This window comes from Clostridioides sp. ES-W-0018-02, assembly GCF_020658175.1.
In the GTDB taxonomy this organism is placed as follows: Bacteria; Bacillota; Clostridia; order Peptostreptococcales; family Peptostreptococcaceae; genus Clostridioides.
The window spans coordinates 230,686-346,028 of the sequence record NZ_JACVVY010000002.1 but is presented as its reverse complement, the minus strand read 5'-3'; the positions used below and the strand labels follow the sequence as shown (position 1 = coordinate 346,028).

Here is a 115,343-nt window from a genome sequence, read left to right as displayed (position 1 = left end):
TTGATTCTCAAATAAACAAAATTTCTTATGAACATTAATATAAGGTTTTGACACAATGCAAATCATTTGATATTTACAGACACAATTATTAGAATAGAATAAAACCAATTTACGTTTGCTTGCCTTAGGCGATAAGTGGTGCTACAGGTTATTTATCTAAACGGAGGTGAAAAATAGTTATTAAACAGAAAAAATATTTCATTATTATTTATATTATTTATGCATTGCCAATTCCATTTTCTCTAATAACATGGATTGGAACTATCATTTCTGTTGCTGATTTAGGAATGGTAAACTGGAAGATTTTAAGTGAGATTATACAATCTGTGATTGCTTTAATTACTATGCTACTTGCTGGTTTATATCCTATCTCATATATTATTTCATTAATCAAAACTCGTGATAGTAAAAAGTTTTCTTTATTTAGTTTTCTTCCTATAATACACATAATTCTTTTTGTTGTTTTCTTCTTTTTTTGGTCTTTTCTTAATAAAGTATATCAGCTTTAAATTCTTCCTAAATATTATCTAACTTTACAAAACTATATAGTTAGGGTTTATTATGAAAATATAGTCATATATGTAAATGTCTATTTTTCCATTTAATGTAGGTTTGTAGTCTCTTATACAAACAGGTATGTAGCCTTGTAATTTGCTTTTTCACTATTATTTGAATAAAAAATAGAGATAAAAATTAGGAAAATAGTACCATCCCAATTTTTTTCTCTATTTATGTTTTATTTAAAATATTCATCTAATCCATCTGCTACACATTGCATCATTTTTCTTTGATATTCTGGATTTGACATCATTTGGTCTTCATTATAGTTGCTCATAAATCCCATCTCTACTAATACAGCTGGCACTTTTGACCAGTTAAATCCAGTCAAATCTCCTCTTTGAACAATTCCATTTATCTGTATCCCAGCTTGTTCCATGTTTGTTTTGATGAATTCTGCACATCTATTACTATCTTCATATATAGGAGCTGTATATTTTCCATCCTTCTCAGGAACTAATATAGATGCACCAGTCTTTGAAGAATTATTTAAACTATCTGCATGTATTCTTACAACCATATCTGCTTTTTTCTCATTAGCAAGTATTGCTCTTTCTGAGTTACTTATATTTACATCATGTGTTTCTCTAGTCATTATTACATTGTAACCTTTAGACTCTAATATATTTTTTAAAACTACAGATGCTTCAAGATTTAAAACATACTCTGCTTTCTTTGTAGCTATACCTTCTGTTCCTGAAGATACTCTTGCTTTTTGAGATGAAGAACCTGGAGCTACTGGTTCTAAATTACTATCCCCTTTTCCTTGATGCCCTGGGTCTATACAAATTAAAAACTTTTTATTTTTTTGAGTTTCTGTTTTATTATCTGATTTATTATCCTCTGACTTATTATCATTTTTGCTTTTTGAATTTGATTTATTTTCATCTTTATCTTTATCTTTTATATTTTTATTTTCATCTTTATCTGTTTTTTCATTTTTAGTAGTGCCTGAATTAATTAAATTTGTTGTCTTGTAAAAATTGGTAACTGGATTTGATGTACCTATAATTATAATTCCCATGGCAATTATACAAGTAACTAACAATCTATATTTTTTCATCTTTTGCTCCTTTCAATGATAGACAGCTATTATCTATTTTAAATTTATATGAATATGTATCTATTTTATCATATACCTTGTTTATTTTATTTATTTTTATGAAAACTAAGGAGTTATTGTGCCAGTTTTCCAAGCATCAAAAACTGATTCTTGAGCAACATAATATTGAAGCAGCAAGAAAATTTCAATTTTATTATTAAAATATTTTAATAAGAAAGAGGTGTTCTATGCAATTTAAAAATTTTTATTTTAAAGATAAATCTTTAAGTAAAAGAAACAACTTAGCTAAGTCAAAATTTACAATTGTTTTAACATTTTTATTTTTATTATATTTTTTCTCAAATAATTTAATTTATGCACAAAATTTACAAAAAAGTGAACCTCAATATTTAATACCTATAGGAAATGTTCTTCAAATTGATGCAGAACTAAAAAATATCATCGTTAGAAGTCCTGGTGAAGCATCTCCATTTAGATTAGGTGATGCTATAATCAAAGTAAATAATATAGAAGTTGATGGATATAGTGATTTTGCTAATACACTAAATGCTTTACCAGAAGAAAAACCAGTGTCTATTTTATTAAATAGAGGTGGTCAACTTTTAACAATGAAAACAACTAAACACATATTAGAAAAAATTAGTTTTAATAACTTACTTTCTGGATTTGCTACTTTAACTTATATCAATCCAGAAACCTCAGAATTTGGTGCTGTAGGTCACCCAATAAGTGTTGGTAATTCAAGAAAAATACCTATAAAATCAGGTTCAATTTCTACAACTAAGCACCTCGACATAGAAAAATCCTATCGAGGTAGTGTGGGATGTATAAATGCAAAAAGAGAAAATATTATTGGTAGTTTTACAGAAAACACTGATTTTGGAATAAGAGGTCAAATTAATAACTTTGATATTTCTAGCTTAAAAAAATATAAGGTAGCTTCACTAAATGAAGTTAAACTGGGAAAAGCTCAAATAATTTTACAAAACAACTCTAATGAATGTAAAAAATATAATATTGAAATTATAGATATAGAAAGCCAAAACCATCCTGAGAGTAAAAGTTTTAAAATTAAAATCACTGACAAAAACCTTTTAGCTCAAACTGGTGGTATTGTACAAGGTATGAGTGGTACTCCAATAGTACAAGATGATAAAATAATAGGAGCAGTTTCTCATGCCATTGAAAATGACCCAGCTGTAGGTTATGGTGTATTTATTAAATGGATGCTTTAGATAATAAATTATATAAGTAATTTGTAACTCTTAAATCATCATTAAATAAATGTTTATAATATATTTGGTCTGAAGACATATTTCTTCACTCTACAGACCAAATATATTAAATATTTTACATACTTTAAAACATAAATTTTTATTACAATTATATTAATTTTTATTACAACTATATTGATTCTTATTTATTACTTATTATTGACATAATTTTTATTTATAAACTATTATTTTAAATTTATTAAAAAATAAATATCATTAATATTATTTGTTAGCATTTTTTCCAGTGTTAGGTAAAACATTGCCAAGGTTCTTTTCAGGTATATTTACATAACTTTCTGGAACATCACCTACTATTATAGTCTCACAGATAGGTATCTGAGCTTTAATTTGTTTTGTTGAAGTTATAAGTGGGATTACTACTTTCACTTGAGTTTGAGCTTCTAAATATATCCTATGTCTTGTTTGATTTATGCCTGAAGACTCAAATTCCGTTTTAAAGTTTACTGATACTGTTCCTATAGGTTCAATAGATACTTCAAGTTTAGGACCGTATTTAGCTAATATAGGACTTCCTAATGCTGTTCCTATAGGTATGTAAGAATCTGCTGTTTTACCTTTTTTTAATTCATCTTGTATTTCTAAAGCTATTGCAGATGCAATTTCATTCATCATAATAGTATTTGCTTGTATCATAGTTATTTTTCCGTTATTATCAAGCTGTATATCCATTAAATCTTCATAATTTATTTTCCCTTCTACCATTTCAGCAACAGCTTTATTTATAGACCTGTTTGCCAATTCAAGAGCTTTTGTTTCTGCTAAAACTGTAATTGTTGGTCTTAAACTTTTATCTATATATATGAAACTGCCTATAAATACAGACAAGAAAAGAATTAACAAGAAAATAGCTACAATTTTTCTAAATTCATTTTTCTTTTTTCTATCTACTATCCTATTCAAATTTATCCCCTCCTATTTATTTATATGTAACTTTGGCATAATTTTTATAATATTTGTCAAAAATAAATAAATAAAAATATAGACTTATTAATACATTTTGTTTATACATATCTACAATGTACAGAATATTATAGCAAATTCATTTTTTCTATTAATTACAAAATTACTCCTATTTGTGTTATAATATTGCATTAAGTAAGGAGGTTAAAATCTTATGAATAACGATAATGATAAAAATGGAAATAAAATAAGAAGAAAAAAGGTTAGTTCATCTAGTAGCTCAAATAAACCAGTTAATAGAAATTCAGCTAACAAAACTCATTCAACTAAAAGCAAGAAGAAATCTAAGAAAAGTGATAAATTTAAAAAACTAAGAGTATTTGGTATAGTATTTTTAGTTTTATTAGTTGTTGGTGCAGCAGGTACTGCTGGATTAGTATTTGCATCATTAAGAGATGTCTCTCCAGTTACAGAAGCTGTTTTAGACAAGCAAACAAACCAGACAACTACAATTAAATACGCTAATGGAAAAACATTATCTACTGCTCCAAGTGTAAATAAAAAGACACCCGTTCCATTAGATAAAATTTCAACTCATCTTCAACATGCAGTAATTGCAATAGAAGATGAACGTTTTTATGAACACAAGGGTGTTGACATTAAAGGTTTATTTAGATCAGTATTAAAAACTCTTACTGGTACTAAGCAAGGTGGTAGTACTATTCCTATGCAGGTATCTAAGATGTTATTGACTACTGAGCAACAAACTCTACCTCGTAAAATAAAAGATATTTATTATGCATATGAGATGAGTAAGACAGTAAGTAAAGACAAAATACTAGAAACTTATTTAAATAACTTCTTCGTTGGAAAGGGTCTTGCAGGAGCTGAGGCTGGTGCACGTGGTTATTTTGATAAGTCTGCATCTGACCTTACTATAGCTGAGTCAGCACTTCTTGCTGGTTCAACTAAAAATCCATCTAGGTTTTCAGCTTACAAAACTTCTAAATTAGATGGAAATGAAACTAAGAGTGACTTAGAGAATAAGTTGTTATTTTTTGTTAATACAACTGATGATGATTTAGATGACCCAACTCAAGTAGACTTTGATATGATTGAGAAATTAAAAACTTGGGAACTTATATCTAGTGATACTTATAGACAGCTAAAAGCAGGTACATTAGTTGTTAGAAAAGCTATAAACAACCCTGAAGCTAAGAAAAGACAAGAAATTGTTCTAAAGAAAATGTTAGACCTAGGATATATAAAACAAAAAGAATATGATGAAGCAATTAATGCTAAGATAGAAATAAAATTACCTAAATCAGCAGATAAAGTTTCTTCATCTGTAGAAGACCTTATTGAAAGTGAAGTTATAAATGCCCTAATGGAACAAGGACATACAAATGATGAAGCTCAAAACTTATTCTACAATGGTGGTCTAATTGTAAATACAACTATAGACCCTAAAATGCAGGATGCTTTGGAAGAAGAATTTGATAAAAATAGCAATTTCCCAGGACATATGGTTGGATCTGATGGAGTTAGCCAACCACAGTCTGCAATGGTAATTTTAGATTACAAAAATGGTGAAATAAGAGCACTAGCTGGAGGCCGAAACATAAGTGGCAGAAAAACTTTAAATCGTGCTACTAGCCCTCATCAGCCAGGTTCTTCTATAAAACCTCTAGCAATTTATACACCAGCTATTGATACTTTAAAGATTACACAATCAACTGCTCTAAATGATGTTAGAGGAGGGTATAAATTTGAAGAAAACACTAAATGGAATCCAAGAACTACCACTAGTGGTCATGGCTCTATGAGTTTACGTAAAGCTCTTGCTAAATCTTCAAATACAATAGCAGTTAAAACTGCTGAGATGCTTGGAGATTCTTATGATGAATGTATAGATATAATGATGGACTACTTAAAGAACTTTGGCATAACAACTGTTAAAAATAGCCAAACAGGAGCAACTGATAGACAGTTCCCAGCATTAACACTTGGTGGTATGGCAAGTGGTATTACTCCACTTCAGATGGCTGCTGCTTATGGTACATTAGCAAATCAAGGAGTTTATGTAGAACCATCTATTTACACTACTATAACTACTTTTGATGGGCAATTATTAGTTAAAAACGCTCCTGAAGAGCATAAAGTTGTAGACCCAGAAGTAGCTTATGTTGTTACAGATATGTTAGAAAGTGTAATTACTGAAGGTACAGGTGGTATTGCATCACTTCCTAAAGGAATGCCTGTTGCAGGTAAAACAGGTACTACAAATAGCGCATATGATGCTTGGTTTGTTGGTTATACACCTTATTATGTAGGAGCAACATACATTGGAGATGATGCTGGTAGAAAAGATGATGCTGGTAACACTATAAAACGTAGAGATGTTCCACATGGAAGTACTAGTACAGCAAAACTTTGGCAAAAAATCATGGCAAAAATACATGCAAATTTAACAGTTACTGAATTTGAAGTTCCTAAAAATGTATATTTTACAAAAATTAATTTAGAAGATGGAGGAAAGCAATCTTCTGGCTCTAAAGCAGCATTTATTGAAGGTACTGCTCCTTCTAGAGTAAGTTCTCAGCCATCTCCTGAAGATACAAAGAAACCAGATAATAATCAACAAGAAGAAGAAAACAATAATAACAACAATAATTCAGGTAATAATGGTGGTGGCTCTACTCCTCCTGATAACGGTGGAAATAGTGGCGGTACTACTACTCCTCCTGACAATGGTGGAAACAGTGGCGGTACTACTAACCCTCCTGACAATGGTGGAAACAGTGGTGGTACTACTAACCCTCCTGACAATGGTGGAAACAGTGGTGGTACTGTCACCCCTCCTGATGGTGGTGGAAATACAACACCATAGTTTAATAAAAGATTACATTTAAATATTAATAAATAATTAAAATTCAAACAAAAATATAAGGAGTTGCCTCAAAGTGATTTTTAGAAATCCTCGATGAGACACTCCTTTTTTAGTAATTATAATTAATGTGGCGATTGTTATAATATTTATATATTACAAACTATATAAACTTATTACAAACTATATAAACTTTATATTTTTTGCTTATTGTATACCAAAAGTTTGGAATGCGTTTAATTTCCCATATCTTTTGATAAGTATATCCCATTCTTCCTTATCATAAAAATCACACTTATTTACACCAAATAATTTGCCAACTTCAATTGCAAATCTACCAGCTGACTCTAAATCACTAAAATGAGTTGCACCTGTAGCACATCCAGCAACAGGCATTTCTGTAGTAATTGCTACTCCAACTACTGGAGAATTTGTAGCAACTGCTGGCTGTAAAATACTATTCAAGTGATACAGGTCATTTCCATATGGTGTTATATCTTGAATAGATAAAGGAAATACAAATGGAGATTTTCCAGTTACAGTCTGTATAATATCTAAAAGATTATCACTAGTTTTCAATATGTACCCCTCTTTGACAGTTGGCGATATTGCAAATCCTCTAGTATTGATTATTCTATTACCTTTAGTAGTATCGATTGAAAGTATTGCATCACAACTACTGTCAACTTCATTTTCATTCATAGTTGTCATATCTATTGGTGAATCCATAAAAGGTGTAGGATAATGCTCTTTAGTTGGAGCATCTGGACAAATATGAGTAGAAATTATAATATCTCCTTCTAGCACATCTCCTTTTCGTTGCATATCTAAAAGTTTCGCTGCTACTGAAATTGCTACTAATGCTCCATCACCATCTGAAACAAAACCTATTACATCTGGTCTTGCTCCAATACCTCCAAGTCTGCCTAAAATACCTAAAGTAGGGGCATTTCCTCCGTTTAATTTACCATTCTTACCAGCAATTGTAAGCTTAACTAAGTCTGTAGAACCTTTACTTGATGATAGCTTTTTTACTATTATATTTTCTCCACCATAGCTTTGTAAGTATGTCTTCACTTCTTCTCCACTTGCAGTTGATTTGTCTAAAATGTCATAAACCTCTAATACTTGTTTTAATATCATATTTAGTCTCCTTTCTTCATGTATTTTTTTAGTAATACATTATTTACTGTACAAAACATCTACACCACACATTGCTAGTACTTTAATTGCTTTTATAAGTGCTATTTTTCCTTCTTCGCCACCAGCAGCTACAGCAAATTCTTCTGTATGAGTTGCAGTGTTTTCTTTTAATTTTATATATGCTTGTATTGCAGGTATTTCATGAGTTAAATTTCCAGTATCAGTTGAACCAATACCTTGAGTTAAATCTCTTTCAATATAATCTTCGCCCAATACTTCAAAATTTTCTCTAACTGTATTTACCAATCTTGAATCATTTTTTATCTCTTTATATATCTCATCTAATTGAATTACTTCTACACTAGTTCCTGTAGAAATTGCAGCTCCCTTAGCACAATCTTTAAGCATATCACAAATTTCATTTAGGTATTCTATACTTAATGCTCTTACATTAAATATAGCTATAGATTTTTCAGGAATTATGTTGTGTATACTACCTCCATCATTTATAATTCCATGTACTCTTGCATAATCTTTAAGATGTAATCTCATGCTATTTACACTATTGAATAATGCTATTACTCCACTTAATGCACTTCTTCCTTCCCAAGGATAAGCAGCAGCATGAGAAGCTTTTCCACTAAAATCAAATTTTAAGTTAACTTGAGCAAATGATATATCATCAGGTATTGAAGCATCACATGGATGTAAAATTAATGCAGCATCTACATCTTTAAATACCCCTTCTCTAATCATAGTTATTTTTCCACCTACTCTTTCTTCTGCAGGTGTTCCAAATACTTTTACAGTTCCTTCTATATCATATTTTTTTATAACTTCTTTTAAAATAATACCCGCTCCAACAGAACTTGTACCTATTATATTATGTCCACAAGCATGTCCCATACCTGGAAGTGCATCATATTCAGCTAGAAAAGCTACTGTCTTTCCACCAGTTCCATTTGAGTATACTGCCTCAAAAGATGTTTCTAATCCTCCTACACCCTTTGTCACATCAAATCCATTTTCTTCTAATAAATTACATAATGCTTTTTGTGATTTAAATTCTTCAAATGCTAATTCTGGATTTTCAAATAAAGATTTGGATACCTTTTCAAATGATGCTTTTTTCTCATCAGATAACAGCTTTATATCTTCTTTGATTTTTAATTTTAATTCTTTCATACTTACTACCTCCTTAAATCATTCCATTTATTTTTAGAACTGTTTGAGATATAAAAGCAGAACCAAAATAAGTAGATGTCATAACTATAAATGATATAACTACTAGCTTCCAACTCAAAGTCTTTAATATGTCTAATTGGTTACCTACAGAAATTCCTGCAAAAGCTAATAATGGTGTTACTGTAGACATAAAATTGATTTTTCCTATATTACTTGCTATAAAATCTCCAACTGGTGATATGGGAAGTGATAATACAAACGCAACTAAAGTCGCCCATGCAAAACCTGGTAAATTTGGTCTCTTAACAAAATTCTTTATTACAATAGCAATTATTACTAATATAAACCCAAATACACTTCCAATCAACAAATCTTTAGCCTGTGTTTTAAGTGCTATAGCCTGTCCAAAGCAAATAATAATATATATGAACATTACTATTTTTATCTGTTCCATAATAGTCTTCAAAGTCTTTTCCATCTATACATCCTCCATTATAAGACATCTCTTGTTTTTGTTTTTTTTCTACTTCTAAACTTCTCAATAATCGGAGCCACTTTACTATAATAATAATTAGCAACTGGTAATGATAAAAATAATTCTATGTATATTCCAGTAACAGCTGTAATCAATCCACTGGTAGCTGAATAAGCTAAAATCTGTTCAGACATATTTGGGACAGTATTCATCAATGATGCTGTTGCAGCCCCCATCATAGAACCACTTCCCATTCCTGATGCCATTGCTAAAGCATATGGATGAAAGCCTATAAGAACACCCAATGGTGCCAAAAATGAAAATAATAATGTTCCAAAGATACTACCACTTATATAAGTTCCCAATGTTCCTATACCTTCTGGTGAATTTAATCCATACTTATCCCCAATAATTCCTAGTGCTGTGTCACGACATAATGAAAAAGTCCCTCCTAATGCACTTCTTCCAAGACCTAGTGCTACTCCAACAGGTAATGCTATCAACATTGTACCCATATGACCAAACTCTTGTAATAAAAGTGCTGGTCCTGCTTGAAGTAATATACCAACTTTAGGACCTGCATTAATTCCAAACATTATTCCTAATGGATATAGAGTTAAAGATAAAAGATATGGAGATACATTTATTTCATTATCTCCTATAAACTTTTTTAAAGCTGGTATAACCCTTCCTAACAAATGAGGTGAAACAGCCATACCTATAAAGATAGCCCATAGTATACTAAGTAAAGTTATATTAATACCCATAACTTTAAATGAAATAGGCCCAATTAATTCAGCCAATACTGTAATTATACAGGCTGCTATCAGAGCATTTTTAATTCCTTTCATTTTTATACCTCCTTGCAATTTTTATAATTTTCTTACAATATAAGTATTAGTGATTTAATTATATATTCTCTCATAGACAATGTATAATATAAATTTTTCATTATTTTTATATGCTTTTAGTCATAAAGTAAAAGGAGGATTAAGCATCATGGATTTATTACAATTAAAATATTTTCAAGTTGTAGCTTGTACTGAAAATATGACTAATGCTGCTAAGCAATTACATGTAACACAGTCAGCACTTAGCAAAAGTATAGCTCTACTTGAAATGGATTTAGGTGTAAAATTATTTGACAGGAAAGGAAGGTCTATTAAATTAAACTATCGTGGAAATATTTTCCTTAAAAGAGTTGATTCTATACTTAATTTATTAGATACATCAACCAAAGAAATAAAAGATTTAGCTTGTAGCGAATTTGACCAAATCAAATTAATCGTACTTACTGCATCAGGGTTAATTTTAGATGTACTTAGTGAATTTAAAAAATTACATCCAAATATTTCATTCAAATTAATGCAACATATTCCAAAATCAACATTTGACTACGATTTTGATATATGTATTACTTCATATTGCTTTGAATTTAAGTCATCAAATTATGAAGTATTAACTAGTGAAGAAATATTTATAGGTGTACCTTACAGCAATCCACTATCAGAGCTTAATAGTGTGTATTTTAAAGATGTACAAGATGAGAATTTTATATGTTTAGATGAAGGTACAAATTTCAGAAAAATTACAGATAGATTTTGTAACTATGCTGACTTTGAACCTAATGTAGGTTTTGAATGTGATTCTCCTTCAACCGTTTATAATTTGATAAAAGAAGGTCATGGAGTTGGATTTATTCCTGAAAAATCATGGTGTATAGATTATGAATCTTCTATTAAACTATTACCTATTAATGATATAAGATGTGAGCAATTTATTGAGCTATATTGGACAGATAATAAATTTTTAAACAAGTCAACAAGAATGTTTATTGATTTTATAAAAAACTATCTTAATGAAACTACTTAAAAAATAATAAATCTCAATGTTGTACCGAGACTCAAAAGTTAGATTTTATACTGGAATGAACTTTCATTCCAGTATTTTTATTTATTCAAGTTTTTATTGATATTAAATTCTATAATCAACTGGATTACTTTTAGTCTTTTATTCTATTAACGCTGTTTCTTATAATTAGTCTTGGATAAAGTTTTCTTGGGATATGTTCTGTGCTCTTTTTATTTATTGTATTTACTAAACTATCTACTCCATTTTTTATAACTTGCTCTCTTGGGTCATCTATTGTCGATAAGTGTGACCTAAAGTAAGATATTAATTCAATATTATTATATCCTATTACAGATAAGTCTTCTGGTACATTTATACCATAAGTAGTTTTTAATTCTTGTATTATAGAAATAGCTGGTACATCTTGTTGCACAAATATAGCTGAAGCCTTTTTTATTTTATCAATATGATTTCTTAATAGTTCAACTTGAGATTCAAAATCCATTTTAGATTCAATTACATCTGTCTTTAAATTAGCTTCTTCCATAGCATTTAAATACCCTTTGGTTCTATCTTCATGCATTTTTGAACTCTTATCTTCTGAAGTTATTGTTATTATATTTTTATGACCATGGTCGATTAAATGTTTAGTAGCTATATAGCCTCCATATACGTTATCGTCCCAAAAGAAGTTATCTACCTCTCCTACAAAAGATGGCTTAAAATATATGAATACGTGTGGAAAATTATTGTCTTTTAAAAACTCATACTCTTCTTTTTTTATTGATTGAGACACTATTACTAATCCATCAACCATTTGTCCATTAACCATTTTATAGACATTACTATCACCACTAATGTTGTTATTGGGCTGTATTATAAAGTCGTACTTATTAGTCTCAATAGAATTTATAGAACTGTCCATTATATCACTAAAAAATTTTCTAGTGTCTTGATGATTAAAATTATTTGAAAAGATTACCCCTATTCTATTTGTTTCTTTTTTTGCTAGATTTCTCGCATTTACATTAAAATGAAACCCTAGCCTGTTAGCCTCTTCCACTACCTTCTTTTTTGTTTTTTCAGATACATTAGGATTATTGTTTAAGCACCTAGAAACAGTTGAATAGCTAATGCCTAGGTTCCTTGCAATATCTTTAATAGTTACCATCTTTATCCCCTACTTCACTTCATTTTATTTTTGCTAATATAATACTACACCATGTTGTAAATAATTGTCAACTTGATTATGTAAACGCTTGTAAGTATAAAAAAATAGGTAGAATCTAAAAAGATATCTACCTACTTTATACAAAAAATTATCATATATTTAAGTGGTTTTATGGTTTTGCTTTTGGTGTAAATACTACCGACATAATATATCCAAAAAATATAGCTGCGGCTATCCCACCAGCTGTAGCAGTTGTTCCACCTAGGAAAATACCTAAAAATCCATCACTTTGTATTGATTTTATTACTCCTTTGGCAAGTGAATATCCAAATCCTATTATAGGAACTGTTGCACCTGCTGCTGCAAACTTAACTAATGGTTCATAAAGTCCTAGAAAAGTTAAAACTACACCAGTTGTTACATATGTCACCATAACATATGGAGTTTGCATTTTAAAGTAGTCCATCATTACTTGAGCTATTAAACATATAATTCCACCTACAATAAATACTCTTACGTATTCCATTAACATATATATCACTTCCTACTCATTTACTATTACTACTGCATGTGCAACACAAGGTATTGTTTGCTTTTGTAGTGTACTTGTTGGTGATAATAGTGCTCCTGTTGATACAAGCATTACTTTGTTAAATTCTTTTTTTCTTAATTTTTCATATATATATCCTGCAAATACTGTAGCTGAACATCCACATCCACTCCCACCACAGTGAACATCTTGCTCTTTAAGGTTAAACATTTCTATACCACAATCAGTATAACACTTTGAAATATCTACACCCTTCTCTTTCAAAAAGTCTTCTGCTATTTGTTTGCCAAGTGTACCTAAATCGCCAGTAGCAATTATGTCAAAGCTATTTGGGTCATCATTAGTATCTTCAAAATAAGAATATATAGTATCTATTGCTGCTGGAGCCATGGCTGGTCCCATATTATTACCATCATCAATACCTTTATCTATTACTTTTCCAACTGTAACATATTTTACTTTAGGACCTTCTCCATTAGGAGCTAATAAAACACTTCCTGCTCCTGTAACTGTCCATTGAGCTGTCATTGGCTTTTGATTTCCTAATTCTAGTGGAAATCTAAATTGTCTTTCTGCTGTACAATAATGGCTTGATGTTCCTGATAGCACTAAATCTGCAAAACCACCATCTACAAGCATAGAGCCTATGCAAAGTCCTTCTGCCATTGTAGAACAAGCGCCATATATACCCAAAAATGGAATTGCTAATTCTCTTGCAGCAAAAGATGCTGGTACTATTTGATTGATTAAATCCCCGCCTAGCATATAATTTACATCTGACAGTTTTTTTCCTGCCTTCTGTATGGCTTTCTGAGATGCAGTCTCTACCATTTTACTTTCAGCCAATTCCCAAGTTTTTTCACCATATAAATCATCAGTCATAATCATATCAAAATAATCTTTTAATGGTCCTTCACCTTCTTTAGAACCAACAATAGTACCAGCTGATATTATTGTTGGTTTATTCTCTAGCTTGACTGTTCTTTTTCCAATTCTTTTATTTTTCATATTTTCACACCTTTTTAATTTTGCATTTTAATATTTAATTTTTTAATATTAATTAAAAATATTAATTAAAATCTGCATGATTATTTCCTAACTAACTACTTCCATAACTATTTTTCAGATTTCATATCTTCTTCATAATTAATAAAATTTAAATTAAATAAAAATCCTCTAAAACATCTTAAAAATATAATAAATAATTCCACATAAAATAGAAGAACCTATACCATAAACTAAAACTGGCCCTGCAATTTTAAATAAGTTTGCACCTACACCTAATACATATCCTTCTCTTTTATACTCCATAGCAGGAGATACTATTGAGTTAGCAAAACCTGTTATTGGTATTATAGAACCAGCTCCTGCTCTTTTTCCGATTAGGTCATAAACTCCTAATCCAGTTAGAAATGCCCCTATAAATATCAGTGTTATTGATGTAGCGGAACTAGCACCTAATTTATCAAGACCTCCAACTTTCATGTATAAATCACTTATGGCTTGCCCTATCATACAAATAATTCCACCTACAATAAATGCAAGTGTATAGTTTTTTAAATATGTAGGTTTTGGGCTTATTTGGTCTACATATTTTTTATAATTTTTATCCATACTAAACACCTCTCTAAAGTATTATTTGTTAATTTTAAAAAAATAAACCTATTATTTATTTTAGACACTCAAAGTTTTGTCAAAAAATAAAAAAGATGCCTAATAAAGAAAATAATTTATTTTCTATCATAAAGACACCTTGTTTTTTAATATTTTTTATTTGAACTTATAATTTTTTAATAGTAACTTAAAAACTTAATATAAAAATTCTAAAAAGTTTAATATATCATAAGTATTATCATGATATATATTCTTTTAACTTAGATAATACTTTTTTCTCTATTCTTGATACTTGAACCTGTGATATATTGAGCATTTCTCCTATTTCACTTTGAGTCATATCTTCAAAATATCTGAGAACTATTATTTGACGTTCTCTCTTATCCAGTCTTCCAAGTATATCCTTTAATAATATATTATCTACAACTTTTTCTTCCTCACTTTCTCCTTTCATGCTTATCTTATCAATAAGGCATATTGGAGAACCTTCTTCTTCATGAATAACACCTTGCAAATACTCTACATTAAAATTAGCTTCCATAGCCATTACTAAATCTTCTTTTTCTACATCTAATGCTTGAGCTATTTCTTCTATACTTGGTTCTCTGCCTAGCTTTTTAGTTAAAGCTTCACTTTCCATCTTGGCCTTTACAGCTATTTGCTTCAATGACCTTGATACTTTTATCATACCATCATCTCTTAAGTATCTCTTTATTTCACCTAGAATCATTGGTACTGCATAAGTAGAGAATTTAACATTAAATTTAGGGTCAAATTTATATATTGATTTTATTAAACCTATAGAACCTAATTGAAATAAATCTTCTCTATCATACCCTATATTTAAAAATCTAGATACAACGCTCCTAACTAAACCTAAATTACTTGATATTAATATTTCTTTTGCCTCTTCATCTCCATTTTGAACTTTATCAATAAGTTCTAGAGTCTCTTCATGACTAAGAAGAGGTTTTTTTTCTTCTCTGGCAACAGTTACTTCCATAATAAAACCTCACTTTTGGACTTTATTTAGGCAAATTTATTTTTTTAGTCATTTCAATTCTAGTGCCATTATCTTTTCTAGAACTTACCTCTACATCGTCCATAAAGCTTTTCATAACTGTGAATCCCATTCCTGATCTATCAAGTTCTGGTTTTGATGTATAAAGTGGTTCCATTGCCTTCTCCACATTTTCTATTCCATACCCTTCATCTTCAACTACGATTTTTATAGTATTTCCCTCTATCTCACATTTCAAAAAAACAAACTTAGAACTGTCTTCTTCATATCCATGTATTATAGCATTTGTAACAGCCTCAGAGACAGCAGTCTTTATATCAACTAATTCATCTACTGTTGGGTCTAATTTTGCTGCAAATGATGCTACTATAACTCTTGCTAAACTTTCATTTTCTGATAGTGCCGAAAATTTAACTTCCATAATATTATTCATCACATACTCCTCCCTACAAAGAACTTAGAGCTTCTTCATACGTATCATAAATGCCAATAATTTTATTTAACCCAGATAAATCAAAAATTTTCTTAACTCGTGAACTTATATTAATTACTGAAACTCGTCCCCCTTCATTAGAAATTTTTTTATATCTACCTATGATGACACCTATACCTGAAGAATCCATAAAATTAATATTTCCAAAATCAAATACAACATTTTTTACTTGATTAACACTTAATAAGTTATCTATTTCTTCCCTTATTTCATTAGCTACATGGTGGTCTAGTTCTGAGCACATAAATTCTATGTATAGATTCTTATGTTCTAAGGAATATTTTACCATCAAAATCCCTCCTTCAATAGTTTTGTAAAAATAGTAACTTTTAATCAATTCTATAATCGCATTTCTATTCCTTCAATGAAATTTAACTAGTTTTGTCGTATTATTTCTACCATCGTTTCATTATATGTTACTTGACCACCAATATCCGATATACCAGTATCTGTTAAACTATTAGGATTGCCATGTTTCTTCCACCATCCAACATACATTTTTACTATATAATCACTTACTCCACTATCTATATTTATCTGTACATCTATTTTTGTTTTTTTTGACTTTAAAGTTACAATATCCTTATTGTTAACACCTATTTTTCTAGCCATAATTTGATTTATATACGCTTGAGCTATAGATGTCTTATCCATAAAGTGTTGACTAAACAAAGTATCTGCATGGTGATTAGTTAGCAGTCTAAAAATATTTTTCCTATTTTCATCTTCAAAGTTTCTAGTTTTATTACTTATATACACTGGAATTGGACTAATTCCTAAATCTCTTATCCTTTCTGAATAAAGTTCATATTTTCCAGATGGAGTTTCGAACTTCTTATCTTCCCAAGCAATAGGATTATGTATAGTAAAATAACTATTTTTAAGTTTCTCTATATCTAGACTTTTCTCAAAACGTTTAAGCGGCTCAATTACTTTTTCTAAGTATTCTTTTTTTGTTACAAAAGGATAACCTTCTAGTTTCATCTTTTTAGCTAACTCCATAAAAAAATAATACTCATCCATCAATTCATGCTTTGGTGTTACTGCTCTTTCATTGTATGTTATATATGGATTGGTCATTGAACTATAAATTATATCTTCACTTTCAAGCGTATTTGTACAAGGTATAAATAAGTCACATAAAGTAGCTGTGTCAGTCATAAACATATCAAAGCATACTTTAAATTCAATCTTTGAAAAAACTCTTTCTAACTCTACTAAATCTGGCAATTGATTTAACATATTACTTTTAGTTATTACTGCCATCTTTATAGGAATATTTCCTTTTAGTGATTTACTTGACATCTTATCAAACTTGTTCAATGTATTATTTGGTTTCTCTAATGTATTATTAACTTCATCTGATATACTGTCTTTTAAGGATTCTTCTATAAACTTGCTAATATTACTTACATAAAACTCCCTATCTTCGCCATATGATTGGCTATTATAAGGGTCAGCATCTATCACATTTGGATAAACCTTATTAGCATAATTCACTCCACCACCACTAAATCCTATTTGACCTGTTATAGCTCCTAATGCATCTATCGCTCTTATTGTATTTCCTCCATTTTTATACTTTTGAAGACCATAACCTACATTTATACTTGAATATTTATTAGCATATAAATCAACTAATGCACTTATATCCTTTTCTTTAACACCACATTCATTACATAAAAAGTTTAAATCTAATGAATCCAAATATTTTTTATATTCCTCAAAACCAACAACATACGAATTTATATATTCTTCGTTCTGCAGGTTATCTTCTATTATAATTTTTGCCATAGCTATAGCTAATGCTCCATCTGTTCCAGGGTTTACTTGTATGTACTTATCTGCCATTTGAGCAGTCTTTGTATATATAGGGTCAATGACTACTATTTTTATCCCTTTTTCTTTGGCTTTTTTAATTATTTGCATAGTATGAATGGTAGTATATGCTGGATTTTTTCCCCATATAAATATACTCTTGCTGTTTAGCATATCTTCTATAGCATGTCCCTTAGCTACTCCAAAGTCATACTTTTGGGCATGCATTCCTGCACTCCAACATGGGCCACCCTTATGCCTACTAACTCCTCCATAAAAATTAAAAAATACATCTCCTATATATTTTAATATAGACCCACTTCCATATTGGTCATAGTGCATAATAGACTTTGATGTATAATGTTCTTTATAAAATAGGAGTTTATCTGCCATTATCTCTAATGCTTCATCAAAAGAAATCTTTTTCCATAGACCATCTACCTTTAACATTGGAGTCTCTATCCTATCTTTATGATTTAATCTATCTAAATGAGCAAACCCCTTTTTACATATAAATCCTTTTGTATAAGGATGATTTCTATCTCCTTCAATTTTTATCACATTATTTCCTTTAGTATAAACATTAAATTTACAACAATCATGGCAATCTAGTGTACATCCATGACTTAATTTCTTTATTGTATCCATAAAATATCTTTATCTCCTTATAAAAGTTACATATTCACTATATTTTCATTAAATTTCATATACTTAAAATACTCTGTTTAAGACATAAGTATATTTTATCAAAATAAATTTAAAAATACCTTATAAATATGATATTCATATAAAATTACTTTTAAGCAAATTAAATTGAGAAAGTACTATGCTATCATTAGAATTACAAGAAAATGAGGAAAAAGGATATACAGCTATTGAGCTATGTGCTGGTTTCGGCAATGAGGGTATTTATAGAATTAAAAAGGCTGTTGGACCTAAGGTTGCTGTGGGTGCAGTTAAATTTGATTTTCATCCAGCCTTTGGCTTTAAGAGTGGCGATGAAATATTCTAGTAAGTGGTGTTTTTCTCTATACATGTGCCTATCATAAAGTGATAAATCAATCTCTTACTTCCATTATCAAATGAAAATCATATATTAATTTTTATTTGATTATTTATTTTCTAATATATTTTTTATACTTATGTAAATAAAGCACAAACAAAATTTAAAATGTCTTTAATAATACTATTATATAAAACAATAAAAGCCTTATGTTGTTGACTCTTACAGATTATTTATCATCTGTTTTGAAAACACATTAGGCTTTTTAAATATTCAATATACTATTTTATATATCTTTCGATTATATTTTTATATACTATATATTATTTTTTCTTTTTATTGGCTTTTTCTATATTAATTTTGTTACCTTTTATCTTAATATCTTTCATTTTTTCAATTACTGTTTTTGCATCTTTTTTAGGTATTTCAACAAAAGTATACTTATCATATATATCTATAGTTCCTACCATTTTACCTGGTATTCCAACTTCTCCAGCTATAGCACCAACGATATCTTTAGCTTGTATTCTTTGATTTCTACCAATATTGATAAACAATCTAATCATACCATCTTTAGCTCCAGTAGCACCTTTTCTATCTCCACGTTCTCTTCTAGGTTTTTCTTCTATTATTTCTTCTTTCATTTCTTCCCCTAGAGATAACTTAACAAGTGCAGCAGCAATATCAACCATTGCATAATCTTCATCATTACAGAAACTTTCTAACCATTGTAATTGTTTAGTTAAATGACCTTCTTCTATAGTTTGTTTAACTTGTGCAAAGAAAGAGCCTACTTTTTTCTCTTCAACATCAGTTATTGTTGGTATATTATGCTTGATTAATTTAGATTTAGTATATCTTTCTATATCTTTCATCTTTCTCATTTCTTTTCCAAATACAAAAGTAAATGACATACCTTCTCTACCAGCACGACCAGTTCTACCAATTCTATGAACATAGTACTCTTCATCTTGTGGTAAATCATAGTTAAATACACATTCAACATCATCAACATCTATACCTCTAGCCGCAACATCAGTAGCAACAAGTATATCTATTGTACCATTTCTAAACTTATCCATTACTATATCTCTTTGTGTTTGTTTTAAGTCACCATGTAATGCATCTGCAAAATATCCTCTTGCTTGTAAATCTCCTACTAACTCATCTGCTTTTCTTTTAGTATTACAGAAAACAACAGATAATTTAGGGTCATACACATCAACTAATCTACATAATACTTCCAATTTATTTGATGATCTAGTTTCTATATAATATTGTTTTGTATTTGAAACTGTAAGTTCTTTTCTAACAACTTTTATATGTTCTGGGTCTTTTTGATATCTCTTAGTTAAATCTAAAATTCCTCTTGGCATAGTTGCTGAAAAGAAAGTTGTTTGTCTTTCTTCAGGAATCTTACTTAAAATCATTTCTATGTCTTCTCTAAATCCCATATCTAGCATTTCATCTGCTTCATCTAGTATAATCATTTTTACATTATCCATCTTTAATGTTTTACGATTAATATGGTCTATTGTACGTCCAGGTGTACCTATTACAACTTGCACACCACTCTTTAGCGATTTTATTTGTCTATCTATTGGTTGACCACCATATATAGGTAATGTCTTTATTCCGTGCGAGTATTTAGCTAGTTTTCTTATTTCTGTAGATACTTGTATTGCAAGCTCTCTTGTTGGGCAAAGTACTACAGCTTGTAAACTTCTATTATTTGGGTCTATTGTTTCTAGTATAGGTATACTAAAAGCTGCTGTTTTCCCCGTACCAGTTTGTGCTTGTCCTATAACGTCTTTACCTGACAAAATTGCAGGTATAGACTGTGCTTGTATAGGAGATGGCTCTTCAAACCCCATTTCAGCTATAGCTTTTTTTATTCCCTCACTTATTGGTAAATCTTCAAACTTTGTTATATTCATATATTATTCCTCTCCGTTATCAATTAATCTTAACCTATCCATTATATACTTTTTTAGGATATTCTGCAATTAATATTTTTAACAGTATGATTAAATAATATACATAAAATACAAAATTGATATATATATAAAATATGTAAATAACATTAATACACCTTGTAGTCTACTAAGTCTATTTGATTTAAGAGTTGGTACTATTACTAATAACAATAATAATATCATGAATGGTATATCAAGTTTTCTATTTTGAGATAATATTGGTATGTCATTTGGTATTGCTGATACAGCTATTACTGATACTATGTTCAATATATTTGCACCTAGAATATTTCCTACAGATATTTCATGATGATTTTTTCTTATGGCAGTAATTGAAGACACTATCTCTGGTAAAGAAGTTCCAAGTGCTATTATAGTCAAACTCACTATACCTTGAGGTATATTAAGAAAACTAGCTATTCTTACACCACTCTCTATAAGAATTTGAGAACCTATTATCATCATTATTAAGCCTGTAGCAAAAAGTATTAGTATTTTTATAATTTCTGCTATAGAAAAACCTCTGTACTGTTTACTCTTCTTTATAGGTATTTCTTTAATAGTATCTTTTTGAATACCTCTATTTTTAGTATTCGATTTTCCTACAACACTCTTATAGTTATTAACCATATAAAAAATCAATATTATTATAAGTAATAATGAATCTCCTCTTGTTATAACTCCATCTAACCCCAATAAAATTAAAACTATAACAGATACTATTAATAGTAAAGACTTAGAAAAAAACATTTTTTTATCTACATTAAATGGACTTAGAAAAACAACTAAACCTAATGCTAACCCTGTATTACATATTATAGAACCAATTGCATTTCCTAAACTCATTGTAGTATGACCATCAATAGAAGCAAGTAATGACACTGTAAATTCAGGCAATGTTGTTGCAAAACTAACAATAGTTGCTCCAAGTATAATTTCTGAAATATTCGTTTTTCTACCTATCTCTACAGTACAATTTATAAAGATATCTGCGCCTTTAGTAATTAATAGGAAACCTACTAAAAATAATATCACTGTGATAAACAATATATCACCTCCCCCTATTAAATAAATATTCAAGTTATCAAGATGTATGCTTTTTCTTTTTTGTACTGAGATTTATTTATTTCTAATTTATAATTTTTTCAAATATTACCTTATTATTTTAGATATTTATTTGTTTCATTTTATTAATATATGGGTATAATTTCATCACATTACTAACATATAATTTGTTTTATACTTTAAAACGACATTTTTTTATTTTTCTTGTATACAGAATACGCATAATATGTTATTATTATATTAGAAAATATATTTTTAAAAAAATATATAAAACAAATTAAGTATATAAAAATTAATTTTAACAACATTATTTATCATTTAAATCTAAGGAGGAAATACTTAATGAATGCATGGCAAGGATTTAAAACAGGAAGATGGACTAAAGAAGTAAATGTCAGAGAGTTTATACAATTAAACTATTCTCCATATGAAGGAAATGACTCTTTCTTAGCTGGTGCTACTGAAAACACTAAAAAACTATGGGACAAAGCAATGGTCTTATTTAAAAAAGAAAGAGAAAATGGTGGTACTTTAGATGTAGATACAAAAACTATTTCTGGAATAGCTGCATATGCTCCAGGATATTTAGATAAAGTATTAGAAACAATAGTTGGATTACAAACGGATGCCCCTTTAAAAAGAGCGGTTATGCCATATGGTGGTATAAAAATGGTTGAAAATTCATGTGATGCTTTTGGATATGAATTAGACCCTGAAATAAAAGAAATATTTACTAAATATAGAAAAACACATAACCAAGGAGTCTTTGATGCATATACTCCAGAAATGAGAGCTGCTAGAAAATCTGGTATAATAACAGGTCTTCCAGATGCTTATGGTAGAGGTAGAATAATAGGTGACTATAGAAGAGTTGCTTTATATGGTGTTGATGCCTTAATAGAAGATAAAATTGAACAAAAGAAATCGTTAGAAGTTTCTTGCATGGATGAAGAAGTTATAAGACTAAGAGAAGAAATAACTGAACAAATATCAGCTTTAAATGAACTTAAAAAGATGGCTGAATCTTATGGCTTTGATATATCAAAACCAGCAACTAACTCAAAAGAAGCTGTACAATGGTTATACTTTGGTTATTTAGCTGCTGTTAAAGACCAAAATGGTGCTGCAATGTCTTTAGGTAGAACGTCTACTTTCCTAGATATATACTTTGAAAGAGATTTAAAAGCTGGAACAGTGACAGAAGAAGAATTACAAGAATATATGGACCATTTTGTTATGAAATTAAGAATGGTTAAATTCTTAAGAACTCCTGATTACAACAATTTATTCTCTGGAGACCCAACTTGGGTAACTGAGTGTATAGGAGGTATGGGAGTAGATGGTAGAACATTAGTTACTAAAAACTCATTTAGAATGTTAAATACTCTATATACATTAGGACCATCACCAGAACCAAACTTAACAGTTTTATGGTCAACTAGATTACCTCAAGGATTCAAAGATTTCTGTTCTAAGGTATCTATAGATACAAGTTCAGTTCAATATGAAAATGATGATTTAATGAGACCATACTGGGGAGACGATTACGGTATAGCTTGTTGTGTATCTGCAATGAAAATAGGTAAACAAATGCAGTTCTTCGGAGCTAGAGTTAACTTAGCAAAAACTTTATTATATGCTATAAATGGTGGTATTGATGAAAAATCTGGTGCTCAAGTTGGACCAAGATTTGAGCCTATAACTTCTGAGTATTTAGACTTTGATGAAGTTATGAGTAAATTTGAACCATTTACTGATTGGTTAGCAAACTTATATGTAAATACTTTAAATGTAATACATTATATGCATGATAAATACTCTTATGAAGCATTAGAGATGGCATTACATGATAGAGATATATTTAGAACTATGGCTTGTGGTATGGCTGGATTATCAGTTTGTGCGGATTCATTATCTGCTATAAAACATGCTAAAGTTAAGACTATCAGAAATGAACAAGGAATAGCTGTTGATTTCGAAATAGAAGGAGATTATCCAAAATACGGAAACAACGATGATAGAGTTGATAGTATAGCTGTAGAACTAGTTGAAAGCTTCATGAATAAGATAAGAAAAAATAAAACTTATAGAAATTCTTATCCTACTCAATCTATACTTACAATAACTTCAAATGTTGTTTATGGTAAGAAAACTGGTAATACACCAGATGGTAGAAGAGCTGGTGCTCCATTTGCTCCTGGTGCAAACCCAATGCATGGTAGAGATACTAATGGTGCTTTAGCTTCATTATCTTCAGTTGCTAAATTACCATATGAGCATGCTCAAGATGGTATATCTAATACTTTCTCTATAGTACCTGGTGCTTTAGGAAAAGATATGGATGAAAGAATAAATAATCTTTCTGCAATGATGGATGGTTACTTCGCTCAAAATGCTCATCACTTAAATGTTAATGTATTTGATAGAGCTACTTTAGAAGATGCTATGGAACATCCAGAAGAATATCCACAATTAACTATAAGAGTTTCTGGATATGCAGTTAACTTCATAAAATTAACTAAAGAACAACAATTAGATGTTATAAACAGAACATTCCACGGTAAAATGGCTTAGTCTTTAAATTTTTATACTTTAGCTAAGATTACTACTGTGTAGAAAATAAAAATAAATGGCTATCTTATACTTGAATTATTTCTGGTATAAGATGGCCTTTTTTAGAGAAATATTATAACTATTAATAAAGTTATCAAAATATATTGTGAGGTGAACTCTATGATTAAGGGAAAAGTACACTCTATAGAAACATTTGGTACTGTAGATGGTCCAGGAATAAGATACATACTATTCTTTCAAGGATGTCCTCTTAGATGCAAATACTGTCATAATAGAGATACATGGGATACCAAATCTGGAAAAGAATATACAGTTGATGAAATAATAACTGATGCTCTTAAGTATACTTCTTTTATGAAGTTTTCTGGTGGAGGTATTACTGCTTCTGGTGGCGAGTCTACTCTTCAACCAGAGTTTTTAAGTGAGCTATTTAAAAAAGCTAAAGAAAATAACATACACACTTGTCTAGATACATCTGGATTTGTAGATATAGAAACTATAGACTCAGTTTTAGATAATACTGACTTAGTTTTGCTTGATTTAAAACATATGGTTGAAGAAAAATCTATTGATTTGACTGGTGTGGGTATGGATAAAGCTTTAAAACTTGCTAAACACTTAGAATCAAGAAATATTCCAGTATGGATAAGACATGTTTTAGTTCCTGGAATTACTGATGATATAGACAACTTAGAAAAATTAGGTAAATTCGTTGCTACATTAAAAAATGTAGAGAGATTCGAATTACTGCCATATCATTCTATGGGAATACACAAATGGGAAAATCTAGGTATTGATTATGAATTAAAAGATGTTCCTGATGCTACCAAAGAAGATATTAAAAAAGCTAGTGAAATAATCTCTAAGTTTGGAGCAAAAGTGTATAATAGCTAATACTACTTGAGATTAATAGTTATCACAATAAAATAAGGTAAAATATAAGATTTAAAAAACCTTATATTTTACCTTATTTTTAGTATACTTTATCTACACTCATCAATTTGATAATTGAAGTCTATAAAACTCAGATGCACTTACAGGTCTACCAAATAAAAAACCTTGAATAATATCTACACCTAAACTCTTCACTATATTGTATTCTTCATAGGACTCAATACCTTCAACACAAACTTTTAAGTTGATAATATGAGCTAATTTAATAATATATTCTAGGAAGGTATGTTCATAACTATTATATGTAATATTCTTAACAAAACTTCTTTCAATCTTTATTATATTAACAGATAACTCTTTAAGATAATTTAAAGATGAATATCCAGTACCAAAATCATCAATTGCAATATGTACTCCAATACTTTTTAAACTAATAAACTTATCATTCAATAAATTTATATCTGGTACCCAACAATTCTCTGTTAATTCTAAAATTAAAAATTCAGGTTTTAATTGATATTCTATCAAACATTCTATTATAAAATCTCTAAAAAAATCTTCCTTTAGTTGAATATATGATACATTTACAGATATCTTGAAATCTTGATTTACTTTATGCCATTCTTTACACTGTTTTACAGCCTTTTTTATAATCCACTTTCCTACTGGTATAATTAGATTACTTTGTTCTAGTATTGGTATAAATTCAACAGGAGATACTTCTCCATAAGTATTTGAATGCCATCTCAAAAGTGCCTCTGCTCCTATGACATTTTTGTTAAATGCATCTACCTGTGGCTGGAAAAATAATTCAAGGTCATTAAAATCATTTTCAACACACTCTCTCAACTTCTGTTGCATTGAAATTACTTTTAACTTATTTTCATAGAGTTCTTTTGAAAAAAACTTCATTCTATTTTTACCACCAATTTTTGCGATATCTAACGCAATATCAGCATGTTTAAATAAGTCCAAATAATTATCTCCATCTTCTGGATACATAGCAACCCCCGCAGTTATTGTACAATAATATTTATTTGATTCGATTTCATGCTGAGTATTTGTATACAATTGTATTTTTTCATATAAATTTTCTATAGCTTCTTTATTGCACATAGGGTAAAAAAATGCAAATTCGTCTCCATCTAATCTGTACAATCTAACATCCTTAGGTAAATATTCTAAAACTTCTGTAGCAATTGCACGCAAAACCTTGTCACCATAAGAGTGTCCATATTTCTCATTTATATTTTTAAAATTATCAATATCCATGATAAACATAGCTCCACTTGTATAGATTTTCTCTTTTGTAATACAATTCATTCTGTATTCAAATTGTTCTCTATTCCATGTCCCTGTGATAGAATCAAATTTATTCTTTTCGCCTATATTCTTTATCCTACCAACCATAATTATAGTTTTTTTATCATCTGATACATAAGCTTTACCTCTACAAGAAACCCATACTATCTCTTCATGCTTGTTTATTAATCTATACTCTAAATTGTGTTCATCCTTTTCTCCATTTAGCAAGACTTGTATATCGTCTTTCCACACTTGAACATCATCTGGATAAATAATTTTGCTCCAACAATTGACTAAATCATATTCTATATCTTTACTTAGATTAAATTCATCAAAAACAGTTGAGGATATTTTAAAATTATTCTTATTTATATCCCAAAAAAAAATATAATCTTCTGTATTTTGAGATAAAAGTTCAAAGAAAATTTCTACCTGATTTAAATCTAAAGAGTTTAGTTCTTCTCTCATCTTTTCCCCCTACAATATAAGTAATATAGTAAGATTATAACCCTACTTATAATAAAAATAAAAGCAGGGTTATAATTTATTACTATTAGTGTAGTTTAATCAACAAAATATTCTTATTTAGATTATACTATTTTACTAATTTTTTTATTTCATTAAATGCATCCTCATTTCCATTTCCTCCTACCTTAGTTATCTTGTCAAATTTCTTACTTTTAACTAAAGTTTTTTGAGACTCATCAAGTGATTTTTCTACAATCATTACTGGCGATTTATTTTTACCTGCTAAAACACCTACTGTTAAAGCATCTATTAAATCATTTTCTCTTAGCGTCCCATTTTTTGTTACATAAAGATTTCTTAATTCTTTATCCTTATAAAACTCTTCTATTACTTTTGAATTTGTTTTATTTCTATCTTCTCCACCTATTCTCTTTGGATTTGGAAATTGTTTTTCTATAGATTTTGGCAAAGAAGTTTCTCCTCCTATAATATAAGATTTTGATATTTCTTCTTCATCTATAAATTTTTTAATAGATATAATCTCATTTTTTATATTTGTAAGAATTATTGGAGTTTTATTTTGTGCTGAAATACCACCAACACTTATTGCATCTGCTAATCCATCGTGTCCATTGACTACAGATACTTTTTCTACATCTACTATTTTATCTATTTCTTTAGCAAGTTTTAGAGAAGTTGAATATCTATCCACTCCACCTATTCTTACAATAGTAAACCCTTTTAATTTTAATTCTTTTTCTAAATCGGAACTTAATGTATTTTCTCCACCTATTATATAAATATTTTTTGCTTTTAATCTTTTTATCTCTGCTTCTGTATTTGTATTTAATTTATTTTTTTCAGTTAATAAAATAGGTGCATTTTTAGTAGATGAAAATGGAGTTGCTGATAGGGCATCTGGTATTGATGTACTATTTACTAGTATCACATTTTCAGCTGATTCAAAACCTCTTTTACTTATTTTTATAGCAGTTTCATATCTATCATCACCTGTCAAATTTTCTTCTGATGGGCTAGTTGTATTAGTAGATGAGCCTCCACTACTTCCACCACTACTTCCTCCACTATTTCCACCTGAATTATCATCTCCACCTGAATTATCAGATATCTTTTCCCATTGAGCATAAAGTGTTATATTATCATCAACATTAATTATCTCACTTCCATCACCTTTATATGGAGTTCCACTACCATCTGGTTTTGTATTCCATCCAATAAATTTGTATCCTTCTTTTGTAAGATTTCCTGTATTCGCTTTTACACTTGTATTTGCATTTCCATCATGCAGTTCATCTTCAGGTACATCTCCTTGTCCACCATTATTTTCATATTTAACTCTGTATTTATCTGTCCAAAATGCATAAAGGGTTGTATTTATATCCTTTATGTTAAACTTTTCTCCTGATTTATATCTACTGCCTGTATCATCTGCTTTTGTACTCCAATAAAAATTTCCTCCTCTACCAGAGGGTGCTACTAAACCATTATCACCAAGTACAGTAACTTCATCTCCTTTTCCATATACATTATTATCTATTGGAGCTGTACCTGTACTTCCATTTTTATCATATGTTATTCTACATTCCTCTTTCCATTGTGCAAATAAAGTTGTATTTTTCGTAAGGTTAAATTTATCACCATCTCTGTATGAAGTCCCTTCACCATTATTTTTTGTATTCCATCCCATAAATATTGATCCAACTTTAGATGGTATCTGGCTTGTAACAGTTACTTCAGCGCCTTTTTTATGTTTTTCTTCTGATATACTTCCTGCTCCTCCATTTAAGTTATAATCTAATTTATATCCCCATTGTGCATATATTGTATCTCCTGAGATATTTGGCGGAATAGGGTCTCCTTCTTTAAAAGATGTACCACTTCCATCTTCTTCTGTATTCCACCCTATGAATTCTTCATCACCATTGATAAGTCCACCTGACCCTGGGAATTTGTCAGCCTCTCCTGGTTTTGGCAAATCTGGAAGTGTACCTGTTCCTCCATTACCATCCAGTTGCAAATCATATTCCCATTGTGCATAAAGGTCTATGTTAAAATTGTCATAATTTTTTAATAATACCTCAAAACTTGAGCCTAAATTATAAGATTTTCCTGTGCCATCAGCTTTTGTATTCCACTTTGTAAGTTTATAATTTGTTTTTTTAAGGTTACCTTCATTTTCTTTAATTTGCAAATTATCATTCTGATGATACTTATTTGAATCTGATGGAACATTACCTGAAGTATTTCCATTTCCGTTATATCTTACTTGTAAAAAGTCTGGAATCCAAATGGCGTAAAGTGTTATATCTCTGTCTATACCTACTGCTACTATATTTTCTCCACCTGCATATGGTTGAGTACCACTTGCCAAATGGTCCCTTGAGACACTCCAAGCATCAGTATGATAGTTTCCTCTTGTAAGGTTACTACTTAGTGCTAAATAAGAATCAAAATCATCAAGGTCATATACTTTTGGACCTGTTATTACTGGTCCAGGAATAAACGCTCCTCCACTAAGTATAGCTTCATTTATCGTTCCTCCAGTAGCCCCATTACCATCATAAGTTATTGTAATATTATTAACTCTCCTTAAGTTTTTATCTTGAATCTGCTTATTAAATATCTTATTTAAATCATACTCAGCAAAAACATTTGAATAATTTAAAGGAATTATAGCAAATGTAAGTATACATATAGTTAATTTTTTTAACTTTTGATTCATCAAAACCCTCCTTATTTGTTTAAAAAATAATTTTATTTTTTCATTTTGTAAAATAAAGAAATACTGATAAAATCTATATCAGAATTTCTTATAACTATTAGAATCTTATTCTTATATAAATATTAAAGAAGATTCTAACTTATAAATTACAATAATAAACAACTTATATTATTAATTTTTTTGCCACACTGCATATAATATGATATTTCTTTCTCCCATAGTGATTGTTCCTGATAATATTGTTGATGGGTCATTTCTAACTGTACTCCAACCTACAAATGTATAAGTATCGGCATCAAGCCCATTAGTATTTCCTAAAACAGTCACAGTATCTCCTTTTTTATATTCTGTTGTATCACTTGGTACTGAACCAGAAACAGCTACTCCTGAAGGGAAGTTTGATACATAAGCTACCCTATAAGTTTTTTCGGCTACAGTAAAATAAATTGTATTTGGATTAATTCCAGAAGAATTAAGTGTAACTGTCTGAGACTGACTTGCTGGGTCTAATTTATATCCAGCAGGAACCTTTGTAGAATCTGGAGTTATTGTATGGTTTCCAAGTACAGCATTAACAACCTCTGTGTATGTATCTCCAACTATATTACCATATTTATCTTTAAAACCAATTGTTAAAGTACGTTCTGCTTCTGAAGGCATCTTACTTACTGTAAAGTAAACTCTATCTGGTACAAGACCACTGGTACTAAGATTTACCATTTCAAATTGATTATCTGGATTAAGTACATATCCATTTGGTACCTTTGTAGAATCAGATTCCACTCTATGATTTCCATATTCAGCTGGTAGTGTAACTGTATATGGGTCTCCAATTATTGCTCCACTATCTTTATCTTTAAAGTTAACTGTAACTATACGATTTACAAGTGGAATATCAGGACTTACTGTAAAGTAAACAATACTCTTGTCAAGACCTGTTGGTTGTAAATTAACAGTCTGAGTTTGATTAGAAGGATCAAGCTTATAACCATTAGGAACTTTTGATGTGTTTGGTGTTACATCATGTGAGCCTAGTATATCTGGAATTTCTTCTATATAAGTACTTCCAACATTATTTCCATCTTTATCTTTAAATCCAACTATAAGAACACGATCTTCTTCTGGAACTCCTGCATTATCAGGAATAACTGTAAAATCAACTACATTTGGATTAACTCCATTTTGAACAAGATTTACTACTTTAGATTGACTTGCCGGATCTAATTTATATCCAGCAGGAATTTGTGTAGTGTCAGGTGTAACAGTGCTATTTCCATACTTAGCTGGAACTTGAGTTGTATATGACCCAACTATAGCTCCTGTTTCTTTATTTTTATAATTAACCTTAATAGAAAGTTTTGCATTTGAAATCTCAGTAGATGCATATGATGTTCTTGTAGCGTTTCCATTCCCTGTATTAGGTGATGTATAGCTCCAATTTACTCCAGACATGTCTCGATTTGTAACAAAAGAATAAATTCCTGTCATTTGACTTCCTGTTATCCCTGCAGATGGTATGCCATTAGGAAATCCATAACTTGTTCCATAAATAGTTGAAACTTTTTCCCCATTAACTTGTAATACCCATCCTTCTTGAGAACCTCCTTTTGGGTCAGTTCCCCATACATACCTTACGTTTACTGAATTTCCACCACATGGAACAAATAACGAGAAAAATGTTACATATCCATTTCCCATATTTGCACGAAAATCTACTTGATATCTTCCATTAATATCATATCTTCGCTCTTTATTTTGTAGTACTTCATTATTAACTTTATCTGGTAAAGTTTGTCCATATGATGGTACTCCTACGCCAACAACTAAAGCTAAGGTTGCCAAAAAAGATGTTAGTTTACTCAATCTGTGTTTCATTAAAAATCCCCCTCCAATATTTTTTATTTCAAACAGATTTTTCATACTTTATTTTGCATAGTCTTTATCAAAACTATTTATTTAAAGTCTAATTAATCTATTATGAAGTCTATCTTAAAAGTGAAGTTTTTATAGTTTATTTAATTTTCACTTGAAATCCTTTTTATTAAATAAAAAATATATTTAATTTTTACACAAAGATATTAATGCTCTATAGACTAAATATTTTAATTTTATTTTTGTAGAATTAAACAACCTAAAAAACAATAAAGTAAGATATTTTATATATTTATATTACTTAAAGTAATTAACTTTAATTGTTTTCAATTTCATAAAAATTAGTTGTGATATAAGTATGATATGTGTTTAGAGTATCAATAATTTTTTAATTAAAATAATTATTTCAATTAAAATAATTATTTTAATTATGGTTATTATAGTTTCCGTTTGTTATAAAAAAGTCACTATTTATATGATTAATAGTTTTTTTTACATATATATACATTTTTTTAAAAAAATTATATATATATGCTATTAAAATTATAATTATTTCTTTAACTTGTAAACAGTCGTTCTGTACTTTTACTGATAATCAATTATTAGAAGTGGCAAAAAATTTTGAATGGCTTTGATATACATTTTTTATAATATTCTTATAGTTTTTTTTACATAAAAAAAAACCCTTTTTATAACTAAGGGTCACTTTTTCCTTTATTTTACATTTATTGTATCATGATTTTTTATTTATTTCAATCTTATACCACTTTTTTCCAAAATATTATTATTATTTTTTTATCTTTTTCGACTTTATATTCTTTATACATAATACTTAAATTAATTAAACTCATTTTATTATTATCTTTAATTTTATCTGTACTAGCATATAGTTGTTCTCCAAAAGACATATTAATCTTGCTTAAACCGCTACTTAATTTACCACTCTCAAATAAATCGAATTTGGTAGGTGAATGACGAGTTTGACTACTCATTTCCATATTCTTAGTACGAATATCATCAGATAAACTAATTCTCATACTATTAGTTTTAGAAATATTTTTTATATCACAATCAGATGACACTAAAGTCTTTGTGGTATAGTAAGTTAATCCTTTTACATAATCGTATTTATCTTGAGAATTTTCTTGATTAATATCAGATTGTTTAGATTCTTTTTTAAGTGTACCCTCTTTGATTAATTGACTTGAATATTCCTGTTTTTGATTTTTCAAATCATTAATTTGTTGTTGTAATGCTTCAATTTTCATATTTTTTATCTTAGAATCCATATTTTTATCAGTTTTCAAATCTGTGATAAAACTTTCTAGCTTCTGTATTTGCTCATCAAACTTTTCTAACTTGTCATTACTTTTATTGCTATAATTACTCTGATTTACATGTGTACTTCTTGTATTAACAGATATAGACATTATAACTACTCCTACTCAAATATTCTAAACTCTAGAGACTTTATAAACTACATTTCTAGCTTGTGGTAAATTCCCTTCTGGGACACCAACAGCAATACCAAATGGTACAGAATATCCTTCTGGTATATCTAGTAATTCTCTATATTTTTTATTTGTATCAAACTTCATCTTTATTGAATCTGATTCTTTTACATCATTGTCATCCAACACACTAACAAGACCTACAATATCCCCTTGCTCAACAGGTGTAAATAGACCCCTAACCATTCCTATTATGCAACTCCCAAGCCCTAAAGCTTGTGCAGCTGTTGTTATGTTTCCTGTAAGTATTCCCACATCATATGGAGCCCATGAACTCTCTTCATCATAAGAAATAAATAAAACAGTTGGTGCACCATAAAATAATTTAAAATTTTTATTTATTTCAACGTTACTAACTTCATGAACTCTAGAAAGAGTATCATCACTAATCTCTTTTAAAAGTTTCTGGTCTTGTACAACAGTTATGTGCCATGGCTGTTTATTACACCCTGAAGGTGCTGCAAATGCACAATGTAATAATGTATCTAATTGTTCATCTGTAATTTGCTCTGTTGTAAATTTTCGTATACTTCTACGTTCTTTTATCAAGTTTATTGTTTGATTATCTTGTAAATTATTCATTATATCGATTCCCCTTTTTATGTATTTGTTAGTTTAAATACAAAATCTTTAGAAAATTAATTTTTATAATTAAACTTCTTTATATTCTTAATTATAATTATTTTTAGTTTATATGTGAAGCTTTTATAACATCAAAACATCAATATATCTACCCCACAAATAAACTTAAATACAAAACTGGTATCACTCAACTATAGAAAATATCATTTTTCTATAGAACGATTAATACCAGTAAAGTTGATAAAGTTTGCTATATTAATTTAAAGGACCCCAACCAGCTTTTGTATGAATCTCTGTTTTTACAGATTTAGTCTTACCATCAGCTGAATCAACATTCCATGACCTACCTGCAACAGAAATACCATTGTTACCTTTATACCATCTACCTTCATCATAATCATAAACTAAAGATGTGTACCAATTACCTCCAGTCTTATCATTTGCAAATACAACTACAGTAGCATCAGATTCAGTAGGGTTATATGCATATGGTTGTATATATAATGTTGCCTTACTTAAATTATATTTCTTTTTAAATTCATCTGGAATTGTAGGCCACCCATTTTTATATTTATTATTTAGTAAATAATTTCTAAAAGCATCATTCCCTTTTGAAGGCCCTGGTATTACAGAAGGGTCTACTGCAAATGATGCAATCAAGTCCATCATACTTTGGTGTACATCTCTAGCCATCTCAACACCATCTGGATGTTCTGTACAAGTAACATAAACTCTTGCAATACTTTCTTCTCCAGTTATTCCATCATAACCATCATCAAACTCTGCTGAATATGTTCCACCTGACTTACACTTTGGCTCTGTTTCAAAATACTTACCATCCGTATTTTTTAATACATCTTTTATAACTTCTTTTTTATCTTTGCTAGGTTCCTCAGCCACAGCAATAACAATTTGAGTCTTTATATTTTCTCTATTGGAAAGACATGTTACTGCTTTACTTTTCTCTATATTTTTAAAAAGTGCTGGTAACGCAACTATAACCAAAATTCCTATTATAGATATAACTACCAATAATTCAATTAGTGTAAAACCCTTTTTATTCATAATAATCATTCCCATTAAATAAAATTATAGTGTTTAATTTAATCTGCTATACAGTAATAAAGTGTCTACATAAAGTCCTTCCAACAAAAACTCCCAAAATACTTAATGCCAAATTAAAAAATATGTTTAGTCCAAATAATATATAATTCCCACTATCAAAAAACTTTACAGTTTCGAAGCTAAAAGTAGAAAATGTAGTTAGTCCTCCCATTAAACCAGTTGTCAAAAACAATTTTAAATTATTAGAAATAGAATCTGTCCTTATACTCATTTCCATTACAAAGCCAATTAAAATTCCACCCAGAATATTGACCACCAAAGTCCCAAATGGAAACTTAGTTCCTACAAACTTTAGAGATATTAAATATCTTAATATAGCTCCTAAAAATCCACCAATACCAACATATAATACTTGAATCACATATAACACCTACCCCAAATAACTAAATCACTTCCATATTAAAATTCTATGTCTTCAACCTCTATTCCGTCAATTGCATCCTGTACTAATTTTTCAATATCAAGTGACAACTCAGATTTTTCTATTTTTTCTAGTCTAGGTTTAGTAACAGGTTTTCTAGGAGAAAATACGCTACAGCAATCTTCTTCAGGTATTATAGATGTTTCAAAAGTCCCTATTTTCTTAGCTATATCAACTATGTCTGATTTGTCCATAGCTATAAGTGGTCTAAATACTGGTAAATTTACAACAGCATTAGTGCAAGTAAGCCCTTGTATAGTTTGAGATGCAACTTGACCAATACTTTCACCTGTAATCAAAGCATCACAATGTCTTTTTTCAGAAAGTTTTTGTGCTATTCTCATCATAAATCTTCTTGAAAGAATAGTCGCTTCTTCTTCATTACCATTCTCGCCAATTGCTTTTTGTATTTCTAGTATATTTACTTTATGAAGCCTTACTCTACCACAATATTTAGCTAATATCTTAGCTAAATCTTTAACTTTTTCTTGTGACCTTTCACTTGTGAATGGATAGCTGTGAAAATGCACTGCTTCTACTTCCATACCCCTTTTTGCGACCATCCATGTTGCTACTGGACTATCTATACCACCAGACAAAAGAGACATCGCTCTACCATTAGTTCCAAGTGGTAATCCACCGTATCCAGGTATAGTATCACTATAAACCATAGTATGAAATTCTCTGTATTCACATTTTATTTTAACTTCTGGATTTCTTACATCAACATCAATTCTATCTCCTACCTTTGATAATAAGTACCCACCTATATCCATACTCATTTCTTGAGAAGTTAATCTAAAAGATTTATCTCCTCTTCTTGACTCTACCTTAAAAGTTTTATATCCAGCATCTATTTTTTCTTCTAGCATCTTTAAAGCTATTTCTTTTAATGTATCATAATCTTTTTTAGCTCTTACTCCAGGACACACACCTACTATACCAAATACTTTTCTAACTTCTTCAATAACTTCTTCATAATCATAATCTTCTAAATCGACATATATTCTTCCATACTCTTTATATACATTAAATTTGCCAATTGGCTTTAACATATTTCTTATATTTCTTATAAGTCTATTCTCAAATATATATCTATTTTTTCCTTTTACTCCAATTTCTCCATACTTTACTATTAATATATTATACACCATTTCACCTCTTAAACTACTTTCTTCTTATTATTTATACAGTATTCTTTATTTCTTTCTCATTATTGACCTTAAATCACAAATTGATTCTTTTAATACTTTCACAGCTTCAGATATCTCATCTTCTGTATTCATATCAGATAGGCTAAACCTTATTGTTCCATTGATTTCTTCATTTGTAAGACCTATGGCATTCAAAACATGACTACCTTTTTTCTTAGAAGAACATGCAGATCCAGTTGACACATAAATTCCTTTTTGCTCTAGGTAATGAAGTAAAACTTCTCCCTTCGTACCTATAAATGATACATTTAATATATGACATACGCCATCTTCTGGAGAATTAATTTTTATATCTTCTATATTCTCAACTATTTTATTTCTAAATATGTTTTTTAAGTTATTTATCTTCAAAATAACAGCATCTAAATCTTTACTTAATATATTTACAGCTTCTCCAAGCCCATATATTCCAGGTACATTTTCTGTTCCAGACCTAATTCCAATTTCTTGTCCTCCTCCTGTTAGCATAGGCTTTAAGCGATTATTTTCCTTAATATACATAAATCCAATTCCCTTTGGACCATGAAATTTATGTGCACTTACACTCATAAAATCTATATTGTATTTAGATGGTCTAAAGTTTATTTTTCCATATGATTGAATAGCGTCTACATGGAAATATATCTTCTCTTTTAAAGACTTCAGATATTTTCCAACTTCATCTATTGGCTGTATAGTTCCTATTTCATTGTTAACATGCATCATACTTACTAAACATGTAGCTGATTTTATAGCATTTTTCAAATCTTCTATATTTATCTTTCCATCTTTTCCGACCTCTAAGTAAGTTACTTCAAATCCATCTTCTTCTAAATCTTTTAGTGTGTTTAAAACAGAAGGATGTTCTATATTTGTAGATATTATATGATTTCTTCTCTTCTTATTTAGATTGGCAATACCTCTTATTATAGTATTATTACATTCTGTTCCACCTGATGTAAAATAAATCTCTTTATCTTTCGCGCCTAGAGATTTAGCTATAATCTGTCTTACTTCTTTTATACCTTTTTCAACTTCCACACCTTTTCTATGAACAGAAGAAGGATTTCCATAATCCGTACTAAGTGCATATACCATTTTATCTATAACTTCTGGATAAGGTTTTGTAGTTGCACTATTATCTAAGTATATTTCCAACTTAATTACACCTGCCTTTATTTAAAATCTTCAACTCTAATTATTATACCATTAATTACAGTATTTTTTTTGTTAATCTTTATTAAAAAGATAATCTTAAGTTTATAGAATCTTCTTTCATAAAAATCTAGTTTTTTCACTTAACTACAAAATTTTATGCTAAAATATAATATATTTATACTATACCCTACAAAAATACGTGATAACATACAATATATGATAAAATAATATATTATATAAAATAAATATATTATATTATACATATACTTATTTTTGCTATAAAGTCTATTTTTATAAGCTTACTTGTTATAAAAATAACTTTTATAATTTATATCAAAAAAAATATTGATTTTTGTGTCGCATTTTGTTATAATAAATTAAGGTTATCCCCCTGGTAACCCTAGTTAGTTAATATATCTATTCCCAATACCCTTTCATAAGGATATATTTTATATTTATTAAAAATCGAATTAATATCGGAAACTAATTCGATGGAAAAAAAGAGCTTACCCCGAGCTCTTTTTTTTTCTGCAAAAATATAATATTAAGCTAAGATAAAGTTAATGTCAGTATAATTTTAGTTTTAAAAATTATATTAATTATCACTAAAAAAGGATGTATTGAATTTCTAATATCAATACATCCTTTTTTTATATATTATAACACTTTTGCTAAGAATGATTTTGTTCTATCGTGTTTTGGATTTCCAAAGACTTCTTCTGGAGAATCCTCCTCAAGAATACTTCCTCCATCTATAAAGATAACTCTATCTGCAACTTCTTTAGCAAATCCCATTTCATGAGTTACAATTGCCATTGTCATTCCTTCTTTAGCAAGTTCTTTTATAACATCCAAAACTTCATTTACCATTTCTGGGTCAAGAGCAGATGTTGGCTCATCAAATAACATCATATCTGGTTCCATAGCAAGAGCTCGCGCTATTGCTATTCTTTGCTTTTGCCCTCCAGATAATTGTGATGGATATGAATCTTTTTTATCTAAAAGACCAACTCTACTTAATAAAACTTCTGCTTTTTTTTCTGCTTCTTCCTTAGTCATTTTTTTTAATTTAATTGGTGCCAATGTTATATTATCTAAAATAGTCTTATGTGGGAATAAATTAAAGTTCTGAAACACCATACCTATATTTTGTCTAACTTCATCAATATTAGTTTTTTTATCAACTAAATTTTTTCCTTCAAATATTATCTCTCCACCTGTAGGTATTTCTAATAAATTCATACATCTAAGAAGTGTACTTTTACCAGAGCCACTTGGACCTACTATAACCATTATTTCGCCTTTAGCGATTTCTAAGTCTATATTTTTTAATACATTTAAATCTCCAAAAGATTTACTTAAATTTTTTATTGTAATCATATTATCACTTTCCTTTTTACTATTCTATGTTTTCCCTAAATGCTAAACATGCTCTCATCTAGTTAGACACAGATAGTTTCTTTTCTAATAATCCAACTAATCTTGATAGAGTAAATGTTATAACAAAATAAATTGCTGCTGCTACTATTAATGGCTCTAATGCTCTGAATGCTGCATTTTTTACTATATCAGCAGTACGCATTATCTCAACAACACCTATTACAGATATTATTGAAGATTCTTTTACAAGTGTAATAAACTCATTTGCTAATGAAGGTAGTATATTTTTTATAGCTTGAGGTATTATTATATATCTCATAGTTGACCAGTAATTTAATCCTAATGATCTACTTGCTTCCATTTGTCCATTATCAACTGATTGTATACCTGATCTAAGTATCTCTGCCACATATGCACCAGAGTTTACTGACAATGCAAATGCACTAGCTATAAATTCACTTGGTATACCAAATAACATAGGGAATCTTATTCCTAATTGAGGTAATCCAAACCATACTATATATATCTGTACTAATAATGGTGTTCCTCTTAAAATCTCAATATAGATTGATGATATTACTCTTAATACTTTACTCTTTGATATTTTTGCCATACAGATAATTATACCTATTACAAATCCAAAGCATAATGCCACAAGAGAAATTCCTACTGTCACACCTGTTCCTTCCAAAAAAGAAGTCCCAAATCTACTTAAAAAACTAAAATCTAAACTCATAATTTCATCTCCCACATAACTTTCTTACTAATTTGAAGCAGCTTCAGTAGATGCTTCATTTAAAAATTCTTCTATTTTTTTACCATCTTGTAATTCTTTTATTTTTTTATTTAATAATTCTATAAAGTCTTTGTTGTTATCAGCTTTTTTGATTGCTGCTGCCATACCTTCTGTTACATCTTTACCAACTTCAGTATTTGCCATTTTTATTCCATCATATTTTTTAACATTTATTAAAGAAACTGCCTCATTAGTAACAACTGCATCTATGTTTCCATTTTTTAATTCTGTAATTAAATCAGGTATTGCTTTTAAAGATTTTGTAGTTGTCATTTTTAGAGTGTTAACTACATATTCTTCTTGAATGCTTCCTGCCTGTACCCCTACTCTAAGTTTTTTCAAATCGTCTTCAGTTTTTACTTTGTCTATATCTGCATCTTTAACTATAACTGCATTTCTACTTAAATAATATAATTCTGAGAAATCAACACTCTTTTCTCTTTCTGGTGTTGGAGACATCCCTGCAAGAACCATATCAACTTGGTCTGCATTTAAAGCACCTATTAATCCATCAAATGACATATCTTTAATTTCAACCTTTACACCAAGTTCCTTTGCAAATTCTTCAGCCAACATTACATCGAATCCTTTTATTGAATCTTTACCATCTACTACTTTATGAAATTCAAATGGTGGGAATTCTGCACTAGTACCGACAACTAATTTTCCACTTTCTTTTATTTGCTCTAATTTTGTTTTTTCTTCTCCACCACTACATCCTACTAGCGATAATGTTAATCCTAATACTAATCCTAAACTTAATAATTTTTTAAATACTTTCATTTTAACTACCCCTCTCTTTTAATTATAATTTTCCCTCAAATTTTTAATACTTTAATGTTTCGAGTTACAAAAAAAGTCCCTCAGTCTTTAATGACTAAGAGACGACTTTACCGCGTTACCACTCTTATTGATAAATACTTATACAACCTTCAAAATTTGTGAATTTTAGCCTTTATAGCTACAGGGATATTTTAATTTTAAAATCAAAAAAGTCCCTTAGCTTTACAGCTAAGAGACGAATTATATCCGCGTTACCACTCTTTTTGATAAGTAAGTACTTATCCTCTCAATCCCTTAAGGCGGGCAAACCAATTATCATACTAACTAAAACTTCTGATAATTTCCTCCAGAGCTCTCTTCACATAGACTTCATTGCTAGGCTTACACCAACCCCTAACTCGCTGTAAATCCATATATGCTACTTTCTCTATCACTGGATTTGTTTCCTTAAATTGTTAATACAATTGTACTTCCTTCTAATATTTTTGTCAATAAGTTTTTTATTTTTTTAATAATTTTATTTTCTAAAATTTAGATATTGTATTACATGCTTGTTAATATTATCCATATATTTATAAATAATGTATTTCTTATTTATTTCTGTTCTTTAGGTAATTACAAATAATATACTTCTTATTTGTTTCTATTTCTTAAATGCTTATAAATAATATTTTTCTCTTTCATTTTCATTACTTAAATACTTATAAATAATATTTTTCTCTTTCATTTTCATTGCTTAAATACTTATAAATAATATATCTTATATTTATTAAATTTTATATACTAAGTTAAATAATATGGATTATATTCTTCAATAAACAAGTTTTCAAATCTAAAGTTCGCTCTCTATCTTTAAACTTTATCGTAAACATGTTTCCATCTTTTTTGATTATTTCGCCTTCGTGAAATTTTTTATGGTATACCTTATCACCAACACCAATACTATCAATTTCTTTTTTAGTTGGAGATTTTATATCATTGATAAACAATGATTTATCAACTTTTTTACCATATTTATTTAAAGTAGAACTTATACATAGTTTTTCTTCAGCTCTTGTAATAGCTACATACATAAGTCTTCTTTCTTCTTCTAATTGTTCCTCTTTTTTTTCTTCCTTACAAATATCATATGATTTTTCATGAGGTATTGTTCCTTCATTTGCACCTATAATATAGACATTCCTAAATTCTAATCCTTTTGCACTATGCATAGTTGTAAATATAACACCATCAGTCTGTTTATTCTTGTTATTTTCCATTAACTCAATCTTTACTCTCTCAATATGGTCTAAAAACTCTGTCACTGTATTGAAATTTGTAGCAGAACTCTCAAGTTCGTTTAATATCTCTACAAGCCCATTAGTCTTTATCTTTCTATTGCTACAGTAATCCAAGACATATCTATCATAATCAAGACTAGTTCTAATATAAGATATTGCATTTTTAGGATTTAAAGTATTCAAATAGCTCAAGTCTATCTCCAAATCTGTTATTGTTTTGACTTGTTTGGGATGAAGGTTACATTTGTTTATTAGTGCTGTTACAAAATCTTTTTCATCTTTAACCATATTTACATTATCTTTAGATATATATCTAAATGGCTTATTTATAATTCTTAACCAATCTTTATTTGATTTTGGATTAATACCTATTCTTAAATATGCCAGTATATCCTGACTTGCCCAATGGTCATATATTGTAATTACTGAATCTTTTACTACAAATGGAATTCTCATATCCATAAATACATCTACTAAGGCTCTTGACTGTATATTAGTTCTATAAATTACTGCAAAATCTGAATACTCTACATAATCCTTTTTTATTTCGTCAATTATTTCCTTGGCAATATGTAAAGCTTCTTCCTCTGAATCATATGGAGAAATATAACTCACAATGCCTCCCTTACCTTGACTACATTTAATAACTTTTTCATATCTATTTCTATTTTTTTCTATAAGCCTGTTTGCAGTATTTACTATTTCACTTTTAGACCTATAATTTACATCCAGCACTATTTTTTTAGTATTATTAAAATATTTTTCAAATTCAAGCAAAAAATCTGGTCTAGCTCCTCTAAAACCATATATACTTTGGTCTTCGTCTCCAACCGCAAATATGTTGTTTAGTGGATTACAAATTAACTTTAAAACCTCAAATTGCACTTTATTTATATCTTGGAATTCATCTATCAATATATATTTATATACATTCCTAACCATTTCTAAGGCTGATTTATTATTCAAAAGCAAATAATAAGTCTTTATAAGCATATCATCAAGATCAATCTTATTAACTTTTGATTTTTGCTCTTCATATAAATTATATACTTTTAAAAACTCATCTTTTGTCAACACTTCTGAGCTAAATTCATTCTTATCCATAAGTTCATTTTTTACATAAGATATTTCATTTATAACTTGACCTATATTTTCATCATCATCTGCATTTTCTATATTTAGACTTTTTAATATTGCCTTTATTGTTATCCTCTTTGACTTTTCATCAAATATGCTATCTAAATTGTACCTTTCAAAATACCTCAAAATCTTAAAAAACACAGAATGAAAAGTGCCATATGTTACCTTATTGAGTCTTATATCATCACTTAAACTCAATGCTCTATTTTTCATTTCTACTGAGGATGCTTTGGTAAAACTTATCGCCAATATTCTTGCTGGTGCTATATTTTTGTTTACTACCATATTAGCTATTCTATATGTAATTACCCTAGTCTTACCTGAACCAGGCCCTGCAAGTATCATGCAAGGCCCATCTATATGTTCAACTGCTTCTAGTTGATTTTCATTTAACTGTCTTATATCTATATTTGTTGTGATTATTACATCCACCACCTTAATTTATAATCATCCTATTTTCTTTTTTAATTATAAACTAAAAGTATCCTAAAAATACATTTAATTTTTCTTCTATTAAACTATATCATCTCTATTTTCATAACATATCTTGAGTTCCTGTTTAATTTTATCACTTATATCTTGAGGAACAAATTCTGGTTTACCAATGTAATATCCTTGAATATAATCTATTCCAATAGCTACTAATGCTTCCATTTCACTTTTGGTTTCTACACCTTCTGCTATAACTTTAATATTTCTTTCTTTAGAATATGAAATAAGGTTTTTTAGTATTTTTCTTCTATCTTCATCTTTGTCAATACCTCTTACAATAGACATATCAATCTTCACATAATTTGGCATTATGTACAGTAGTACAGCATCGCCATTGTAACCTGTTCCAAAATCATCTAAAGCAATTTCTATATTCCACTGATTTATATACACTTTCTTTTTGTCAATAAAATCTTCACTAATCTTATCATTCTCTGTTATTTCTAGCACTACCCTATTTAGATAATTACCATATAAATCTTCTATTTCTTCAAAATCAACTTTTGATAAATTATTATTTGGTATAGAGTTTAAGAACAATTTACACACTCCAAACTGTTCCCTATATCTCTTAAAAGATTTAAGTGCTTTGAACCATGTGATACGTTCGATTTGATATAACTTAGACTGTGAACGAGCCAATCTAATAACATCCATTGGAGAACTAAAAGTTTCCATTTTGGGTCTCATAAGTGCTTCATATGCAAATACTTCACCTTTACAATCCACAATAGGCTGAAATGCATATTCAACCAATTGACCATCAATTAATTTATTTAACTCTTCTCTATTATGCAACAAGAATGAATCTTTATTATATATATTGACATCAAATTCACTTACTTCGCCTTTAATTGTATTTTTAATTTGATACATAGCAAAATCTGCATATTTCATTAGTTCATCATAGTTAGTTGAATCGCTAGGATACCAAGAAATTCCTGCTGATGCTCTTATTTTAAATTCTGTCCCATCATGAAGCTTTAATAAAGTATTATTCATCTGTGTCTTAACAGAGTTAATAATAGTTCTTATGCTATCTTTACTTTCATACCCATATATGAATACATAAAACTCATCCCCTGAAAGTCTAGAAACTATACCATTCCATGATATAAACTTTTTAAGTATATCTGCTGCACATCTAATATATTCATCACCAGCATCATGACCATAGGTATCATTAATATATTTTAAATTATCTAAATCCCACATTATAAATGCAGCTATTTTAATCTCTTCTTTATTTTCAAATTTTTCTCGTACTTGTGAATAAAAAGCTCTCCTATTTAGAAGATTTGTTAAAATATCGAAATCTCTTTCATACTCAATTTTCATTTTCTCAATAAACTCTTTTGTAACATCAACAACAACACCTAATATCTTTAAGTCATCTTCAACAATATTTAATCTTATCCACTTAGAAGTTTTATCTTTAGATTCAAATTTATATATGTATATATTTTCTGTCTTATAATTTTTCTGTAAATATGTATCCATTTCATTCATTTTTTTTATAAATTTACTTTTTGATATATATCCATATTCTTGAAATTCATCATCCGTAGTAAATATACTAAAAAATCCTTTTGTACAAAAAACATTATCTCCATTTTTATATAATTCAAAAGCTCCAATTGGCATATCTGCAATTTCAATAATTTGTGATAATTTTGATGAGGAATCTGCAACATTTGCACTAAGTAGCTCTATGGCTGAAGATAATTCATCTATTTCAGATATGTTTATTTTATCAAGATTTACTGGTTTTGATGGATTACTATTTCTAACTTTATTAACCAAAAGAACAATTGGTTTTGTAAACAATCTCGAAGCAATATAAATACCTATAAGTCCTATCACTAAGGAAACTGCAACAGACACTATTACCAAGGTTTCCACTCTTTTTGAAAAACACAATAAACTTTTTTCTTCAATAATTCCCAAAAGAGCCCAACGCTCATTTTCAAATGGAGTATTGGAATTGTATAAATCTAAATATTGTACACTAGCATAAGTACTTTCTTTAATTTTACCATCATCTTCATTTTTAACTTTATATACATTTTTATAAGATTCTTTTTGCTCAAGGTTCGAATGTAAACCATCCCAAAATTTGTCTTTAAATGTATAACCATTCGAAACAACATTTTCAAATGCCAAATCATCATTTCTATCTACGCCTAAAATATAATTACCTTTTTTATTTTCATTTATCTCCCCATATGGAAGCAACTCTCTTAAATAATTTATACCTAAATCTATTCCAAGTACTCCATATACAGTTCCATCTTCATAAATAAGAGGAACTGAATATGTTATAACTCTATCGCCTTCATTTGTTAATAAGAACTGACTTCCCCAGTATCCTAAATTAGAACTTGATGTATTTGGATTATCAATTGCAGCTCTAAATGGTTTATAAAAGAAATTATCTCCTTTTTCCTCATTTTCACTTTTAAAGGAAAACTTTGGAGCCCAATAACTATCCATAGATATTCCAAAACTTCTTGCTATCTCTGAGGAGCCTCTTTCAATTAGCAAATCAGAATTATCATTTGGGTTAAATTTAGGGTCTAGGTCTCTTATATACAATCCTGTCTTACTTATTTCATCTTTACTATTTATTGAATCATATTCAATATCTTTGTTATTTAAAATTATGAAAGAACCTGTAACAGAATTTTTTCTCAAAAGATATATTAAATCTTTTGATATATTTTTTATAATTTCTTTATTAATTTCTTCGTTTATACCCACATCTTTAATTGAGACATTATTTTCATCTAAAACCTTTTTTACAGATGAGTTAATAGCTAGTTCTGTCTCGCTTGTCTTTGACCATCTTTGTAACATCTCATTTTATATATAATTTTTACGATTAATTACTCTTTCATTTAAAATATCAAATGAATTATCATTTAGTCTTTTAATAGTTCCTCCCCATAAAATTGTGGCACAAAATAAACTTGTTTGAATTAGCATAACAATAATTAGAGGAAATATCATCTTTTTCATTATTGAGTTATTCTTTTTTAGATTATTTTCCATATTTATTCCACCCATACCTTTGTGCATTTTGGTACACGTTGCCAATTCACCTACTCTTTTACAGCATTTTCAAGCTCAGTCTTAAAATTTAAAAACCATGCTGAAAAATTTTCATTATTATTAAATTGTGCTACTGCATTCTCTTTAGAGGTTCCATTTTTTATTAATTCATTTATTTTATTTAAATCTTCTTTAGCTTTATCAATCATTGAATACTCAAGGATTTGTCTGGCTTTTGTCCCACCATCAAATGCTTTATTAGTGTACAACTTACAACTATTAATCTGTTCAATAGATGAAACAATTGAACTTTCCACTTTACTTGATACCTTTAAATCGTCTTTATTCATAACATCCTTTATAACATCCAAATTATTTGTTTTTTTCTTTACTGGTAGATATCCAGAAGCAATAGAGAATTTTACATTAGACTCTTTATCTGTAAACCATTTTAAAAATTCTACTGATGCATACTCTTCTTCTTTAGTAGATTTTGTTACAGCCATTCCTGCCCCTTGTTGTACAGCATATTTTTCTTTATCTTTAAAACGTGGAGCTTGAAAGACAGATGTCTCAATTTTATAACTCTCATTATCATTTAACATTACTTCATCTGGAAAATATGATGCTCCTGAACTAGACCCAACAAGAGCTAGTATATCTCCTGTTTTTGCATCATCAGAACGGAATTTACCATAAGATGCAAAATATCCATTTATATATGGGACATAAAAATTATCCCATAATTTTTTCATAACCTTTTCATCAAGATTCAATATAACTTTTCCATCTTTAACTGAAAAAATTTCTACTCCTAACTGCTTACTTCCTATAATAATATAATTTGCTAGAGCATCTCTTCCAAAAAATGCTTTACCATCATTAGGCTCTTTTGTTAAACTATCTGTCCATTCATAGTATTTCTTTGATGTCTCTACTAATCCTTCAATTGTTTGTATATCATTTATATTTGAATTTGTTGCTTTGGCAAACTTATCCCAATCTGTCTTATTTAACATCAAAATCTCAGTAGACTTTGCAATCGGAAAAAGCTTAAGTTCGTTATCAGAATTTAGTCTACCTTCATCTACATATTCTTCTATATACTCATTTAATTCATCCTTACTTATGTACTTATCAATATCTACTAGTAGTTCTAATTTATCCATTTCATATGCAGTATCTGAGTACGCTGCAAAAATATTTGGAACATCTTCAGAACCAACCTTTTTATTAGCAGAATCCAGCACCTTTTCAGATAAATCAACTACATTTCCCTGACTAAACGCTTCAACAATAATTCCTTTTTCAGCACCTACAGTGTCATTAAATTCCTTAACTAGCTTATCAAACGCCATTTTTTGCTGTCCATTATAATAATGCCAAATTTCTATTGATGTCGGATTTTCTGGATCTAGTTTATAGCTCTCTTCCTTTTTCAAATCACACCCTGTAAGTAATAAAATAATCATTGATGTGATAATTAATTTTACAAATCCACTCCTATTCATAAAATCGACTCCTTCAAATGTATAAAATTTATTATAGCATTAAAACCGTAACTTAATTACTTATATTAATTATAAAATATTTACTGATATATTTAAATAGGACTAACAGTATATTTAAAAGCAACTAGAAAACAAATGATTACAAATATTGAAAATATACCTTTAGCATAATTCTTCTCTCTAAATGCACCAAATGATACCAAACCTTGTTGAATAGCCACTGTAATTACTAAAAGTGTCATTATTATATTAAGCTGAACTAACTTAAACAGATAAAGTAAAGAAAATATTACTAAAAGAACACATAATACAATACTAGATTTATTAATAATAGTAGTAATCTTATCTTCTTTTTTATGTTGTTTATTAGATTCTTTTAACTTCTCTTTATTTAAAGTTTCAACCTTTTTATTATACCTTGCCCTTGTTTTATCTTTATATTTTGTGTTTTTATTCTTATTACCCATTTATTTACTCACCTTTGATATCAATTTTAAAATTGAGTCCTTTCATAATTTAAATATTATATATTTAAGATACCATATATTATCACAAAAAGGTAACTTACTAATCATCTATTTTTAATTTTAGCATAAAAAAGCTATCCCTTATTAGAAATAACTCTGTATTGAGATAGCTTATTTAACTATTTATTTTCTCCAACATTTTCTACATCATCGAACTTACTATCAACCAAGACTATATCAACTCTTCTGTTTTTTGATTTGCCATCTGGAGATGAATTGTCAGCTATTGGTCTAAATTCACCATATCCTACAGCAGACAACTTATTTGGTGCAATACCTGCACTATCAATAAGAAGTTGGACAACATTGGTTGCTCTCATGACTGATAAATCCCAATTAGATTTAAATTCAGAATTTTTTATAGATAGGTTATCTGTATGACCTTCTACTCTTATATAACTATTCATTTCATTTAACATCTTACCTATTTGAATAATCTTATCTCTAGAATCATTTATTATAACAGCTTTTCCAGTATCAAATAATATAGTATCTTTAAGGCTTATTACTAGTCCTCTATCTTGAGCTTTTAATGATACCGAATTTGCCAATCCACTTTCATTTAAATACTTTTGAATATTTTCACCAACTTCTTTAAACTCAGGATTTTGTAAACTATCTAGATTATTATTATTTTGGTCAACTACTGGTTCTATTTTATTTTGTCCACCTTCAATAACTCCAGATGAACCACCAAATGCAGAACTTAGGGATTGAGATAATTGTTTATATTTCTCTGCATCAACATTACTCATAGAATACATTATGACAAAGAAAATCATAAGTAATGTTATGAGGTCTGAATAAGTTAAAAGCCATCGCTCATTATTTTCTTCTTTTTCGTCTTCATCATGTAACATAAATATTCCATCCTTTTATATTATTCAATTCTACCATCAGCTTCTCCAAGTTCAATTAATTCTTTTGAATTTAAAAATATCTTTAATTTTTCTGTCATTAAATTAGAATTATCTCCCTCAAGTATAGATAGTATCGCTTCTATCACTAAAAGTCTTTCATTAGTTTCTTGCTGATTTATAGCTTTAAGCTTTGATGCTATTGGTAACCAAATTAAATTGGCCGAACCAACACCGTATAAAGTAGCCAAAAACGCTACAGATATCTGAGGTCCAAGTGCATCTGGATTACTCGAAAGATTTCCTAAAATATGTACTAATCCCATAACTGTACCTATGATTCCCAGTGTAGGTGCATACCCTCCTGCTGAATCGAATATTGCTATTCCTTCTTTATGTCTTTTTGATGTTATTTGTATTTGAGATTCTAATATATTTCTTATTGTAGCTGCATCAACGCCGTCTACCATAAGTTCAAGACCTTTTCTAATAAATGGGTCCAATTCATCATTTTCGCTTATTTCTTTATCAATACTAAGAAGACCTTCTTTTCTGGCCTTGATTGCAATTTCTTTGAAATAAACTATGTTTTCTATATTGTTAGGCTTTTTATTTTTAAAAGCTAACAACATTATCTTTATGGACTTTTTGAATACAGGAAATGGTGTTGAAGCACCAACAGCCCCTATAGTTCCACCAAAAACAACAAGTGCTGATGAAAATACAAATAAGGCTCCAATGTGTCCCCCATCAATAACGAAAGCAACCACTAAAGATGCTATTCCCACTATAAAGAAAATTAAAGTTGTCATATATTACCTCCTTTCTTTAATTATGTCTGCTAGGTTGTTTTTATTAATAGACATTACAAAAAAGACTACCTTCAACAAGGATAGCCTTTGATAATTGGCGGAGAAGGAGGGATTCGAACCCTCGCACCGGTTACCCAGCCTAATCCCTTAGCAGGGGATCCTCTTGAGCCACTTGAGTACTTCTCCTTATTTCTATGCAATTAAATTATATAATAAAATTATATTTTAGTCAATTAATTTATGAAATTTAAGGTATTTTAAGTCATTAAATATCTATTTTCACTTTTTTACTTAAATGTAAGTTTGAAATATGGTAAAATTATCTTGCATAACGCTTATAATATTATTTACTAAATATACACACATTAACATATAGACATAAATCCTTAATTCATCATAAGTTATGCTTAAAACTAAAATAATATTAATCCAAGGAGGATTTTCCATGTTACCACAGGAAAGATATGAGAAGATTTTAAGTATTCTCGAATCAGATAATATAATTAAAATAAATGACATAGTCCAAATGTTTGATATATCAATAGAAACAGCACGAAGAGACTTAGCACATATGGAAAGTATTGGACTTTTAAAAAGAGTTTATGGTGGTGCTATACCAGTTATAGCAAGTAGCGTAGAACTTAACTATATTAAAAGAAAAAAAATAAATTCAAATGATAAAAAACAAATTGCTCTTAAATGTAGTGAATTTATAAATACAAATGACACTATTTTTATGGATACTGGAACTACTGTTCTTGAAGTTGCAAAAAGTTTAAAAGACAAAAAAAACTTAACTGTAATAACTAACTCAATTTTGGTTGCAAATGAACTTATGAATACTAATATAAAAGTATATGTACTTGGTGGATATCTTAGAGAAACTGAAGGTTCTTTTTCTGGACCACTTACATTAGCAGCCATTGAACAATTTAATGTTGATAAGGCAATTTTAGGTGCTGGAGGTATTACACTTGAAAATGGTATTTCTGACTATCACTTAGAAGAATCACTTGTTCGAAAAAAAATGATTGAAAGGTCTAGAAAGTCAATAGTAGTTGTTGAGCCACCTAAGTTTGGAATAAATTCATTTGCTTCTGTTGCTCCTATAGAGCATATAGATACTATTATTACATCTGCTAGTATAGACCACGACATAATTATAGAATTTTCTCAAAAAGGAATACCTTTAGTCATAGCTGATAATTAGCTTATATGATTGCTTTTTAGTTCCTTATAAAATATCATTGATTAAAGTTAAGGAGCCAAATAATTATTTATTTAGCTCCATTTATACCTAAACTATACAGTGTTTTTACTATGTCACTATGTCTTTTTTTATTTACCTTATTTTTTTAACTTAACTCTATTTTTTAATTTAGCTTAACGCTTACTTTAACATTAATTCTTTTATACAACCTCTTTTTTCATTTTACTACTTTGCTCTTCTTCTGCTGTTAAATCTTTTGTCATTACCATAGCAAGTGCAATCGCCAATACTCCACCAACTAACTTTCCAATTACAACAGGTGTAATCATCTCTGGCACTACTCCTGCTGTAAATCCTAGGTGATCACCTAGTGCTGCTGTTGCACAAACTAACCATGCTGTATTTACTACTTTTCCCTTTGGGCTCATGTCTTTCATCATTTTATACACTGGAATACTATTAGCTAAAGTGAAAACTAATCCAGCTGCACTTGTTGCATCCATACCTAATTTTCCACCTATTGCTGTAAGTGGTTTATTTAAAACTTTAACTAATAAATGTAGTATAGGAAAAGTACCCAATAATACTATTGCAATACTTCCAATTACTTGAATACCCTCTCTTATAGGTGTCATTCCTTTTATAAGTACTACCCCTGTTATTTCTTGAAATGCTGCTGCACCTAATCCTATTGTTATCAATATAGATATAATTTTTCCAAAAACTAAAGACCCATTTATCATAAGTGTTGAATTTACTTTCAGACCTATTGCTAATATTACTGCTAATATTATTACTGGCACCATATTTATAATCACCATTGATAAATTAAATCCTGCTATCATTCCTCCTACAATCCCCCCAAAAGGTATTGTTATTAATCCTATTAATAACCCTTTTGCAAAAAATGGTCTGTCTTCATACTCTATAAGGCCTAATCCTACTGGGATTGAAAATACAAGTGTACACCCAAGCATTGATGATACAACTAATCCTGCAAGCATCCCTGCTTCTTTATTGTGTGCAAGTTCCATCGCTAATGGATATCCTCCCATATCATTTGCTAATATGGTTGCAAACATAGATGGGTCTGCTCCACATAAATTGAATATTGGTATTATTACTGGTCCTAATACATTTGAGATAACTGGAGCTAAACAAACTATACCAACCATCCCTAAAGCTAGTGGACCCATTGAATTAAAACCTTCTTCGAATTGTTCACCAAGACCAAATTTATTTCCAATTATCCTATCTAATGCTCCTAAAAGCACCCCTACAGCCATTATATATAATATAACTTTATCAAAGGGCATATTTAATTCCTCCTATACATGTAAATACTATGTTGTACTTTAATTAGCACACATCTTTTTGGTATCGTTTTCCCAGTTCATAGCTCTTTTTACTGCTTGATTCCATCCAAGCAAAATTTCTTCTCTTTTTTGTTTTGTCATATTTGGAGTGTATTCTTTACTTATTGTAAACTCATTTCTAATTTCATCAATACTATTCCAAACACCACAGGAAAGACCTGCCATATATCCTACTCCAAGCACTGTTGTCTCAGGATTTTCTGCAATTTCAATTGGTATATCTAATATATCGGATTGAAACTGCATTGTAAAATTATTTTTTGTAATTCCACCATCCACTCTTAGCATTTTTATATCCTTTCCTGAAGCTAAATTCATAGAGTCAACAACATCTTTAACCTGAAGTGCAACAGATTCAAGAGTAGCTCTTACTATATGCTCTTTCTTAGTACTGCCTGTTATACCAACCATTGTACCTCTTGCATATTGGTCCCAATAAGGTGCTGCAATCCCTGCAAACGCTGGAACAAAATATACACCACCAGTACTTGGTATTGAGTTAGCCATATCATCAGTTTCTGAGTAATTTTTTATAACTCCAATTCCATCTCTAAGCCACTGTATTGCAGCACCTGCTATATATACTCCGCCATCATAAGCATATGTAATTTTGTCTCCTATTTTCCAAGCAACAGTTGTTAATATACCATTACCCGCTATTTTCAACTCTTCACCTATATTCATATATAAGAAACATCCTGTTCCATAAGTATTTTTAACCATACCTGGCTCAAAGCATCCATTTCCAAATAGAGCTGCTGGCTGGTCAACCATCGAAGCAGTAATTTTTATTGATACACCACAAAATGCCCCTTTGTCTGTAGTCCCAAAATCACCACTTGTAGGCATTATATCCGCTAAAATACTTCTAGGAACTCCTATAATATCAAGTAATTCTCTATCCCAATTCATATCTCTTATATTAAAAAGCATGGTTCTTGCTGCTGTAGAAACATCAGTTAAAAAAGACTTTCCTCCTGTCATTTTCCAAATTAACCAGCTATCTAATGTTCCAGCAAGTACTTCTCCATTTTTGATTTTTTCTTTTACACCTTTTACATTATCTATTATCCATTTAATTTTTGTCCCTGAAAAATAAGGGTCTATGATTAGTCCTGTTTTATCTACTATCTTATTTTCTAATCCTGGTATATTCTTTAAATTTTCAACATAATCATAAGTTCTTCTGCACTGCCATACAATTGCATTGTATAATGGCATACCTGTATTTTTATCCCATAGCATTACTGTTTCACCTTGATTATCTATACCTATTCCCTTTATATCACTTTCATCTATTCCACTTTTAAAAGCTTGTTGTAGTACATTATTACTTACAGTTTTTGTGTTATTCCAAATTTCTATAGGGTCATGTTCGACGTATCCAGATTGTGGATAGATTTGAGTATGCTCCATATAATCACTAAAAACAAACTCTGATTTTTCATTTATTAATACTGCTCTTGTTCCTGTTGTTCCTTGATCAATTGCTAATACATATTTCACTTTAAGCGTCCCCCTTTATTTTCAGAATTAATAGATTTTTTATTATTTTTTGAATATAAAATCTATTCAACTTATTTATATTCTATATCATCTTGGGGATTTATACAATATTTATTACAATATTTTTTGTATATTTTTACTTTTTTTGATTGTTAAAGTATTTTAATTAAAATATTATTGCAATATTATTAGTTTTATTCTATAATCTAGTTAAATTAACACATAAACTTTTAATATATACACATAAACAGTCATCATAAAATTTAAATTAAACTTTAAGGAGGATTTGCAATGAAAAAAACATATCTATTTAGTCCTGGACCAGTAATGGTTACAGATAGGGTTAGAAATTCACTTCTTCACTATGATATATGTCATAGAGGAAATGAATTCATGAATTTATTTAAAGATACACAACAAAAAATCGGTAAATTATATAATGCAACTTCTGATTATTATTCTCTAGTTGTATCTGGTTCTGGAACATCTGTAAATGAATGTGTATTATCTTCTATATTTGATAAAGAAGATGCTGCTTTATTAGTTAGTAATGGTGTATTTGGAGAAAGGCTAGAAGAAATATTATCTGCTTATAGTGTTAAGACCTACAAACCAGACTTTAAATGGGCTGAATATCCAGACTTAGATATTTTAGAAAAATACTTACTTGAAAATCCTGACATAAAAGTAATTGCTATGGTATTTCATGAGACTAGTTCAGGAATGATAAATCCTGTACCTGAATTAGGAAAACTTTCAAAAAAATATAACAAAATATTTTTTGTTGATGCAATAAGTGCATCTGCTGGTGAATACATTGATGTTGATGAGTTTAATATAGATATAATAACAGGTGTTGGTGGCAAAGCCCTTGGGGCATTTCCAGGCTCTGCATATCTTTGTGCTAAAGAAAGCGTTTTACAAAATATTAAAGAAGATCAATGTAAAAATGTGTATCTTAGCCTTTACAAACATTATAAGCTTGCAAAATCATCTTCTCAAACACCAAATACACCTAATGTCACTTTAATATTTGCTCTTAATGAAGCTTTAACTGAATTTTTAGAAGATGACAGTAAGATAGAAAGATATAAAGAATGTTCTGCTATTTTAAGAAATGGTATGGAGGAACTAGGTCTAACATTTTTACTTCCAGATAAATATATGTCTAATACTGTTACGTCTGTATTTCTTCCTAAAGAAATTGATATAAATAGATTTATATTAGAACTAGAAGAAGAAAATGGTTATGTGGTATATCCAGGAAAAGGCAAATTTCTAGATGATAATATGTTCCAAGTTGCAAATATGGGAGAAATTTATCCAGACGATTGTTATAAATTCCTTGATATTTTAAAATCAAAGCTAGAAGTTAAAAAAGCCATATAAATATCTCAAGACCATAAATAAAAAAACTATATAAATATCTCAAGTTAAACTAGATTATGGTCTGTAAATAACAGCTATCTATAAATAATCACTCTATATGAACATATTCAAAAATATACTTGAACATTAAATATAGCCAGATGTTGTTTTATATTTTTTTATAAGGGTGAACTCTAATATGTAAAGTTCACCCCTATATGAAAAATTTATTTTTATACAATTCTTTTTATATTTAATTCTTTTATATTTTTGATACAATTCGGCTATTTAACTGTATAGATTGTTATAAATTTAAAATCTATACATGATACTATATACTTTTAAATCTGATTCTTTTTTTAATTAAAGGCTTTAAATATTACTTTTCAAGCTCATCAAAGTAATTATATACAATAACTTCACCTGTTTCTTTATCTGTTGTCTTTATAATCCCTTTAGCTCCATTTACCTCTTCTTTTGTGAATTCATCGTCTAGTACAACTTTAAATTTATCTTCATTTCCATATCCTTGCTGAAACTCAGCTCTTAAAATTACATTTTTTTCAGCTTTTGGTTTTAATTCAAATTCAATTCCTGATTTCATTTCATCAAAATAATTTAAAACTACAACCTCATTATTTATTTTATTAGTTGTCTTTATAATCCCTTTAGCTCCATTTACTTCTTCTTTTGTAAATTCATCATCTAGCACGACTTTGAATTTATCTTCCTTTCCATACTCTTCTTGAAATTCTTTTTTCATTTCACTGTACTTAGTCTCAAATTCTTCACTCCTGTTTAATTCCATAGCTGATACATTTATCAGTGACGTCCCAATAGTTATTATTGTTAATGCCATGACCATACCAGTTTTTAATTTTTTTAACTTCATATTTTACCTCCTAAATTAAATGTTCTTAGTGAAATTATATAAATAAAAATCTAATTTTTACAGTTTCATTCTTGTAACTAAAATTACTATTATGTAACCAAACTTTTTAATTCAACTATTCCTTAAAACCTAATTTTTTGGGGAATAGTTGAATTAAAAAAATAAAATTTTTAAACTTTTAATGAGTCTAATAGTATATTTATTGAACTTAATAAATTTTATTTTTAATAAAGTAAAATTTATCATATATCTCAAACCTACTTATTTACCAAAATACTACATCCAAAAAACTAGTCTCACTATATATTTCATTGATAGCTTACTCATTTTTTACTTATAAAATCCTATAATCAATCTCCAAATAAATTAGTTAAAAATTCAAAGAATATATACCCCTATTTAGTATATATTTTTATATATTAAAAAAAAGTTTTAAATAAAGTTATATTTTTTGCAACAGTTTTGTAATTAAAAACATATTGAAGCTAAAATTAAATGTACTATATACTATAAATATGTCGACAAAATAAATTTATAAAGGAGAAAAACAGGTGAGAAAAAATTTACTAATAGCAATATTGTCTGCTATTTTAGTGTTATCAAGCATACTTACAATCTTTGCATATTCAACTATTAAAGATAATAGCAGATTAGTATACTCTAACATAATAGATAGAAAGATAGAAAATCAAGTGAAAAATGTATTAGAAAAAAATAAAATAAATAAGAAAGATATTGATATTTTTATTAAATCAGTTAGGAGCTACAACAAACTTCAAATTAAAATACTTCAAAACAATGTAAATATATCTAAGTCTGGATATAGTTCAATTAACACAAAACAGGTTCCATACAATTTAGATAAATTACAAAGTAACTGGATGGAAAAGTTTCCTAACTATATGGATGTAAATTGTAGAATAACAGCATTTAGACTTTTTAAAGATTTCATCAACTCAAAAGAGAAGTTTACTGGAGATTCTATCGATTTAAGTATTGATTTAGATACTATAATGAATAATAGAGATGCAAAATTTAACTCAAAGGATGTAGAAAAATTTATTAACTTTTTCTCTGCAATACCAACTCAAGACACAGATGATATAAATAAAAATGCAGAACAAATAAAAAAAGAGTGGAAAAAAAGAAAAATATCTTTTAAAGATAATAAAAATATGTCTATTATAAGTGGCTTTCTTCGTTATCCAGAAACTAAAAATGTATTTATAGGTCATACAGGTATATGTATCAAAACTGATAAAGATATCTTATTTATAGAAAAATATGGTTCTACATCACCTTACCAAGTTACTAAGTTCAAAAGTAAAAAAGATGTGAAAAATTATATGTTCAATAGATTAAAGATGTCAGAAGGAAATGTAGAATTACTAGACCCAATAATAATGGAAAATGATAAACTTATGCAGTAATATCTCTAAATACTAAAAGCACTTTATGATTGTTAAGATAAGTAAAAATAGGCTATATCCATGAAAAAATATTAATTATAAAACTTTCATACTGAACAAATCTATAAATATTTTTCTAATTTAACAAAAAGACTGTAAGTAGATTTATTTTACATAAATCTACTTACAATCTTTTAAATAAATACTTTAAAAATATAAATTATCATAACTTTAGGATTATAATATATACATCTTTATCCTATATCATAATTATTTATTTCCTCTGCACAGTGAGAATCTGAGCCAAGAACTAATGGAATATCATATTTTTTTGCTAATTCTAATAAGTATCCATCTACATAAGGCTCTTTACAATATTCTTTTCTGTTTCCAGAAACATTGTAATCAAGTTCATATCCTTTTTCTTTAACTAACTTTATTAATTCTTCAAGAACTTTATTTCTTTCATAATTATATGGAAATACTTGATTAAACTTTCTAACTAAATTTAAATGACCTATTCTCTTTGGTTTATATGTACCTAAATCAGCATTTACAGCTTTTATTAATGTTTCATAATACTTATTATAAACAGCTTCAATGCTTCCAAGCTTATCAATCAGATTTTGAAACTCTTCTACACTATAGTCCACACAACAATAGGCACCATCAATTTTAATTATATGTACTGATAATAGAGAATCCTCTAATTCATCACCATATTTATCTAAATTGTTTTTTATGCCTTCTTCATAACCTTCAAGAAAATCTACTTCCGCTCCTACATTTATCTTAATTTCGCTCTCATATTTATGCTTGAAATTTTTAACATCATTAAGGTAATTTGATAAATTTTCAGGATTCATGCAACTATCATTTTCAGGTGCAGGGTCTTGAAATCCATTTGGATATGGAAAATGCTCTGTAAATGTCATTTCTGTTAGACCAACATCAATTGCCCTTTGTATATATTTTTCAAAATCATCCTTACTTCCATGAGGACAATAAGGTGAATGTATATGACCATCTTTCATAACTAATTCTCTCCTTTTATTAAATTGAACTACTCCTCCTTAACTATCTCCAGTAATATTTGAAGCCGAAGATATATTAAATAACTCAGTTTTATAATAAATTTCCTCATTAAAGTATAGTACATACTCATTAGAAATTTCAATAATTAAATATAAATAAGGCATAAAAAATCGCCTATATCAAAATATATAAGCGATTTTAACAATCATATTTACATATGTTTTTTAGCCTCTAATAACATTTTATTTGCTTCTTCCATACATTCTATAGCTTTTTCAATACTCTTTGCAGTTTCTTCTTTTCCAATAGCTCTAGCCTTTTCTACCCATTCTCTAAATCCTTCTTCATGAGTCTCATTATGATTTATCCAATGTACTAAAAGTATTTTTAAAGTTTTCTCATCTTTAGACTCTGATGATTCTTCATGATTATGTTCGTGGTCATGGTCATGGTCGTGTGGATGTTCATGGCACATATCTCCATGAGTATGTTCATGGCAATGGTCGTCATGGTCATGGTGCCCATGGTGGTATCTTATAATCTCTCTATCAAACATCATTAGTTATTCCCCCTGTTATTTTATATTAAATTCTTTTTTTATAACATTAACAGAATCTTTTACAAGTAGTGCTAATGGTTTACCTTCTAATCCAACTAACTCTATATTTTCTGGCATAATAGGTAAAAGTATCTTAAGTGCCTCACTATCTGCAATAGCTTCACTTATATTACAAGTGACTTCCCCCATCATAGAATTAGGTATTATTACAGAAATAGGTGCAACTATTATATTGGCTTTTCTAGCTGATACTACTATAGCATTTTCCCCTGTAGCTCCTTTATTAGCATGAGCCTTCATCATAGAACTAGTTGCTATAGAATTAGTTCCTAGTGCATAAATTTCTACATATGTAGGTAATTCTTCTCTCAGAGAAGAAACTATCTGGGCTCCTATACCTCCACCCATTCCATCTATCACTGCTATTATCATATGAAATTCCCCTATTAATTAATTTTCTTGTATTATTATCTTATGGTCCATCAATCTTATTTCTTTAATTATTCCATCTATTATTTTTTGTTCTCCTAATAAATCAGTTAAATAAATCTTTCCATCACAAGGGTCTATATTAACCACATTCTCCATAACCTTTTCTAATTCATTGTTATTCTTACAAATGAAAGCTGATGATTCACACATATAAATCTCCTCCTAATATGATTTTTATTAAAAATCAAAAAAAGACTTCCTCAGGTATTTCAATACACCAAAGAAACCTTCATGATTTCAATTTTCGTATATTATTATACCTTAAGTATATCACTTTAATTTACTTAAAGTCAATTAAAGTTAACGCTTTTTATTATACTCTTCATCCTTGTATTTTTTATATAATTCTTCAGCTAATTGCTTTTCATAATCAGTCAAGTCTTCTTCTACAAACTCAACATTAAATTGACTAGCCAGTCCTTTTATTAGATTAGCTTGTAGAATATCTATGTCTATTTTTTTACCAATTTCATTCTCTATTCCACTGGCCTTTTTAGCTGTGAATTTCATTGCTCTTTCTTTTAGTTCTGGTGTTTTAGCCTTTATTAATTTAAACAATTTTTCTACATCAAAATCCATTATTATTGAACCGTGCTGTAACAAAACACCATCTTTTCTACTTTGAGCACTTCCAATTACCTTTTTATTATTAATAGTAACTTCATATGATGCATGTGCATTAAAGCATGCAGCTGATAAATTTTCTCTACCTATTCTCTCTCCACTATTTAAGTTATCTGTTTCTATACCACTTAAATTCAATCCTCTAACTAAACCTTCACTTATATATCTATAAGATAGATTTATACTTTTATCAATTAAAGGGTTATCTTCTCCTATAATTATACTATAAGTTAGCTCATTATCATGTAATACAGCTCTTCCTCCTGTGATTCTTCTGACATAGTCTATATTCATGCACTTACACTTATCTAAATCTACCTCATCTTCAAGTTTTTGAAAATATCCTACACTCAAGCAAGCTGGCTTCCAAGTGTAAAATCTAAGTGTTGGCTTCACACATCCTTTTTTATATGCAGTAAATATAGCTTCATCAATTGCCATATTCATTGCACCATCATATGATTTATTATGTATAACTCTCCACTGATTCATGATTATTACGCCCCAATCTTTAGTATAAATATATTCAAGAAATCATTTACAGATTTAGTTCTCTTATAGCCAAATCTATCTCATCTTGATTTAAAGGTCTTGAATAATTATATATAGTACTTCCTGGTCTTTCATTATAATATGGTCTATTACAATCCTTACAGCCTCTTATCTCAAAAGGGTAACCCCTGTTTATATCTGATACAGTCTCATCATCTAGTTTTATATTTTCCAAGTATCCATTTTTGAATTCAAAGTATTCTTGTGAATAACCTTTATTTATCATATAGGACATTAGCTGTACTCTTCTGTAACTTTCTATATTTGGTTGACTTATTTTTTCCATTTTAGTTCCTCTAACTGGAGTAAACGCAAATAAACTAATAGTTATATTGTTCTTCTTTAAATAAGTATATAGGTTGTATATGTCTTCATGACTTTCTCCCATACCAACAATTATATGTGTGCTGATTTTATTAGGATATAACTTTGACATTTTTGTTATAAAATTCAATTTTTCATCATAATTATATCCTTTTATTTTTTCATATAAGTCTTTACTTGCTGCATCTATCGCTATTCCTATTTTATCTACTCCAGCAGAAAAAAACTTGTTTATTTCTTCATCACTTTCTAATTTTGCAGACAATGAAATAGGCATATCTATTTTACCATTTATGTAATTTATAAAATCTAAAACAGATTTATGTGCCTCTTCACTTGCCATTGATTGTATACATATTCTCTTTATATTTTTCCCGTTATATGCTCTCAAAGCATTCAATATTTCCTCTTTAGAATACTCTGGCCAAACTACTCTTGATAATTTATCTTTTCTAGTACTGCTTTCTATTGATTGAGAACAAAAACTACATTTGTTTATGCATTTTTCCCCAATCATTATATATGCTGTAGTAGGAGGTATATCGCTTTTTTTATTTAATATTCCAAGTTCTATTGCTGTCCCTGATGATAATCTAATCATAAAACGCAACACTCCTTACATTCAGTTATTGTCATATTCATATCTATAGCCTTATTCTTAGCAGATTTTGATGGAAGAACTATTCTATTAACTCCACACATTATAGCTAATTGGTCTAGTTCTTTTCTATACACACCTCTAGGTCTCATACAACCTAGGTTAATCTCGGTATTTGGTAAACTAATTCTAGCTTCACATAAAACATCTGTTACTTCTTTCAAATTAGGAGGTTCTACATCTTCATATTCAGTACCTTTTGTAGGAATAAGAACTATAAATGTCAGTTTATTAGGAGGATTTTTTTGTAAGTATTCTATAATCTCATACTCACCTTTTACTTTTCCTCCTTTTAAACCAATACATATATGTGGTGCTACTTCTGTATTTTCTCTTATTGTATTGTAAGCTTTAATATAATCTTCTTTGCTTTTATCCATTTTATAAACTTCTTTTATAGTTTCTTTATCGAATACCAAGTCGAAAGAAACTATATCTAAATACTTACATAATTCTATAATACTCTCTTTATCCATAAGCCCTAAATGAGCATTTAATCTGTATCCTTGTTCCTTTAACTTTTTAATGGTCTGTATATGGGTATTTATTGGGACATCACCTTCATAACTACAACCACCACTTAATAAAAAACTAGTTATATTTCTTGATTTAACTTTTTCTTTATAGTCCTCAATTGGTATCATATTTTCTAAATAATGACCATTACAATGAGCACATTTAAGACTACACTTATTACTTGTAGTACTAAGAGCTAGAGTCTGATTCGGATAAGCAAACTCTATCTCATTTCCGAAATTTCTTAATTTAATGTCAAACGCAGTTCTCATTTTCTCAGACAAATCCTTATACATAATTTAATCCTCTACATTTATGTTTTTATGTTTTAATGCTCTACCTATGCATCTATATTTTGATATTTTACTCTTCTAGTAGTTGCTTTGCAGTTGGGAACTGCTCTATATTTGTATGTGGTAAGAAGCATGCAGAAATAAATTCGTCCATGTAACTTGGATAAACACTAAGTTCAACATAAGTTATTTGTTTACCTATTTCTTCAAGTTTATTTTTGGCATCTTTACTTATAAGAGCCAAGTAAGAACCTACAAGTGAACTATTTCCTATATAAGTAAATTTCTCTCTATCGATATCAGGAAGTAATCCTATAATTATTGAATTTTCTATATCTAGGTTATTTCCTATACCACCTGCTATATAAACTCTATCTAATATACTAAAATCCATACCCAAGCTATCTACAAGAGTATATGCTCCTGAATATATAGCTCCTTTAGCTCTAATAAAATTATCTATGTCCACTTCATTTACTACTATATCATTTTCCAAATCAAATTCTTCTTTAAATGCTAATACATACTCTCCTATTTCATGTTCATTAAATCTGACTCTCTTATTATTTAAATCTCTATATATCTTACCTCTTCTATCTATTACACCCTTAGTAATCATTTGGCAAATTAAATCAATTATACCAGAACCACATATACCAACTGGTGCACATTCATCTATTATTTTTAATGTAGGCTCTAAAGTTCCTTTATCAATAGCCACCTTCTCTATTGCTCCTGCTGATGCTCTCATTCCACAGCTTATGCCTCCACCTTCAAATGCAGGACCTGCTGAACATGCACAGCTCATCATATAGTCTTGATTTCCAAATACTATCTCTCCATTGGTACCTAAGTCTATAAATAAAACATTTTCTTCACTTGACCATATACCAGCTGATAATACCCCTGCTGTTATATCTCCTCCTACATAACTTGCTACAGATGGAGCTAAGTACACATATGCACTATCATTTACAAAAAGACCTACATTTTCACCCATAAGTTTTGGAGATTTTAAAAATGGTGGTATATAAGGTTCTTGTCTTAAAAAGTCTGTATACACCCCTAAGAATAAACTTGTCATAGTTGTATTTCCAGCAGCTACTAAAGTGACTACATCCTCCTTATTTATGCCATTTCTTTCATATAATGTTTTTAATAGAGGATTTATAGTTTCATCGACTATAGCTTTGTGTAAAGTTTCTAATCCGTTTTTCTTAGTCGAATATATAATCCTATTTATAACATCTGCTCCATATTTTATCTGAGCATTTCCAGATGATGCTTTATCTACTACTTCTTTTGAATATAAGTCTACTAAACATACAACTACCGAAGTTGTACCAATATCTATTGCAACTCCATAAAGAGAATTTTCCTTATTTCCTTCTTCTATATTTATGATTGTAAGTTTCTTTTGTTTTTGAACATATGTTATTGTAACTTTGAAATCGCTCTTTCTAAATATCGTTGGCATCTTTCTAAGTATATCTAATCTAAAATCTATTTCATTGTATCCCAGATGATTTCTAACATGTCTTTCTAATCTATCTACATCACTTATATTGTCATCTAAGTTTGGCTCTTCCATTTCTATGTATTTCTTTTTTATATTTGTCTTAAATTGTAAGTTATGCTTTTCTATTATTTTTTTAGCTCTCTCAAAAATTTCTCTATCTTTTTGTTTATTGCTACCTTCAATCTTCATACCATGCATAGAAGATGATACTTTAGAAGGAACTTCAATTTCTATATCTGAGATTACTTTTGTACAACAAGCTAATATATAACCTTGCTCCCATTCGTCATCTGTTATATGTCTCGTTTTTTCTGTATCAACCTTACCTTTTAACAACTTTACCTTACATTTACCACAAGACATATTTCCATTACAAGGAGCATCTATAAATATATCAGCATTTCTTGCAACTTCTAGTAATATATCCCCCTCATTACAATAAACTTCTTTATTGTTTGGCATAAAATTTACCTTTATCATGATATCCCTCCCAATTTGTTCTATATATTATAAAAGGAAAGTATAGCTAAATTTGCGTGCACTCAAATTTTACTATACTTTCCCCAATTATAATAACATCCCTAGTCTTTAATTATTCTAATCCAGCCTCGTATTCTTTATCACTTAATAATGTATCAAGCTCAGCAACATCAGCTAGTTTTACTTTTAATATCCAGTTTTCGTATGGGTCTTCATTTATACATTCTGGTTCATCTTCTAATTTTTCATTAACTTCTAATACTTCACCATTAACAGGAGATATTAAATCAGAAGCTACTTTAGAAGATTCAACTACTCCAAAATCTACTCCCTTAGTTACAGTATCTTCTACTTCTGGTGTTTCAACAAATAATATTTCTCCTAATTGATCTTGAGCATAATCTGTTATACCTATATATACAACATCTCCATCAATTACTTTTACCCATTCATGATCTTTAGAGTATTTTAATTCTGGTAATAATTTCATTTCGATAGACCCCCAATATTATATTATTGATTAATTTATTTAAATCATATTAATATTATATCACATTATTTTAAATTTTCCATCAATTACATTACACTTTCCATAGCTAATGCTGGATGACCTTTTTCTTCTAAGAAAGCTAATACTCCTTCAGAATCGTCAGCTATAGTTTCATCACAAATCATATCACAGAAGTTCTCTATTCCAGTCATTTCTTTAACTGTAGCATTTAATTTATCAGCTACATAATCTTTTAATTCTTTTGGCATCCAAACTATTCTTTCTGGTCCACCTTCTGCATAAGCGAATTTTTTAGAAGATATGAAATGTCTTCCGTGTCCCATGAATCCTGGAGTTTGAACTCCTCCACCTGTCATAGAAGCAAGTTCTCCGAAAGTCATACCAACTGGAGTAACGCTTGGGAATTCTCTGTTAACTACAACAAATCCATTTGCTTCTGGCATTATACCACAGATACACTCGAAGCATCCACAAGAAGTCATAGGGTCTTCTAATATAGAGTATAATGTAACAGCTTCAACTGCACCTTGAGATATTTGGTTTACAGTTTCATTTACAGAGTTCCATACACCTGTTCTATCGTCTAAACATTCACCTTTTTCTATTGGTTGACAAGGACCTGTAGGGTCTAATTCTTTAGTAGCTTTAGCATCTAACCAGCTAACTGCTCCACAAAGACCAAGTCTTTCAGGAGTAACAACACAAACGTGAGCTGGTGCAAATGATTGACATAAGTTACAAGAATAGAAAGTCTCTACACTTTCATCAACCAATGAAGCTAATCTCTCATCTCTAGCATTGTATTTAGCTATTGCTTCACCTTTTAATTCAGAAACTTTTTCTGCATCTGTAATTATAGTTATTTCACACTTATCAACAACTGATTCAAATTCATCTAACATCTTAGCATATAAAACTTCTCCTATATGCTCAAGTCTAAATCCTTTATCAAATGCATCTTTAGAGATTCTTACCCAAGCCATATCTCTTTGTCCAACGTGCATTACACCTTCTATATAGTTTAAGAAGTAGTGGAAACGTCTTTCAAGAACTGGTTCGAAATCTTCTTGCATGTTTTTACCAGCTATTTTAACTATTACAGCAAGTGGTAATCTTAATACACCATCTGCTTCAACTTCATCTATGTTTGGTCCTATTATTTCTATCTTATGGTCTTCAACTTCAGCAGCTTCTTTCTTAACAACAAGCTCCCAAGCTTCAGTTTTATTTCCACCAAATTCAGCAAACATGTCGCTCTTTCTAATTCTTTCACCTTCAAATGCTGCTGCAAATGAAACTGGTATAGGTATTTCAGTAACTTTTATTTTTATTCCTCTAGCTTCTAATGAAGTAGCTACTATCTTATCATAATCTTTTTGAGTTAATAAATTCATTGGAACTTCAAGAACAGTTTGGTCAGTTACAACTGGGAATCCTAAAGCTATTGCTCCAGCACCTGCAGATACAACTAATTCACTTAATGGTCCAAAAGCATTAACAAATGCAGGAACTCTATTAGCTGTGTATTCTAATAATCCGTTTAAATCACCAGGAGTTAATCCACCGAATATTAATGCTGCTCTTACTGCAACAGATACAACGTGGATAACAGAAGTTACATCATATCCTAGAGGTATAACTCTTAGTTCAAGACCCATTTTTACTCCAGCTTCTATAGCTTGGTCTATAACCTTACCAACTAAGAAAGTTAATAAACCTTTAGATTGGTAGTCTTTTATAACTTTTGCTGCTGATTCAGCATCAGGACATTCTCCAAGAACAACTGCAACACCAGGTATATCTCCTGTAACTAGTGGTACACCAAGTGATCTGATTATAGGGTCAGTTATATGACCTGCACATGGCTCACTATATGGAGCATCCATAGTTGAGTATTTTAATGCTTCAATTACTTCTGCAGCTAAAGCAGTAGCTAAACCAGCATTAAAAGCATGTTCTAATAAATGAGTTCTATTGATTAAAGATTTTACTACTTCTAAAGCACCTTCTAAGTCCCCTAAAGTGTTCATTTTTTGTCCTGTTGCAGCATATATACAAGGTAATGAATATGCTGTATCAGGGAAAGCTACTTTATGTTCTTTTCCGTTTTTTTCTATAGCTTCATTTAACATAGCTTGAGCTGCACCCAAAGCTTGTTCTGACCCTGTAAAGATTATATTATATAGATTCATTCTATTTCCCCCTTTAATATTTACACCTATTTTTTATTAACTATACCCTAAAAACCCTAGAAAGCAAATCCACCTTCATTTAACTCTAAGAAAGAGTCTGCATATAAAGATGCCCCGTTGATTATGTCACAAGATTTTACAGTTTTCATTAATTCTGGGTCACATGGATTCATTATAGCTGAACTAAATCCATTAGCCATTGCCATTGCTAAGAATGCACTATCTAAAACAGGTCTAACATGTTTAGGACATCCATTAGATACATTAGATAATCCTCCTGTAGTTAAAAGTCCCATTTCAGTCATCATTTTTATAGCTTCTAAAACTTCTACTTGTTTTTCTTGCATACCTTTTATAACTAAGCATAATGGGTCAAATAATATATCAGTTGGCTCCATTCCTAGCATTAAGCCTTTTTCTAGTATCTCTTGGCAGTAAGCCATACGTTCATCATTATCTCTTGGGATACCTTCTTTTGCACATAAACCTATAACCATTGATTCATATTCAGCTGCTATATCTATTAAATCAAATCTTGAACCAGCATCAGCAGAGTTTATTATTGGTTTTGCATTAGTTCTATCATAAACCTTAAGTCCAGCTTCGATAGCTTTTTTATTAGCTGTATCTAATGCTATAGGAACATTGTTAAATTCAGATTGAAGTAGCTTAACTCCCCATGTCATTATCTCTTCGCCATCTCTTTCAGCAGGCCCTATATTGAAATCTATATAGTGTGCTCCTGCTTCTAATTGTTCTTTTGCTCTTTTTAATATTGGAGCTGGATCTCTTTCTGCTAATGCCTTTCTTATTGAAGGTGAGATACAGTGTATTCTTTCACCTATAATCATAAATTTTTCCATTTATAATGTCCCCCTTTAAATTTAATATTAATAGTTAGTTAATATTTTATTAGTTTGTTTGGCATGCTTTTTCTTGGTATCCTTTTAAGAACTTAGGTAATTCCATAGATTCTTCTGGTCCTATAACTACATTCCATCCTGGTAAGTTATCTTCTATATCACCTTTAAGTACTGCAACTTTTCCTGGAATGATAATGTCTTTACAATTAGTTACTTCTTCTACTTTACTTTCTTTGATGAAAGCAGAGATTGAATTTCCACCAAATTTACCAGCAGCCCAAGATGTAAGAACTGAATATCCACCTGCATCTGGTATTACTAACCATACTGGAACTTTTGATCTTTCTATATCTCCAGCAACTATGAAATAAGTTAATGCAAAGTCAACAGTAACTAATACTGGAGAATTTTCATCTGGGTTATTAATTGGGTAAATCTTTGGTTCAACTCTCATTGGTCTTTGTGGGTCAGTGTATATATTTTGTCTTAATGCAAATAATGGTAATGCTTTAGCATAACTAATATCATCTATTACTATTATAGAACCATATTTTATAGTAAATATTGATGATAAAGCAATTTCCATCATAGGATTTGAGTTAGATAATCTATTTGCAAATACTATTGAAGGATATCCAAATGTTCTATCTTGTTCTTTTAAAGCTATTCTTCTAACTTGCACAGCATTAGTGTAAGTATCTTTTATATTTTCTCCAGTTACATCTAATACTAATTCTTTATATCCAGCAGATTGAACTAATTCAACTGTTTCATATAATTCTTCTAAGCTAGCTGCTTTTACTCCTAATGGTAGGTTTGCTCCTTTAACTACTTCTATCATATCTTTGTAGTTATCTTTAGTTGCTCCATATACCATTGGTCTAGCATCTTTTAATACTTCAACAGCTTCTTTAACTGCTTGTGCATCATCACAAGCTAAAATATAAGCTACTTCTAATCCGCTACCTTTTATTTTGTCTATTAGTTTTAAATATGCATCTTTGTCTCCACAGTATTCTAAAACAACCATTTCAACTTTCATTTGTTCACCAATTCTTATATAGTCAACTTTTTTCATGTTAGCTATTTTAGCGTCTACTGCTTCATCACTCATACAAGTACAGAATGAAACTGCATATCTATTTCTACTTACTAATGTTTTTTCATGTCTAAATAATACTGTTTCCCCGCCTAGTTCATATTCAGATGCTCCAGTACCAACTTTTAATGCTTTCATTAAAGGTGCTGTAGCTTCTGATAGTTTTGCTATAGCGTCATCAGACATATGTGGGCATTTGCCTACTTCTACAGCTCCTGAAGCAACCTTCATAGAGAAAGCCATACAAGTTGGGAATCCACAATCCTTACAGTTTTTCTTTGGTGTTAATTTAAATATATCTAAAGCTTTTAATGCCATTATTTTCTCCCCCTAACCTTAACAATTTAATTAAGCTAATGCGTTAACCAATTCTTTTATAGTTTCTATTGATTTTGGATGACGAAGTATAACTGCGTTTGAACCACCTACTAAAACACTTGCTGCAGTTGAAACTTCCATTGCTATAGTTCTTTCTTCTGGACAACCCCAATCTGGCTCATCTTCTACTGGAGCTATAGCTTCTTTAACATGACCTACTTCGAAAGCTACTGGTGTTATGATAGGCATTTGTAATGTCTTATCATTTTGACCAAATGCTGCAAGTCTAATTCTATCCATAGTAGATGCAACATATTCATATCCATAACCAACTGCTGAACATCCAACATTCATAACTATATTTTCACCTTTAACGCCTAATTGAGTTAACAGTACGTTTAATTGTTTTGCTAGGTTTATATCAACAGAAGATTCTGCTCCAACTTTGTGTGAATAAGCCATTCCAGCTGATGCTCCTACTCCTTTGTAGTTATCTTCTACTGCTGACATAAATAGACAGTTATGCCCATCCAACGCTTGAGCTAATTTTTCAAACAGTTTACCATCTTTTTCATGATTTCCTGAACCAGCTACTACTAAAGGCAATGTTATTGTTTCAACTACTGCTTTAGCAACTTCAGCACAGTCATCAACTGATTTATCTAATCCATTTGGGTCAGAACCATCAAATTTTAAACAAATAAAATCTGCTTGTGTATTAGCTTCAACATATTTAGCCCATTCTACTGGACAATTAGCTACATCTTTATATAACTCTTTATATGAATCAGTCCAGCTTTCAGGATAAACGTCTGATATTTCTATACCTATTTTTGGAGTATTCCCTACTTCTCCATCAAAACTATAAAAAGGTAATACATTTTCCCCACCTAATTTAATTGCTTTTTCCCCTATTCCTACTTCAACTTCTGATATTTTTCCAGAATATTTTTGAGTAGACATTTTAAATGCCATATTTTTTTCCCCCTTAAGCCTATTTTAATTCTAATTTAGCAAAAATCTCTTTCATAGCCACTTTAGATTTTGAATCTTCAGGTAAATTAACTAAAGGAATACCTGTAGAATCATATTCATATATCAATTCATCCATAGGTACAACACCAATTAGCTCTAGGTTATGTTTTTCTATTTCCTCTTTAACACCATCATTCATAACCCCATTTGGAACCTTATTTACAATTAGAAGTATTCTTCCAACATTTAATTTTAGTTCCTCAGCTAAATCTCTTATTCTAGCAACAGCTTGTATGCTACGTCTTGAGCAATCACTAACCAATAAAAGTGTATCAACATGTCTAGTAACTTTTCTGCTTAGATGTTCCATACCAGCTTCGTTGTCCATGACTAAGTATTTGTAGTGACCAGATATTTTGTTTACTTGTTCTCTAAGTATCCCATTTACAAAACAGTAACATCCTTCCCCTTCTGATCTCCCCATTACTAATAAGTCATATCCTTCTCCTTCTTCAATTATAGAATTTAATCTAAATTGTAGATATTGTGCTTTTGTCATACCACCTGGGAATGCATTGCCTAACTTTTCTCTTTGATTTACTTCTTCTCTTATTTCTCCTATTGTTGCTTCAACTTCAATACCTAATACTTCATTTATGTTAGCATTAGCATCAGCATCTACAACTAATACTGGTCCCTTATTGTCCTTAACCAAATAATCAATCAAAAGCCCTGTGAGACTTGTTTTACCAGTTCCACCTTTTCCTGCAACAGCTATATTGTATCCCATTTTAAGACTTCCCCCTTAAATCTAGCCACAGAGCCTTATGTACTCTGTTTACTTATTATAATTTAGGTACAGAATGAACACATTCTCCATGTACATCATGAAGTGCTTCCATTAGTCCTTCAGATAAACTTGGATGTGGATGTATTGCATCCCCTACTTGTTCTACAGTTAATCCTAGATGAACAGCAAGTGATAACTCTGTTAATAAATCTGTAGCATGAGGACCTACTACTGCTGCACCTATTATTTTATCTGTTTCTTTATCAGCTATTATTTTTACAAATCCTTGGAAATGTCCTATAGCCTGTGCTTTTCCAAGTCCTCTAAAATCAAATTGACCTACATTGTATTCTACACCTTCAGCTTCAAGTTGTTTTTCAGTTTTACCAACACCAGCAACTTCAGGTTCAGTATAAACACATCTTGGAATTGCTCTATAATCTACTACTTTAGTTTTTCCTAAAGCATTTTCAACTGCAACAATACCTTCTTTAGAAGCAACATGTGCTAAGAAAGGAGTATCTATTATATCACCTATTGCATATATACCTTCTACATTAGTTTCAAGATGCTCATTAACTACTACTTTTCCTCTTTCCATTTCAATTCCTATATCTTCTACTCCAGAATTATCAAGGTTAGGTCTTCTACCAACACATACTAATGCATATTGTGCTTCTATAACCTTTCCATTAGAAAGAGTTGCAACAGCTTTACCATCAACTACTTCACAAGTTTGTACTCCAATACCTGTAATAACTTTAATCTTATCTTTCTTAAATTGTCTAAGTAGTTGTTTTGCTACATCTTTATCTTCATTTAATAGTATCTGGTCAACCATTTCAACTATAGTTACTTCTGTTCCTAAGGCTCTAAAGAATTGCCCTATTTCACATCCTATAACTCCACCACCTACTATTAACATAGATTCAGGTATATCTTCAAGTCCAAGAACTTCATCACTAGTTATTACAATCTTTCCATCATATGGGAACATTCTTGGTACAACTGGAACAGAACCATTAGCTAGTATTATCTTATCAGCTTTTATAGATTCTACTGTTCCATCATCTTTTGTTACTTCTATAGTATTTTTATCAATTAATTTTCCAAAACCATTAACTAGTTTTACTCCTCTTTTCTCAAATAGGAATTCTATACCACTTATTAATTGATTTACAACTTTATTTTTTCTTTCCATTATGGCAGTGAAATTTGGTGTAACTGTACCATCTATCTCTATACCAAAATCCTTTGCTTCCTTCACAGTATTTAATACCCCTGAAGAAGCAAGAAGTGCTTTAGTTGGTATACATCCTGCATTTAAGCAAGTTCCTCCAACTCTTCTTTTTTCAACAACTGTCACCTCTGCACCAAGCATAGAAGCTTTTATAGCTGCTACATATCCTCCTGGTCCACCACCTACTACTACTATTTTCATCCTTAATTCCCCCAAACCTTATAATCTACAATCTTGTAATACTATAAACCTGCGGCATCTAGTATAGCAGGTATATTTTCTTCTGCCCCAATTGCCATTATATGAACACCATCACATAAATCTTCTTCTTTTAATTGTTTGATAAGTTCTCCTGCCATTTTTATTCCTTCACTTACCCAGTTTTCTTTTCCAGCTGCTCTTAATCTTTCGATTTGTTCATCTGGCACAAATATTCCTGGTACATTTGCAGTCATAAATTTAGCCATTCCTGGAGATTTTAAAGGTACTATCCCTGCCAATACCTTGCAATCCATATCTCTTGTTAGTTCTCTAAACTTTCTCATTGTATTTATGTCATAAAGTGCTTGAGTTTGGAAAAATTTAGCTCCAGCTTTTATTTTCTTTTGCATTTTTAATAATTGAACTTCTATTGGAGAATATTCTGGAGTTACTGATGCTCCTAGATAAAAATCTGGAGAACCTTTTAATTTATTACCAGCCATATCCGTACCTGCCATTAGAGTTTCAGCAGTTTGAAGTATCCCTACAGAGTCTAAATCAAATACACCTTTAGCTTGTGGATGGTCTCCTACGCTAGTATGGTCTCCTGTTAATGCCAACAAGTTGTTTATCCCAAATACACCTGCTGACAACATTTCTCCTTGTATAGCTATTCTATTTCTATCTCTCCCTGTTATTTGAATCACTGGCTCTAATCCAGCATCTTTTAGTAATTTACATGTAGCAAGAGAAGTTGCTCTCATAACTGCTGATTGAAAGTCTGTCACATTTGCTGCATGAACTCTTCCAACTAACGGCTTTGCACATTCAATTAAATGTGAAAGGTCAGTCCCTTTTGGAGGAGCCATCTCAGTAGTAACTGCAAATTTTCCACTCTCTAATGTTTCTCTTAATAAGCTCATCTCTAATCCCCCTTTTAACCTTCTAAAAAAAACTTTTATGAATTGGCTGTTGCTTCTTTCTTTTTCTTTGCACTTAAGCTTCTTGGATTATTTTGCTTAGAATAGTCTTTTGGCGGTCTTATTTCTGCTAAATTATCTAATTGCCCTATAGATTCCAATCTTTCATATATTTTTATCCAAGCACAATCATTTTCTGGATTTACTTCGCATTTACCATTTTTAGCTCCACCACAAGCCCCATTCATAAGACCTTTAGCACACATAGTTACTGGACATATTCCACCTGTCCAACCAAGTTCACAGTCTCCACAAGCCTTACAGGCTTCCTCATATTCTCCAACCCTTTGTACTTCCCCTATAAACAAAGTGTTGTTAGCAGGATAAACTGGTTTATTTTTTAGGTTTTTAACTATTGTTTGTGTCCCATCTCCACATGCTAAAGATAAAACTGCATCAGCTTCTTTAGTTTCTTCTTTTAGAGCCTTTAAGTCCTTTTTAGACTTTAAAAGGTTACAAGCAGGATCAAGCATTACATATCCTAAGATTTTTTTGCCCTCACCTTCAAGAGTTTCCTTCATTTTTAGAACTTCTTCTTCTCCACCACTCTTACAAGTCGCTGCACATTGATTACAACCAACTAAAACTAGCTTGTCAAAATTCTTTAAGTACCCTAGCACTTCTTCCAATGGTTTATTTTCAGAAATTATCATATCTACTTCCCCCCTAAACCTTCCACAATATCTATCTATTTATTGTTTTGCAACTTACAAGCTTTAACTACGTGTTTTGCAAGTATAGATGTTGTAACTGAACCAACCCCCGCTGGAACTGGAGTTATCATCGATACTTTATTTAAAACTGCATTTGTATCAACATCTCCACATAAATTTCCTTCTTCATCAACATTTATACCAACGTCTATAACTACTGCTCCATCTTTCACAAAACTTTCATCTACCATCTTAGCTCTACCAATAGCTGCTATCAATATGTCCGCTTCTGCAGCTACATCTGATAAGTTTTTAGTCTTTGAATGGCATATTGTAACAGTTGCATGTTCACTTAATAAAAGCATTGATACTGGCTTCCCAACTACCATTGATCTTCCAAGAACTGTTACCTTACTTCCTTTTAAATCAACATTATAATGTTTTAATATTTCTACTACTGCTGTAGGAGTACATGGTGGGAATCCACTCTTATCTCCTTCCATGACTTTAGCAGAGTTTATTGGGCTAAAACAATCTACATCTTTTTCTGGTGCAATGACATATTTTATAACTTCTTCATTTAAGTGTTTTGGAAGTGGTCTAAAACATAATATACCATTAACATCCTTGTCATCATTAACTTTCTTTAAAACATCAATATATTCTTCTTGAGTTATATCTTCAGCTAATTCCAACACTTCAGTTGTTATACCAATGTTTTGACATCTTTTTAGTGCTCCTCTTTCATATGATAAATCATCGCTTCTTGCTCCAACTCTAACTATTGTTAGCTTAGGATTTATACCTTCTTTAACTAGTAACTCGACTTCTTTTATTAAGTCTTCACTAATCTTATCAGCTACAGGTTTTCCTTTTATAATCTGTCCTTTAGTTGACATTACTTCCATATATTCACAACTCCCCTACAAGCAAACTTAAATTAATTTATTCTATATACCACATATTAATAACATAGTATCTACTTTCGTCATTTAAAAATTATTTACCAAGCGCTTTTTCAACTTTAGCATAAACTTCATCACAAGTTTTAACGCCATCTTCAACTAATTTATCTACTTCTGTTTTTACTTTACTAACATACTCTTGATCTTGTATAGAATTTATATTTATAACTACATTTAATTGTCCACCAAGTATAGCAGCTCTTAAACATTGAACCCCTACACCAACGTCGCTTATAGCAAGTCTTGAACCTTTATCAACTAAATCTTCATGTAACTTAATAGCTTCATAACAAACTCTTACTATATTTAATGGTACTTCACAAGCAACTTTTAGCGCTTTTTCCATTGTTTCTGCTTTTATTCTTTTTTCCTCTTCTGTTTCTTTAGGAAGCCCATAAGCTTTTGATAATGGTAAGAAACATTCTGCATCATCATCTATCATTTTTAATAAATCTTTTTCTAATTTTCCTGCTTTATTTAATATATCTTTTACACTTTCTTCATACTCAGCATACTTTTTCTTTCCTATTGTAAGATTGCATACCATACTCCCTAAAGCCATACCAATTGCACCAACTAGTGCGGCAGCTCCCCCGCCACCTGGTACTGCTTCTTTAGAAGATAGTACTTCTACAAAATCAACACAAGTTTTATCTGCTATTTTCATGATAATCCTCCTTAAAAGGATGTAGGAAAATATCCTAAATTATCTTAGAGATATTTCCTACTCTTTATTTATAAATTAATACACTTAGAATAATCCAGCTATTACTCCATTTTCATCAACATCTATTTTTTCTGCTGCTGGAACTTTTGGTAATCCTGGCATTTTCATTATTTCTCCAGTAAGTGCAACTATAAATCCAGCTCCTGCTGAAATTGATGCTTGTCTTACAGTTATTCTAAATCCTGTTGGTCTACCTAATTTAGTTTGGTCATCAGTTAAAGAATATTGAGTTTTAGCCATACATACTGGAACTTTAGTAAATCCAAGTTTTTCTAAGTTAGCTATTTCTTTATCAGCTTCTGGAGTATAATCTACACCATCTGCTCCATAAATCTTAGTAGCTATAGCATTTATCTTATCTTTTATAGATAAATCATCTTCATAGCAGAATCTAAAATTATTTTCTTCTTCATCTAATAATCTTAAAACTTCTTTAGCTACTGCAATTCCACCTTCTCCACCTTTTGCCCATACTTCAGAAAGAGCAACATTAACGCCTAATTCTTTACACTTGTCTTCAACAAGTTTAAGTTCAGCTTCAGTATCAAGTGGGAATCTGTTTATTGCAACAACTGCTGGTAATCCATATACTTGAGTTATGTTTTCAACATGTTTTAATAAGTTTGGAAGTCCTTTTTCAAGAGCTTCTAGATTTTCTTCGTTTAAGTCTGCTTTAGCAACTCCACCATTGTATTTTAATGCTCTTACAGTAGCAACTATTATAACAGCATCTGGTTTTAAGTTTGCCATTCTACATTTTATATCTAAGAATTTTTCTGCTCCAAGGTCAGCACCGAAACCAGCCTCAGTTATTACATAATCTGCAAAGTGCATAGCCATTCTTGTAGCTATAACAGAGTTACATCCATGAGCTATATTTGCAAATGGTCCACCATGTACAAATGATGGTGTTCCTTCAAGAGTTTGAACTAGGTTTGGTTTTAAAGCATCTTTTAATAATGCAGCCATAGCACCATTAGCTTTTAATTGTCTAGCTGTTACAGGTGCACCTTCGTAGCTATATCCAACTATTATGTTTCCTAATCTTTCTTTTAAGTCAGCTATATCACTTGCCAAACAGAACGCTGCCATTATTTCAGAAGCAACAGTTATATCAAATCCATCTTGTCTAACTGCTCCATCGCCTTTTTTACCCATACCATCAACGATATTTCTAAGTTGTCTATCGTTCATGTCTACACATCTTCTCCAAGTTATTTTCTTAGGGTCTATTCTAAGTTCATTTCCTTGATGAATATGATTGTCAAGCATAGCAGCTAAAAGGTTATTAGCAGCTCCTATAGCATGAAAGTCTCCTGTGAAGTGTAAATTTATATCTTCCATAGGAACAACTTGTGCATATCCTCCACCAGCTGCCCCACCTTTAACACCAAATACTGGTCCTAGAGATGGTTCTCTTAAAGCAACTAATACATTTTTATCTAATTTTGCAAATGCATCAGCAACACCGATAGTAGTAGTAGTTTTTCCTTCACCTGCTGGAGTTGGGTTTATAGCTGTAGTTAATATTAACTTGGCTTTTTTCCCAGTTTCTCTTTTTAGTAGATTGTAGTCAACTTTGGCTTTGTATTTACCATATAGTTCTACATCTTCTTCACCTAGTCCTAATTTTTTTGCAACCTCTCTAATATCTTGAGGTTTAGCTTCTTGAGCTATTTCAATGTCAGATTTAAATCCCATAACTGAATCTCCTCCCACAACCTAAATAGATTTAAAATATAATTTTTGTATAAATTGTATTAATATGTAAAAATTATATTTTATAAGATAATTATACATGTAAAATTGCTTAAAAACTAGCTACTAAGCTATTAAAATATCTTTAACTTAATAGCTAGTCATTTATCTAATTAATCATTTATTACCTATCTAATACCTATTTATTGCCTTTAACCAACAACCCAATTATAAATCAAAATTTCTATTTATCTTTAAGTGACATTAATTTCTCTTTTATTTCTTTAATTTGTGCCTTTGTTGTTTCACTAGAATCATATGGAGATTGATTAGCTCTATCAGAATCTATAACATCTTGATTGTAATAGATAAATCCTAAAGATTCCCCATCTTCTAAGTTTTGTATTATAAATTCTTCATCTTCTTTATTTCTGATTTTGTTACCTACAACAAATACCTTATTTACGCCTATATCATGACCAAGTTTTTTAACTTTTCTATATGTTTGGAGACTTCTTTCTCCTGGCTCTACAACTACTATAAAAGCATCTACACCTTGAGCTGTTCCTCTTCCTAAGTGTTCAATTCCAGCTTCCATATCCATAACAACTACATCTTTATTTTGTAGTATTAAGTGTGAACAGAGTCTTTTTAAAAGAACGTGCTCTGGACATACACATCCAGTGCCACCAGAATCCACTGTTCCTAATGTAAGTAATCTCACTCCGTTGTATTCTTTACAGAAATTTTCAGGTATATCGTCTACTTTAGGATTCATCTTAAACATTTTTCCAAATGAACCTACAGAAGCAGCTGTTCTATCTGAAACTAACTTTTTCATTTCTGATATAGGTACTATTGATTCATATACTTCTTTTGGAAAACCTAGTGCTAAAGCTAAATTAGCATCAGGATCGGCATCAACAGCAACAACTCTGTATCCGTCTTCAGCAAACATCCTAGAGAGCATTGAAGAAAAAGTCGTTTTACCTACTCCACCTTTACCTGTTATTGCTATCTTCATAATCCCTACCACCTTTATTACTATTTGCTTTTTATTTTATTTATGTTTTAGTGTAGTTATCTATTTTTTAAACACTAAAAATAAACTACAGCTAGTCCTTACAGGAACCAATTACATTTACCCTACTAGCTTTTCAAAGCAGCATGTATAGTTTTAGTATTCTTCATTATATTGTTTATATTTTATTTATTCAGTATATTCATTGTATTTTGATGTTCTTTTCTTTAATATTTGACTTCATTCAACTATAAAACCTTTATTTAGATATAAAATCGTTTTTTCTAAGGCTTTAGCCATTTTCTAAGCTTCTGCTTCAACACCCATTTTTTCTTCAACTAATGCTTCGAAGTGAACACGTTTCTTTTCTATATCTTCTATTATTGTAGCTGCTAACTCTTTTGGATTTGTATTTACAGTAAATGTTGCACCAACTTTATCTTTTAATTCGCTAGTTAATATATCTACTGCTCTTGAAGAACCAGCTATTGGAGGCATTATTCCTAAGTAAGTGTCTATACCAGAAGCTACAACATAGCATCCTATAGCAACTGCTTTTTCTGACATCCACTCTGGAGCTATACCTACAACTGGAAGGTCACACATATCCATATCTAAGTAATTAGCTGCTGCTCCAACTAAATCTAATATACGGCTTATATCAACGCAAGAACCCATATGTAGTACTGGTGGGATTCCTACTAATTTACAGACAGTTGCAAGACCTTTACCTGCATATTTTTCAGCTGCATCAGTTTCCATTAAACCAAATTTAGCTGCTGCTGAAGCACCACATCCTGTAGTAACTACTATTATGTCGTTTTTAATTAATTCTTTCATTATTGTTACGTGAGCCTCATTTGAAACTCCTTTAGCATTGTTACATCCAACTACACCAGCTGCTCCTCTTAATACTCCAGATTTTAAACAGTCTGTTAATGGCTTAACTGTTCCTGCTGGATCTATATGAGAGTTTACAACTCTGTCTAATTGATTTACTACTGCTTCTACACTATACCCAACTGTTGCCCCTGATTTTAATTCAGGTATAAGTACTTTTGATTTATCTCTATTTTTAAAGTTTAAGATAGCTTCTTTAACTATTGATTTAGCATCATCAAGAGCTTGTTCTTCTCTAAATTCAATATAAGTTGAACCTGTTATTTTAGCTTTTGGAGAAGTTGTTACAAATTTAGTGTGGTAACAATCTGCTACTCTAGCTAGTGCAGGGAATATACATTGAACGTCAACTATTACAGCCTCAACTGCTCCAGTTACTATTGCAAGTTCTTGTTGATGGAAGTCTCCTGCTATTCTTACACCATGTCTCATTGTAATTTCATTACCTGTACAACACATACCAGCTAAGTTTATTCCATCTGCTCCAACTTCTTTAGCTAAAGCTATTAAGTCTGGTTCTTCTGCAGCTAAAACTATCATTTCTGATAATGCTGGCTCATGTCCATGTAATATTATATTAACTTTATTTTCTTCTAATACTGCTAAGTTAGCTTCTGTTCTTCTTGGTACTGGAGTTCCAAATAAGATATCGCTTAAACGAGTACCTATCATAGAACCACCCCAACCATCAGCCATAGAAGTTCTTAGACTCATGTGTATTAAACTATCTATATCACCAGTACAACCTATATGAGTAGAGTGCATTATTGTTGCAATTTCTCTATCTATAGCTCTTGGTTCTATAGCATATTCTTTCCATATTTTTTGTCTTGGTTCTGGTGCATTTTTTATAAATCTTAATGTCCCAAAAGGTTTACCAAATTCCATTAATGCAATTTCTGCCACTTCATGTGCTACATCATAGATATCTCTACCTTCTGTTTCTACATCCCATTCTTTAGCTAAAGTAATTAATTTAGCTTCGTCTCTTATTTTATAGTTTCCATTTGGATCAGCTAATGCTAATGTATGTGCTATATCTCTAGCATGGTCTGAATGGGCAGCTGTCCCACCAGCAACCATTCTTGCAAAGTTTCTACCTACTATAGTGTGTTCGTCTGCTCCACATAACCCTCTTGGAGTTTTAGGACTTATTCTACATGGTCCCATTCCACATATTCTACAGCAAACCCCTTGAAGACCAAAACCACATTGTGCTTTAAAGCCTTCTTTTCTATCATACATTGTTTCTACGCCTTCTTCTCTAGCTTTTGCTATCATCTTCTGGCTGTTTAAATCAATTGTTAACATTTTTTCATCCATATTCCTATCCCCTTTTTTTGATTTTTAAAATCCCCCAGGTGACTGACTTCATGTCATAAAATAATAAAATAAATGCTTTCTAAGTTGATTATATACTAATTTTCAGCACTTTGCTTTAGATTTAAATATTTTTTTAACAAAATTAGATAATACATAAAAATTTTATTTTTAATACCTAATTTAAGTTAATTTAACTACTCATTTTTGGCTATTTTTTAATACTTGAGCCTACTTTTTTGATACTTTAGTTTAATTAAATTATGTTTTGATTTTTTTAAATCAATTTTGAATTATTTCTAGTCAATTTTTTGATATTATATCTTATTTGTGTGTTTATTATTTCTCACTACTTTTTTGGACTTGTTACAGATTTTTACTCCCTATACCATAATTAGTAAAAACTTCTTAGAATAGCATTTTTTGGACTAATTTTTTGAAATTTTTTTATTTTTCTTACTTTAATATTAATTATAGCTTCAAATTGAACATTTGTATATATTCATTTGAAGCTATAATTATTTTTTATATAAAATTTTTTTAATATTGCATTAATTTAGATATTATGACTACATTTTATCTTTTAACGCATTTATTTTACACACTTAATGTTTTTATTTCATACTTTTAGCTACAATAGCTCCATACGCAATAGAGTACAATTTAGATTCATGTGAATCAGCTCTTGATACTAAAACTATAGGAGCTTTTGCGCCCATAATTATACCTGCTGATTTAGAATCTGCCATGTATGTAAAGGCTTTTCCTATGCCATTACCAACTTCTATTGTTGGAACCAACATAATATCTACATCTCCAGATACTTCACTTTTAAATCCTTTTATCTCACTAGCTTCTTTTGAAACTGCTAAGTCAAAAGCTAAAGGACCTTCTACAATTACATTATCTCCAAATTCTCCTGCTTGACAAGCTTTTGCTAGCATATCTGCATCTACAGTAGCTTGCATTTTAGGATTTACTTTTTCCTTAGCTGCTAAGCATGCAACTTTTACAGTTTCCATACCTAAAGCTTTTGCTGCTTTTATAGAATTTTTTAATATCTTTGCCTTTTGTTCATAGTCAGGAGCTATATTCATTCCTCCATCTGTAGTTATCAATAGCTTATGGTATCTTTCTAACTCATATACCATAACATGACTTAATAAACTATCAGTTCTAAGACCATAATCTTTATTTAACACTTCTTTCAAGATAACGGATGTATCTAATAAACCTTTCATTACAAAATCAGCTTCTTTACTTGATACTAATTTAACTGCTATTTCAGCACAGTCTTTAATATCATCCTTGTCAATAATTTTAATTCCACCCAAATCAAATTCTATTTCTTTTGATATTTCTCTTATCTTTCCTTCATTTCCAACCAATATAGGAGTAATTATATTTCTTTCTACAGCATCCTTTATAGCCATTAAAACTTCTTTATCGTGAGCTGCTGCTACAGAAAGTACTATTTTTTCTCCTCCTTTAAGCTGCTCTAAAATATCATCTAATTTCTTTATCAAAAGTAACCCCTCCCTTATATATATTTAACTAAATAATACCATATTTGATATGTCTTTTATCAATTTATTTTTTATGTTACAAAAAATTTGTACAACTAAAATCTGCTTTAATATTTAATTATTATAAATTCAAGATACTTATGAAATATAATATTACAAATAGTAAATAAGAGTAAAAATACTTAGACAAAGTAAATAAAAAAAGTGGTACAACATAATAAATGTTCTACCACTCTTAATTAATAAAATTTAATAGCATCAGATAAAACTCGCTAGCATCAAGTCCAACCTAATAAAGTAAAACCTAATAGAATCTAATACAATCTAATAACATTCTTACTTATTTATACCAAGCTCTTTTAAACAAGCAATCGTAATCTCATCCTGTGGATTTAATTCATAAGCTCTTTCTATATAGTAAGTTGCATCATCAATTTCACCATTGTTTAAGTAAGCCATACCTAAATTACAAAGAATTTCTGGGTCCTCTTTTATCTTAGCAGCTTGCTCAAAATGCTCTATTGCTTTATCTAAATTATATTTAGAAGCTTCACAAAGCCCTAATTCAACTATAGCATCTACTTGCTTAGGTTTTATTACTAATATCTTCTCAAAATACATCTTAGCCTGCTCTATTTCGCCCATACCCTTATATCCTAGCCCTATCATAAACAGCAAATTCCACCAATCCATATGTTCTTCTTCCAGTGGCAGTAATTTTTCTAATCCCTCTTTAAACTTACCATGGAATATAAGTGTATATCCTTCTTCATACTGTACTTTAAAATCCATCTTTCCTAAATTTTCTTGTATCTCAGCCACTAAGTCAGCATCTAAACCTAATCTTAATGCATCTTCCCATGTCAATTTAGTCTTCAAATATTGACCTTGATTATAATAATGATAACCTAAATGATAATAACCTAATGCAAAATCATTATCAATATCTATTATCTTTTCAAGTTTGCTCATTGCCTCAAGTAAAAATGCATTCATAGCCTTATCATCTAGGTCTTTTTGATATTGTTTTGCTATCTCTTGGCACACAATTGCATAATTATACATTGCATCTAAATCATCTGGATACATAGTTATAAATGCTTTTATATATATTAAAGAATCTGTATGCTCTCCAATCTCAAAGTATTTTCTAGACATGTATCCCATATATGCTTTTAAATCTAAGTTAATATCCTTAGACAAAGCATCTAAAAACTTTTCATATTCTCCATTATTTTTAAATTTACTATCTATACCAATTATATATATCATTGCATCTGCTATAGACATTGAGTTTAACTTATCTTGAGCAGTTTTTTCTTTTATACCTTTTACTAGTACCTCATTTTTTATAGGTACATCTAGCCCACCTTTTGGCACATCATAACTCTTTAATTTAAATTCTCCACCATGCTTTATAGTTATAAAAGCTAGTTCTTCTGCCTTCTTCAGTAAATACTTTTCTATTTTAAAATCCATTGTTTCCTCCTAAATACTTAAATTTCTACTTTATGAGTTTTAGATTTCTCAAATATTTTTTTATCATCATATTCAAATAAGACTATATTTTCTTCTTCTCTTATTTCTGTATTTATATTATTTTTTAAATCCACAATATTAAATTTAAATGGTTCAAAATGAACATATTTTATTATATGTTTTGCTGGTTTATCAACAAAATTAGGTAGATATGTTGATAAGTTATCATTATCTTGTAAAAATACATGACATCTATTCTTAAAGTCATCCACATCTAACTTATTAAAAAACTGTGGTATATTTGATGTCTTACCTAGTGAAATGTAGTCATACTTTAATATATCATTAAATACATCATTGTCTATATTTATTTTTTCATTATAGAAATCCAGTAATATTTTGTATAATTGATTTTTCCCTTGTGCCAAGTCAAAATACCCATTTTCATCAAAGTACTTAGCAAAAGTTTCAAAAAATTTAAAAGGACTTTGTTTATAAAATTTGCCTATAATATATCTCATGGACAACACAAAGTTTTTAGAATTGTAGTATCTTTCAAGTACATCTTCTATATCCTTTAATTTCAATGTTTCTTCATAGCTTATATAATTATTGTATAAAAACTCATATGGAGCATAATCCTTATATTTAAATCCATGCTCATCTGCTACCTTTCTCATACCTGTACCCTTAATCATCTTTAAGAAACCTAATTGTAAGTGTTCTATCCCTAGATTAAATACATCATTAAATGAGTTCTCAAAGCTTTCATAATCCTCATAGGGAAGTCCTGCAATTAAGTCTAAATGTTGATGTATATTTCTATAAGATGCTACTGTCTGAACAACATGAGATAACTTTTTGAAATCATCTCTTCTTCCTACTGCATCAAGTGTTTTTTCATTTGTCGACTGTACTCCTATTTCAAACTGGAAAAGTCCTTCTTTACAGTCAGCCAAAAACTCTAGCATCTTGTCATCTATCAAATATGCTGTAACTTCAAAATGATAGGTTGTATATCCATTATCATTTTTCATAAGAAAATCCATAATTTCCATAGCTACTTTTTTATTTGCATTAAAAGTTCTATCAATAAATTTAATTTGTGAGACTCTTGCATCTATTAAAGCTTTTAAATCTCTTTTTATTCTATCTAAGCTGAAATATCTCAGACCAGGAATGGTAGAAGATAAGCAGTATTGACAGTTAAATGGACAACCTCTTGACGACTCATAATATACTATTCTATTTTCATATTCCTTTGGATTTAAATTTTCATAAGGACTAGGAATCTCGTCCAAATTTTGAAGAAGTTCCATAGGTTTATTTACTATTATCTCGCTTCCTTGTCTATATACCAATCCGTCTACACTTTTTATTTCTTTTTTTCCTTTAAGATGAAGCACTAAATCTCTAAAGATTAATTCTCCTTCTCCATAAAGTATATAATCTACAAAATCGTATTTCTTCATTGCCTCATAGCTATCATAACTCACTTCTGGCCCGCCCAAAGCTATTTTAGTATTTGGTCTAATTTTTTTTAGATTATCACAAAGTTTAACTATATCTCCTATATTCCAGATATATGTTGAGAATAAAATTATATCATATTCATTTTTGTATATATCTTTTAAAATATAATCTAAGTCATTGTTTATCGTATATTCTTTCATGTCAACTTCTATCAAATTCCTTACAAATTCTTTTAGGTATCTTATAGCTAAATTTGTATGAATAAACTTAGAATTCAACGTTGTTAATAAAATTTTCAAATATTTCTCACCTCTTTTTAATATTATACTGCTTTTTGTACCCCTTATAGGTTAAAATAGTATATGTAAAGTCTATATAACATTTATATAATTAGATTATTAATTTCAAGTAATGTGAGGAAAGGAAGTTTTTTATGGAATTAATTGAAAAAGTATCTATCAACTCTTTATCAAAAAGAGATTTACTGCTTATTATAAAGTCTCTTGAATACACTAATGAAAATACCCAGATTAGTGACTTTATCGACCTTAGAAATAATATAGTAAAAGAATTATGTTTCTTAACTGACACTAAAGAAAAAGATTTTTTGGATTACTTAGAAAAAAACAGTAATCTCTAGTAACCTAAACCTTTTTAAACTTTAATATATAAATACCTGATTTAGAATGTATCTTTATGCTTAATATATTATCACTAAAGGTTTTCGACATAACTGTTATTTGATTAAATATGGGGTCTATTGTAGTATCGCCTTCTTCAAGGCTTATAAGACTTCTTGGTTCTATTTTTTTATTATACATTTTAACCCCAATTTTATATTTTCTCAACTTAACAACATATTCTGACATAGAAAGAATAAAATCTATATTATCTTCGTTTAATTCAGTCTCTTCACCTAAAATAGATAATATAGATTTTTTCATGCTTTTAATTCCTTCATTTTCTACATTTCTGTCTTCTATATAAATATCATATAAAATATTTAAAACACTTGATAGAATACTTTCTTCATCATAATCTTCATATTTTAAATCAATATATTTATCAATTAATTGTATTGTGCCTATCCTTGCCATCTGAAACTTTACAATATCAGACTTGTCTAATTCTATAGAAAAACCTATTATCTTGTCTTTAATATTTTGTAGTAATTCGACATATTCAATTTTACTGTTATTTATAAGATTGTGCATAACAGAATTATATGCTACAGAACTTAATAAATAATCAAATAAGAATTCCTCTTTTCTAAAGTAACTCACATATTTTTTTATTAATTTAACAACCTCATCTTCACTTTTTTGAATATTAGTATTTGATAAAATTAATGGTAATAAAATATTTAAAAAATTGACATTACCTATTTTTTCTCCATAAAATCTGAAGTAAATAAGTTCATCTTTCAATCTCTTTTCGTCTATATATACACATCTTTGAGTTTTATCATCTATTAAGGATTTTGTATTTATTATAATTAAATCTTTAAGAGTCTTACTTCCATTATTAAAAGAAGATGTGTAGACTTTTTTTATTAATACGTCATTCATAAATATATCCTTTCTCAAAAACTTAATTTAAATATCCTGCTATTAAAAAAAAAGAGACAGCCCGTTAAGAAGCTGTCATATATAGGGGGATAGTAGTGTACAAAAATCATTGTAATCTACTATCTATATATTATTATACGATACTACTTTTTTATATGTAAAGCATCAGTTTTCGACATCCCTATATTCTACAGTTATACAAATTGCGTACTAAGTTCAATTTTATTCTTTTTATTTCAACATTTTGTTGTATTACATTCTTTCTGGAGCGTGCATTCCCAACAGCTTCAGAGAATTTTCTAAAGTTTGTTTTGTGGCTTGTACCAAAGCAAGTCTCGATTTTCTAATCTCTAAATTTTCCACTAAAATTGGATTGTCATGATAAAATTTATTAAACGCTTGAGCTAAATCTAGCATAAATCTTGTAACTATATGCGGTTCATTCTTCTTTAGAGCAAGTAAAATATTTTTATTAAATGACTCTATAACTCTAAGAACTTCTGCACTATCTTCATCAGCCAATAGACTATAATCTATATCAGAAGTGATTTCTTCTTTTGCTTTTCTTAAAACTGCACAACATCTAGCATGTGTATATTGAACATATGGCCCAGTCTCTCCATCAAAGCTTAATGTTCTTTCCCATGAGAAAGTATAGTCTTTTATTCTACTATTAGATAGTTCTTGGAATACTACAGCTCCAACACCTACTTGTTTAGATATTTCATCTACATTTTTAGCATCTGGGTTTTTAGTTAGTATAATATCCTTAGTTTTATCTATAGCTTGATTTAATGCATCTTCTAAAAATACAACTCTTCCTTTTCTAGTTGACATAGTCCCTTCTTCAAGAGCTACCATACCAAATCCAACATGCACTAAGTCTTTTGCCCATTCATATCCCATAAGTTCAATTACTTTAAACCATTGTTGGAAATGTAGGTTTTGTTGAGAACCAACTACATATATACACTTATCAAAATCATAAGTTTCTTTTCTATATATTGCTGCAGCTAAATCTCTTGTCATATATAATGTTGAGCCATCATTCTTAGTAATAAGAGCTGGTGGCATCTTATATTCTTCTAAATCAACGATTCTTGCACCTTTAGACTCTTGTAAAAGATTTTTCTCTTCTAACAACTCTATTACTCTGTCCATCTTATCAGAATAGAAACTTTCACCTGCTAAAGAATCAAATTCTATATCTAAAAGTTTATATACTCTACTAAATTCTTTTAGACTTTCATCTCTAAACCATTGCCATAATTCTTTTGCTTCTTCGTCACCATTTTCTAATTTAGTAAACCATGCTCTTGCTTCATCTTCCATTTCTGGATGTTGTTCTGCTTCCTCATGGAATCTTACATATAATTTTAATAATTCTGGGATTGGATTAGATTCTACTACTTCCTTTTCTCCCCACTTTTTAAAGGCCACTATTAACTTACCAAATTGAGTTCCATAGTCACCTAAATGATTTATTCTTATAGTTTTGTATCCTTGTGATTCATATATCTTATATAGAGCATTACCTATTACTGTAGTTCTTATATGCCCTATATGGAAAGGCTTTGCTATATTTGGAGAAGAGTATTCAACTATTACAGTTTTATCTTTTCCAAAATCACTGCGACCATAATTTTCTTTTTCATCTAATACTTTTTTGATTACAGTTTCTGCTAATTGAGATTTGTTTACAAAGAAATTCACATATCCGCCTAATTGTATTACTTTTGTTATCTCTCCACTAGCTTCTATACTCTCTGCTAATTCACTTGCTATCATGTTTGGAGCTTTTCTAAATACTTTAGCTAATTTAAAGCATGGAAAAGCATAGTCACCCATGTCCTTGTTTGGTGGAACTTCTATAAGTGCCTCTATCTCTTCTATCGACAGTTCTTCTATTTTCTCTTTAAGGCAATTTGATATTGCTACCTTGAAATCTTGCATCTTGTTGCTCCTCTCTACATTGTTCCTGGTTTATATTGTGCTTATCTCTTTATGTTAAATCAAATTTAGTGTTTTTTCAAGTATTTCATTACAGGGCAAAACACTTTAATAATTATGTTTTCTGTATATATTAAAAATACTATAATTACAGTTTTTATCTATACGATTATTGCTTTTCTATAAGTCTTTTTCACTCTTGACTTTTATTCCTTCTTCTTCCAGTAACTTTGCTGTGATACCTTTCCCTGGTATTTTTTTGCCTGAAAAACTACCATCATACACTAGATTACATCCACAAGAGGGGCTACCCTCTTTTAGTATTGCTTCGCTACATACATATAATCTTGCTATTTTTAGAGTTTCTTCAGCCCCTCTTACAAAGTTTTCTGTTACATCTTTATTATCTTCTTTTGTGATTACTTTTCCATCAACTATCTCAGCAGGAGGTCTTGGTGTAGATAAACCACCTAACTGTTCTGGACATACAAGAGTAAAATCTTTACCTTTTAGGTATTCTTTTACTTCTTCATTTTCATTATTATCGCCACTATATTTACAATTTATTCCTATTAAACATGCAGATACTAATATCATAAAAATGTGCTCCTATACAAATTATTTTAGTTTAACAATTGTTACTCCTGCTCCACCTTCTCCATACTGGCCACCTCTTTGTGATTTTACATGTCTATTTTTTCTTAAAATGTCTTGTAGTCCTGATTTTAGCACTCCTGTACCAATTCCATGTATTACTGTTACAGATTCTAGACCTGCTACATATGCATCATCTAGATATTTTTCGACTTCCATTATAGCTTCTTCTAAATTTAAACCTCTAAGGTCAACTTCACTTTTTATATTCCCAGATTTTGCCCTTATGATATTTCTTGTTGATTTAGTAACGTGTTTTGAAACATCCTTGTGAGATTTTTGTAAAGATTTAAAAGGTAGAGTCATCTTCATTATACCAATTTGCACTACTGCTTCTTTTCTCTTTTTGTCTACAGAAACCACACTACCATTTTGATTTAAAGTTATTACTCTAACTTCTTCCCCTGGTTTTAGGTCTTTTATTTCTTTACTTGAAACTTTTGGAACTATCATACTTTTTACTGTTGGTTGAAGACTTCCCATAGAACTAGTCAATTCTTTTCTAAGTTCTTCTATTTTACGATTTTTTTCTTTAGAAGCTCTTTCTTGTTCTAAACTTCTAAGTTCCTTTATTATAAGGTCTACTTCTTCCTTAGCTTGTCTTGTTATTGAAAATGCTTCTGATTTAGCCTTTTCAATCATCTTATCTCTTTGAGTAACTAATTTTTCAAGTTTTTCGTCGTATTCTACTTTTAGTCTTTCTATCTCTTCCTTCAATCTCTCAGCTTCTTCTCTATCTTCAATAGCTTTGATTCTGTTCTTTTCAACATTTTGTAATACATCTTCTAAAGCTATGTTATCTGTGTTTATATATTCTTTGGCACGTGAAATTACATAGTCACTAAGTCCAAGTTTTCTGGAAATCTCAAACGCATTTGATTTTCCAGGAACACCTATAAGTAACTTATATGTTGGACTTAAAGTTTCTATATCAAATTCAACTGCTGCATTTTCTACACCAGATTTAGTAAGAGCATAATTTTTAAGTTCACTATAGTGAGTAGTTGCTATACATTTCGCTCCTACAGAGTTTATATCTTCTAATACTGCTATTGCAAGTGCAGCTCCCTCAACAGGGTCTGTTCCTGCTCCTAATTCGTCAAATATAACTAAAGAGTCTGCTGTTACGGTTTTTAGTATTGATACTATATTTGTCATGTGAGATGAAAATGTAGATAAACTTTGCTCAATACTTTGTTCATCTCCTATATCTGCAAATACATTATCATATACACACATACTACTTCCATAATCAGCAGGTATGTGAAGTCCACTTTGTGTCATAAGTGCAAATAAACCTACAGTTTTTATTGTAACTGTTTTACCACCTGTATTTGGACCTGTTATTACCAATGTGTGGAAGTCTCTTCCTAAATAAATAGTATTTGCCACTACTTTTTTCTTATCTAATAGTGGATGTCTTCCATTTTTTATATTTAAATATTTATCCTCATTTAATGTAGGCTCTATACCTCTCATTTGTATAGAAAGTTTTCCTTTTGAAAATGCAAAGTCTAATCTTCCAAGTATCTCTTGATTGGATATCAAATCTTCACTTACTTCTCCAACCATTGCAGAAAGTTCTGATAAAATTCTCTCTATCTCTTCTTGCTCTCCTAATTTTAGCTGTCTTAACTCATTGTTCATCTCTACTATAGTCATTGGCTCTATAAAAAGTGTCGCACCAGAAGATGACTGGTCATGTACTATACCAGCTACTTGCGACCTATATTCAGATTTTACAGGTACTACAAATCTATCACCTCTTAGAGAAATTATGGCATCTTGTAAGTATTTTTGATAAGTAGTTGAACTTATTATTGAATTTAATTTAGACCTAATGGATTGATTTTTTTGAGCTATTCTTCTTCTGATATCTCTAAGTGTACTTGAAGCATTGTCAGATATTTCTACTTCACTTATTATCGCATTGTATATCTGTTCTTCTATATCTTTATATACATATAGAGAATTTGATAGAGATTGTATTATTGGATAATTAAAATCTTCTTCATCACTGCTAGATAGACTATTTTTTAATCTTCTAGCTACTCTTAAAGTATCCGCTATCATAATTAAACTTCCTGGGTCAAGAGATGCACCTATATAGGCTCTTTTAACCTTATCTTCTATATCATGAATACCATCCAAACCTACTGAACCTCTCTTTATAATAATTGATTGAGCTTCACTAGTTTCTTCTAGCATGGACTTTACTTCTACAAAATCAGTATTTGGAACTAAACTTTCTATATATTTTAGACCTAAAGAAGATGAGGCTTTCTTCTTTAATAAATCTATTATTTTATTGTATTCTAGAACTCTTAACGATTTCTCATTCATTTTTCTATATTCACCATCCTCAATATTTTAACTTTTTTCTTTAATATTTAAAATGTATGCTTTCCAAGCATTTTCAATAAAAACTGCAAGTTTTATTTCTTTTTTATTTCTAAATTTATTATATTTTTTCTCTTTTAGATATATTTTAAACATATTTTGTATTATACTATGTATGTAGCTATCTATATATTATACATAAACATGCTTTATTTGTAATATAATCTGTTAAAAAATCTTCTTTAATATTTTTTAAAGGAGTTTATTTTAGCTTATTTTATAAAAATAGCTACTTATATAGATAAATTAAGGAGGAACACAAGTCATGGGAAACGTATTAGAAGGATTAAAGCCAGAAAATGTTTTTAAAAACTTTGAGAAAATATCTCAAATTCCTAGAGGTTCTGGAAACGAGAAAGGCATAAGTGATTATTTACTTAGCTTTGGTAAAAATTTAGGGCTTGAAACTATCCAGGATGAAAGTTTAAACATAATAATAAGAAAGCCTGCTACAAAAGGATATGAAAATTGTCCAGGAGTAGTTCTTCAAGGACATATGGATATGGTTTGTGAAAAAGAAAAGAATGTTGAACATGATTTTCTTAAAGACCCTATAAAATTAAGAATTAATGGTGATATGATATACGCTACTGGAACTACTCTTGGAGCTGACAATGGTATCGCTGTTGCTATGGGTATGGCTATATTAGAAGATAATACTTTAGAGCATCCAGCATTAGAAGTTTTAGTTACTGTTAATGAAGAAGATGGTATGAACGGTGCTGATGCATTAGACCCAAGCTTAATCAAAGGTCAATATATCCTAAACATGGACTCCGAGGAAGAAGGATATCTATTAGTTAGTTGTGCTGGTGGTAAAACTTGTGTTGTTAGTCTACCTGTTGAGTACAAAGAAGTTGGAGCTGACAAGCAAGCTTTATTAGTTGAAGTTACTGGATTATTAGGTGGACATTCTGGTATGGAAATTGTTTTACAAAGAGCAAATGCTAACAAAGCAATAGCTAGAGTATTAAGCGTACTAGATGTTGATTACGAATTAGTTTCAGTTGATGGTGGTACTAAGCATAATGCTATACCTCGTGAAGCTAAATGTATAATAGCTGTTGATAAAGCTGATGTTGAATCTGCTAAAAAACAAATAAATGATATTTTAACTGCATTTAAACATGAGTTTACTACTTCTGACCCTGATATGGCTTATTCAGTAGTTGAAACTTCTGCAACTAAAGCTCTTACTAAAGACTGCAAAGAAAAAGTTATTCAAATGTCAAGCTTAACTCCTCATGGTGTTCAATCTGTAAGTCTTGATATAGAAGGATTAGTTGAAAGTTCTACTAACTTTGCTATAATTGAAACTAAAGAATCAACTATTGAATTCTTAACTTCTGTTAGAAGTTCTGTTATGTCTATTAGAGATGAGATAGCTGATAGAATAAGACTTTTAGCTCAAGCTTTAGGTGCTGACTATGGTCTTACATCTCAATATCCAGCTTGGGAATTTAAAAAAGGTTCTAAATTAGAAAAAATATGTAGTGAAACTTATGAGAAATTAACTGGTAAAGTTCCTACTGTTATGGCTCTACATGCTGGTCTTGAGTGTGGATTATTACTTGATAAACTTCCTCATGCTGAAGCTATCTCTATAGGACCAGATATGTTTGATGTTCATACTCCAAAAGAACACGTTAGTATACCTTCTATTGCTAATGTTTGGGATTATGTTATTGAAATATTAAAATCTATGAACCAATATTAAAACTAAGTTTTAAGAAGCAGATTTTAATTCTAAGTAAATCCATATAAAATTAACCTGTAAATTAATACTAATGTTAGCATCAAGTTTAATTTTAGTATTAATTCATAGAAATAAAGCCTAATGATGATAATAACATACGTCATTGGGCTTTATTATTTTTACTTTAAAAAGATTTATTAGATACTTTTTATTTAAAAATTTATTATATTTTTATACTGAATCTTATATAAATTAATACATCTCTTTTATGTACAATTATACAAAACTCGTTCAATTGTATCTTATTTACAATTTTTATAGTAAATCTTACTAAAAATTATACTCCTACTATTTTAAATTTATTTCTTCCTTGCTTCTTAGAATCATAAAGAGCATCATCTGCCATTTGATATAATTCATCATATTTCTGTCCATATTTTGTTATTACTACACCCATACTTATAGATATGCTTTTCCCACTTGGCAGTTTTATGAGGTGAATTTGTTTATATACTTCATTACATTTATTGATAAGTTCTTCCTTATTTATTATATCTTTAATATAGATACTAAACTCGTCTCCACCCAATCGACCAACAATATCATTTTTTTCAAAACTTCTAGCAAGTACTTTTGCAACATCAATTAATATTTTATCTCCAATTAAATGCCCATAAGTATCATTAATAGACTTAAAATAATCAATATCTAAAATTAACAAAGCTCCATTTTTGTTAGGAGATAAATTAGATAAACTTTCTGTAGTTAACTTTCTAATATATGCTGAATTAAGAATATTTGTTAAGCCATCTTTTTGAACCTTATCCAGTAACTTATCTTTTTCCTCTTTTTCAGAATCAATATTAGATATTTTTCCAATTACATACACTGGTACACTTTTTTCATTATAAATTATTTTTGAAGTAATTCTAATCCAGTGACAACTACCATCAGCGCATATAGAATACATTTCAGTCGTCCCATTCTCCTGTGACTTGATTACATCAAAAAACTTTTTATTATGTTCTATTTCAATCTCACTCATAGCACTCTTACTTATACCATAATAAGTACTAATTCCTTTCCCTTTCATAGAAACTATCAATTTATCTCGTTTATAATCATATTCAAAAAAGTATTCACTTGCCATTTCATAAACTTCAGCATGCTTTTTAAGTTCCAAAGATATTTTCTGATTCATACTTTTACGTGTATGCAGGCTCCATGCCATACCTCCAATAATGCAAAGTAATAAACTAGCAACTATTAAAATAGTTTCAATTGGATTTTGTTGCATAATATAAAGTAGTGAAAAGTCTTGTCTATATGTAGTGTTTTGATAGATAATTGATTGCATCTTTTCTGATGGAATGCTTATAATAGCTTTATTAAATATACCCAATAATTCCTGCTTACTTGGTTTAACTATTCCAAAGCAAATACTCTGTGATTCATAAGTCTGTGGAACTAAACGTACGTTTTTGTACTTAGGTTGATTAATATAGTACTGTATAGAATATCCTTCTCCATAAGTATAATCTGCAAACCCTTTGTTAACAGCTTCTATACACTCTTCCAAAGTATCATACCATATGACATCCCCATTAAAATAATTATCATAACCAGTCCCTTTAGGTAGAGCTAGACGTTTTCCATCTAAACTATTTTCATTTAATTTGTTATTAATCATCATAATATATTGGGTGGAAACAAATGGTCGAGACATAGTCACATTGTGTTTACGAGAATCTTCATAATCATAAATCATTCCTGCTACAATATCAATTTCATGATTTTTAGTCATTTTATCCAAATCTTTTTGTGACTTTACAGGCACCAGTTCAAACTTCAATCTAGTTTTATCAGATATGTGATTTAATAAATCTATTGATATACCCTTTAATTCTCCTGTTTTTTTATCTATGTTTTGAAATGGTGGCTTATTTAAAAGTACTCCAACTTTTAATGTATCTATATCTTTAATATATGTAGTTTCATCATCAGACAAAATCATCTTACTATTTTCTGGTGTAAAATATTTTTCATACAAAGCAGTCGAAAAATATGGGTCTGTCTGTTCGATATTATTAATTGCTGAATTGAGTCTTTGAGTTAAGTCTGTACTTCCTTTAGGTGTAATAAAATAGAATGGCTTTGGTGAGAATTTAGCTATAGTACGCACACCTTCCATTGGACTCACACTCACATTAAGCAGTGCATCTGCTTCACCAACCTTTAGTGCTTGTAATTGTTCTTCTTGTGACTTACAATATACCAATTTAGGTGATATTAAATTCATCTTGCAATATTCATTTAATTCTTTAAGCCTAGTATTAGAATTCTCTATTACAGCAATACGAATTTCTTTCATAGCTTCTAACCTTATACTATCAATAGCTGTATTTTCATATAATACTTGTAATACTGTATTTACTACTCCATAACTATTACCTGCATAATTATACAATTTTTCCATCTGCTCATTGTATAACATGCTTCCCATTATATCAATCTCACCTTTTTCTAACATTTTCATTAGTTTTGTAAGAACTTCATTTTCATCACCAGATACTTGAACAAATTCATAATTCCATCCAGTATATTGTGCAATTTCTAACAGATATTCGTATGTATATCCAGAGTACTTACCTTGTTTATCTAGTTCAGTTAACCCTTTTTGAATAGGATAAGCAACCCGAATAGTACGATTATCACTACCTAGAGCATTGACATTAAAAGGAAATATGCAAGAAGTGAATATGGATGCAATTACAATAATTAATAAAAGTAATTTTTTTGAATTCACTACACTAATCCTCCATATAATTAAGATTTACAATGCAAATTACTACTTAAACTTTTAGATATGAAAAAGTAGATTAGCATAAAAAAGGATATAAAAATTTACTTAAAAATTTAAATATCCTCACCATATACAATATACCTAGATTATAACTGATTTATTTGATTATTACAACAAATTTACTATATTAAATGTATACATTATCTTGTGCTAATCTTGAGTATATAATACATTCTAAGTTCTATCTTATTTCAAATTTAGCACTATTTCTATTTACAGTTCTCTTATATTTTACACTTGGGTATCCCAATATAAATGAAGTTATAACTGCTTCATTATCATTCATTCCCAATAATTCCTTTAACTTTGGCTCTACATTTGATGCCATAACAAAGAATCCATTGTAGCACATTCCTAATCCTTGAGAATAAGCCATAAGCTCCATATTAGACGCAGCTAATCCACCATCTACATATACACTTCCTCCTAAAGAAGTATCACCAACTACTACCATAAGTAATGGTGCATCATAGAATAGAGAATCATATCCTTCTTCTTTATATCTTTTGTACATTCTCTTAAATGTATTTTTATATATAGAACGTACAGGGTCTTCATCATCAGTATTTAATGCCAAGTTATAAAGCCCTTCTATTGCTAATTCTTTTACTTCTTTTAGTTTTTCTTTTACTAATATGTATCTTATCGGTTGTCTATTTCCACCTGTTGGTGTGTATCTTCCTGCTTCTAATATGTTTTTTATTTTTTCTTCTTCTACCTCTATGTCTTTATAGCTTCTTATACTTCTTCTAAATTTGATAAAGTTTAGTAATTTTTCAGGCTCTAGTTCAAAATTTTCATGATTGAATTCTAATACTTCATTTTTATCAAATCCCTGCATTTCTATTGCATCTGTTGGACATATAGCCATACAGTGACCACAATTAATACAGAGAATATTTTTCACCTTTGCTTTATCTTCTTTAACCCTTATTGCATTTACAAGGCAGTCTGACTCACACATGCCACATCCTACACATTTGTCTAAATTTATGTCTATCATTCCAGATTATTCCTCCATTTTAAAATTTTTACTCTAGTATAAATCAAATAGTTGTCCTAGTCAATTTTTATTTTTTTAACAATACAGAGGCTTTAATTTTTTAATTAATCTAAAAAATTTACACTGTAATCTTTCAATTTACCATTATCATATGTTATCTTTGCACTAAAAATTTTGCCTTTTTTAGCCCAATCTAAAAATAATCTGTCGCCTTCCCACATATTTAAGTCAAATATTTTATCATTATCAACCCAAAGTAACTTGCCTTCTTTACAATTATCTAAATCTTTGTTAGATAAAGTTCCTTCAAATTCATCTGAAAAATACAAAAACATATACCAATCTTCTTCATCTTTAAATTTTGGAAAAGTTATCAATCCTTTGTATGTTAATGACTTAAGAGTAAGACCTGTTTCTTCTTTAACTTCTCTAACTATACATTCTTCTGGTGTTTCTCCCTGCTCAAATTTGCCACCAACACCTACATACTTACCTTCATGTACATCATCTTTCTTCTTATTTCTATACAACATTAAAGTCTTACTGTCTTTTTCTATATAACAAATAGTCGTAAGTTTCATATACTTCGCCTTACTTTCTCTTTTCTATTTTTCATTTACTTATTTTATATATTTAAGTTTATTACTATAATTACTGATGCAAAGAATCACTATAATTACTCATTGCAGTCAATTATTAACAAGTTGACCTTAAGTTTATATTAATTATAGTCATTTATTTAAACTAATTATTGTCAATTCACATTTTTAAATTTATTGTTATTTTCCTTATTTACTCATTTTCATTGTTTTCAAGTACATCACTAATATTTTTCATTGCATTAAGAGAAAGCTCTGCAAATTCATCAAATGGAATCCCTATATCTTCTATACTTCTCATTGCATCTCTATTTACATTTGAAGCAAATCTTGTTTCTTTCATTCTTTTAATTACAGATTTTGTCTTTACACTCGTAAGTTTTTTATCTGGATAAACTAAAGCTATTGCAGTTATAAATCCAGTTATAGGGTCTGCTGCATATATAGCTTTTTCCATTAAACTAGTTCTTGTAACCCCCATACCATCATGATGACCAAGTATTGCTCTATACATTTCTTCATCACCAAAATTTTCTTTTTTAAGAAGTTCTACAGTTGTTGTTGCATGACCTTCACAGATTTCTCCTGGTTTTCTTCCAACTATATCTGAATCCAAATCATGTAAAAGACCTGCAACCGCCCATTTTTCTTCTTTTTCTGGCTCTAGTCTTTTGGCTAAATCTTTCATAACTGCTTCAACTGCGTAGCAATGTTTTCTCATTCTATCAGTTTCTAAATACTTAAATAAAATGTCTAAAGCTTCTTCTCTCATTTTCAGTAATCCCCCTGTTTTTTCATAGATATGATATTTTTATATATTAATACACATAAATTCAAGAGTTTTTATATATTTATGTATATTTTTCATGTTATATCTATTCTACACCTTTATAGTAGTGTCCTGCAACTGTTCCAATTTCATCCAATTGCTTATATAAGTTAGTAGCTTTTTCTCCAAGTTTATAATTATTGTTTAAAACCTCAATATGAGCTTCAATAACTTTCTCTACCATTTCACTATTTTCCACTGTAAAATCTATTCTAAATACATCTACTCCAATCTCATCTAATTCATAAAGATTGTCCAACATACAGGTTACCTTTGAATTGTAAATAGTGCTTCTACAGAATATATCTTGTGTTATCCTATAACTTGCATCTGTAAAATCTCTTAGAGCATAACTGCTCTCCTTACATTTAGCTACTCTCTTATCTTTTTTACAATCTCTAACAACAACCCCCATAGGACAGTATTCTGTGACCATCATAGGCGTATATCCATATATCACTGCTTCAATTTCTGCATCTGTATATTTTAATGTTTGTTCAATTTCACTTAAATTTAACTCCTGTGATAAACAAACCGTATTTGCTCCTGTATCCCTAAAGTGATTTATACTTTCACTATTAAAAGTATTCAAATAGCAATCTATATTTAGATTTTTATCTTTAAAATAATCCATAGAACCCCAATTACCAATTTGAATTTTATTTAGCCCTTTTATATTATCTAATACTTCAAACTGTTTGTATTCTCTATTTCTAATAATTCTTGGTGCTGAATAGATTAATCTATCTTCAAAGCTAGATGTTCTTTCACTTGAAACATTTACATCATCTATATTTAATGAAGAATTTACACTATCTATATTTGAACTTAAATTAACTGATTCTTTAGAAATACTTGAAGCTATTTCCAAAGCTTCAAATAGCGTATTTATATCTTCATAATAAATTAAATCTACATTATATTTTAGTACTGATTCTAATTGCTCTAAATTCTTAACTTTAACTCTAAGTTTAGGAGTTGTATTAAATTCTTTATGTCGATTTATTTTAGCTGGTTTATATTTTAATTTACTTTCCTTAAATCTTCTCTCTTTTATCCTTATTCTTTCCTCATCCAAAAGCTCAATACAATCTCTTCTCATTTGATTTAATATACTTATAGGTATACTTACACCTTCGTCTAAATCAATGTCTATATCTTTTAATTTATAAGGCGTGTTTCCAAGTTTTTGAATCTGTGTTTCGATTTTTTCTTCACTTAAAGCAACTTTTATAGCTTTTTCAGCTACCTTTTCACCCTCTACAACTGCTTTATTACCACAAAAATCACTTATAGAGAGTACTGGCTTTTCACCCAATTTAATACTTACTTTTGCATTTATGTTAGTTTTTATAAGTTCTTTATCTTGCTGAAATGTAGACTGTACTTTGTCCATTAATTCACTGTCTGAAGTCTTGAATATAAGTTGATTTCTCTTTGCTTCCCCAATAAAATCTAATTCGATTAAATCTCCTTTGTGTGCTATTGTAGTTATCTCTCCATCTTTTATAATTCTTCCAATAGTTCCTCCACCTAAGTTGATTCCATCTCCTTTTTTAAGGGTATTCTCTAGTATCACTCTAAGTCTCTTTGTTTTTCTATTATGGTCTAAGACTTTTCCAACATATAGACCTTGATTGTTAGGTCTATCAGAATTCATTATATCCTTACCAACTTCACCTAATATATATCCTTTAGTAAACTTTCTATTGAAGATAGTATACAAATTATTTATTATTTCCTCAGAAATATTTATTTTATTCTCACTTATAAACTCATTAATCGCTTCTCTATATCCTGAAACTACAGTAGCTACATATTCTGGCTTTTTCATTCTTCCTTCAATTTTTAGAGATAATACCCCTGCTTCGATTATTTTGTCTAAATCTTCTATAGTACTTAAATCTCTAGGGCTTAATAAGTAATCTCCATTACTATTTACAACTTCACCTGTATTTATATCTATTAACTCATATTTTTGTCTACATGGTTGTGCACATCTTCCTCTGTTTCCAGACCTGTTTCCTATCATACTACTCATAAGACATTGACCTGAATAACATACACATAAAGCCCCATGCACAAATACTTCTACATCTACAGTTGTATTTTCACAAATCCATTTTATCTCATCAACATTTAATTCTCTTGCCAAAACTACCCTATCAAATCCTACGCTTTTAAGGTATTTTACATCTTCTAGCGAATGAGCTACCATCTGAGTACTTGCATGTAATTCAAAATCAGGTAGTAATTTTTTTATAAGCCTTGCCATACCTATATCTTGAACTATTAATGCATCAATATCTATATCATATAAAAATTTTACATACTCGACAAAATCTTCTATCTCATACTGTTTTATCAATGTATTTACAGTGACAAATACTTGTACTCCTCTTATATGACAATATTTAACAGCTTCAATCAACTCATTTCTATCAAAGTTATTTGCAGATGCTCTCGCACTAAAGTCTTTTCCACCTAAGTACACAGCATTTGCCCCATTTTGTACTGCTGCTTTCAAGGAATCAAAAGAGCCAACTGGTGCAAGTAATTCTATTTTTTTCATATTTTTCTCCTCTATATATACTTGTTAAACTTAATGTTATCATGTCTATAATTTACAAATTTACACTAAATTTATATACTACTTACTATATTTAAAGTATATCAAATAATGACTCTATTGTTTTGTTAATTTAAATTAAAAGAATCATCTTTATTGATAAACATAACTATAAAGACTACTGATAAAATAAGGAAACATATTAATATAGATTTTTCCACAAAAATCTTTGTAAAAACAGTTCCCAAAATAGCTCCCAAAATAAAGAATATAATAATAGCATAATACTGCAAACTCTTCTTTATCATAAAAATATTTTTAGTTTGCACATAATGAAATAGTGTTTCTGTAGCACTTCTTAAATTACCAGTACACATTGTTGTTGCAAATGTGTTGCCATTTACCTTTCTAAAACTCTCAACTTGCATTGAACAAATGAAAGATATAGCAACATTTACAAACATATTAAATTTTCCTTGAGGAATAAAAGAAACAATAAGTATAGTAATCATTTCAATTCCAATGATAACTTGTCGCCAATGAATCTTTCTATTATTATTTTTAAAATGATTTCTTATTTTTTCTGCTATCAACACCCCTAAAATAAAAGCCAAAATAGGAATAAAATAATAAAAAGATTTCCTGACATTACCTTCTGCTATGTTAAGACCAAATAAAACTATATTTCCAGTCTGTGCATTAGCAAATACTTTTCCTCTTACTACATAAGTATAAATATCTAAAAATCCTCCTGTTATTGCCAATAAAGCGCATAAGAAGAATGATTCAGACATCTGGCTCTGTTTTGTCATATATAAACATCTCACTTTCTATTGATAGATACCAAATCAAAATTCTTTTAGATATTATTTTTTATTTTAATATTTTAAAAAAATTTTATATTTACATATTATTTATACACTAGTTATATGTATACATTACATGTTATTTATATTTATTATTTATAAATTAAAAGAAGCTGTCTCAAAAAACAAGAGACAGCAAATCTTTTAATTTATTCCACGTTTTTTACATCATTATTTAACCCTGTACATTTTAGCTGTAAATCATAAGCCTTGTTTTGAAACTCAGAAGCTAAATTTTCAGCTATAGTAGCTCTTTCATTTGATTCTTCAAGCTGAGCAGTTAACTCTTCTATCTTGTTTTTATAAGCATCTAACTCGGCTTTAGAGCCTTCTGTTGTATTACTAAGTTCAAATATTTCTTGCTTTTTATTTTCTATAATCTCAATTAACTCTTTCATTTTAGCTTCAGTTTCACGATTTTCTGCTTCTTTTTCTGCTATTGTAAGTTTTAAAGATTTGATTTCTAATTGAAGTTCTTCGTTGGATGAACCAACCTTCTTGCTCAATTCTTCATTAGCTTTAATCAACCTCTCATTTTCATCTGAACATTCAAATAAAAGGTCTGATATATTTAATGCAGTTAATATTGCAGCAACTGATAAGCTTAGCTTCGGGTTTTGACGTGTTATCTTATCCATTTCTTTGTCAACAAAATCAGCAATACTAATCATAAATTTCTCTGACTTGTCTCCAACCATTGGATACTCAGCGCCATGGATTTTTACCATTACTTTGTTCATCCTAACCTCCCCGACATTAGTTGTTAATTTGATCTTAAGTTAGCATTCAATTTTTTGCTTAATTCACTTAATATCTTATCATGCACCTTAGCTACTTCTTCATCTGTTAGAGTTTTATCTTTACTTCTATAAGTTATTGAATATGCAATTGATTTATATCCAGCTTCTATTTGAGAACCTTTGTAAACATCAAATAATTTGTAGCTTTCTACTAATCCTTGACCATTTTCCTTTATTATATCTTCTATTTGTTTTACAAATACATCATCCTTAACAATAAGAGCTATATCTCTAGATGTAGATGGATATTTTGGTAATGGTACATAATTCTTTGTTCTATCAGAATTATCAAATACAAAATCAATATCTATTTCAGCAACATAAACTCTTTGCCCTAGATTGTAGTTTTCTATAACATCTGGATGCAATTCACCTAATGTACCTACATATTTATTATTATACACTATTTTAGCACATCTACCAGGGTGGAAGGTAGTATTATTATCTTGAGGTTCAATTTCATAATCTTTAAATCCTACATTTACAAGTACAGTTTCTATAGCTCCCTTTAATGCAAAGAAATCTACATCTTTACCATACATACCTACACACATTCTATTTGCTTCCATAGGAAGTTCTGAATCTTGTGGTGTGAATATATGTCCACACTCAAATGCTGATACTTCTTCTATCTTATGAGATATATTAGTTGATAAAACATCTAACATATTTGGTATTAAAGTAGTTCTCATTACAGAAGTTTCTTCTCCTAATGGGTTCATCAACTTGACAAAGTTTCTCTTTATATTACCTTCTGGTACTCTTATCTTGTCAACTCCCTTAGGGCTTACAAATGAATATGTTAATATTTCATTTAATCCTACAGCAGTTGAATTATTTTTTAGCGCTTCCATGAATTTTTGTTTTGGAGTTTTAACCCCTGCTGTTGTATTTCCTTCTAATTGTACAGAAGGTATATTTTCAAATCCATAAATTCTAGCTATTTCTTCCCATACATCAGCTTCTTGCTCCATATCTGTTCTGAAACTTGGTACATCTACTTCTAGCTTATCATCAGCAATTAAATTGCATTTAAATTCTAATGATTCTAAAATTCCTACAAATTGTTCCATTGGTACATCTACACCTAAAAGATGGTTGATTCTTTGAGGATTTACTACTAATTTTTTAGGTTCTGGTTTATTTGGATATACATCAACAGTTCCTTTTAATACTTTTCCAGCACCTAACATTTCAACAAGTTGTACAGCTCTATTTGCTGCTATTTCTGCAAGATTAGGGTCTAAGGCTTTTTCATTTCTTGAAGATGCTTCTGACCTAATTCCCACTTTTTTAGCTGTCATTCGTATGTTTTCTGGCTTGAAATTGGCACTTTCGAAAAGTACAGTCTTTGTCTTGTCAGTTATTTCTGAGTTTGCACCACCCATTACACCAGCTAGACCAAGTGATTTTTCTCCATTTGTTATAACTAACATATCTTTGTCTAATGTTCTTTCAACATCATCTAGTGTTACAAGCTTTTCTCCATCTTTAGCAGTTCTTACTACTATTCTTCCTGTTTCTACTTGATTTATATCAAAAGCATGAAGTGGTTGACCAAGCTCTAACATTACAAAGTTTGTTATATCAACTATGTTACTTATAGGTCTTACACCTGCTTCTGTAAGTCTTCTTTGCATCCAGTATGGAGAAGGTTCTATTTTTACATCAGTTACCATTTTAGCAACATATCTTCTACATAAATCTGGATTATCTATCTCAACTTTGAAGTCTATTTCCTCGTCACTTTCTTTTACTTCTATTTCAGGATATTTTACTTTTGTTCCTATAGTTGCAGCTGCTTCTCTAGCTATCCCCATCATACATTTGCAGTCAGGTCTGTTTGAAGTTAATTCAAAATCTATTAAAGCATCATTTAATCCTAAAACATCTTTTACATCTTTTCCTAATTCATAAGAGTCTTCGTGGTCTAAAATATATATACCACCTCTTTTGTATTCTTCAATATAATGTTCATCTATACCTAATTCAGCTGCTGAACACATCATACCATCTGATAATTCACCTCTGAAGTCAGTTTGTTTAATTTCAACTCCTCCAGGTAATTTAGAACCATTTACAGCTACTGGAATATAATCTCCTTCTGATATATTTGTAGCTCCTGTAACTATTTGAACAACTTTATCTCCAACATCTACTTTAGTTACAACTAACTTATCAGCATTTGGATGTTGTTTTATTTCTAAAATCTTTCCAACTAATATATTTTCTACTTCTTCACCATAATAATCTATTGTTTCAACTTTAGTTCCTGTCATTGTCATTTTATCAGCGAACTCTTTTACATCCATGTCTATATCGACATAGTCTCTAAGCCATTTTAAAGATACTAACATCTACACACCCTCCTAATTAAAATTGATTTAAGAATCTCATATCATTTTCGAATAATAATCTAATATCATCTATTTCATATTTAAGCATTGCAAGTCTTTCAACCCCAACTCCAAATGCAAATCCACTGTAAACTTCTGGGTCTATTCCACAATTTCTAAGTACATTTGGATGAACCATACCTGAACCTAATATTTCTATCCAACCTTCATACTTACACATTGGACAACCTTTACCACCACATTTGAAACAAGTAACATCAACCTCTGCACTTGGTTCTGTAAATGGGAAGTTATGAGGTCTAAACTTAGTTTTGATATCAGAACCAAACAATTTTTCAACGAAGATATCCATAGTTCCTTTAAATTCTGCCATAGTAACATCTTTTCCAACAACAAGTCCTTCTATTTGATGGAACATTGGTGAATGTGTCGCATCTGGTGAATCAAATCTAAAGCATCTACCTGGTGCTATTACTTTAATTGGTAACTCTTGGCTTCTCATAGATCTTACTTGAACTGGAGACGTTTGAGTTCTAAGTAATACACCATCATTGATATAGAATGTATCACTCATATCTCTTGATGGATGGTCTTTAGGAGCATTTAATGCATCAAAGTTATTTTCAACTGTTTCAACTTCTGGACCTTCTGCTATAGAGAATCCCATTCCGATAAATATATCTGTTACTTCATCTATAATTTGAGTTATTGGATGTTTCTTTCCAACTTTCAATACTTTTCCAGGTTGAGTAACATCTATTACTTCTTCTCTTAACTTTCTTTCTTTTTCAATAGCATTTATTTCTTCTTTTTTGGAATTTATGCTAAGTTCAATATTCTCTCTTACATCATTGGCAACTTTTCCAACTACTGGTCTTTCTTCAGCAGATAATTTACCCATCTCTTTAAGTATGGCAGTTATCTCACCTTTTTTTCCTAAATACTTAACTCTTAAACTTTCTACATTTTCTATGCTTTGTGCCTCTTTTATTTCAGCTAAAGCTGCTTCACGTAAAGCAAGTAATTTTTCTTGCACACATATCACCCTTTCGTTTTTTTGTATAAAAAAAGCCCCTCAATCCCTGTCTAGGGACGAAAGGCTATAGTTTCGCGGTACCACCCTAGTAGTTTAACAATCTAAAAATCATCAAACCACCTCTAACAAACTTAACGCGTTTTTCACGTCAAAGCCTACTATCAAATTTCAGCTTTGTTACTCTAGAGGGAACTTCTCCTGACCTCTTAGAAAACACTCCCAGCCTAGGTGTTTATCTCTTTACTAAGTTTAATCAAAATACTTTCCTCTTTCATTGCATTTACAATATTATATTGTTTATTTTAGTATTATATCATTTATATCTATATTTTGTGATTATCTATATGATTATTTTATTGTGACTATTTTAAAGTACAATCATATAATATTTTTATCAATCATATTTAAAATATATTGACTATTTTTGATACTCTACTATTTAATTCAAGATTATAACACGACATTATATTTATTACAATACATTAAATTAAGTATTTTTTTATTTCATACATCAATATAGCAGAACTTATTGCTGCATTTAACGACTCAGCTTTGCCATATATAGGTATTTTAACCAAAATATCAGATTTTGATACAAGCTCTTCATTTATCCCATTTGCTTCGTTTCCTATCACCAAAGCTACTTTTGAGCCGTAGTCTATTTTGTCATAAAAATTATCTGTATTTAAATAACTTGAAACTATATTAAATCCTTGTGATTTAAGTATATCCACAGTTTCATCTTGTATGGCATTGATTATATTCATATCAAAAATAGAGCCCATAGTTGACCTAATTACTTTTGGATTGTATATATCGACGCATCCCTTTAGTGCTATTATTGCATCTACTCCAGCAGAGTCAGCAGTCCTTATTATTGTTCCCATATTTCCTGGGTCTTGTATTCTGTCTAAAATTAATACAAACTTATCTTTTTCATTTATACTTTCTTTTAAATTTTTTTCCTTAAATGAAACTACACCTATTATACCTTGAGTATTTTCTGTGTCTACAAGTTCCTTAAAGTTTTTATTAGTAGTCTTATATATATTTGTGTTTTTTTTATCTAAGTTTTCTAATAATTCCATGTGTTCCTTTTTATTTTCAAAATCCTCATTGATAAATACATAATCAAGATTTGCATTACATTCAAGTGCAAGCACTACTATTCTGTACCCTTCTATTATGAACTTTGATTCTTTTGTTCTATTTTTTGACTTTAATAATGCTTTAGTATATTTTAATCTTTCATTATCCTTACTGCTTATAGTTGTAATCATTTTATATAAATGCTAACTTGATATTAGCACAACCTCCTTATCATTCTTTATCCTACTTCTAAAATCTTTATTTCTATTAAAATTCTATTCTCGATTAAAATAAAAATAGTATCATATAACTATTCATAATTATATGATACTATCTACTTTCATTGCAATCAAATATATCTTAAATAATAAACTATCTTCTTCTAATTATACCCTTATTTCCAGATGTAATAGCTGTTATACTAGTGTTTTGACCAATTATAACCAATATACTTCCAGCTGTAAGTTCCTCATCAGGAGAAGGTGTCACATTTATATTTTTACCAGTCTTGATGGCAAGCACAGTTATCTCATATCTAGCTCTAAGCTCAAGTTCTACAAGTGTTTTACCAACCCAACCATTTGGAGTTACGATTTCAACAATTGAATATTCTGGGTCAAGTTCAATATGGTCTAATATATTGTCAGAAACTAAATTATGTGCAACTCTTACTCCCATATCTCTTTCTGGAAATACAACTCTATCTGCACCAATCTTATAAAGAACTTTGGCTTGCAATTCATCTTTTGCCTTACATATTATTAACTCTACACCCATTTCTTTGGCTATAAGAGTCGCCATTATAGATGCTCTTATATCAGAACCGATTGCAACTACTGCTACATCAAAGTTACCTAAACCCAATGATCTTAATGCTTGTTCCTCAGTAACATCCACTATAAGTGAATGAGTTACTTTATCAGATATACTTTGAACTGAATCTTCATTTTTGTCTATTGCCATTACTTGATGTCCTAAAAGATGCATAGTAGATGCAACTGAACTTCCGAATCTCCCACATCCAATGACTATATATTGCTTCATCTCGAAACTTCCTCCCTAATACACAATTTGTATAATATCTATTAAATTAACTTTTATATAGGTAAATTAATTTTAATATTTTTATTTTATTAATCATAGCTAAATTTATTTGCTAGATTATTTCTATCATTAATTGATTTATTTAATTGATTATATCTAAGTTCATTTTCCTAGATTATATATCATTATTAATAGATTTATCTAATAAATGGTACTCTAACCAACCATAATCTTGCCTTCTGCGTATCTAACTGGCTGACTCTTTCTTCTACCTCCAGAAAGTATAGCCATAAATAAAGTAAGAGAACCAACTCTCCCCATAAACATAAAGATTATTATTATAACCTTACCTAAAGCATTTAGATTTGCACTTCCAGCTAAACTTGAACCAACTGTAGCTAGTGCTGATGTAACCTCAAATGCTGATTGAACTAGTGTAAACTTAGGTTGAGTTATTGAAATAATCAAAGTTCCAAAAATAACTGCGGATATACTAATTACAAATATCCCTAGAGATTTTTTTATAGTTGTTGGAGCCAGTCTTCTCTCAAAAGTTTCTATATCAGATTTTCCTGATAAAAAACTTCTAACTGTAATTATTAAAACTGCTAATGTTGTTGTTTTGATACCTCCACCAGTAGATGCAGGTGATGCTCCAATAAACATCAAAATTATCATTATAAATATACTACTTTCTTGTAAAGTAGCTAAATCAAGTGTATTAAAACCAGCAGTTCTTGCTGTTACTGATTGAAATATAGCTGATAATATTTTCCCTTTTACAGGTAAATCTGCCATAGTGGCCTTTTGGTTAAACTCTATAAGAAAAATAAATATTGCACCTACTAAAATAAGTATTGCAGTTGAAAATAAAACAACTTTAGAATGCACATTTAATTTTGAAAATCTTCTTTTTCTTACAATATCAAGAACAACTGGAAATCCTAATCCACCTAACACTATAAGTGCACAAATAGTCATTGATACTATAAAATTGTTTACATAAGAATTTAGCGATGTAAATGGCCCACTTACACTACCCATTAAGTCAAATCCGGCATTACAAAACCCTGATATTGCGTGAAATACGCTATACCATATCCCTCTAGATAAACCAAATTGTGGAATAAAGACAGTTGATAAGACTAGTGCTCCTATTCCCTCTATGGTTATAGTTATTATTAATACAAACCTTGTAAGTTTTACTAGCCCTGATAAGTCTGCTTGGTTTAATGATTCTTGTATCAATAATCTTTCTCTTAGTTGTATTTTTTTTCGTGCCATAAGTGAAAACATTGTAGCTACGGTCATAAATCCAAGACCACCAATTTGTATCAATGTTATTATTACTATCTGTCCAAATAAACTCCAATAAGTTGCTGTATCTACCATAACTAGACCAGTAACACAAACCGCTGAAGTAGCTGTAAATAGAGCATTTAATAAACCTATACTCTCTCTACTCTGTGACGATATCGGGAGTGTTAACAATATTGCTCCAATTAAAATAGTTGCTGCAAACCCAGATACTATTATTTGAGTAGGTCGCATTCCATCTGCGTAGAGAATAAGTCTTCTAACTATTGTTTTCAACTTTCTTTATACCTCCTTAACATAAAATCATTACTGTTAAGACCTTTAATTTGTTTATTTTTAGAGTTTTCCTCTAAATTATTACTCTATTATAGTATAAATATTGTATAAAGACAATGATATGAATTTTTATAAATTTTGTTTAGAATATTGCAAATTTTTATATATGTCTTTTAATTTCAATTACATCAAAAATTTCTATATTTTTTGCATATAATAAATCTAATAGTAGAATAGTTTTTCGTATTTTATACTTAAAATTTATTTATCATTTTACCAATACAATTTTCATATATTTTCTTGAAGTTAAATTTTTATATTATCTATAATCTTGTCCATATTTTTATATTAAATTTTCTTAATATGCATTTTTTATATTTAATATAGTAAAATAACTAATAACTATATCCATGATTGGAGGATTTCTATGATTAAATCCAAGAAAAGATTATTTATTTCTCTAATTTTAATTGTAATTTTTATTATATTTGCATTATACATAAAAAATTATACTAATGATTCAAAAAAAGATTCAGTTAGAGGAACTATTCCTTTTGAAAAAATGGAATATAAGCGTCCTGACATAAAGTCAGTATGCGAAAATATTAACACATATAACGATAAACTTTTAACATGTAAAAATGCCAAAGAGCAATTGAACGTATTTAGTAATGTCGATAAGATTTACCAAGACTTTTATAGTACACTTACTATAGCAAAACTTAGAAATAATATTGATTCATCAGATGAATTTTACTCTAAAGAATACAAATACCTTATGAGTAAATCTGTGGATGTCGATATGGCATACAAAGATTTTCAGGATACATTTGTAAATTCTAAGTTTTCTAAAGAACTAAAAAAAGAAATTGGAAAAGATGGATTTAATTATTTAAAAAACATTGGAAAGCTTAATTCAGAAGAAGTAGAAAACCTACTTAAAAAAGAGCAAGACTTAGTTGTTAAATATGAAGACTTATTATCTAAGTCTACTGTATCAGTAGATGGAATGGAAATAGACTTTGAAGAAGCTATGTCAAAACCCAATCTCACTTATGAAGAATATGTAAAAATCTATTCAGATTACTTAAAAAAATACAACCCTATATTTGGTAATATTTTTTTAGAACTTGTACAGAAGAGAACTGAAATAGCAACTAAGCTAGGCTTTAAGAATTATACAGATTATGCTTATTTAAATTTAAATAAAGATTACTCCCAAGAGGATGCAAGAAAATTTAGAAGTGAGGTAAAAGAGTACATAGTTCCATTATATAGGAAAGTTACATCACAACCTTCTGACTCTTCTATTTATATTAAGGCATATAAGAATCGTTCATTTAGAAAATTTGATAAAGTACTTGAAGATATATCTCCAAAATTAAAAGAGTGTTTTAACTATATGAAAAAGTATGACTTATACGATTATTCCTCTGGGAAAAACAAATCACCTGGAGGTTATACTACTTATATAACCAAGTACAAAGCACCCTTTTTATTTAATACATGGGACAATTCTTTTTTAGGTGTTACTAGCTTTGCTCATGAGTTTGGTCATTTTTTTAATTACTACAACAGTATTAACTCAAATAATACAATACAGCCAAGTATTGATATATGCGAAGTTCATTCAACATCTTTAGAAATTTTATTTTACAAGTATTTTGATGAATTCTTTGGAAAACAATCTGAAGCAATAAAAAAAGAACACTTATCGATTGTTTTAAACACAATTATTGATGCTTGTCTTTACGATGAGTTTCAAGAAATTATATATAAAAACCCATATATGAGCTTAAATGATATAAATAAACTATTTTTTGATTTAGAAGAAGAATATGGAGTATCTAATAAGATACTTAAAGATAAAAATGCTCCATTTTGGATACTTGTATCTCATAATTTCCAAGTTCCTTTTTACTATTTAAGTTATGGTCTTGCATCTGATGTATCTCTTCAAATATGGGAGTTATCACAAGGTGACTATAGAAAAGCTGTTGATGTATATATGGATTTTTTAAATCAAAATACAGATGCAGGATTTAAAGATGTAGTAGAAAAAGTTAATCTACAATCTCCTTTTGAAAGCGGAAACTTGAAGGAAATAAGCTCAGCTTTATACGATTATTTTGGTATAGAGAACCCTCTTGAATTAGAAAATGCTTCTTAGTATTTAATAACTTATGATATATCTAATAAATATTTATTAATACTTATTAACTCATGTTATGTCTAGTACGTACTTATTAATACTTATTAACTTATGTTATATCTAGTAAATATTTTCCATACTTAGTAACATATAATAAAACCGTCAGAAATTTTATAAACCTTTACCTTTATTACTTCTGGCGGTTTCATATGTTTGACTGATTAGATTAATATTTAATAACACTTGCACCAATAGTTATAAGTTTCATTTCACATCATCTCATTTGATAATATTATCTATTAAAATATCAATAAATTTATCTCTCTGATGTTTAACTTTTATATTTGTACCACTATATAATTGAAATGAGTCTGGTGATAAAGCCTCCATTTGTATAGGTAAAATAATTTGTAAGGCAATAGTTCTTAAACTCATTTCGTCTTTTTCGTCCCCAAATATATTACGAAGCATAGAAATGATAGCAAGTTGTGCCTGCATATTTCCATTGATTATACATTGATTCAATATAAAAGATAGTACCTTATCATAACCTACCTTCAAAACATTTACATTTTTCGTTCTAAACATGTTCAGTATAATATTTTTTTATTATTTGTCAATATATAATTTTTAGTTGACTCTACCACTATGATATGGTTTATATTGATATTGAGCTCAAAAATAACACCTTTATAAAGGAGATGTAAATATGTTTAAGATAGGTGATTTTTCAAAACTTAGTAAAATTAGTATTCGCATGCTACGTCACTATGATGAAATTGGACTTTTAACACCAACTCATATAAATAAAGTTAATGGTTATAGATACTATAGTGCAAATCAACTTTCCACTACAAATAGAATCCATGCCTTAAAAGATATGGGGTTCAGCTTATCTTCTATCAAAGAAATTTTGACGGAATACAATGATAGAGAAAGCTTGATAAGGTATTTAAATATTCACTATTCTCAAGTAAGAGAACATCTAGAAGACACGCAAAAAAAACTATTAAAAATAGAAACTACTATGGAGAGAATTGGAAGGACTGATATTATGAAAAATTATGATGTAACTATAAAAGACTTTGCTCCAAAATATATGATGACTTTAAGAAAAACTATACCTACTTATCAAGATGAAGGAATGCTATGGCATCAATTATTCTCAGAAACAAAAGGGCATAATGTACAAGTTGATGTTCCTAACTATTCTAAAGCAGTCTTTTATGATGTTGGGTATAAAGAAAATTATGTTGATGTTGAAATACAACTTGCTGTATCTGGAAATTATAAAGATACTGAAAATGTTAAGTTTAGAACTGTTCCAAGTGTAACTGCTGCAACTGCTATTGTAAAAGGAAACTTCAATCAACTTACAGATGCTTGTGAAGCTATTGGTAATTGGATATCTGACAATAACTATGATGTAGACGGCCCTATGTTTAATATTTATCATATAGGACCTGGTCAAGACAGTAATTCTGATAATTGGGTAACAGAAGTATGCTTTCCAGTTAGAAAAAAATAAGTTTCAATGATGTTTTATTTATATAATATTTGTATTCTAGCTCTTGTTGTACTTTTTTATAAGTCTTTTAAACATAGATTCATACTTTAAGTACTACTTTTGAATAAACATCCCAATTAATGACTAAGAAATTGCTATAACCATAAATTACAATCGGCTTTAGATTCTTTAGGTTTTTCAAACTTTGCTAGAATGTCTGACAAGCTTCCTAACTAATAGGAACTTGTTGGACCTCACATTTTATTTCTTTACTGAGTATAAATATCCTTTGCTAAACTTACAACCTAGGGAATAATATTTATTTTTATTCTAATCTCTTATTTTCCAGACATCGAACTACTAATAGCAAAAGTATATTTTTTCATAGCATTGTTAACTACTCTATTGAAAGTATCATATTCACATTCTCACCTTCTGGATAATCACCTTGACCCCATTTATCGAAGTATTTCCCATAATA

95 protein-coding genes, 1 tRNA gene and 2 other annotated features (1 of these 98 running past the window's edge) are annotated in these 115,343 nt (G+C 29.5%); of the genes, 13 read left to right on the top strand and 83 right to left on the bottom strand.

The features are described from left to right. Positions 1-217: 217 nt before the first annotated feature. Both IC219_RS07970 and IC219_RS07965 read right to left on the bottom strand, forming a co-directional pair. The gene (locus IC219_RS07970) at positions 218-394 is read right to left on the bottom strand and encodes a hypothetical protein (protein WP_227433390.1); all 177 of its coding nucleotides are present in this window, start codon (positions 392-394) and stop codon (positions 218-220) included. A 342-nt stretch (positions 395-736) separates the two neighbouring features. Then, positions 737-1,621, bottom strand: a complete 885-nt coding sequence (locus tag IC219_RS07965) for an N-acetylmuramoyl-L-alanine amidase family protein (protein ID WP_227433391.1) — start codon at positions 1,619-1,621, stop codon at positions 737-739. A gap of 227 nt (positions 1,622-1,848) precedes the next feature. Between IC219_RS07965 and IC219_RS07960 the strand changes: the two genes are divergently transcribed. Continuing rightward, complete coding sequence (locus tag IC219_RS07960; protein WP_227482983.1) at positions 1,849-2,856, top strand: SpoIVB peptidase S55 domain-containing protein; 1,008 nt, start codon at positions 1,849-1,851, stop codon at positions 2,854-2,856. Between the two features lie 261 nt (positions 2,857-3,117). On the opposite strand, the gene yunB is transcribed toward IC219_RS07960, so the two are convergent. Continuing rightward, entirely contained in the window at positions 3,118-3,816 is a 699-nt protein-coding gene (yunB, locus tag IC219_RS07955; RefSeq protein WP_227433393.1) for a sporulation protein YunB, read from the bottom strand. A gap of 214 nt (positions 3,817-4,030) precedes the next feature. Here yunB and IC219_RS07950 point away from each other — a divergent pair, with 214 nt between their 5' ends. After that, positions 4,031-6,706 (top strand): transglycosylase domain-containing protein, encoded by a 2,676-nt coding sequence (locus tag IC219_RS07950; RefSeq protein WP_227482984.1) that lies wholly within the window; start codon positions 4,031-4,033, stop codon positions 6,704-6,706. Positions 6,707-6,910: 204 nt separating this feature from the next. On the opposite strand, the gene IC219_RS07945 is transcribed toward IC219_RS07950, so the two are convergent. The 4 genes from IC219_RS07945 to IC219_RS07930 are packed head-to-tail and all read right to left on the bottom strand — an operon-like array spanning position 6,911 to position 10,357. Further along, the gene (locus tag IC219_RS07945) at positions 6,911-7,846 is read right to left on the bottom strand and encodes a DUF1177 domain-containing protein (RefSeq protein WP_227433395.1); all 936 of its coding nucleotides are present in this window, start codon (positions 7,844-7,846) and stop codon (positions 6,911-6,913) included. A gap of 39 nt (positions 7,847-7,885) precedes the next feature. Then, complete coding sequence (locus IC219_RS07940) at positions 7,886-9,031, bottom strand: M20 family metallopeptidase (RefSeq protein WP_227853319.1); 1,146 nt, start codon at positions 9,029-9,031, stop codon at positions 7,886-7,888. 13 nt (positions 9,032-9,044) lie between these two features. Next, on the bottom strand, positions 9,045-9,509 hold the full coding sequence (locus IC219_RS07935) for a hypothetical protein (RefSeq protein WP_227433397.1): 465 nt from the start codon (positions 9,507-9,509) through the stop codon (positions 9,045-9,047). A 14-nt stretch (positions 9,510-9,523) separates the two neighbouring features. Further along, a complete protein-coding gene (locus IC219_RS07930) occupies positions 9,524-10,357 on the bottom strand; it encodes a DUF3100 domain-containing protein (protein ID WP_227433398.1) in 834 nt (277 codons plus the stop codon). Between the two features lie 148 nt (positions 10,358-10,505). Here IC219_RS07930 and IC219_RS07925 point away from each other — a divergent pair, with 148 nt between their 5' ends. Continuing rightward, positions 10,506-11,378, top strand: coding sequence for a LysR family transcriptional regulator (locus IC219_RS07925; protein ID WP_227482986.1), 873 nt, complete (start codon positions 10,506-10,508; stop codon positions 11,376-11,378). Positions 11,379-11,508: 130 nt separating this feature from the next. Here the strand turns inward: IC219_RS07925 and IC219_RS07920 are convergent, their stop codons facing one another. The 8 genes from IC219_RS07920 to IC219_RS07885 all read right to left on the bottom strand — a co-directional run bounded on the left by IC219_RS07920 (position 11,509) and on the right by IC219_RS07885 (position 18,672). Further along, positions 11,509-12,528: a LacI family DNA-binding transcriptional regulator gene (locus IC219_RS07920; protein ID WP_227482987.1), complete on the bottom strand. Its 1,020-nt coding sequence runs from the start codon at positions 12,526-12,528 to the stop codon at positions 11,509-11,511. 169 nt (positions 12,529-12,697) lie between these two features. Further along, positions 12,698-13,060 carry a stage V sporulation protein AE gene (spoVAE, locus tag IC219_RS07915; RefSeq protein WP_227433401.1) on the bottom strand — a complete coding sequence of 121 codons (363 nt, stop codon included), beginning with the start codon at positions 13,058-13,060 and terminating at the stop codon, positions 12,698-12,700. Between the two features lie 12 nt (positions 13,061-13,072). Continuing rightward, positions 13,073-14,086, bottom strand: coding sequence for a stage V sporulation protein AD (gene spoVAD / locus IC219_RS07910; RefSeq protein ID WP_227433402.1), 1,014 nt, complete (start codon positions 14,084-14,086; stop codon positions 13,073-13,075). A 168-nt stretch (positions 14,087-14,254) separates the two neighbouring features. Continuing rightward, on the bottom strand, positions 14,255-14,692 hold the full coding sequence (spoVAC, locus tag IC219_RS07905; RefSeq protein ID WP_021425350.1) for a stage V sporulation protein AC: 438 nt from the start codon (positions 14,690-14,692) through the stop codon (positions 14,255-14,257). Between the two features lie 238 nt (positions 14,693-14,930). Continuing rightward, complete coding sequence (sigF, locus tag IC219_RS07900) at positions 14,931-15,695, bottom strand: RNA polymerase sporulation sigma factor SigF (protein ID WP_227433403.1); 765 nt, start codon at positions 15,693-15,695, stop codon at positions 14,931-14,933. Between the two features lie 22 nt (positions 15,696-15,717). Next, entirely contained in the window at positions 15,718-16,146 is a 429-nt protein-coding gene (gene spoIIAB, locus IC219_RS07895; protein WP_227433404.1) for an anti-sigma F factor, read from the bottom strand. 13 nt (positions 16,147-16,159) lie between these two features. Further along, the gene (gene spoIIAA, locus IC219_RS07890; RefSeq protein ID WP_227433405.1) at positions 16,160-16,495 is read right to left on the bottom strand and encodes an anti-sigma F factor antagonist; all 336 of its coding nucleotides are present in this window, start codon (positions 16,493-16,495) and stop codon (positions 16,160-16,162) included. Between the two features lie 86 nt (positions 16,496-16,581). After that, positions 16,582-18,672 carry a molybdopterin-dependent oxidoreductase gene (locus IC219_RS07885; RefSeq protein WP_227482988.1) on the bottom strand — a complete coding sequence of 697 codons (2,091 nt, stop codon included), beginning with the start codon at positions 18,670-18,672 and terminating at the stop codon, positions 16,582-16,584. A 178-nt stretch (positions 18,673-18,850) separates the two neighbouring features. Between IC219_RS07885 and IC219_RS07880 the strand changes: the two genes are divergently transcribed. Continuing rightward, entirely contained in the window at positions 18,851-19,036 is a 186-nt protein-coding gene (locus IC219_RS07880; RefSeq protein ID WP_413926627.1) for a DUF6506 family protein, read from the top strand. Between the two features lie 314 nt (positions 19,037-19,350). Here the strand turns inward: IC219_RS07880 and IC219_RS07875 are convergent, their stop codons facing one another. Together IC219_RS07875 and IC219_RS07870 are read right to left on the bottom strand one after the other, a co-directional pair. Next, positions 19,351-20,964, bottom strand: a complete 1,614-nt coding sequence (locus IC219_RS07875; protein ID WP_227433407.1) for a DEAD/DEAH box helicase — start codon at positions 20,962-20,964, stop codon at positions 19,351-19,353. Positions 20,965-21,054: 90 nt separating this feature from the next. Then, entirely contained in the window at positions 21,055-22,050 is a 996-nt protein-coding gene (locus IC219_RS07870) for a calcium/sodium antiporter (RefSeq protein ID WP_227482989.1), read from the bottom strand. Between the two features lie 360 nt (positions 22,051-22,410). Here IC219_RS07870 and pflB point away from each other — a divergent pair, with 360 nt between their 5' ends. Continuing rightward, a complete protein-coding gene (gene pflB / locus IC219_RS07865; RefSeq protein ID WP_227433409.1) occupies positions 22,411-24,642 on the top strand; it encodes a formate C-acetyltransferase in 2,232 nt (743 codons plus the stop codon). Between the two features lie 159 nt (positions 24,643-24,801). Further along, positions 24,802-25,536 carry a pyruvate formate-lyase-activating protein gene (pflA, locus tag IC219_RS07860; RefSeq protein ID WP_227433410.1) on the top strand — a complete coding sequence of 245 codons (735 nt, stop codon included), beginning with the start codon at positions 24,802-24,804 and terminating at the stop codon, positions 25,534-25,536. 102 nt (positions 25,537-25,638) lie between these two features. On the opposite strand, the gene IC219_RS07855 is transcribed toward pflA, so the two are convergent. From IC219_RS07855 to IC219_RS07755, 20 genes are all read right to left on the bottom strand, one after another. Next, a complete protein-coding gene (locus IC219_RS07855) occupies positions 25,639-27,309 on the bottom strand; it encodes a GGDEF and EAL domain-containing protein (protein WP_227482990.1) in 1,671 nt (556 codons plus the stop codon). Between the two features lie 127 nt (positions 27,310-27,436). Beyond that, positions 27,437-30,052, bottom strand: a complete 2,616-nt coding sequence (locus tag IC219_RS07850; RefSeq protein WP_227482991.1) for a cell wall-binding repeat-containing protein — start codon at positions 30,050-30,052, stop codon at positions 27,437-27,439. 171 nt (positions 30,053-30,223) lie between these two features. Further along, on the bottom strand, positions 30,224-31,927 hold the full coding sequence (locus IC219_RS07845; RefSeq protein WP_227482992.1) for a hypothetical protein: 1,704 nt from the start codon (positions 31,925-31,927) through the stop codon (positions 30,224-30,226). Positions 31,928-32,682: 755 nt separating this feature from the next. Beyond that, a complete protein-coding gene (locus IC219_RS07840) occupies positions 32,683-33,354 on the bottom strand; it encodes a hypothetical protein (RefSeq protein WP_227482993.1) in 672 nt (223 codons plus the stop codon). A 24-nt stretch (positions 33,355-33,378) separates the two neighbouring features. Then, entirely contained in the window at positions 33,379-34,017 is a 639-nt protein-coding gene (locus tag IC219_RS07835; RefSeq protein WP_227482994.1) for a nitroreductase, read from the bottom strand. A 255-nt stretch (positions 34,018-34,272) separates the two neighbouring features. Beyond that, positions 34,273-35,082 (bottom strand): prepilin-type N-terminal cleavage/methylation domain-containing protein, encoded by an 810-nt coding sequence (locus IC219_RS21900; RefSeq protein WP_285894571.1) that lies wholly within the window; start codon positions 35,080-35,082, stop codon positions 34,273-34,275. Between the two features lie 46 nt (positions 35,083-35,128). Next, positions 35,129-35,503 (bottom strand): fluoride efflux transporter CrcB, encoded by a 375-nt coding sequence (gene crcB, locus IC219_RS07820; RefSeq protein ID WP_227433417.1) that lies wholly within the window; start codon positions 35,501-35,503, stop codon positions 35,129-35,131. A gap of 38 nt (positions 35,504-35,541) precedes the next feature. Further along, positions 35,542-36,717 carry a tRNA uracil 4-sulfurtransferase ThiI gene (gene thiI / locus IC219_RS07815; RefSeq protein WP_227482995.1) on the bottom strand — a complete coding sequence of 392 codons (1,176 nt, stop codon included), beginning with the start codon at positions 36,715-36,717 and terminating at the stop codon, positions 35,542-35,544. Positions 36,718-36,762: 45 nt separating this feature from the next. Next, a complete protein-coding gene (locus IC219_RS07810) occupies positions 36,763-37,914 on the bottom strand; it encodes a cysteine desulfurase family protein (RefSeq protein WP_227433419.1) in 1,152 nt (383 codons plus the stop codon). Positions 37,915-38,571: 657 nt separating this feature from the next. Continuing rightward, positions 38,572-39,294, bottom strand: coding sequence for an amino acid ABC transporter ATP-binding protein (locus tag IC219_RS07805; RefSeq protein WP_227433420.1), 723 nt, complete (start codon positions 39,292-39,294; stop codon positions 38,572-38,574). A gap of 58 nt (positions 39,295-39,352) precedes the next feature. Continuing rightward, a complete protein-coding gene (locus tag IC219_RS07800) occupies positions 39,353-40,030 on the bottom strand; it encodes an amino acid ABC transporter permease (protein WP_227433421.1) in 678 nt (225 codons plus the stop codon). Positions 40,031-40,057: 27 nt separating this feature from the next. Beyond that, positions 40,058-40,873, bottom strand: a complete 816-nt coding sequence (locus IC219_RS07795; RefSeq protein WP_227831276.1) for a transporter substrate-binding domain-containing protein — start codon at positions 40,871-40,873, stop codon at positions 40,058-40,060. A gap of 228 nt (positions 40,874-41,101) precedes the next feature. After that, positions 41,102-41,316, bottom strand: a binding site (T-box leader). A 345-nt stretch (positions 41,317-41,661) separates the two neighbouring features. Next, positions 41,662-43,728 carry an ATP-dependent helicase gene (locus IC219_RS07790; RefSeq protein WP_227482997.1) on the bottom strand — a complete coding sequence of 689 codons (2,067 nt, stop codon included), beginning with the start codon at positions 43,726-43,728 and terminating at the stop codon, positions 41,662-41,664. Positions 43,729-43,806: 78 nt separating this feature from the next. Continuing rightward, on the bottom strand, positions 43,807-46,641 hold the full coding sequence (locus tag IC219_RS07785) for an EAL domain-containing protein (protein ID WP_227831277.1): 2,835 nt from the start codon (positions 46,639-46,641) through the stop codon (positions 43,807-43,809). A gap of 6 nt (positions 46,642-46,647) precedes the next feature. Next, positions 46,648-46,836: a hypothetical protein gene (locus IC219_RS07780; RefSeq protein ID WP_227831278.1), complete on the bottom strand. Its 189-nt coding sequence runs from the start codon at positions 46,834-46,836 to the stop codon at positions 46,648-46,650. A gap of 50 nt (positions 46,837-46,886) precedes the next feature. After that, the gene (locus IC219_RS07775; protein WP_227831279.1) at positions 46,887-48,347 is read right to left on the bottom strand and encodes an extracellular solute-binding protein; all 1,461 of its coding nucleotides are present in this window, start codon (positions 48,345-48,347) and stop codon (positions 46,887-46,889) included. 92 nt (positions 48,348-48,439) lie between these two features. Next, positions 48,440-48,814, bottom strand: a complete 375-nt coding sequence (locus IC219_RS07770) for a hypothetical protein (RefSeq protein ID WP_227433426.1) — start codon at positions 48,812-48,814, stop codon at positions 48,440-48,442. A gap of 179 nt (positions 48,815-48,993) precedes the next feature. Then, positions 48,994-49,734: a flagellar motor protein MotB gene (locus tag IC219_RS07765; RefSeq protein WP_227433427.1), complete on the bottom strand. Its 741-nt coding sequence runs from the start codon at positions 49,732-49,734 to the stop codon at positions 48,994-48,996. Between the two features lie 20 nt (positions 49,735-49,754). Next, positions 49,755-50,543: a flagellar motor protein gene (locus IC219_RS07760; protein WP_227433428.1), complete on the bottom strand. Its 789-nt coding sequence runs from the start codon at positions 50,541-50,543 to the stop codon at positions 49,755-49,757. Between the two features lie 95 nt (positions 50,544-50,638). Beyond that, positions 50,639-50,729, bottom strand: a tRNA-Ser gene (locus IC219_RS07755). A gap of 259 nt (positions 50,730-50,988) precedes the next feature. Here IC219_RS07755 and IC219_RS07750 point away from each other — a divergent pair. Beyond that, positions 50,989-51,753 (top strand): DeoR/GlpR family DNA-binding transcription regulator, encoded by a 765-nt coding sequence (locus IC219_RS07750; protein WP_227433429.1) that lies wholly within the window; start codon positions 50,989-50,991, stop codon positions 51,751-51,753. A 200-nt stretch (positions 51,754-51,953) separates the two neighbouring features. On the opposite strand, the gene IC219_RS07745 is transcribed toward IC219_RS07750, so the two are convergent. Both IC219_RS07745 and glpK read right to left on the bottom strand, forming a co-directional pair. Then, complete coding sequence (locus IC219_RS07745; protein ID WP_227433430.1) at positions 51,954-53,069, bottom strand: ethanolamine utilization protein EutH; 1,116 nt, start codon at positions 53,067-53,069, stop codon at positions 51,954-51,956. A 39-nt stretch (positions 53,070-53,108) separates the two neighbouring features. Continuing rightward, the gene (gene glpK / locus IC219_RS07740) at positions 53,109-54,635 is read right to left on the bottom strand and encodes a glycerol kinase GlpK (RefSeq protein ID WP_227831280.1); all 1,527 of its coding nucleotides are present in this window, start codon (positions 54,633-54,635) and stop codon (positions 53,109-53,111) included. 291 nt (positions 54,636-54,926) lie between these two features. Between glpK and IC219_RS07735 the strand changes: the two genes are divergently transcribed. Then, on the top strand, positions 54,927-56,024 hold the full coding sequence (locus tag IC219_RS07735; protein WP_227831281.1) for an aminotransferase class V-fold PLP-dependent enzyme: 1,098 nt from the start codon (positions 54,927-54,929) through the stop codon (positions 56,022-56,024). Between the two features lie 358 nt (positions 56,025-56,382). Here IC219_RS07735 and IC219_RS07730 read toward each other — a convergent pair whose 3' ends face one another. Further along, positions 56,383-56,895: a hypothetical protein gene (locus IC219_RS07730; protein ID WP_227831282.1), complete on the bottom strand. Its 513-nt coding sequence runs from the start codon at positions 56,893-56,895 to the stop codon at positions 56,383-56,385. Positions 56,896-57,446: 551 nt separating this feature from the next. On the opposite strand from IC219_RS07730, the gene IC219_RS07725 reads away from it, so the two are divergent. Then, positions 57,447-58,325, top strand: a complete 879-nt coding sequence (locus tag IC219_RS07725; protein ID WP_227483000.1) for a DUF4300 family protein — start codon at positions 57,447-57,449, stop codon at positions 58,323-58,325. Between the two features lie 233 nt (positions 58,326-58,558). On the opposite strand, the gene hisJ is transcribed toward IC219_RS07725, so the two are convergent. The 25 genes from hisJ to IC219_RS07600 form a co-directional block, all read right to left on the bottom strand. Next, complete coding sequence (hisJ, locus tag IC219_RS07720) at positions 58,559-59,338, bottom strand: histidinol-phosphatase HisJ (protein ID WP_227831283.1); 780 nt, start codon at positions 59,336-59,338, stop codon at positions 58,559-58,561. A 212-nt stretch (positions 59,339-59,550) separates the two neighbouring features. Continuing rightward, positions 59,551-59,898, bottom strand: a complete 348-nt coding sequence (locus IC219_RS07715) for a zinc transporter (protein WP_227831284.1) — start codon at positions 59,896-59,898, stop codon at positions 59,551-59,553. 15 nt (positions 59,899-59,913) lie between these two features. Further along, on the bottom strand, positions 59,914-60,330 hold the full coding sequence (locus IC219_RS07710; protein WP_227433437.1) for a DUF3842 family protein: 417 nt from the start codon (positions 60,328-60,330) through the stop codon (positions 59,914-59,916). A gap of 18 nt (positions 60,331-60,348) precedes the next feature. After that, complete coding sequence (locus IC219_RS07705) at positions 60,349-60,540, bottom strand: CooT family nickel-binding protein (RefSeq protein WP_227433438.1); 192 nt, start codon at positions 60,538-60,540, stop codon at positions 60,349-60,351. Between the two features lie 150 nt (positions 60,541-60,690). Then, a complete protein-coding gene (locus IC219_RS07700; protein ID WP_227433439.1) occupies positions 60,691-61,506 on the bottom strand; it encodes a biotin/lipoate A/B protein ligase family protein in 816 nt (271 codons plus the stop codon). 46 nt (positions 61,507-61,552) lie between these two features. Further along, positions 61,553-62,491 carry a radical SAM protein gene (locus tag IC219_RS07695; RefSeq protein WP_227433440.1) on the bottom strand — a complete coding sequence of 313 codons (939 nt, stop codon included), beginning with the start codon at positions 62,489-62,491 and terminating at the stop codon, positions 61,553-61,555. Next, entirely contained in the window at positions 62,488-63,360 is an 873-nt protein-coding gene (locus IC219_RS07690) for a radical SAM protein (RefSeq protein WP_227433441.1), read from the bottom strand. The genes IC219_RS07695 and IC219_RS07690 overlap by 4 nt, the downstream gene beginning before the upstream one ends. Before the next feature lie 67 nt (positions 63,361-63,427). Then, complete coding sequence (acsV, locus tag IC219_RS07685) at positions 63,428-65,356, bottom strand: corrinoid activation/regeneration protein AcsV (protein ID WP_227433442.1); 1,929 nt, start codon at positions 65,354-65,356, stop codon at positions 63,428-63,430. A gap of 112 nt (positions 65,357-65,468) precedes the next feature. Continuing rightward, positions 65,469-65,846, bottom strand: a complete 378-nt coding sequence (gcvH, locus tag IC219_RS07680) for a glycine cleavage system protein GcvH (RefSeq protein ID WP_003418363.1) — start codon at positions 65,844-65,846, stop codon at positions 65,469-65,471. Between the two features lie 86 nt (positions 65,847-65,932). Then, on the bottom strand, positions 65,933-68,059 hold the full coding sequence (gene acsB, locus IC219_RS07675) for an acetyl-CoA decarbonylase/synthase complex subunit alpha/beta (protein ID WP_227433443.1): 2,127 nt from the start codon (positions 68,057-68,059) through the stop codon (positions 65,933-65,935). Positions 68,060-68,115: 56 nt separating this feature from the next. Continuing rightward, a complete protein-coding gene (gene acsE / locus IC219_RS07670; RefSeq protein WP_227433444.1) occupies positions 68,116-68,922 on the bottom strand; it encodes a carbon monoxide dehydrogenase/acetyl-CoA synthase methytransferase subunit in 807 nt (268 codons plus the stop codon). Positions 68,923-68,971: 49 nt separating this feature from the next. Continuing rightward, entirely contained in the window at positions 68,972-70,339 is a 1,368-nt protein-coding gene (acsC, locus tag IC219_RS07665; RefSeq protein WP_227433445.1) for an acetyl-CoA decarbonylase/synthase complex subunit gamma, read from the bottom strand. 30 nt (positions 70,340-70,369) lie between these two features. Then, entirely contained in the window at positions 70,370-71,314 is a 945-nt protein-coding gene (gene acsD, locus IC219_RS07660) for an acetyl-CoA decarbonylase/synthase complex subunit delta (RefSeq protein ID WP_227831285.1), read from the bottom strand. A 19-nt stretch (positions 71,315-71,333) separates the two neighbouring features. Further along, positions 71,334-72,104, bottom strand: coding sequence for a carbon monoxide dehydrogenase accessory protein CooC (locus IC219_RS07655; RefSeq protein WP_021383511.1), 771 nt, complete (start codon positions 72,102-72,104; stop codon positions 71,334-71,336). Between the two features lie 55 nt (positions 72,105-72,159). Next, on the bottom strand, positions 72,160-73,545 hold the full coding sequence (lpdA, locus tag IC219_RS07650) for a dihydrolipoyl dehydrogenase (protein WP_227433447.1): 1,386 nt from the start codon (positions 73,543-73,545) through the stop codon (positions 72,160-72,162). Positions 73,546-73,586: 41 nt separating this feature from the next. Continuing rightward, positions 73,587-74,468 (bottom strand): methylenetetrahydrofolate reductase, encoded by an 882-nt coding sequence (locus tag IC219_RS07645; protein WP_003432262.1) that lies wholly within the window; start codon positions 74,466-74,468, stop codon positions 73,587-73,589. A 35-nt stretch (positions 74,469-74,503) separates the two neighbouring features. Then, positions 74,504-75,178: a methylenetetrahydrofolate reductase C-terminal domain-containing protein gene (locus IC219_RS07640; RefSeq protein WP_227433448.1), complete on the bottom strand. Its 675-nt coding sequence runs from the start codon at positions 75,176-75,178 to the stop codon at positions 74,504-74,506. 35 nt (positions 75,179-75,213) lie between these two features. After that, on the bottom strand, positions 75,214-76,086 hold the full coding sequence (locus IC219_RS07635) for a tetrahydrofolate dehydrogenase/cyclohydrolase catalytic domain-containing protein (protein WP_227831286.1): 873 nt from the start codon (positions 76,084-76,086) through the stop codon (positions 75,214-75,216). A 91-nt stretch (positions 76,087-76,177) separates the two neighbouring features. Continuing rightward, complete coding sequence (locus IC219_RS07630) at positions 76,178-76,810, bottom strand: cyclodeaminase/cyclohydrolase family protein (RefSeq protein ID WP_227433450.1); 633 nt, start codon at positions 76,808-76,810, stop codon at positions 76,178-76,180. Between the two features lie 84 nt (positions 76,811-76,894). Then, on the bottom strand, positions 76,895-78,571 hold the full coding sequence (locus tag IC219_RS07625; RefSeq protein ID WP_227433451.1) for a formate--tetrahydrofolate ligase: 1,677 nt from the start codon (positions 78,569-78,571) through the stop codon (positions 76,895-76,897). A 241-nt stretch (positions 78,572-78,812) separates the two neighbouring features. Further along, positions 78,813-79,592: an AAA family ATPase gene (locus IC219_RS07620; protein WP_227433452.1), complete on the bottom strand. Its 780-nt coding sequence runs from the start codon at positions 79,590-79,592 to the stop codon at positions 78,813-78,815. Positions 79,593-79,892: 300 nt separating this feature from the next. Further along, positions 79,893-81,812: an anaerobic carbon-monoxide dehydrogenase catalytic subunit gene (cooS, locus tag IC219_RS07615; RefSeq protein ID WP_227433453.1), complete on the bottom strand. Its 1,920-nt coding sequence runs from the start codon at positions 81,810-81,812 to the stop codon at positions 79,893-79,895. Between the two features lie 611 nt (positions 81,813-82,423). Beyond that, positions 82,424-83,335 (bottom strand): bifunctional enoyl-CoA hydratase/phosphate acetyltransferase, encoded by a 912-nt coding sequence (locus IC219_RS07610; protein ID WP_227433454.1) that lies wholly within the window; start codon positions 83,333-83,335, stop codon positions 82,424-82,426. 336 nt (positions 83,336-83,671) lie between these two features. After that, a complete protein-coding gene (locus IC219_RS07605) occupies positions 83,672-84,814 on the bottom strand; it encodes a tetratricopeptide repeat protein (protein WP_227831287.1) in 1,143 nt (380 codons plus the stop codon). Between the two features lie 17 nt (positions 84,815-84,831). After that, entirely contained in the window at positions 84,832-86,586 is a 1,755-nt protein-coding gene (locus IC219_RS07600; protein ID WP_227433456.1) for a B12-binding domain-containing radical SAM protein, read from the bottom strand. 134 nt (positions 86,587-86,720) lie between these two features. Between IC219_RS07600 and IC219_RS07595 the strand changes: the two genes are divergently transcribed. Next, entirely contained in the window at positions 86,721-86,927 is a 207-nt protein-coding gene (locus tag IC219_RS07595; RefSeq protein ID WP_227433457.1) for a hypothetical protein, read from the top strand. 4 nt (positions 86,928-86,931) lie between these two features. Here the strand turns inward: IC219_RS07595 and IC219_RS07590 are convergent, their stop codons facing one another. The 4 genes from IC219_RS07590 to IC219_RS07575 all read right to left on the bottom strand — a co-directional run bounded on the left by IC219_RS07590 (position 86,932) and on the right by IC219_RS07575 (position 92,802). Further along, entirely contained in the window at positions 86,932-87,855 is a 924-nt protein-coding gene (locus IC219_RS07590) for a hypothetical protein (protein ID WP_227483007.1), read from the bottom strand. A gap of 252 nt (positions 87,856-88,107) precedes the next feature. Next, entirely contained in the window at positions 88,108-89,808 is a 1,701-nt protein-coding gene (argS, locus tag IC219_RS07585) for an arginine--tRNA ligase (protein ID WP_227433459.1), read from the bottom strand. Positions 89,809-89,985: 177 nt separating this feature from the next. Continuing rightward, positions 89,986-90,402, bottom strand: coding sequence for a DUF523 domain-containing protein (locus IC219_RS07580; protein WP_227433460.1), 417 nt, complete (start codon positions 90,400-90,402; stop codon positions 89,986-89,988). A gap of 21 nt (positions 90,403-90,423) precedes the next feature. Beyond that, positions 90,424-92,802, bottom strand: coding sequence for an endonuclease MutS2 (locus tag IC219_RS07575; protein ID WP_227483008.1), 2,379 nt, complete (start codon positions 92,800-92,802; stop codon positions 90,424-90,426). Between the two features lie 322 nt (positions 92,803-93,124). On the opposite strand from IC219_RS07575, the gene IC219_RS07570 reads away from it, so the two are divergent. After that, positions 93,125-94,576, top strand: coding sequence for an aminoacyl-histidine dipeptidase (locus tag IC219_RS07570; RefSeq protein WP_227824723.1), 1,452 nt, complete (start codon positions 93,125-93,127; stop codon positions 94,574-94,576). A gap of 316 nt (positions 94,577-94,892) precedes the next feature. Here IC219_RS07570 and IC219_RS21995 read toward each other — a convergent pair whose 3' ends face one another. From IC219_RS21995 to IC219_RS07510, 12 genes are all read right to left on the bottom strand, one after another. After that, a complete protein-coding gene (locus IC219_RS21995) occupies positions 94,893-97,361 on the bottom strand; it encodes a diguanylate cyclase domain-containing protein (RefSeq protein ID WP_227831288.1) in 2,469 nt (822 codons plus the stop codon). Between the two features lie 238 nt (positions 97,362-97,599). Next, on the bottom strand, positions 97,600-98,421 hold the full coding sequence (locus IC219_RS07560) for a nitroreductase family protein (protein WP_227483011.1): 822 nt from the start codon (positions 98,419-98,421) through the stop codon (positions 97,600-97,602). A 104-nt stretch (positions 98,422-98,525) separates the two neighbouring features. Continuing rightward, positions 98,526-99,002: an NUDIX hydrolase gene (locus IC219_RS07555; RefSeq protein ID WP_227433465.1), complete on the bottom strand. Its 477-nt coding sequence runs from the start codon at positions 99,000-99,002 to the stop codon at positions 98,526-98,528. Positions 99,003-99,213: 211 nt separating this feature from the next. Beyond that, on the bottom strand, positions 99,214-99,792 hold the full coding sequence (locus IC219_RS07550; protein ID WP_227433466.1) for an HD domain-containing protein: 579 nt from the start codon (positions 99,790-99,792) through the stop codon (positions 99,214-99,216). A 103-nt stretch (positions 99,793-99,895) separates the two neighbouring features. Beyond that, the gene (locus IC219_RS07545) at positions 99,896-102,421 is read right to left on the bottom strand and encodes a U32 family peptidase (protein WP_227483012.1); all 2,526 of its coding nucleotides are present in this window, start codon (positions 102,419-102,421) and stop codon (positions 99,896-99,898) included. A 125-nt stretch (positions 102,422-102,546) separates the two neighbouring features. Beyond that, the gene (locus IC219_RS07540) at positions 102,547-103,230 is read right to left on the bottom strand and encodes a YoaK family protein (protein ID WP_227433468.1); all 684 of its coding nucleotides are present in this window, start codon (positions 103,228-103,230) and stop codon (positions 102,547-102,549) included. 203 nt (positions 103,231-103,433) lie between these two features. Next, the gene (zapA, locus tag IC219_RS07535; protein ID WP_227433469.1) at positions 103,434-104,024 is read right to left on the bottom strand and encodes a cell division protein ZapA; all 591 of its coding nucleotides are present in this window, start codon (positions 104,022-104,024) and stop codon (positions 103,434-103,436) included. Positions 104,025-104,047: 23 nt separating this feature from the next. Further along, positions 104,048-106,441: a phenylalanine--tRNA ligase subunit beta gene (gene pheT / locus IC219_RS07530; RefSeq protein ID WP_227831289.1), complete on the bottom strand. Its 2,394-nt coding sequence runs from the start codon at positions 106,439-106,441 to the stop codon at positions 104,048-104,050. A 16-nt stretch (positions 106,442-106,457) separates the two neighbouring features. Then, a complete protein-coding gene (gene pheS / locus IC219_RS07525; protein ID WP_227433471.1) occupies positions 106,458-107,477 on the bottom strand; it encodes a phenylalanine--tRNA ligase subunit alpha in 1,020 nt (339 codons plus the stop codon). Between the two features lie 49 nt (positions 107,478-107,526). Further along, positions 107,527-107,761, bottom strand: a binding site (T-box leader). A gap of 198 nt (positions 107,762-107,959) precedes the next feature. Next, positions 107,960-108,757 carry a TrmH family RNA methyltransferase gene (locus tag IC219_RS07520; RefSeq protein ID WP_227433472.1) on the bottom strand — a complete coding sequence of 266 codons (798 nt, stop codon included), beginning with the start codon at positions 108,755-108,757 and terminating at the stop codon, positions 107,960-107,962. A 181-nt stretch (positions 108,758-108,938) separates the two neighbouring features. After that, on the bottom strand, positions 108,939-109,610 hold the full coding sequence (locus IC219_RS07515) for a potassium channel family protein (protein WP_227433473.1): 672 nt from the start codon (positions 109,608-109,610) through the stop codon (positions 108,939-108,941). A gap of 216 nt (positions 109,611-109,826) precedes the next feature. Further along, positions 109,827-111,203, bottom strand: a complete 1,377-nt coding sequence (locus tag IC219_RS07510) for a TrkH family potassium uptake protein (protein WP_227824716.1) — start codon at positions 111,201-111,203, stop codon at positions 109,827-109,829. 427 nt (positions 111,204-111,630) lie between these two features. Between IC219_RS07510 and IC219_RS07505 the strand changes: the two genes are divergently transcribed. Continuing rightward, positions 111,631-113,373 carry a peptidase M3 gene (locus IC219_RS07505; protein ID WP_227831290.1) on the top strand — a complete coding sequence of 581 codons (1,743 nt, stop codon included), beginning with the start codon at positions 111,631-111,633 and terminating at the stop codon, positions 113,371-113,373. A 261-nt stretch (positions 113,374-113,634) separates the two neighbouring features. Here IC219_RS07505 and IC219_RS07500 read toward each other — a convergent pair whose 3' ends face one another. After that, complete coding sequence (locus tag IC219_RS07500) at positions 113,635-113,943, bottom strand: hypothetical protein (protein WP_227831291.1); 309 nt, start codon at positions 113,941-113,943, stop codon at positions 113,635-113,637. Between the two features lie 121 nt (positions 113,944-114,064). On the opposite strand from IC219_RS07500, the gene IC219_RS07495 reads away from it, so the two are divergent. Beyond that, positions 114,065-114,883, top strand: coding sequence for a MerR family transcriptional regulator (locus IC219_RS07495; RefSeq protein ID WP_227831292.1), 819 nt, complete (start codon positions 114,065-114,067; stop codon positions 114,881-114,883). Positions 114,884-115,259: 376 nt separating this feature from the next. On the opposite strand, the gene IC219_RS07490 is transcribed toward IC219_RS07495, so the two are convergent. Next, a protein-coding gene (locus IC219_RS07490) for a GNAT family N-acetyltransferase (protein ID WP_227831293.1) crosses the window boundary here: on the bottom strand, positions 115,260-115,343 show its 3' end. It continues 480 nt past the right edge of the window; the window shows 84 of its 564 coding nt (coding positions 481-564); its start codon lies off the right edge, out of view — the gene reads right to left on this strand; the stop codon is at positions 115,260-115,262.

Coding starts and splice junctions, on each gene's coding strand:
- IC219_RS07965 (WP_227433391.1), bottom strand. CDS start 1,621: ATGAAAAAATATAGATTGTTAGTTACTTGTATAATTGCCATGGGAATT.
- IC219_RS07960 (WP_227482983.1), top strand. CDS start 1,849: ATGCAATTTAAAAATTTTTATTTTAAAGATAAATCTTTAAGTAAAAGA.
- IC219_RS07950 (WP_227482984.1), top strand. CDS start 4,031: ATGAATAACGATAATGATAAAAATGGAAATAAAATAAGAAGAAAAAAG.
- IC219_RS07945 (WP_227433395.1), bottom strand. CDS start 7,846: ATGATATTAAAACAAGTATTAGAGGTTTATGACATTTTAGACAAATCA.
- IC219_RS07940 (WP_227853319.1), bottom strand. CDS start 9,031: ATGAAAGAATTAAAATTAAAAATCAAAGAAGATATAAAGCTGTTATCT.
- IC219_RS07935 (WP_227433397.1), bottom strand. CDS start 9,509: ATGGAAAAGACTTTGAAGACTATTATGGAACAGATAAAAATAGTAATG.
- IC219_RS07930 (WP_227433398.1), bottom strand. CDS start 10,357: ATGAAAGGAATTAAAAATGCTCTGATAGCAGCCTGTATAATTACAGTA.
- IC219_RS07925 (WP_227482986.1), top strand. CDS start 10,506: ATGGATTTATTACAATTAAAATATTTTCAAGTTGTAGCTTGTACTGAA.
- IC219_RS07920 (WP_227482987.1), bottom strand. CDS start 12,528: ATGGTAACTATTAAAGATATTGCAAGGAACCTAGGCATTAGCTATTCA.
- spoVAE (WP_227433401.1), bottom strand. CDS start 13,060: ATGTTAATGGAATACGTAAGAGTATTTATTGTAGGTGGAATTATATGT.
- spoVAD (WP_227433402.1), bottom strand. CDS start 14,086: ATGAAAAATAAAAGAATTGGAAAAAGAACAGTCAAGCTAGAGAATAAA.
- spoVAC (WP_021425350.1), bottom strand. CDS start 14,692: ATGGATAAAAATTATAAAAAATATGTAGACCAAATAAGCCCAAAACCT.
- sigF (WP_227433403.1), bottom strand. CDS start 15,695: ATGGAAGTAACTGTTGCCAGAGAAGAAAAAAAACCTCTTCTTAGTCAT.
- spoIIAB (WP_227433404.1), bottom strand. CDS start 16,146: ATGAATAATATTATGGAAGTTAAATTTTCGGCACTATCAGAAAATGAA.
- spoIIAA (WP_227433405.1), bottom strand. CDS start 16,495: ATGGTAAAATATTCCTTAGAACATAAGAATCTATACATAGAATTTATG.
- IC219_RS07885 (WP_227482988.1), bottom strand. CDS start 18,672: ATGGATACAATAAAGAAATTAAGTCATGGATGTACACTAGATTGCCAT.
- IC219_RS07880 (WP_413926627.1), top strand. CDS start 18,851: ATGCTATCATTAGAATTACAAGAAAATGAGGAAAAAGGATATACAGCT.
- IC219_RS07875 (WP_227433407.1), bottom strand. CDS start 20,964: ATGAATATAACAAAGTTTGAAGATTTACCAATAAGTGAGGGAATAAAA.
- pflB (WP_227433409.1), top strand. CDS start 22,411: ATGAATGCATGGCAAGGATTTAAAACAGGAAGATGGACTAAAGAAGTA.
- pflA (WP_227433410.1), top strand. CDS start 24,802: ATGATTAAGGGAAAAGTACACTCTATAGAAACATTTGGTACTGTAGAT.
- IC219_RS07855 (WP_227482990.1), bottom strand. CDS start 27,309: ATGAGAGAAGAACTAAACTCTTTAGATTTAAATCAGGTAGAAATTTTC.
- IC219_RS07850 (WP_227482991.1), bottom strand. CDS start 30,052: ATGAATCAAAAGTTAAAAAAATTAACTATATGTATACTTACATTTGCT.
- IC219_RS07845 (WP_227482992.1), bottom strand. CDS start 31,927: ATGAAACACAGATTGAGTAAACTAACATCTTTTTTGGCAACCTTAGCT.
- IC219_RS07840 (WP_227482993.1), bottom strand. CDS start 33,354: ATGTCTATATCTGTTAATACAAGAAGTACACATGTAAATCAGAGTAAT.
- IC219_RS07835 (WP_227482994.1), bottom strand. CDS start 34,017: ATGAATAATTTACAAGATAATCAAACAATAAACTTGATAAAAGAACGT.
- IC219_RS21900 (WP_285894571.1), bottom strand. CDS start 35,082: ATGAATAAAAAGGGTTTTACACTAATTGAATTATTGGTAGTTATATCT.
- thiI (WP_227482995.1), bottom strand. CDS start 36,717: ATGGTGTATAATATATTAATAGTAAAGTATGGAGAAATTGGAGTAAAA.
- IC219_RS07805 (WP_227433420.1), bottom strand. CDS start 39,294: ATGATTACAATAAAAAATTTAAGTAAATCTTTTGGAGATTTAAATGTA.
- IC219_RS07800 (WP_227433421.1), bottom strand. CDS start 40,030: ATGAGTTTAGATTTTAGTTTTTTAAGTAGATTTGGGACTTCTTTTTTG.
- IC219_RS07795 (WP_227831276.1), bottom strand. CDS start 40,873: ATGAAAGTATTTAAAAAATTATTAAGTTTAGGATTAGTATTAGGATTA.
- IC219_RS07785 (WP_227831277.1), bottom strand. CDS start 46,641: ATGTTACAAAGATGGTCAAAGACAAGCGAGACAGAACTAGCTATTAAC.
- IC219_RS07780 (WP_227831278.1), bottom strand. CDS start 46,836: ATGGAAAATAATCTAAAAAAGAATAACTCAATAATGAAAAAGATGATA.
- IC219_RS07775 (WP_227831279.1), bottom strand. CDS start 48,347: ATGAATAGGAGTGGATTTGTAAAATTAATTATCACATCAATGATTATT.
- IC219_RS07770 (WP_227433426.1), bottom strand. CDS start 48,814: ATGGGTAATAAGAATAAAAACACAAAATATAAAGATAAAACAAGGGCA.
- IC219_RS07765 (WP_227433427.1), bottom strand. CDS start 49,734: ATGTTACATGATGAAGACGAAAAAGAAGAAAATAATGAGCGATGGCTT.
- IC219_RS07760 (WP_227433428.1), bottom strand. CDS start 50,543: ATGACAACTTTAATTTTCTTTATAGTGGGAATAGCATCTTTAGTGGTT.
- IC219_RS07750 (WP_227433429.1), top strand. CDS start 50,989: ATGTTACCACAGGAAAGATATGAGAAGATTTTAAGTATTCTCGAATCA.
- IC219_RS07745 (WP_227433430.1), bottom strand. CDS start 53,069: ATGCCCTTTGATAAAGTTATATTATATATAATGGCTGTAGGGGTGCTT.
- IC219_RS07735 (WP_227831281.1), top strand. CDS start 54,927: ATGAAAAAAACATATCTATTTAGTCCTGGACCAGTAATGGTTACAGAT.
- IC219_RS07730 (WP_227831282.1), bottom strand. CDS start 56,895: ATGAAGTTAAAAAAATTAAAAACTGGTATGGTCATGGCATTAACAATA.
- hisJ (WP_227831283.1), bottom strand. CDS start 59,338: ATGAAAGATGGTCATATACATTCACCTTATTGTCCTCATGGAAGTAAG.
- IC219_RS07715 (WP_227831284.1), bottom strand. CDS start 59,898: ATGATGTTTGATAGAGAGATTATAAGATACCACCATGGGCACCATGAC.
- IC219_RS07710 (WP_227433437.1), bottom strand. CDS start 60,330: ATGATAATAGCAGTGATAGATGGAATGGGTGGAGGTATAGGAGCCCAG.
- IC219_RS07705 (WP_227433438.1), bottom strand. CDS start 60,540: ATGTGTGAATCATCAGCTTTCATTTGTAAGAATAACAATGAATTAGAA.
- IC219_RS07700 (WP_227433439.1), bottom strand. CDS start 61,506: ATGAATCAGTGGAGAGTTATACATAATAAATCATATGATGGTGCAATG.
- IC219_RS07695 (WP_227433440.1), bottom strand. CDS start 62,491: ATGATTAGATTATCATCAGGGACAGCAATAGAACTTGGAATATTAAAT.
- IC219_RS07690 (WP_227433441.1), bottom strand. CDS start 63,360: ATGTATAAGGATTTGTCTGAGAAAATGAGAACTGCGTTTGACATTAAA.
- acsV (WP_227433442.1), bottom strand. CDS start 65,356: ATGATAAAGGTAAATTTTATGCCAAACAATAAAGAAGTTTATTGTAAT.
- gcvH (WP_003418363.1), bottom strand. CDS start 65,846: ATGAAATTATTACCAGAATTAAAATACTCTAAAGATCATGAATGGGTA.
- acsB (WP_227433443.1), bottom strand. CDS start 68,059: ATGAATCTATATAATATAATCTTTACAGGGTCAGAACAAGCTTTGGGT.
- acsE (WP_227433444.1), bottom strand. CDS start 68,922: ATGGAAAAATTTATGATTATAGGTGAAAGAATACACTGTATCTCACCT.
- acsC (WP_227433445.1), bottom strand. CDS start 70,339: ATGGCATTAAAAGCTTTAGATATATTTAAATTAACACCAAAGAAAAAC.
- acsD (WP_227831285.1), bottom strand. CDS start 71,314: ATGGCATTTAAAATGTCTACTCAAAAATATTCTGGAAAAATATCAGAA.
- IC219_RS07655 (WP_021383511.1), bottom strand. CDS start 72,104: ATGGGATACAATATAGCTGTTGCAGGAAAAGGTGGAACTGGTAAAACA.
- lpdA (WP_227433447.1), bottom strand. CDS start 73,545: ATGAAAATAGTAGTAGTAGGTGGTGGACCAGGAGGATATGTAGCAGCT.
- IC219_RS07645 (WP_003432262.1), bottom strand. CDS start 74,468: ATGAGCTTATTAAGAGAAACATTAGAGAGTGGAAAATTTGCAGTTACT.
- IC219_RS07640 (WP_227433448.1), bottom strand. CDS start 75,178: ATGATAATTTCTGAAAATAAACCATTGGAAGAAGTGCTAGGGTACTTA.
- IC219_RS07635 (WP_227831286.1), bottom strand. CDS start 76,086: ATGGAAGTAATGTCAACTAAAGGACAGATTATAAAAGGAAAACCTGTA.
- IC219_RS07630 (WP_227433450.1), bottom strand. CDS start 76,810: ATGAAAATAGCAGATAAAACTTGTGTTGATTTTGTAGAAGTACTATCT.
- IC219_RS07625 (WP_227433451.1), bottom strand. CDS start 78,571: ATGGGATTTAAATCTGACATTGAAATAGCTCAAGAAGCTAAACCTCAA.
- IC219_RS07620 (WP_227433452.1), bottom strand. CDS start 79,592: ATGAAGATAGCAATAACAGGTAAAGGTGGAGTAGGTAAAACGACTTTT.
- cooS (WP_227433453.1), bottom strand. CDS start 81,812: ATGGATGAAAAAATGTTAACAATTGATTTAAACAGCCAGAAGATGATA.
- IC219_RS07605 (WP_227831287.1), bottom strand. CDS start 84,814: ATGGATTTTAAAATAGAAAAGTATTTACTGAAGAAGGCAGAAGAACTA.
- IC219_RS07595 (WP_227433457.1), top strand. CDS start 86,721: ATGGAATTAATTGAAAAAGTATCTATCAACTCTTTATCAAAAAGAGAT.
- IC219_RS07590 (WP_227483007.1), bottom strand. CDS start 87,855: ATGAATGACGTATTAATAAAAAAAGTCTACACATCTTCTTTTAATAAT.
- argS (WP_227433459.1), bottom strand. CDS start 89,808: ATGCAAGATTTCAAGGTAGCAATATCAAATTGCCTTAAAGAGAAAATA.
- IC219_RS07580 (WP_227433460.1), bottom strand. CDS start 90,402: ATGATATTAGTATCTGCATGTTTAATAGGAATAAATTGTAAATATAGT.
- IC219_RS07575 (WP_227483008.1), bottom strand. CDS start 92,802: ATGAATGAGAAATCGTTAAGAGTTCTAGAATACAATAAAATAATAGAT.
- IC219_RS07570 (WP_227824723.1), top strand. CDS start 93,125: ATGGGAAACGTATTAGAAGGATTAAAGCCAGAAAATGTTTTTAAAAAC.
- IC219_RS07560 (WP_227483011.1), bottom strand. CDS start 98,421: ATGATAGACATAAATTTAGACAAATGTGTAGGATGTGGCATGTGTGAG.
- IC219_RS07555 (WP_227433465.1), bottom strand. CDS start 99,002: ATGAAACTTACGACTATTTGTTATATAGAAAAAGACAGTAAGACTTTA.
- IC219_RS07550 (WP_227433466.1), bottom strand. CDS start 99,792: ATGAGAGAAGAAGCTTTAGACATTTTATTTAAGTATTTAGAAACTGAT.
- IC219_RS07545 (WP_227483012.1), bottom strand. CDS start 102,421: ATGAAAAAAATAGAATTACTTGCACCAGTTGGCTCTTTTGATTCCTTG.
- IC219_RS07540 (WP_227433468.1), bottom strand. CDS start 103,230: ATGACAAAACAGAGCCAGATGTCTGAATCATTCTTCTTATGCGCTTTA.
- zapA (WP_227433469.1), bottom strand. CDS start 104,024: ATGAACAAAGTAATGGTAAAAATCCATGGCGCTGAGTATCCAATGGTT.
- pheT (WP_227831289.1), bottom strand. CDS start 106,441: ATGTTAGTATCTTTAAAATGGCTTAGAGACTATGTCGATATAGACATG.
- IC219_RS07520 (WP_227433472.1), bottom strand. CDS start 108,757: ATGATTACAACTATAAGCAGTAAGGATAATGAAAGATTAAAATATACT.
- IC219_RS07515 (WP_227433473.1), bottom strand. CDS start 109,610: ATGAAGCAATATATAGTCATTGGATGTGGGAGATTCGGAAGTTCAGTT.
- IC219_RS07505 (WP_227831290.1), top strand. CDS start 111,631: ATGATTAAATCCAAGAAAAGATTATTTATTTCTCTAATTTTAATTGTA.
- IC219_RS07500 (WP_227831291.1), bottom strand. CDS start 113,943: ATGTTTAGAACGAAAAATGTAAATGTTTTGAAGGTAGGTTATGATAAG.
- IC219_RS07495 (WP_227831292.1), top strand. CDS start 114,065: ATGTTTAAGATAGGTGATTTTTCAAAACTTAGTAAAATTAGTATTCGC.